Source organism: Cupriavidus sp. P-10 (genome assembly GCF_003402535.2).
Lineage (GTDB): Bacteria > Pseudomonadota > Gammaproteobacteria > Burkholderiales > Burkholderiaceae > Cupriavidus.
Map to the genome: position 1 here is coordinate 512,332 of NZ_AP025171.1, position 114,236 is coordinate 626,567.

At 67.2% G+C, this 114,236-nt stretch carries 95 protein-coding genes and 2 pseudogenes (2 of these 97 only partly in view); 56 read left to right on the forward strand and 41 right to left on the reverse strand.

What is annotated here, in order from left to right; translation table 11 throughout:
* The 8 genes from CTP10_RS19465 to CTP10_RS19500 form a co-directional block, all read left to right on the forward strand.
* Positions 1–626 carry the 3' portion of an acyl-CoA dehydrogenase family protein gene (locus tag CTP10_RS19465; protein ID WP_116318664.1) on the forward strand. The gene continues 586 nt to the left of window position 1, outside the view, so 626 of the gene's 1,212 nt are visible here — the last part of the coding sequence; its start codon lies beyond the left edge, outside the window; its stop codon occupies positions 624–626.
* Complete coding sequence (locus CTP10_RS19470) at positions 623–1,426, forward strand: SDR family oxidoreductase (protein ID WP_116318663.1); 804 nt, start codon at positions 623–625, stop codon at positions 1,424–1,426. The genes CTP10_RS19465 and CTP10_RS19470 overlap by 4 nt, the downstream gene beginning before the upstream one ends.
* A gap of 165 nt (positions 1,427–1,591) precedes the next feature.
* A complete protein-coding gene (locus CTP10_RS19475) occupies positions 1,592–2,047 on the forward strand; it encodes a MaoC family dehydratase (protein WP_116318662.1) in 456 nt (151 codons plus the stop codon).
* A gap of 15 nt (positions 2,048–2,062) precedes the next feature.
* The gene (locus CTP10_RS19480) at positions 2,063–3,265 is read left to right on the forward strand and encodes an acetyl-CoA C-acyltransferase (RefSeq protein WP_116318661.1); all 1,203 of its coding nucleotides are present in this window, start codon (positions 2,063–2,065) and stop codon (positions 3,263–3,265) included.
* Positions 3,266–3,497: 232 nt separating this feature from the next.
* The gene (locus CTP10_RS19485; RefSeq protein WP_116318660.1) at positions 3,498–4,460 is read left to right on the forward strand and encodes a WD40/YVTN/BNR-like repeat-containing protein; all 963 of its coding nucleotides are present in this window, start codon (positions 3,498–3,500) and stop codon (positions 4,458–4,460) included.
* 29 nt (positions 4,461–4,489) lie between these two features.
* Positions 4,490–6,922 carry an efflux RND transporter permease subunit gene (locus tag CTP10_RS19490; protein ID WP_116318659.1) on the forward strand — a complete coding sequence of 811 codons (2,433 nt, stop codon included), beginning with the start codon at positions 4,490–4,492 and terminating at the stop codon, positions 6,920–6,922.
* 27 nt (positions 6,923–6,949) lie between these two features.
* Positions 6,950–8,191 (forward strand): NADH:flavin oxidoreductase, encoded by a 1,242-nt coding sequence (locus tag CTP10_RS19495; RefSeq protein WP_116318658.1) that lies wholly within the window; start codon positions 6,950–6,952, stop codon positions 8,189–8,191.
* Between the two features lie 71 nt (positions 8,192–8,262).
* Positions 8,263–9,348 carry a Rieske 2Fe-2S domain-containing protein gene (locus CTP10_RS19500; protein ID WP_116318657.1) on the forward strand — a complete coding sequence of 362 codons (1,086 nt, stop codon included), beginning with the start codon at positions 8,263–8,265 and terminating at the stop codon, positions 9,346–9,348.
* 189 nt (positions 9,349–9,537) lie between these two features.
* Here CTP10_RS19500 and CTP10_RS41275 read toward each other — a convergent pair whose 3' ends face one another.
* Both CTP10_RS41275 and CTP10_RS19505 read right to left on the reverse strand, forming a co-directional pair.
* On the reverse strand, positions 9,538–10,005 hold the full coding sequence (locus CTP10_RS41275; RefSeq protein ID WP_442875237.1) for an XAC2610-related protein: 468 nt from the start codon (positions 10,003–10,005) through the stop codon (positions 9,538–9,540).
* Between the two features lie 3 nt (positions 10,006–10,008).
* On the reverse strand, positions 10,009–12,417 hold the full coding sequence (locus CTP10_RS19505; protein ID WP_116318656.1) for a hypothetical protein: 2,409 nt from the start codon (positions 12,415–12,417) through the stop codon (positions 10,009–10,011).
* Positions 12,418–12,787: 370 nt separating this feature from the next.
* On the opposite strand from CTP10_RS19505, the pseudogene CTP10_RS19510 reads away from it, so the two are divergent.
* Positions 12,788–13,207 (forward strand): annotated as a pseudogene (locus tag CTP10_RS19510) (IS110 family transposase); the annotation flags it as partial.
* 151 nt (positions 13,208–13,358) lie between these two features.
* Here the strand turns inward: CTP10_RS19510 and CTP10_RS19515 are convergent.
* The 6 genes from CTP10_RS19515 to CTP10_RS19540 all read right to left on the reverse strand — a co-directional run bounded on the left by CTP10_RS19515 (position 13,359) and on the right by CTP10_RS19540 (position 22,117).
* Positions 13,359–13,658: a hypothetical protein gene (locus tag CTP10_RS19515; protein ID WP_116324089.1), complete on the reverse strand. Its 300-nt coding sequence runs from the start codon at positions 13,656–13,658 to the stop codon at positions 13,359–13,361.
* A gap of 12 nt (positions 13,659–13,670) precedes the next feature.
* A complete protein-coding gene (locus CTP10_RS19520) occupies positions 13,671–14,753 on the reverse strand; it encodes an IS630 family transposase (RefSeq protein ID WP_116324090.1) in 1,083 nt (360 codons plus the stop codon).
* Between the two features lie 361 nt (positions 14,754–15,114).
* Positions 15,115–16,494, reverse strand: coding sequence for a DUF1329 domain-containing protein (locus tag CTP10_RS19525; RefSeq protein WP_116322625.1), 1,380 nt, complete (start codon positions 16,492–16,494; stop codon positions 15,115–15,117).
* A 274-nt stretch (positions 16,495–16,768) separates the two neighbouring features.
* Complete coding sequence (locus tag CTP10_RS19530; RefSeq protein ID WP_116322626.1) at positions 16,769–19,003, reverse strand: phosphocholine-specific phospholipase C; 2,235 nt, start codon at positions 19,001–19,003, stop codon at positions 16,769–16,771.
* Between the two features lie 779 nt (positions 19,004–19,782).
* Positions 19,783–20,910, reverse strand: a complete 1,128-nt coding sequence (locus CTP10_RS19535; protein WP_116322627.1) for an acyl-CoA dehydrogenase family protein — start codon at positions 20,908–20,910, stop codon at positions 19,783–19,785.
* 13 nt (positions 20,911–20,923) lie between these two features.
* Entirely contained in the window at positions 20,924–22,117 is a 1,194-nt protein-coding gene (locus CTP10_RS19540; RefSeq protein WP_116322628.1) for an acyl-CoA dehydrogenase family protein, read from the reverse strand.
* A gap of 316 nt (positions 22,118–22,433) precedes the next feature.
* On the opposite strand from CTP10_RS19540, the gene CTP10_RS19545 reads away from it, so the two are divergent.
* Together CTP10_RS19545 and CTP10_RS19550 are read left to right on the forward strand one after the other, a co-directional pair.
* Positions 22,434–23,954, forward strand: coding sequence for a class I adenylate-forming enzyme family protein (locus CTP10_RS19545; RefSeq protein ID WP_116322629.1), 1,521 nt, complete (start codon positions 22,434–22,436; stop codon positions 23,952–23,954).
* A gap of 73 nt (positions 23,955–24,027) precedes the next feature.
* Complete coding sequence (locus tag CTP10_RS19550) at positions 24,028–24,999, forward strand: Bug family tripartite tricarboxylate transporter substrate binding protein (protein WP_116322630.1); 972 nt, start codon at positions 24,028–24,030, stop codon at positions 24,997–24,999.
* A gap of 1,106 nt (positions 25,000–26,105) precedes the next feature.
* On the opposite strand, the gene CTP10_RS19555 is transcribed toward CTP10_RS19550, so the two are convergent.
* From CTP10_RS19555 to CTP10_RS19575, 5 genes are all read right to left on the reverse strand, one after another.
* The gene (locus tag CTP10_RS19555; RefSeq protein ID WP_116322631.1) at positions 26,106–26,972 is read right to left on the reverse strand and encodes an FAS1-like dehydratase domain-containing protein; all 867 of its coding nucleotides are present in this window, start codon (positions 26,970–26,972) and stop codon (positions 26,106–26,108) included.
* A gap of 38 nt (positions 26,973–27,010) precedes the next feature.
* Positions 27,011–27,835: an HpcH/HpaI aldolase/citrate lyase family protein gene (locus CTP10_RS19560; RefSeq protein WP_116322632.1), complete on the reverse strand. Its 825-nt coding sequence runs from the start codon at positions 27,833–27,835 to the stop codon at positions 27,011–27,013.
* A 12-nt stretch (positions 27,836–27,847) separates the two neighbouring features.
* Positions 27,848–29,230 carry an MmgE/PrpD family protein gene (locus CTP10_RS19565; protein WP_116322633.1) on the reverse strand — a complete coding sequence of 461 codons (1,383 nt, stop codon included), beginning with the start codon at positions 29,228–29,230 and terminating at the stop codon, positions 27,848–27,850.
* Between the two features lie 79 nt (positions 29,231–29,309).
* Complete coding sequence (locus CTP10_RS19570) at positions 29,310–30,509, reverse strand: CaiB/BaiF CoA transferase family protein (RefSeq protein ID WP_116322634.1); 1,200 nt, start codon at positions 30,507–30,509, stop codon at positions 29,310–29,312.
* Positions 30,510–30,519: 10 nt separating this feature from the next.
* Positions 30,520–31,689: an acyl-CoA dehydrogenase family protein gene (locus CTP10_RS19575; protein ID WP_116322635.1), complete on the reverse strand. Its 1,170-nt coding sequence runs from the start codon at positions 31,687–31,689 to the stop codon at positions 30,520–30,522.
* 499 nt (positions 31,690–32,188) lie between these two features.
* Here CTP10_RS19575 and CTP10_RS19580 point away from each other — a divergent pair, with 499 nt between their 5' ends.
* Both CTP10_RS19580 and CTP10_RS19585 read left to right on the forward strand, forming a co-directional pair.
* Positions 32,189–32,656, forward strand: coding sequence for an MgtC/SapB family protein (locus CTP10_RS19580; RefSeq protein WP_116322636.1), 468 nt, complete (start codon positions 32,189–32,191; stop codon positions 32,654–32,656).
* 150 nt (positions 32,657–32,806) lie between these two features.
* Positions 32,807–33,316 (forward strand): DUF2628 domain-containing protein, encoded by a 510-nt coding sequence (locus tag CTP10_RS19585; RefSeq protein ID WP_116322637.1) that lies wholly within the window; start codon positions 32,807–32,809, stop codon positions 33,314–33,316.
* A 60-nt stretch (positions 33,317–33,376) separates the two neighbouring features.
* Here CTP10_RS19585 and CTP10_RS19590 read toward each other — a convergent pair whose 3' ends face one another.
* The gene (locus CTP10_RS19590) at positions 33,377–34,279 is read right to left on the reverse strand and encodes a LysR family transcriptional regulator (RefSeq protein ID WP_116322638.1); all 903 of its coding nucleotides are present in this window, start codon (positions 34,277–34,279) and stop codon (positions 33,377–33,379) included.
* 304 nt (positions 34,280–34,583) lie between these two features.
* Here CTP10_RS19590 and CTP10_RS19595 point away from each other — a divergent pair, with 304 nt between their 5' ends.
* From CTP10_RS19595 to CTP10_RS19605, 3 genes are all read left to right on the forward strand, one after another.
* Positions 34,584–35,498 (forward strand): SDR family NAD(P)-dependent oxidoreductase, encoded by a 915-nt coding sequence (locus CTP10_RS19595; protein WP_116322639.1) that lies wholly within the window; start codon positions 34,584–34,586, stop codon positions 35,496–35,498.
* 1 nt (position 35,499) lies between these two features.
* The gene (locus CTP10_RS19600; protein ID WP_116322640.1) at positions 35,500–36,750 is read left to right on the forward strand and encodes a CaiB/BaiF CoA transferase family protein; all 1,251 of its coding nucleotides are present in this window, start codon (positions 35,500–35,502) and stop codon (positions 36,748–36,750) included.
* Between the two features lie 100 nt (positions 36,751–36,850).
* Positions 36,851–37,057 (forward strand): DUF6494 family protein, encoded by a 207-nt coding sequence (locus CTP10_RS19605; RefSeq protein ID WP_116322641.1) that lies wholly within the window; start codon positions 36,851–36,853, stop codon positions 37,055–37,057.
* Between the two features lie 42 nt (positions 37,058–37,099).
* Here CTP10_RS19605 and CTP10_RS19610 read toward each other — a convergent pair whose 3' ends face one another.
* Positions 37,100–38,287, reverse strand: coding sequence for an AraC family transcriptional regulator (locus CTP10_RS19610; RefSeq protein ID WP_116322642.1), 1,188 nt, complete (start codon positions 38,285–38,287; stop codon positions 37,100–37,102).
* Between the two features lie 280 nt (positions 38,288–38,567).
* On the opposite strand from CTP10_RS19610, the gene CTP10_RS19615 reads away from it, so the two are divergent.
* From CTP10_RS19615 to CTP10_RS19650, 8 genes are all read left to right on the forward strand, one after another.
* Entirely contained in the window at positions 38,568–39,617 is a 1,050-nt protein-coding gene (locus CTP10_RS19615) for a tripartite tricarboxylate transporter substrate binding protein (RefSeq protein WP_116322643.1), read from the forward strand.
* Between the two features lie 48 nt (positions 39,618–39,665).
* Entirely contained in the window at positions 39,666–41,378 is a 1,713-nt protein-coding gene (locus CTP10_RS19620) for a long-chain fatty acid--CoA ligase (RefSeq protein WP_116322644.1), read from the forward strand.
* 36 nt (positions 41,379–41,414) lie between these two features.
* Positions 41,415–42,398 (forward strand): Bug family tripartite tricarboxylate transporter substrate binding protein, encoded by a 984-nt coding sequence (locus CTP10_RS19625; protein WP_116322645.1) that lies wholly within the window; start codon positions 41,415–41,417, stop codon positions 42,396–42,398.
* Between the two features lie 51 nt (positions 42,399–42,449).
* A complete protein-coding gene (locus CTP10_RS19630) occupies positions 42,450–43,229 on the forward strand; it encodes an enoyl-CoA hydratase/isomerase family protein (protein WP_116322646.1) in 780 nt (259 codons plus the stop codon).
* A gap of 143 nt (positions 43,230–43,372) precedes the next feature.
* On the forward strand, positions 43,373–44,560 hold the full coding sequence (locus tag CTP10_RS19635) for an acyl-CoA dehydrogenase family protein (protein ID WP_116322647.1): 1,188 nt from the start codon (positions 43,373–43,375) through the stop codon (positions 44,558–44,560).
* A gap of 461 nt (positions 44,561–45,021) precedes the next feature.
* Positions 45,022–46,944 carry a PrkA family serine protein kinase gene (locus CTP10_RS19640; RefSeq protein WP_116322648.1) on the forward strand — a complete coding sequence of 641 codons (1,923 nt, stop codon included), beginning with the start codon at positions 45,022–45,024 and terminating at the stop codon, positions 46,942–46,944.
* Positions 46,945–46,981: 37 nt separating this feature from the next.
* Entirely contained in the window at positions 46,982–48,244 is a 1,263-nt protein-coding gene (locus CTP10_RS19645; RefSeq protein WP_116322649.1) for a YeaH/YhbH family protein, read from the forward strand.
* A gap of 152 nt (positions 48,245–48,396) precedes the next feature.
* Complete coding sequence (locus tag CTP10_RS19650) at positions 48,397–49,947, forward strand: SpoVR family protein (protein ID WP_116322650.1); 1,551 nt, start codon at positions 48,397–48,399, stop codon at positions 49,945–49,947.
* A gap of 93 nt (positions 49,948–50,040) precedes the next feature.
* Here CTP10_RS19650 and CTP10_RS19655 read toward each other — a convergent pair whose 3' ends face one another.
* The 4 genes from CTP10_RS19655 to CTP10_RS19670 form a co-directional block, all read right to left on the reverse strand.
* The gene (locus CTP10_RS19655; RefSeq protein WP_116322651.1) at positions 50,041–51,036 is read right to left on the reverse strand and encodes an acyl-CoA dehydrogenase; all 996 of its coding nucleotides are present in this window, start codon (positions 51,034–51,036) and stop codon (positions 50,041–50,043) included.
* A gap of 44 nt (positions 51,037–51,080) precedes the next feature.
* On the reverse strand, positions 51,081–52,241 hold the full coding sequence (locus tag CTP10_RS19660; protein ID WP_116322683.1) for an acyl-CoA dehydrogenase family protein: 1,161 nt from the start codon (positions 52,239–52,241) through the stop codon (positions 51,081–51,083).
* Positions 52,242–52,443: 202 nt separating this feature from the next.
* On the reverse strand, positions 52,444–53,637 hold the full coding sequence (locus CTP10_RS19665; protein WP_116322652.1) for a helix-turn-helix transcriptional regulator: 1,194 nt from the start codon (positions 53,635–53,637) through the stop codon (positions 52,444–52,446).
* 466 nt (positions 53,638–54,103) lie between these two features.
* Complete coding sequence (locus CTP10_RS19670) at positions 54,104–56,452, reverse strand: mechanosensitive ion channel family protein (protein WP_116322653.1); 2,349 nt, start codon at positions 56,450–56,452, stop codon at positions 54,104–54,106.
* A 319-nt stretch (positions 56,453–56,771) separates the two neighbouring features.
* On the opposite strand from CTP10_RS19670, the gene CTP10_RS19675 reads away from it, so the two are divergent.
* Together CTP10_RS19675 and CTP10_RS19680 are read left to right on the forward strand one after the other, a co-directional pair.
* Complete coding sequence (locus CTP10_RS19675; RefSeq protein ID WP_116322654.1) at positions 56,772–57,554, forward strand: SDR family NAD(P)-dependent oxidoreductase; 783 nt, start codon at positions 56,772–56,774, stop codon at positions 57,552–57,554.
* Positions 57,555–57,591: 37 nt separating this feature from the next.
* A complete protein-coding gene (locus tag CTP10_RS19680; protein ID WP_116322655.1) occupies positions 57,592–59,175 on the forward strand; it encodes a fatty acid--CoA ligase in 1,584 nt (527 codons plus the stop codon).
* A 36-nt stretch (positions 59,176–59,211) separates the two neighbouring features.
* Here CTP10_RS19680 and CTP10_RS19685 read toward each other — a convergent pair whose 3' ends face one another.
* The 3 genes from CTP10_RS19685 to CTP10_RS19695 all read right to left on the reverse strand — a co-directional run bounded on the left by CTP10_RS19685 (position 59,212) and on the right by CTP10_RS19695 (position 62,042).
* Positions 59,212–59,703 carry a DUF421 domain-containing protein gene (locus tag CTP10_RS19685; RefSeq protein ID WP_116322656.1) on the reverse strand — a complete coding sequence of 164 codons (492 nt, stop codon included), beginning with the start codon at positions 59,701–59,703 and terminating at the stop codon, positions 59,212–59,214.
* Positions 59,704–59,859: 156 nt separating this feature from the next.
* Positions 59,860–60,852, reverse strand: coding sequence for a Bug family tripartite tricarboxylate transporter substrate binding protein (locus CTP10_RS19690; protein ID WP_116322657.1), 993 nt, complete (start codon positions 60,850–60,852; stop codon positions 59,860–59,862).
* Between the two features lie 95 nt (positions 60,853–60,947).
* Positions 60,948–62,042, reverse strand: coding sequence for a porin (locus CTP10_RS19695; protein ID WP_116322658.1), 1,095 nt, complete (start codon positions 62,040–62,042; stop codon positions 60,948–60,950).
* Positions 62,043–62,612: 570 nt separating this feature from the next.
* On the opposite strand from CTP10_RS19695, the gene CTP10_RS19700 reads away from it, so the two are divergent.
* From CTP10_RS19700 to CTP10_RS19760, 13 genes are all read left to right on the forward strand, one after another.
* A complete protein-coding gene (locus CTP10_RS19700) occupies positions 62,613–63,497 on the forward strand; it encodes an alpha/beta fold hydrolase (RefSeq protein WP_116322659.1) in 885 nt (294 codons plus the stop codon).
* A 240-nt stretch (positions 63,498–63,737) separates the two neighbouring features.
* On the forward strand, positions 63,738–64,043 hold the full coding sequence (locus CTP10_RS19705; RefSeq protein ID WP_376790677.1) for a recombinase-like helix-turn-helix domain-containing protein: 306 nt from the start codon (positions 63,738–63,740) through the stop codon (positions 64,041–64,043).
* A gap of 34 nt (positions 64,044–64,077) precedes the next feature.
* A complete protein-coding gene (locus CTP10_RS19710; protein WP_116322661.1) occupies positions 64,078–65,139 on the forward strand; it encodes an aromatic ring-hydroxylating dioxygenase subunit alpha in 1,062 nt (353 codons plus the stop codon).
* On the forward strand, positions 65,132–65,905 hold the full coding sequence (locus tag CTP10_RS19715) for an SDR family oxidoreductase (protein WP_116322662.1): 774 nt from the start codon (positions 65,132–65,134) through the stop codon (positions 65,903–65,905). The genes CTP10_RS19710 and CTP10_RS19715 overlap by 8 nt, the downstream gene beginning before the upstream one ends.
* A 43-nt stretch (positions 65,906–65,948) precedes the next feature.
* Positions 65,949–66,485, forward strand: a complete 537-nt coding sequence (locus CTP10_RS19720) for a cupin domain-containing protein (protein ID WP_116322663.1) — start codon at positions 65,949–65,951, stop codon at positions 66,483–66,485.
* Between the two features lie 31 nt (positions 66,486–66,516).
* The gene (locus CTP10_RS19725) at positions 66,517–67,383 is read left to right on the forward strand and encodes an IclR family transcriptional regulator (protein WP_116322664.1); all 867 of its coding nucleotides are present in this window, start codon (positions 66,517–66,519) and stop codon (positions 67,381–67,383) included.
* Positions 67,384–67,388: 5 nt separating this feature from the next.
* Positions 67,389–68,192 (forward strand): SDR family oxidoreductase, encoded by an 804-nt coding sequence (locus CTP10_RS19730; protein WP_116322665.1) that lies wholly within the window; start codon positions 67,389–67,391, stop codon positions 68,190–68,192.
* Entirely contained in the window at positions 68,185–69,894 is a 1,710-nt protein-coding gene (locus CTP10_RS19735) for a thiamine pyrophosphate-binding protein (protein ID WP_116322666.1), read from the forward strand. Before CTP10_RS19730 ends, CTP10_RS19735 begins: the two co-directional genes overlap by 8 nt.
* A gap of 13 nt (positions 69,895–69,907) precedes the next feature.
* Entirely contained in the window at positions 69,908–70,708 is an 801-nt protein-coding gene (locus tag CTP10_RS19740) for an aspartate dehydrogenase (protein ID WP_029047256.1), read from the forward strand.
* 130 nt (positions 70,709–70,838) lie between these two features.
* Positions 70,839–72,317: an aldehyde dehydrogenase gene (locus tag CTP10_RS19745; protein WP_116322667.1), complete on the forward strand. Its 1,479-nt coding sequence runs from the start codon at positions 70,839–70,841 to the stop codon at positions 72,315–72,317.
* A gap of 23 nt (positions 72,318–72,340) precedes the next feature.
* Positions 72,341–73,315, forward strand: a complete 975-nt coding sequence (locus CTP10_RS19750; protein ID WP_116322668.1) for a VOC family protein — start codon at positions 72,341–72,343, stop codon at positions 73,313–73,315.
* Between the two features lie 28 nt (positions 73,316–73,343).
* Positions 73,344–74,300, forward strand: a complete 957-nt coding sequence (locus tag CTP10_RS19755) for a PDR/VanB family oxidoreductase (RefSeq protein WP_116322669.1) — start codon at positions 73,344–73,346, stop codon at positions 74,298–74,300.
* A 138-nt stretch (positions 74,301–74,438) separates the two neighbouring features.
* The gene (locus tag CTP10_RS19760) at positions 74,439–75,854 is read left to right on the forward strand and encodes an MFS transporter (protein WP_442875242.1); all 1,416 of its coding nucleotides are present in this window, start codon (positions 74,439–74,441) and stop codon (positions 75,852–75,854) included.
* Between the two features lie 70 nt (positions 75,855–75,924).
* Here CTP10_RS19760 and CTP10_RS19765 read toward each other — a convergent pair whose 3' ends face one another.
* Both CTP10_RS19765 and CTP10_RS19770 read right to left on the reverse strand, forming a co-directional pair.
* Complete coding sequence (locus CTP10_RS19765) at positions 75,925–76,878, reverse strand: tripartite tricarboxylate transporter substrate binding protein (RefSeq protein ID WP_116322671.1); 954 nt, start codon at positions 76,876–76,878, stop codon at positions 75,925–75,927.
* A 61-nt stretch (positions 76,879–76,939) separates the two neighbouring features.
* Positions 76,940–78,112 carry a TauD/TfdA family dioxygenase gene (locus CTP10_RS19770; protein WP_116322672.1) on the reverse strand — a complete coding sequence of 391 codons (1,173 nt, stop codon included), beginning with the start codon at positions 78,110–78,112 and terminating at the stop codon, positions 76,940–76,942.
* Positions 78,113–78,218: 106 nt separating this feature from the next.
* Between CTP10_RS19770 and CTP10_RS19775 the strand changes: the two genes are divergently transcribed.
* Positions 78,219–79,118 (forward strand): LysR family transcriptional regulator, encoded by a 900-nt coding sequence (locus tag CTP10_RS19775; RefSeq protein WP_116322673.1) that lies wholly within the window; start codon positions 78,219–78,221, stop codon positions 79,116–79,118.
* A gap of 25 nt (positions 79,119–79,143) precedes the next feature.
* Here CTP10_RS19775 and CTP10_RS19780 read toward each other — a convergent pair whose 3' ends face one another.
* Positions 79,144–79,659, reverse strand: a complete 516-nt coding sequence (locus CTP10_RS19780) for a MarR family winged helix-turn-helix transcriptional regulator (RefSeq protein ID WP_116322674.1) — start codon at positions 79,657–79,659, stop codon at positions 79,144–79,146.
* A gap of 382 nt (positions 79,660–80,041) precedes the next feature.
* On the opposite strand from CTP10_RS19780, the gene CTP10_RS19785 reads away from it, so the two are divergent.
* The 7 genes and pseudogenes from CTP10_RS19785 to CTP10_RS19815 form a co-directional block, all read left to right on the forward strand.
* Positions 80,042–80,986: a Bug family tripartite tricarboxylate transporter substrate binding protein gene (locus tag CTP10_RS19785; protein ID WP_116322684.1), complete on the forward strand. Its 945-nt coding sequence runs from the start codon at positions 80,042–80,044 to the stop codon at positions 80,984–80,986.
* A gap of 61 nt (positions 80,987–81,047) precedes the next feature.
* Positions 81,048–83,357 (forward strand): xanthine dehydrogenase family protein molybdopterin-binding subunit, encoded by a 2,310-nt coding sequence (locus CTP10_RS19790; RefSeq protein WP_116322675.1) that lies wholly within the window; start codon positions 81,048–81,050, stop codon positions 83,355–83,357.
* Positions 83,350–84,216, forward strand: coding sequence for an FAD binding domain-containing protein (locus CTP10_RS19795; protein ID WP_116322676.1), 867 nt, complete (start codon positions 83,350–83,352; stop codon positions 84,214–84,216). The genes CTP10_RS19790 and CTP10_RS19795 overlap by 8 nt, the downstream gene beginning before the upstream one ends.
* Positions 84,217–84,225: 9 nt before the next feature.
* Positions 84,226–84,702, forward strand: a complete 477-nt coding sequence (locus CTP10_RS19800) for a (2Fe-2S)-binding protein (protein ID WP_010811673.1) — start codon at positions 84,226–84,228, stop codon at positions 84,700–84,702.
* Positions 84,692–85,450: a CoxG family protein gene (locus CTP10_RS19805; protein WP_116322677.1), complete on the forward strand. Its 759-nt coding sequence runs from the start codon at positions 84,692–84,694 to the stop codon at positions 85,448–85,450. Before CTP10_RS19800 ends, CTP10_RS19805 begins: the two co-directional genes overlap by 11 nt.
* 115 nt (positions 85,451–85,565) lie before the next feature.
* Positions 85,566–86,393: an IclR family transcriptional regulator gene (locus CTP10_RS19810; RefSeq protein WP_116322678.1), complete on the forward strand. Its 828-nt coding sequence runs from the start codon at positions 85,566–85,568 to the stop codon at positions 86,391–86,393.
* 28 nt (positions 86,394–86,421) lie between these two features.
* Positions 86,422–86,820: pseudogene (locus CTP10_RS19815) on the forward strand (tripartite tricarboxylate transporter substrate-binding protein); the annotation flags it as partial.
* 18 nt (positions 86,821–86,838) lie between these two features.
* Here the strand turns inward: CTP10_RS19815 and CTP10_RS19820 are convergent.
* The 6 genes from CTP10_RS19820 to CTP10_RS19845 all read right to left on the reverse strand — a co-directional run bounded on the left by CTP10_RS19820 (position 86,839) and on the right by CTP10_RS19845 (position 92,972).
* Complete coding sequence (locus CTP10_RS19820) at positions 86,839–87,681, reverse strand: IclR family transcriptional regulator (RefSeq protein ID WP_116322679.1); 843 nt, start codon at positions 87,679–87,681, stop codon at positions 86,839–86,841.
* Between the two features lie 169 nt (positions 87,682–87,850).
* Positions 87,851–88,987: an FAD-dependent monooxygenase gene (locus tag CTP10_RS19825; protein ID WP_116322680.1), complete on the reverse strand. Its 1,137-nt coding sequence runs from the start codon at positions 88,985–88,987 to the stop codon at positions 87,851–87,853.
* Between the two features lie 156 nt (positions 88,988–89,143).
* Positions 89,144–90,487, reverse strand: coding sequence for an amidase (locus CTP10_RS19830; RefSeq protein WP_116322681.1), 1,344 nt, complete (start codon positions 90,485–90,487; stop codon positions 89,144–89,146).
* Positions 90,488–90,489: 2 nt separating this feature from the next.
* Entirely contained in the window at positions 90,490–90,870 is a 381-nt protein-coding gene (locus CTP10_RS19835) for a cupin (RefSeq protein ID WP_271815870.1), read from the reverse strand.
* Positions 90,871–90,914: 44 nt separating this feature from the next.
* Positions 90,915–92,399 (reverse strand): 4-hydroxyphenylacetate 3-hydroxylase family protein, encoded by a 1,485-nt coding sequence (locus tag CTP10_RS19840; RefSeq protein WP_271815871.1) that lies wholly within the window; start codon positions 92,397–92,399, stop codon positions 90,915–90,917.
* A gap of 36 nt (positions 92,400–92,435) precedes the next feature.
* Complete coding sequence (locus CTP10_RS19845) at positions 92,436–92,972, reverse strand: flavin reductase family protein (protein WP_116323874.1); 537 nt, start codon at positions 92,970–92,972, stop codon at positions 92,436–92,438.
* A 399-nt stretch (positions 92,973–93,371) separates the two neighbouring features.
* Here CTP10_RS19845 and CTP10_RS19850 point away from each other — a divergent pair, with 399 nt between their 5' ends.
* Entirely contained in the window at positions 93,372–94,595 is a 1,224-nt protein-coding gene (locus CTP10_RS19850) for an IscS subfamily cysteine desulfurase (protein WP_116323873.1), read from the forward strand.
* Positions 94,596–94,608: 13 nt separating this feature from the next.
* Here the strand turns inward: CTP10_RS19850 and CTP10_RS19855 are convergent, their stop codons facing one another.
* Positions 94,609–95,151, reverse strand: a complete 543-nt coding sequence (locus CTP10_RS19855) for a MarR family winged helix-turn-helix transcriptional regulator (protein ID WP_116323872.1) — start codon at positions 95,149–95,151, stop codon at positions 94,609–94,611.
* 113 nt (positions 95,152–95,264) lie between these two features.
* On the opposite strand from CTP10_RS19855, the gene CTP10_RS19860 reads away from it, so the two are divergent.
* A complete protein-coding gene (locus CTP10_RS19860) occupies positions 95,265–95,828 on the forward strand; it encodes a nuclear transport factor 2 family protein (RefSeq protein WP_116323871.1) in 564 nt (187 codons plus the stop codon).
* A 39-nt stretch (positions 95,829–95,867) separates the two neighbouring features.
* Here the strand turns inward: CTP10_RS19860 and CTP10_RS19865 are convergent, their stop codons facing one another.
* Positions 95,868–97,103: an acyl-CoA dehydrogenase family protein gene (locus CTP10_RS19865; protein WP_116323870.1), complete on the reverse strand. Its 1,236-nt coding sequence runs from the start codon at positions 97,101–97,103 to the stop codon at positions 95,868–95,870.
* Between the two features lie 39 nt (positions 97,104–97,142).
* The gene (locus CTP10_RS19870) at positions 97,143–98,288 is read right to left on the reverse strand and encodes an acyl-CoA dehydrogenase family protein (protein WP_116323869.1); all 1,146 of its coding nucleotides are present in this window, start codon (positions 98,286–98,288) and stop codon (positions 97,143–97,145) included.
* Between the two features lie 258 nt (positions 98,289–98,546).
* Between CTP10_RS19870 and CTP10_RS19875 the strand changes: the two genes are divergently transcribed.
* Together CTP10_RS19875 and CTP10_RS19880 are read left to right on the forward strand one after the other, a co-directional pair.
* Complete coding sequence (locus CTP10_RS19875; protein WP_116323868.1) at positions 98,547–100,094, forward strand: AMP-binding protein; 1,548 nt, start codon at positions 98,547–98,549, stop codon at positions 100,092–100,094.
* A 214-nt stretch (positions 100,095–100,308) separates the two neighbouring features.
* Complete coding sequence (locus CTP10_RS19880) at positions 100,309–103,089, forward strand: LuxR C-terminal-related transcriptional regulator (protein ID WP_116323867.1); 2,781 nt, start codon at positions 100,309–100,311, stop codon at positions 103,087–103,089.
* Positions 103,090–103,140: 51 nt separating this feature from the next.
* Here the strand turns inward: CTP10_RS19880 and CTP10_RS19885 are convergent, their stop codons facing one another.
* Both CTP10_RS19885 and CTP10_RS19890 read right to left on the reverse strand, forming a co-directional pair.
* Complete coding sequence (locus CTP10_RS19885; protein WP_116323866.1) at positions 103,141–103,812, reverse strand: nitroreductase; 672 nt, start codon at positions 103,810–103,812, stop codon at positions 103,141–103,143.
* Between the two features lie 53 nt (positions 103,813–103,865).
* Positions 103,866–104,741 (reverse strand): crotonase/enoyl-CoA hydratase family protein, encoded by an 876-nt coding sequence (locus CTP10_RS19890; protein ID WP_116323865.1) that lies wholly within the window; start codon positions 104,739–104,741, stop codon positions 103,866–103,868.
* 202 nt (positions 104,742–104,943) lie between these two features.
* Between CTP10_RS19890 and CTP10_RS19895 the strand changes: the two genes are divergently transcribed.
* The 3 genes from CTP10_RS19895 (at position 104,944) to CTP10_RS19905 (ending at position 107,746) form a co-directional block, all read left to right on the forward strand.
* Positions 104,944–105,915 (forward strand): NAD(P)H-dependent flavin oxidoreductase, encoded by a 972-nt coding sequence (locus CTP10_RS19895; protein WP_116323864.1) that lies wholly within the window; start codon positions 104,944–104,946, stop codon positions 105,913–105,915.
* A 4-nt stretch (positions 105,916–105,919) separates the two neighbouring features.
* Positions 105,920–106,381: a PaaI family thioesterase gene (locus CTP10_RS19900; protein ID WP_116323863.1), complete on the forward strand. Its 462-nt coding sequence runs from the start codon at positions 105,920–105,922 to the stop codon at positions 106,379–106,381.
* Between the two features lie 189 nt (positions 106,382–106,570).
* Positions 106,571–107,746 (forward strand): acetyl-CoA C-acetyltransferase, encoded by a 1,176-nt coding sequence (locus CTP10_RS19905; RefSeq protein ID WP_116323862.1) that lies wholly within the window; start codon positions 106,571–106,573, stop codon positions 107,744–107,746.
* A 206-nt stretch (positions 107,747–107,952) separates the two neighbouring features.
* On the opposite strand, the gene CTP10_RS19910 is transcribed toward CTP10_RS19905, so the two are convergent.
* The 3 genes from CTP10_RS19910 to CTP10_RS19920 form a co-directional block, all read right to left on the reverse strand.
* Entirely contained in the window at positions 107,953–108,627 is a 675-nt protein-coding gene (locus CTP10_RS19910) for a histidine phosphatase family protein (RefSeq protein ID WP_116323861.1), read from the reverse strand.
* Positions 108,628–108,796: 169 nt separating this feature from the next.
* Positions 108,797–109,483, reverse strand: a complete 687-nt coding sequence (locus CTP10_RS19915; RefSeq protein WP_116323860.1) for a TetR/AcrR family transcriptional regulator — start codon at positions 109,481–109,483, stop codon at positions 108,797–108,799.
* Between the two features lie 293 nt (positions 109,484–109,776).
* Positions 109,777–110,679 (reverse strand): LysR substrate-binding domain-containing protein, encoded by a 903-nt coding sequence (locus CTP10_RS19920; protein WP_116323858.1) that lies wholly within the window; start codon positions 110,677–110,679, stop codon positions 109,777–109,779.
* Positions 110,680–110,777: 98 nt separating this feature from the next.
* Between CTP10_RS19920 and CTP10_RS19925 the strand changes: the two genes are divergently transcribed.
* Both CTP10_RS19925 and CTP10_RS19930 read left to right on the forward strand, forming a co-directional pair.
* On the forward strand, positions 110,778–111,428 hold the full coding sequence (locus CTP10_RS19925; RefSeq protein WP_116323857.1) for a glutathione S-transferase family protein: 651 nt from the start codon (positions 110,778–110,780) through the stop codon (positions 111,426–111,428).
* Positions 111,429–111,486: 58 nt separating this feature from the next.
* Positions 111,487–112,458, forward strand: a complete 972-nt coding sequence (locus CTP10_RS19930; protein ID WP_116323856.1) for a pyridoxamine 5'-phosphate oxidase family protein — start codon at positions 111,487–111,489, stop codon at positions 112,456–112,458.
* 79 nt (positions 112,459–112,537) lie between these two features.
* On the opposite strand, the gene CTP10_RS19935 is transcribed toward CTP10_RS19930, so the two are convergent.
* Positions 112,538–112,978, reverse strand: a complete 441-nt coding sequence (locus CTP10_RS19935) for a hypothetical protein (RefSeq protein ID WP_116323855.1) — start codon at positions 112,976–112,978, stop codon at positions 112,538–112,540.
* A gap of 122 nt (positions 112,979–113,100) precedes the next feature.
* Positions 113,101–114,236 carry the 3' portion of a 3'-5' exonuclease family protein gene (locus CTP10_RS19940; RefSeq protein ID WP_116323854.1) on the reverse strand. 460 nt of this gene lie beyond the right edge of the window, so 1,136 of the gene's 1,596 nt are visible here — the last part of the coding sequence; its start codon lies off the right edge, out of view; the stop codon is at positions 113,101–113,103.

Here is a 114,236-nt window from a genome sequence, read left to right on the forward strand (position 1 = left end):
TGGACCAGCCCGGCATCGAGATCCGCCCGATCCGGCAGATGGGCGGCGGCGCCGAATTCAACGAGGTTTTCTTCGATGGCGCACGGGCGGCGGCGGCCGACGTGCTGGGCGAGCCCGGAGACGGCTGGCGCATCGCCATGGCGCTGCTCGGATTTGAGCGCGGGATCTCCACGCTCGGCCAGCAGATGCAGTTCACACATGAGCTGGAGTGGGTGGCGCAGGCCGCGCGCGACAACGGCAGCAGCCGCGACGCGCTGGTGCGCCAGCGCATCGCGCGCGCCTGGGCCGGCCTGAGGGTGATGCGCGCCAATGCGCTGCGCATGCTGGCCGGCGCGGCGCAGGCGGGCCAGGACGGGGGCACCGCGTTGCAGCGCGAGGCGCTGATCTACAAGTACTACTGGTCCAACTGGCACCGCGACCTGGGCCAGCTCGCGCTGGACGTGCTGGGCCCGCTGGCCAACGTGCTGGACGCCGGCGAGACGGGCGATGTGCGCCGCACCCGGCTGCAGCAGATGGCGCTGTTCTCGCGCGCCGACACGATCTACGCCGGTACCAACGAAATCCAGCTCAACATCATTGCCGAACGCGGCCTCGGCATGCCGCGCGAGGCCCGAGGACAGTCATGACCCTTAACACCGAAGCTCCCGCCGTTCCGGCCTATGTGCCCGGCCACCAACTGCTCGCCGGCAAGAGCGTCCTGATCACCGCGGCCGCGGGCGTCGGCATCGGCTTTGCCGCCGCGCGCCGCTGCGCGGAGGAGGGCTGCCGCGCGCTGATGATCTCCGACGTCCATCCCAGGCGGCTGGACGAAGCCGTAGCGCGCTTGCGTGCGGAAACAGGGCTGCAGGCGATCCATGGACAGCTTTGCGATGTGTCCGACGAAGCGCAGGTACGCGCCCTTGTGGCTGCCGCGGAAGAGGCGCTCGGCGGCACCGACGTGCTGATCAACAACGCCGGGCTGGGCGGCTCGCGCCGCCTAGTTGATATGGACGATGCCGAGTGGTCGCGCGTGATCGATATTTCCCTCACCGGCACCTTCCGCATGACGCGCGCGATGCTGCCGCACATGCAGGCGCGCCGGCGCGGCGCCATCGTCAACAACGCCTCGGTGCTCGGCTGGCGGGCGCAGAAGGAACAGTCGCACTACGCCGCGGCCAAGGCCGGGGTGATGGCGCTGACCCGCTGCAGTGCGATGGAGGCCGCGGAGTTTGGCGTGCGCATCAATGCGGTGGCGCCGAGCATCGCGCTGCATGACTTCCTGAAGAAGTCGGCGCCGGCGGATTTGCTGCGCCAGCTCAGCGAGCGCGAAGCGTTCGGGCGTGCGGCGGAGGTGTGGGAGGTAGCGAATGTGATGGTGTTCCTGGCCAGCGACTATGCCTCGTACATGACAGGTGAGGTGCTGCCGGTGAGCAGCCAGCGGGCTTGAAGCACTGACAAGGTGGCGCTGGCGGTATGCGAAAGGGTTGGTGCCGGCCGCCACCCCTGGCAGAGGCTCCCCTCTCCCGCCTGCGGGAGAGGGGAGCAAACAAGCGGGAGTGATGGATCTGTCGGCAAATCAGGCCGCCATGGTGAGGAAACACAGGAAACAGCAATGCCAAGAATCTTCCGCTCCGCACAGGACATCCACGCCGCCGCAGGCCAACCGCTCGGCGAAAGCCCCTGGACCCGCATCACCCAGGACCAGGTCAACCAGTTCGCCCACGCCACCGGCGACCACCAGTGGCTGCACGTCGACCCCGAACGCGCCGCGCAAGGCCCCTACGGCGCCTGCATCGCCCACGGCTACCTGACGCTGGCCCTGGTCAACCAGTTCCTGCCGGAACTGGTCACCGTCGAAGGCATGAAGTTCGGCGTCAACTACGGCTGCGACAAGGTTCGTTTCCCCGCGCCGGTGCGCGTGGGCGCCCGCGTGCGGGGCGTGGGTGAGTTGATACGCGCCGAGTCGCTGCCAGGCGGCGTGCAGTCGGTGGTGCGCGTCACAGTGGAGATCGAGGGCGAGGCCAAGCCCGCCTGCGTGGCCGAGACGATCAGCCGCTACTACTTCTGAACCAAGGAATCGAGCATGAAAGACGCAGTCATCGTCGCCGTCGCGCGCACCCCCATCGGCAAGGCCTTCCGTGGCGCCTTCAACGATACCGAAACCCCGGTACTGGGCGGCCATGTGGTGCGCGCGGTGGTCGAGCGCGCGGGCGTTGACCCGGCCGAGGTCGACGACGTGCTGATCGGCGCGGCCGCGCAGCAGGGCACCCAGGGCTACAACCTGGGCCGCCTGTGCGCGGTGGCGGCGGGGCTGCCCGACAGCGTGCCGGGCATGACCATGGACCGCATGTGCGGCTCGGGCCTGATGACGATCGCCGCGGGTGCGCGCGCGATCCAGTGCGGCGAGGCCGACATCATCGTGGCGGGTGGCGCGGAATCGATCTCGCTGACGCAGAACAAGCACAAGAACAGCTACCGCGCCCAGTCCGAAGCGGTGCTGGCGCGGCAGCCGGCCGCCTACATGGCGATGATCGAGACCGCCGAGGTGGTGGCGCGCCGCTATGGCATCAGCCGCGCCGAACAGGACGCCTACGCCTGGCGCAGCCAGCAGCGCACCGCCGAGGCGCAGCGCCGCGGTGCCTTCGACGATGAGATCGTGCCGCTGGAAACGCGCCGCGCGCTGTTCGACAAGGCCGGCGCGCTGACGGGGCACGAGAGCGTGAAGCTCGTACAGGACGAATGCAACCGGCCCGATACCACCGCCGCGAGCCTGGCGGCGCTCAAGCCTGTCTGGAGCGGCGGACAGGCGGTAGCCGAAGGCGAGCACATCACCGCCGGCAATGCCTCGCAACTGTCTGACGGCGCCGCGGCGGTGCTGCTGATGAGCGCCGACGAGGCGCGCCGCCGTGGGCTGCGCCCGCTGGGGCGCTACCGCGGCATGGCGGTGGCGGGCTGCGCGCCGGATGAAATGGGCATCGGTCCTGTTTTCGCGGTGCCGAAGCTGCTCGCGCGCCATGGCATGACGGTGGCGGATGTGGGCCTGTGGGAGCTGAACGAGGCCTTTGCCTGCCAGGTGTTGTACTGCCAGCAGAAGCTGGGCATCCCGGATGCGCGGCTGAACGTGAATGGCGGCGCGATTTCGGTTGGGCATCCGTTCGGCATGTCGGGCGCGCGCATGACCGCGCATGCGTTGATCGAAGGCCGGCGCCGTGGCGTGCAGCAGGCGGTGGTGACGATGTGCATTGGCGGCGGCATGGGTGCTGCCGCGCTGTTCGACGTCCTGTAGCAAAAGAAAGCCGCTGGTTTTCACCCCTCTCCCATTCATGGGAGAGGGGCGGGGGAGAGGGCAGGAGCCTCCATGAAGTGATGCGTTGCGATGCTTGCCACGCGCTGCCCTCTCCCCCGGCCCCTCTCCCGCAAGCGGGAGAGGGGAGCAAACATTCTGCTTATCGAAGCAGCCCCGGCAACGTACGGCCCGCCACGAGGCCGCCTGCCACCACTCCAATCGGAGGAGACACATGAAACGACTGATCGGCATCGCCATGTCGCTGGCCGTGCTGGCCACCGCGGTCTGGGCCTTCGCGCCGCGCCCGCTGCCGCCGTTCCCGGCCACCGCGCTGCGCCCCGACGGCCTGCAGGTCAACGGCATCGCCCGCGCCGGCGAGCGTCTGGTGGCCGTGGGCGAGCGCGGCAAGATCCTGTTCAGCGATGATCAGGGTCGCGACTGGCGCGTGGCCGCCGTTGACAAGCCCCAGGGTGCCACGCTGACGCAGGCGGCCTTTGCCGACAGCCGCCAAGGCATCGCGGTCGGCCACAGCGGCCTGATCCTGCGCACGGAGGATGGCGGCACGCACTGGCAGCAGGTCGCCTTCGACGCGCAATCGTCCGACCCCCTGCTGGGTGCCCTGGCGCAGCGCAACGGGCCGTGGTTCGCCGTGGGCAGCTTCGGCCGTTTCCTGGTGTCGCGCGACCAGGGCAGGCATTGGGAAGAGGCCGCTGACAAGGCCATGCAGGACCGCCACCTCAACGCCATCGCCGGCGACGGGCAGGGGCGCCTGATGCTGGTCGGCGAAGCCGGGCTGGTGCTGCGCTCGGCCGATGGCGGCGGCCGCTGGGAGCCGGTCAAGACTCCCTATGAAGGCTCGCTGTACGGCGTGCTGCCGCTGCGCGACGGCGCCTGGCTGGCCTTCGGCATGCGCGGCAACGCGCTGCGCAGCGAGGATTTCGGCACCACCTGGCAGGCCGCCGAGATCGCACTGCGCACCTCGTTCTTCGGCGGTGCCGAGTTGCCGGACGGCCGCATCGTGCTGGCCGGGCAGGGGGGCACGCTGGTGATCTCCGCCGATGGCGGGCGCCATTTTGCGCCGTTGCCCGCCGGCAGCCCGCAGACGCTGGCGGCGCTGGTGCCTGCCGCTAAAGACAAGCTGGCGCTGGGTGGCAGCAGCGGCCTTGCCGGCGCGACACTCGCCGCAAATCGCTGACCCCCGCCTCACCGAACGCGAGAACGATCATGACCCGCTCCCAATCCCCCGGCCGCCTGGGCCGCTTCGTCGATGGCTGCGCCAGCGTGCTGATGCGCCGGCGCCGCCTGCTGCTGTTGCTGTGCCTGGCGGTGACCGTGGCGCTGGGCTTCTCGGCCACGCGCCTGCGGCTCGATCCGGGCTTCAACAAGATGATCCCGCTGCAGCATCCGTACATGCAGGTGTTCACCAAGTACGCGAGCACCTTCTCCGGTGCCAATACCGTGCTGGTGAGCCTGCGCTGGAAGGGCGACGGCGATATCTACAACGCCGCCTTCATGGACAAGCTGCGCAGCGCCACCGATGAAGTTTTCTTCATCCCCGGCGTGGACCGCTCGCGCGTGTTCTCGCTGTTCACGCCCAACGTGCGCTACACCGAGGTGACCGAGGCCGGCTTCCGCGGCGACGTGGTTGTGCCGGGGCGCTTCTCCGGCGCGCCGGCGGAGCTGGAGAAGGTGCGGCGCAATGTGGCGCGCTCAGGGCAGATCGGCAGGCTGGTCAGCAATGACCTCAAGTCCGCGCTGATCCGCGCCGAGTTGCGCGAGACCGATCCGGCTACCGGCAAGACCATCGACTACGGCTCCGTCGCACGCCAGCTGGAGAAGATCCGCGCGCAGTTCAGCGGCACCGATGTCGAAGTCAATATTGTCGGCTTCGCCAAGCTGGTGGGCGATGTCGAAGAGGGCATCGCCGGCGTGATGGGCTTCTTCGCGCTCGCCTTCGCCGTGACCGCGCTGCTGTTGTGGCTATACACGCGCTCGCTGCGCATCACGGTGCTGGCGCTGGTGGTGGCACTGCTCCCGGTGGGCTGGCTGCTGGGCCTGTTGCCGCTGCTGGGCTACGGCATCGACCCGATGTCGATCCTGGTGCCGTTCCTGATCTTCTCGATCGGGGTCTCGCACGCGGTGCAGATGACCAATGCCTGGAAGCAGGAGGTGGTGCAGGGGAACAGCGCGCTGGACAGCGCCAGCGGGGCCTTCCGCAAGCTGTTCATCCCCGGCACGGTGGCGCTGCTGACCAATGCGCTGGGCTTCATGGTCATCATGCGCATCGAGATCGATATCGTGCGCGAACTTGGTATCACGGCCTGCCTGGGCGTGCTGCTGATGATCGTGACCAACAAGGTGTTCCTGCCGATCCTGCTGTCGTACACGCGGCTGGAGCCGTCGGCGCTGGCGCGCTCGCAGGCGCGGCGCGCGCAGGGTGGCGGCGGCCTGTGGCAGAAGTTCGGCGCGCTGGCGCGCCCGGCACCCGCGCTAGGGGTGTTCGTCGCGGCGCTGGCGCTGCTGGCGGCCGGCGCGATCGAATCGCGCGGCCTGAAGATCGGCGACGTCGGCACCGGCGCGCCGGAGCTGCGCGCGGATTCGCGCTACAACCGCGACAGTGCCAGCATCGTGGGACAGTACAACATCGGTTCGGATGCGCTGACCGTGGTGGTGGAGCCGACCGGCTTCGACGACGGTTGCCTGCACTACCCGGTGATGAGTGCGGTGGAGCGCTTCGAGATGCATATGCGGGGCGTGTCCGGCGTGCAGTCGGTGGTGAGCGTGTCGTCGCTGGCCAAGGTGGTGATCGGCGCCTACAACGAGGGCAACCCGCGCTGGGAGGCGCTGCCGCGCAGCAGCGAAGGCCTGGGGCAGGGTGCCAAGGCCTACGACCCGGACAACGGCATGAATACGTCCAACTGCCAGGCGATCCAGGTGCTGATCTACACCGCCAACCATGAGGGCGCGACCATTGCCCACATCATCCGGGAAATCCGCCGGTTCAACGCCACCGACAAGACGCCCAACGTCGCCTTCCGCCTTGCCGGCGGCAATATCGGCGTGATGGCGGCGACCAACGAGGCGGTCGAGGAAGCCGAGGTGGCAATGCTCCTGGCGATCTTCGGCGCGATCACGCTGCTGTGCCTGCTGACGTTCCGCTCGTGGCGCGCGGTGCTGTGCATCATCGTGCCGCTGACGCTGGTGTCGGTGCTGTGCAATGCGCTGATGGCGCGCCTCGGCATCGGGCTGAAGGTGTCGACGCTGCCGGTCATCACGCTGGGCGTGGGGGTTGGCGTGGACTACGGCATCTACCTGTACGAGCGCATCCAGCACCAGATCCGCGAGGAAGGCCAGAACCTGCCGCAGGCTTTCGCCGAGGCAATGCGCCAGCGCGGCTCGGCGGCGCTGTTCACGGCGCTGACGATGTGCATCGGCGTGGGCACCTGGGCCTTTGCCGCGCTCAAGTTCCAGGCCGACATGGGGATCCTGCTGGCCTTCATGTTCCTGGTGAACCTGTTCGGCGCGGTGTCGCTGCTGCCGGCGCTGGCCGCGTGGCTGGGCGTGGAGGATGAAGAGCGTGCCCGCGTGGCGGCTGCCGCTGCCGCGGGCGGAGACACCGCGCCGCCGGCGCACGCCCTGAAATCCGATGCGGCCTGAGCGTCGCGGGTGAACCGGAAGGACATCATGCACGATAGCCAGGCATCCGCAGCGTCGGCCTTCACGCCGCTGCACATCGGCCCGCTCACGCTGCGCAACCGCTTCGTCAAGGCGGGCGCCAACGAAGGCATGACGCCGCACGGCCTGCCAACGCAGGCACTGGTCAGGCACCACCGCGAACTCGCCGCCGGCGGCGTGGGCATGACCACGGTGGCCTACGCAGCCGTGGCTGACGACGGACTTACCTTCGCGCACCAACTCAGCATGCGGCCCGAGCAGGTGCCACACCTGCGCGTGCTGACCGAGGCGGTGCATCGCGAAGGCGCGGCGGCCTGCCTGCAGATCACGCATGCGGGATCGTTCACCACGATGCGCCACGGCGGCAGCCGCGCGCCGGGCAGCGCCTCGTCCGGCATGAACGCCTTCGGCATGATGCACGGCGTGTATTTCCAGCGCGCCATGCGTGAGGCCGACATGGCGCGCGTGGCCGGCCAGTTTGCCGCGGCGGCGCGGCTGGCGCGCGAAGCCGGCTTTGACGCGCTCGAGATCCACATGGGCCACGGCTACCTGCTCAACCAGTTCCTGTCGCCGCTGAGCAACCGGCGGCGCGATGCGTTCGGCGGCAGCGTGGAGAACCGTACGCGCTTCCCGGCCGCGGTGCTGCGGCAGGTCAAGGATGCCGTCGGCGCCGACCTGGCGGTCTGCTGCAAGCTCAGCGTCAGCGACGGCGTGCCGGGCGGCAACCAGCCCGCGGATTCCGCCGTGACCGCGCGCATCCTGGAGGCGGAAGGGGCCGACCTGCTGACGCTCAGCGGCGGCCGCAACGTGGAAAGCCCGTGGGTGCTGTTCGGCAGCCCGATGCCTACGGCGCAGATGAAGGCCGCGGCACCGACTGCGCTGGCGCGCTTCGGCATCACCATGCTGGAACGCAGCACGCCGCGCGACCTGGCCTTCCGCGAACTGTATTTCCTCGAGGCATCGCGCGTGATGCGGCAGGCGGTGCGCATGCCGCTGGCCTATGTCGGCGGCGTCAAGTCGCTCGACAACGTGGCGCAGGTGATGGCAGAGGGCTTTGACTGCATCGCGCTGGCGCGCGCGCTGATCCACGATCCCGCGCTGGTCGCCAACTGGCGCAGCGGCGCCGTGCAGCGCTCGGCCTGCGACAGCTGCAATGGCTGCGTGGCCAGGATCTACGATCCCGCCGGCGTCAGCTGCGTGCATGGCCCGGGCAATGATCCGACGCTGACGCGCCTTGTCGCACTGCAGTAGTCCGATGGGACGATGAGGTACCGGCCAGACGCTCTTATCTTGAAGTTCCCACGGGATTTCAAGGAGACACCATGAGCCAAACCGGCATCAGCGGCTACAAGATCGAATCACGCCCGCCCGAGGCCCGCTACGCGCGCGGCTGGCACTGCCTCGGCCTGGCCGACGCCTACCGCGACGGCAAGCCGCACACACTCGATATCTTCGGCCGGCGCCTGGCGGCGTTCGCCGACTCGACCGGCGCCATCCGCGTGATCGACGGCCACTGTCCGCACATGGGCGCGGACCTCAGCACCGGCACCGTGCAGGGCGACAACCTGGTGTGCCCGTTCCACGCCTGGCAATGGGGCGGCGACGGCGGCTGCAAGTCGATCCCCTACTGCAAGCGGGTGCCGCCCAAAGCGCGTGTCGGCGCGTGGCAGACCTGCGAGCAGAACCGGCTGCTGTTTATCTGGCACGACCCCGAGGGCCGCGCGGCGCCGCCGGAGGTGGCGATTCCGCGTATCGATGCGTGCTTCTCGGCGGAGTGGTCGGAATGGGCCATGGACGAGATGGTGATCCGCACCAACTGCCGCGAGCTGGTGGACAATATTTCCGACATGGCGCATTTCGGCACCGTCCACGGTTCCCCGGTCGACTATTTCGCCAACCTGTTTGAAGACCACAAGGCCACGCAGCTGATGATCGGGCGCAGTGCCCGGCTGTCGGGCGACGCGCAGCTGACGGCGTTGTCCACGTACTTCGGTCCGGCGTACCACATCACCGATATGAGTGGCCGCATGGGCGACCAGGAGATCCACTCCGTCCTGCTCAACTGCCATGTGCCGATCGACCTGCACAGCTTCGTGCTGCGCTACGGGGTGCTGGTGAAAAAGATCCCGGGGCTGAGCGACGAGCAGAACCGCGCCATGGCGCAAGCCTACGTGGAGCAGGCGCGCCAGGCGTTCTATGAGGACGTGGCGATCTGGGACAGCAAGATCCGCATCGACAACCCGCTGCTGTGCGAGGGCGATGGGCCGATTTATCAGATGCGTGACTGGTACCAGCAGTTCTACACCGACGTGGAGCAGGTGCGCGCTTCCAGCGTGGCACGGCGCGTGATCGAGCTGAATCCGGGCAATATCGAGCCGCCGGTGCTGCGGCACGTGTTTGAGGGCTGACCACGAGAGCCGTGGTCGTTACCGATGCCGCCTCTGGCTCCTTTGCGGGCCGCAGGCGGCATTTGTGCATGCCTGGGTGGTGTCGATGGACGGCGGCCTTGATGCGGTGCAGCGTTGGCAGCGCCCTTGCGCACCAGAGGGCGTCCCATGATGCTCAAGGTCGACGAAGCGCTTGCAACGTGCATTTTCTTAGAGAGATTTGGGTGGATATGAAATGCAAAGCTTCGGAGTGTTGTCGCGGAAATATGTGCTAATCAATCGTCTTTTCTTCTTATCGATTTTCAAGTTGATAAATTCGTCACCGCAGCGCGGGAAGTATTCTTTAAAATTCCTTGTGGTTTTTGAGTACAAAAACACTCGATGAATAAAATATACTCCCATTCCCTCATCCAGGTATTTCAGTGAGAAATCAATTTTTCCATCAAAATTGTAATCTACCTTTTCGATTCGAATGGAATTTGAGTTGTCAGCGTCAACGCTGAAGACGCTGCTATTACAATTCCTTGTGCTGCATACGCGCACGGAAACGAGGCTGTCATGAATTGCAATGGTTGCCTTTACGCCAGCGGACGGGGTAAAAGCGATTTCTTCTATTGCTTTTGCGTTTCCGCAGTGAACAATTAACGCGAAAACAAACAAATATAAACTGTTGCGCATATTCTAGGATGCCACTTCCATGTTTGGGGAAACTTTCGCTTTTGGTGCTGGAGGTGCAATTGTCTCGGCGAATCTTTTGTCGGAGCGATCAAGCATCCTGTTAAGAATAAATGCTGTGTATGCCTGTCTCTCATAATACCCATTCCCTCCGCCATTAACGAGGCGATTAATTAGGTCGATTTGCTTGGGGCTATATTCGCGATCGGCAACGCGATTTATGTTCGTCCCCTCCGAAAATGGCTTTGATATCCAATAGTAGCCGCCGGAGTCACAGGAAAAGAAGGGACTCTCCCCAATGATGTCTGGATCATATCTAGGGGCCCATTGGATGAGTTTCCCACTATCGCTTGGGTTCGATGTGTAGTGTAGTGAACTACTCGTAATTCTAGGTGATGCTGGGGTTAGGCGCTCAGTATATGCGGCAATATGATTGGGGATGGCAGAAAACGTTCCATAATCGCGATAGTTTCCAGCCCACGTGAGTTGCACAATTCCGCGGCCATAAAATACCGTGTAGTACTGGGTGGCGGGGTTCGCGCTCGAATATTGGCCGAAGCCCCACTCATGCAACAATCGCCTCGATCCGCCGAGATTTCTCCACTGAGCGGTTTCCAGAAGAATTTGCGCCAAAAATATACCTGCTCGTTTCTTGTCAACCCCAAGATACTTTCGCATGCATCTATTTAACTCGATCACAAATTTTGCAATGCGAGACTCAGCATCGTTATGAGTGAGCGTGTAGGTGGGGCCGGTAGTCGTAATTGCGGTTCTGATAGCACCTGATGTCGTATAAAACATGTGCTTGGGAAGAGTCGAGGCAATTTCAGTTTGATTCAGCCACCCACACTTCCTGAAATGCCGCAAAAACGCGAGCGGGTGGAAGAACCAGAACTTCTTGCCGCCGCCGAGTGGGGTCTGCTCCATGAACTGGAACTGCGTGTGGAACGCCATGAATTTGTCGTAGCCATACGGGTCGATGTCCTTGCGCCTGCCAAAGAAGCCACCGGGGTCCTTCAGCCGCTTGTGGCGCGCCTCGTTGGCGCTCGCATCCCATTCACTCGGGGCGTGACAAATGAGACCCCGCAGTTTCGCCCGTACCTCGGCGTGCGTGTGGATATACGCGGCCAGCTTGTCTTCCTGCTCGAATCCTTCGCGTAGCCGGTCAGCGGGCGTTTCCAGGTCCTCGACCACCGCGACCATCTTGCGCAGTTCGTCCTGGTCGCACAGACCGTCCTGGCTGAACGGCGTATTGCCTTCCTCGATCTCCTGCCATCCCATGAAGAAGGGGAAGTCTGCGTCAGAGAGCTTCTGGATCGTGTTCAGACTGATGTCGACGTATCCCTGCTTGCCCGCCTCGAACGGCACCGACACCCATGTTTTCTGCGCTGCCGGCGGCAGCTTCGGCTGCTCGCTCAGGATACGGCCAAATCGCAGCAACTCGTAACCGTCACTCGGGCATGAGGGATAGAGCGCGGTAGCGCGCGCATACATCTTGTACTCGTATTCGGCATAGGTGTCCCGTACCGGCTTGGGGGTCAGGAGCGTGAGGGCGCCGTTTTTTTCCACCCAGGCGCGCGTGTAGCGGTGGCCCTTGTGAAAATACGCCGCGACATACAACTTGCTAGCCGCGTCCAGCGTGCCCGCCTGCAGCGGCGGGAAGTAAGGGGCGGTGGTGCCAATGGCCCCGGGCGGTGCGCTGACGAATGCCTGACCGCCGGGAATCACGAAATAGCTGTGCCCCCAGTAGTCCTTGGACGCCGGTGTGGTGGGGGTCTTGTTGCCGAGTTGGACCGCATGGCCGGACTGATTGAACCACGCCGCGAAGTCGCTCTCGGTCATGAAGGTCTCGAAGTGTAGGTGCGATTGCCCGTGGCATGCCCCGGGATATCCGAGCATATCCTTGCGGTAGACCTTCAGGCCCTTGGGCGATTGCACCCCATCGGTCGGATAGGCGAGCCATTTCGGCAGCGCGGTGGATGACCCGACCTCTGGCGGATTGTTCGGCAACGGCCCAATCTTTTTTCTAATGCTGTCGAGGTCCAGCAGGTGCATGTACAGCGAGTAGAAGGTGATTGTGCGGCCATCGCCGGTGTCGGTCTTGTGCCTGAGCATCACAAAGCCGAGATTGGAGTTCAGGGCATCGCCGCCATTGACGTCCTTTTGTCCGTCAGCAATAGCCTTCTGGCAGACGCGATAGGCAACGACTTCCCCGTCGGCTATGGCACGGACGGCATCGTTCTGGTACTTCGGTTGCAGGTGCGCGCCGCAGTGCCAGCGGCGGTCGAAGGCGATGGGATAGACGCCGTGGTGGGCCAGTTCGAACTTGTCCACGGCATCCATCATCGGATCGATACTGTCCGGGTCGTTGGAGGTCAGTCCATCGGACGGCAGAAAGGGAGGGCTGAGGATCATGATTCAAGGGGTAGACGGGCACGGATCGCCAGGTCGGACATTCGCCGCCGCAGCCAAGGGATTGGCAATTTTGCGGAGCAATCGCTGCGCCCGCATTTGAGACGCGTCAATAGTTTTCCATCGGGCGCGCCCGACCCCGAAGAATGAAGCGCGCTTGCGGTTGGCGACTTGCGATTGGATCGGCATAAGATCCGATCTGGTATCGGCAACGAGGTCGGCCCATCTTTGGTGCCCCGAGCCCGTTCAATAGTTGGACCCGCAGCCCTGCGAGCACCCCAAATTGCGACCACGGGTGGTGACACCCCGGAGCGCGCCTAGTAGATTTCGACAACGAGGGCTGCTGCCGATGCCATAGACTCTGGCAGGAGTCATGCAAGTTCTCTATCACCGTTGTGCCGGACTCGACGTCCACAAGGACACCATCGTGGCCTGTGTGCGCTGCGTCTCGGCGCCCGCGCATCAGGAAGTGTGCAGCTTTGACAGCACCACCGCCGGCTTGCTGGCGCTGGCCGACTGGCTGGCGCTGCACGGCTGCACCCACGTGGCTATGGAAGCCACCGGGGTGTACTGGAAGCCGGTGTGGCACATCCTCAAGGGCAGCTTCGAGTTGGTCCTGGCCAACGCCCAGCACATCCGCAACGTGCCCGGCCGCAAGACCGACGTCAACGACGCGATGTGGATTGCCGATCTGCTCGCCCATGGTTTGATCCGATCGAGCTTCGTGCCGCCGGCGGCCATTCAGGAGTTGCGCGATCTCACGCGCACCCGCAAGCAACTCGTGCGACGGCGTTGAATATGCCGACCTTGGTCCCGACTACTTCGACCGTCACGACGTCAACAAGACCATCCGCCGCCTGCTCAAACGCCTCGCCTCGGGTGCAACGTGGATCCCATGGCTCATCCTGTTTAGCGCTTCCTAGTACAACATCCCTTAAATAGCTTCAATAATTATCGGGCTGCAGATACGGGTTCAAGAGCGAGACGACCACCTCGGCCATCTCGTCGAGTGTACCGTTGCCTGGCAACGGTTCCCAACGCCCGCTATGGGTGCGAAAAGCTGCGCCATAACGATTGCGACCGAGCTCGGTCAACCGAGCCACCACGGTCGGCTCTTGGTCGTCCAGACGCTTAATCAACAGGTGACGCCCGTAGGCTTGCGTGATGATCTGCTCGTGGCCGAGCAGGCTGCGCAGTTGCCCCTGCAATTTGGCAGCATAATGTTTGGCGGGTAAGGCTGACATTTCTATCCTCGATTACGATGCGCCGGTTTGCAGCGGATAGCCCCGGAAAGACCATTTGAACGGGCACGCCGCCTGATTGTGCGCGCGGACAAACTGTTCGGTGCGCTCGCGCAGGTGCGCGATGCTGGTGTGGCTCGCATTGCGCAGTACCCGGCGCGTGTAGCGGGCAAACCAGAGTTCGATCTGATTGACCCAACTCGCGTGCAATGGCGTGAAGTGGAAGTGAAACCGCCCATCGTGTCGCGCGTTGAACGCCTGCCAGACGGCCTGGGCGCAATGTGTGTTCAGGTTGTCCCACACGACGTGCACCTGTTTGCCCGGATACGCGGCGGCCACGCGCTCCATGAAGGCCACCAGGTCGTCCTGGGTGCGCCGGTCGCGGCATTCTGCCAACACCTGTCCGGTGTGCACGTCCAGCGCTGCAATCAACGCCTGGGTGCCGTGACGAACATACTCAAACTCGCGACGACGCAGTCGTCCCGGTGCAGGTGCGCGTCCAGGGTGCTTGCGTTCGATGGCCTGAATGCCGGTCTTCTCGTCGATACTGAGCACCACCGCGTTCCGAGGCGCCTTGCGATACAGCTTGCAAATCCCGTTGACCTTCTCACGAAAGGCCGGATCTGGGCTATGCAGCCATTGCTGGACCCGGTGCGGACGCACGTCGCCGGCCTGCAGAATGCGCTGCACCTGGCTGCGGCTGATTTGCTCGACGACTCCACGCTCCACAGCGCGCGTCACGATCTCATCGAGCGTGGGCGTGACTCGACCTTCAGGTTCCTGCGTCTCACATGCCAGCGCAATCAACTGCAGTCGCGCCTCCTGGCTGATACGTGGCGGCCGGCCACTGCGCTCGCCCTCCCGAATTCCTTGGACACCTTGCTGCGCAATGCGCTTACGCCACAGGCAGACCGTTTGCGCCGATACACCCAGTTCCCGCGCAATGACCGTGTTAGCGTGACCCTCGTGGGCCCACAACGCGATTCGCGCACGCATCACATCTCGCTGCGCGGCCGTCTTCCGCTCGATCAGCGTTTGCAGTTCCTGTCTTTCCCTTTTCGCCAGCTTCACTGGCATTGCTTGGCGGCCTCGGCTCATCCCGCCATGATATCCGAGGCGATTACTTATTCAAGATATTTACGGGATGTTGTACTAGTAGATGTCGAATAGTAGGGAAGGGGGCGCGCAGCGGAATATCGGACGTTTCCTAAAGATCATTCGATCACGCCGAATCTCCCGGCGACGTCGTGACAAAATTTTTGCAATGCGATTAAACGCTCAGTGCACGCGACACTCGCGCAGATAGCTGGCTGATCGCCGCGCCCATGTTCATGGCGCATGGCCACGCCGGCGCCAGGCATCACGGTCGTGCGCGCGCGCAGTGGCGGGGGAAAAAGGGGGGGAGGAGATGTGGCAAGGCCGGGCGAAGCCTCGCCCGGCCGGAGATCATGCGATTCGATCAGGTACCAGTCCCGCGTGCAGCGTCCGGGGAGAAGAATGCTTCGGTGAACTCGGGGCTGTTGTTCAGCTGGAACATCGGGCCTTCGTTGGTCAGGCGGTCCGCAAAGTAAGCGCCGGAAATCAGGTCATGGTAGAACACCGCGGTCGGATGATAGCGGCGCGCATCGTAGGCGTAGACCGAGGCCTGCAGGTTGGTGCGCCACAGCTGGCCGCGGCCATCGTAGTTGTCGGCGGCGAGGGCTTGCCAGGTGTCTTCGTCGAGATACAGCACGCGCTTCGCATACTGGTGACGGAAGCCGGACTTGAGCGTTGCTTCCAGGACCCAGACGCGATGCAGCTCATAGCGCATGACGTCAGGGTTGGCGTGGCCGCTGGTCAGCAGGTCCTTGTACTTGATCGACGTGCTCTGCAGCTTGTAGTTGTGGTACGGGACATAGACCTCCTTCTTGCCGACGATCTTCCAGTTGTAGCGCTCGCCGGAGCCGTTGAAGAGGCGATCGTCATCCACGGTGCGGAAGCCGCCGGGGCCCTGGGGCTGGTCGAAGCCGAATTCCGGCGCCTGGCGCACGCGCCGCGTGCCCGGGTTGTAGATCCAGGTGCGGTTGGTGTCCGAGCCTTCCTGGTCCCATACGGCGTAACCCACGATCACCTGGCCCCGGTCGCGCAGCGGCAGGTCGGTTGCAGTGCGGAAGAAGGAGCGCTCGTTGAGTGCGTTGTGCGGGTCGAACTTGCCGTTGTTGCGCGGCGAGAGGATGCTGTACGAGACCCGCCCCCACGCGGTCGTGCCATTCGGATAGACCACGGCCTGGTCGTACTGCGCCTTCTCGGTGCCGACGGCCGACGAGAAGCGCTGGTTCCACAGCAGCTCCATTGCCGTCTTCGGGATCGGATAGGGCACTTGCGGGCCCGCGTCCTTCAGCCCGTTGGCATCGTCCGTCATCTTGACGGTGGTGGCGTAGGTGCGGATGTCCTTGTAGACGGCGTCTTCGTAACGGAAGTCGCGATGGCTGGCGTACACCGGCATCTTGAAGGTGTCGGGGTACTTCTTGAACAGCGCCTTCTGGCCGTCGCTGAGGCGCTCCGCATACTGCGCCATGTTCTGCGCGGTGATGACGAACAGGGGCTTCTCGTCGGCATACGGGTCCGGATACCGTTCGCCGCGCTGGTATTTGACGTTTGGCGGCGTTCCCAGCCACTTGCCGGCCCATGCGGGCACGTCGCCGTCCTTGCTGGCGGCCCGCTCCGCGCCCATGGGCGTGAGGGTGCCGTCAAGCTGCTTGAGGTCCTCCGGGGTGACCTTGGCCCACGATGCCGCGGCCAGTGCCATGCTGGTCACCAGCAGGCTGCCGCGCAGCAGTCGATGTGTAGTGGATGTCATTGCAGTCTCGCTCCTTGATGGGATGGCCGGCGGCGCCTGTGCCTGTGGAGACAGCGTAGTGATGGTGCGCGGGAGGGGAATCGTTGGAACGGACTAGTGGATTTCCCTAGGCACCTCGGAGCTGGCGCCCGCGCGGCGCAGGTGGACCCGGGGCCCTGAGACTTGCGGGAGTGCCTGGGCGCGGCGTACGCGCCGCAAGAGCGGGATAATCAGGCGGGTAGCATGCAAGAAGCCCATGGCGCGCGCCATGGGCTCCGGCATTGCACGGCGCAGCTTAGAGCATGCCCATCGCCGGGTCGGTCACCGAGTGGCTTCCGGTTTCCACACGGCCCGCAAAGCGCCGGTAGAACGTGGCATCGCTGCTGCTGGTCACCGCGAAGTCATACCAGTTGCCGCTGTCCTTCAGCGCCCAATGCAGGGTCTGCGTGCCGCCTGCCGGCACCGAGGCTTCCCACGGCCCGTCCGTCCGGTAGGCCAGCGGCGTGACGCGGAACGTGCACGGCGCATTGCCCATGTTAATCAGGTCGACATACACGTCACCGTTGGCGACTTCGTAGCAGACCCGGATCTCCGGATTGGCGCGCGCGGCGTCGAGTACCTTCGTATCTCCCCTGAAATGCCGGTGGTAGCCGTTCGGGCCGAGTACCCAGAGATCGTACTGGCCGGCATCGGCCGACGAGGTGGCCCAGGTATCGGACAAGGTCTTGCCGGCCTCGACCATGTAACGACGCGGCACGCTGTCCAGGTCGTTGCGGTCGTAGACGTGGAAGACGGCGGCCTGCTTTCCCGAATTCGCGAACAGCAACTGCACGGTGCCGTTGACGTTGCCGCGCGCACTGGTGTGCAGCTCGTAGGGCAGGGCTCGCGACGGGCGCGAACCCGTGTCCTGCTGCGGCAATTGCGCGGTCGTCGGTACCGGCACGGCCGGCAGCGCCTGCTGGGCGGTGCGCAACTGGTCCGCGGACGTACGGGTGCCACGCCCGGCCAGTGTGGGCAGCGCCTCGGTGTTCGGTGTCTGGAAGTTGAATGCCGTGGTCAGGTCACCGCAGACCGCGCGGCGGAACGGGCTGATATTGGACTCCTGCACGCCGAAGCGCGCCTCAAGGAAGCGCAGCACGGAAGTGTGGTCGAACACCTGCGAGTTGATCCAGCCGCCGCGGCTCCACGGCGAGATCACGAACATCGGCACGCGCGGACCCGGACCGAAGACGCGGCCGTCGCGCGCCGGCTGGCTTGTGCTGCCGGCCGGTGGTTGCTGCGTGTAGTATTCGGCGGCGAGGTCGGCGTCGGGCAGCGTGGTCTTGCCGGCCAGCGAGCTGTCCGGATGGCGCGACGGGGCTGAAGGCGAGGGCACGTGGTCGAAGTAGCCGTCGTTTTCGTCGAAGTTGACCAGCAGCACCGTCTTGCTCCAGACGTCCGGGTTGCTGGTCAACGCGTCCAGCACTTCCTGCAGGAACCAGGCGCCCTGGACCGGCGACGAAGGTCCCGGATGCTCGCAATAGATCGACGGCGCGTTGATCCACGAAACGTGGGGCAGCGTGCCGTTAGCGATGTCGCGTTTGAAAGCGTCAAGGTACTGGTCAGGCTGCGTGCCCGGCAACGTGTTGGCAACGCCCTTGTAGAGCGGGTTGGCGGCGTTGTCGCTGGCTGCATCGTAGGCGTGGTACGGCAGCGCCTGGCCGGTGCTCGTGTACGGCGATTGCGGCGCACCGCCGCTGGACACCGGGAAGCCCGAGTTCAGGTTGGCACGGCGGAAGCTCTGGAAGGCACCAAGCATGTTGTCGCCCCATTCGTCGGGCATGTTCTGGTAGCTGATCCAGCTGATACCGGCTTCTTCCAGGCGCTCGGCGTAGGTCTTCCACGTGTAGCCGGTGTTGGCATCGGCGGCGACGCCGTTGATCGCATCCCACTCGTTGTTGACGAACGCCACGTTCTGCGGAATCACGCCGTTGGTGCCGGTCATGTGGAACGAGCGGTTCGCGTCGGTGCCCGTGTGCATCGCGCAATGGTAGGCGTCGCACAGCGTGAACGCCTTGGCGAGCGCGAACTGGAACGGAATTTCCTGTTCCTTGAAGTACCCCATCGACGTATCGGTCTTCGCGACGGGCCAGCGCGACATCCGGCCGTGGTCCCAGGCGGCCTGGCTGTCGGCCCACGCGTGCGGCGTGCCGGCCGTGCGCTGTGCGTTGTTGGCGCTGCCGTTCAGATGGTAGGGCGTCACGATGCTGCCGTTGGCACGCGCCTGTTGCCAGACGTTGCGCCCGTTCGGCAGCGGGATCGTGAGGCGGTCGCCAAATCCGCGCACGCCTGCCAGCGTGCCGAAGTAGTGGTCGAATGAGCGGTTTTCCTGCATCAGGATGACCACGTGCCGGACATCCATGATGGTGCCGGTGGCATTGTTTGCCGGGATAGCCAGCGCGCGGCGGATGCTCGGAGGAAAGGCGGCCAGCGCCGCGGCGGAAAAGGCCGCGCCGGTGCTCGCCTGCAGAAACTTGCGGCGGGAGATCATGTCGTTGTGCTGGGAGGATGTGGAGGGACGCGGGCTATGCCAGCCGCCGCATTCAGGGCGCGCAGCGCTTGTCGGGCGCACCAGGGGCTGCAGGCGTCGAGGCGCCCGGCTGGGCTGCGGCTGGCGGCTGCACAGGCTTCTCGTCGTCGCTCCCGCCGCAGGCACTCAACAGCAGCGCTGCGAGGCACGCGGCCACAAGGCCAGGTGTCAGTTTGGCTTCTTCCATGGGCATCGTTGGATTGTTGTGATGGGTTTGCCGGATCGGCAGGCCGCAAGGCTAAGCGGTGGCGATGACATGCTCGTGACGCGTTGTGCACTGGCCCGCCGGCCCGCCGGTTCCGCCGATGCATTGCGCTCAGGAGAATGAAGCGCCTTTCCCGACATGGCTGGGAGAGGCGGACAGGGGCTTACGCGTCCAGCCGGATGTGCACGCTGTTGGGGGTATGGACGGGCGCCGCGTTGAAGCCGTCCACGGTCACGGTGGTGAACTGGCCGCGCGAGATCGTTGCCGACTGCCGGGTGGCGGCACGTCATGCTGCGGTCAGCGGCCCGTACCGTCAGTCACGCTGTAGTTCTTGCCGCGGCGGATCGGAGTACGCGGCTATGGCCTGTGGCGGCTTGCGGCCCCCTGGACGCCACGCTGTGGCGACGGGAGGCGACTTGTATGAATATCACCTGGCCGGGGCAGGATGCGAGCGTCTTGCGCTGCGATAAAACGACGCGTGGCCGGGCAGATGCCCGGCCACGCGCACGACTGCGGCCAGCGGCCGCAACCGGGATCAGGCTTCCATTACTTCGCCGAAGCGCTGCATATGGTAGTCGCTGTCGCCCAGCAACTGGTCCAGCATGGTCAGGCGCTTGAAGTAGTCGCCCACCGACAGCTCGTCGGTCATGCCCATGCCGCCGTGCAGCTGCACCGCTTGCTGGCCGACAAAGCGCCCGGCGCGTGCAACCGTCACCTTGGCGGCAGACAGCATGCGCCGGCGCGCGGCCGGATCGGTTTCATCCAGCGCCTGCACGGCCACGTAAGCCATCGACAGCGCCAGTTCCTTCTGCACCAGCATGTCGGCCATGCGGTGCTGCAGCGCCTGGAAGCTGGCCAGCGGCTTGCCAAACTGCTGGCGCGTGGCCAGGTACTCGCCGGTGATCTGGATCAGCTTTTCCATCGCACCCGCGCCTTCCGCGCACAGTGCGGCGATGCCGTGCTCCAGGCCGACGCCCAGCGCCGCCAGGCCGTCGGCGGGCTGGCCCACCAGCGCGCTGGCCGGTACCGTGACGTTCTGCAGTGACAGGTCGGCGGCGCGCAGGCCGTCGATGGTGGGATAGGCGGTCACGCCCAGGCCCTTGCTGTCGCGCGGCACCAGGAACAGTGCGATCTCGTTGCTGCCGGATACACGTGCGGTCAGCAGGTAGGCGTCGGCGGCGGCGCCGTGCCAGACCACGCTCTTGGTGCCGCTGATCACGTAGCTGTCGCCGCTGCGCTCGGCGCTGGCGCGGGCCGATTCCGGGCGGTAGCGCGTAGTCGGTTCCAGGTAGGCCAGCGTGACGATGCGTTCGCCCGATGCGATCGCCGGCAGCCATTCCTGCTTCTGCGCGTCGCTGCCGCAGGCGTTGAGGGTGGCGGCGGCCATCACGCCGCTGGGCGTGACCGGTTCCAGCACCAGGCCGCGGCCCAGCTCGCGCTGCACCACCAGCTGGCTGGCGGGGCCTTCGCCGAAGCCGCCGAAGTCGGCGGGCACGGTCAGGCCCAGCACGCCCATTTCGGCCAGCTTGTTCCACATGCCGCGATCCAGGCTTTCGCCCTGGCGCGCGCTCTTGCGGCGGGCCTCGAAGGTGTATTCGGTGTCGATGAAGCGACGCAGGCTGTCCGCCAGCATCTGTTGCTCTTCGCTGTAGGTGAAGTCCATGTCAGCTATCCCTTCAGAAACCCAGGATCATCTTGGAGATGATGTTCTTCTGCACTTCGGTTGCGCCGCCGTAGATCGAGGTCTTGCGCATGTCGTAGTACGTGGAGGCAGCGGGGGCGGCCCACTCGGGGCCGGACACCGGCTGCGTCGCGCCGGATTCGAGCCAGTCCGGCGAATACGGCCAGGCGTTGGGGCCGGCCACTTCCATCATCAGCATGCCCAGGTCCTGCTGCACTTCGGAGCCGCGGATCTTGACGATCGACGCTTCCGGACCCGGCGTGCCGGCGGCCTGCGTGGCGACGCGCAGGAGCAGCATTTCCAGTGCCATGATGTCCATTTCCACGCGGGCGATCTTGTCGCGCATGCGCACGTCTTCGATCAGCGGACGGCCGGCGCCGTCGGTGGTCTGGCTGGCGTAGTGCTTGAGCTGGCGCAGTTCGCGGTGGCAATGGCCGATGCCGGCAATGCCGGTGCGCTCATGGCCGAGCAGGTACTTGGCGTAGGTCCAGGCGCGGTTCTCTTCGCCGACCAGGTTCTCGACCGGCACTTCCACGTCTTCGAACCAGGTTTCATTGACGTCGTGGCCGCCGTCCAGCGTCTTGATCGGGCGCACCGTCACGCCGGGCGACTTCATGTCGATCAGCAGCATGGAGATGCCTTCCTGCGCCTTGGCTTCGGGATCGGTGCGCACCAGGCAGAAGATCCAGTCGGCGAAGTGGGCCATCGTGGTCCAGGTCTTCTGGCCATTGACGATGTACTTGTCGCCCTTGCGCACTGCGCGGGTCTTCAGCGAGGCCAGGTCGGAGCCGGAGCCCGGCTCGGAGTAGCCCTGGCACCAGAAGTCTTCGACGCCCGGCATGCGCGGCAGGAAGCGCTGTTGCATCTCCGGGCTGGCGTACTTCATCAGCACCGGGCCGATCATGGTCAGGCCGAACGGCAGCAGGCGCGGCGCGCCGGCGCGGAAGGTCTCGATTTCAAAGATCAGGCGCTGCAGCGCGGTCCAGCCGGTGCCGCCCCATTGCGTGGGCCAGGTGGGGGCGCCCCAGCCTTGGGCCTGCAGGATGCGGTGCCAGCGGACGTAGTCGTCCTTTTCCACGCGCTGGTGGTTGAGCACCTTGTTGCGGATGTCTTCCGGCAGTTTGGCCTGCACGAAAGCGCGGACCTCCTCGCGGAAGGCCTGTTCCTCGGCGGTGAAACGCAAATCCATCTGAATGTCCCCTCGTTACGCGGGCGGTCCGGTGCTGGCAAGCAACCGGTTGCAGCCCTAGGTGTGCCGGCCGATTGTAGGGCGCGGGCGTCCTCCATTGCTTTTTCAATCATAAAGTCGCCCTTCGTGCCGGCGGAACCACCTGAGCCGGGTGGTGGCGGCACTGCCGAACACGGCCTTAGCCAATTCCAAATACCGCGGCGGCCGGCCTTGGCGCAAACTGGCGCGGCCTGCTCAAGTGCGTCGGGGTGCATTCCGGCGCATTCGCCGCCGGCAAGCATCGCCAACCCAGCCGTATCCCGAACGAGCCAGCCGCATGTCTTCCTTCCGTCCCCAATATATCCACGATATCCCCCGCCACTGGGCCGCGCAGACGCCCGGCGCGCCTTGCCTGTACGAGAACGGCGCCGTGCTCAGTTATGGCGATCTGTGGCAGCGCATCGAAGCGGCGCGCGACTGGCTGGTGGCGCAGGGCGTGGGCGAGGGCGACCGGGTCATGGTGGTCGGCGAGAACTGCAACGAGATGGTGGTGACGTTGTTCGCCAGCAGCCTGCTGCATGCGTGGCCGATCCAGGTCAATGCGCGCCTGTCCGCGCGCGAGATCGACAATATCCGCGACCACGCGCAGCCGGCGCTGGTGCTGTTCACCGGCCATGTGTCCGAGGTGGCCGCCGCGCACGGTACGCGGCTCGGCGCGCAAGCCAGCGGTTGCCCGGTCTTTGCCGACGGCATGCTCGCGGTGCGCGCTGCCAGCGCGCCGGAACGCGTGGCCAGCGAAGAGGCCCGCCAGGTCGCCACCCTGATCTATACCTCCGGCACCACCGGCGCGCCCAAGGGCGTGATGGTGCCGCACGTCGGCCTGACGCACTTCGCCCGCATCTCCGCCACCTCGCGCGACATGGGGCAGGAAGACGTGGCCTATGGCGCACTGCCGATGTCGCATATCTTCGGCATCGCCACCGTGCTGATGGCCACGCTGTACGCCGGCGCCAGCCTGTTCATGCGCCCGCGCTTTGACGGCAATGACGTGTTCGAAGCGCTGGTGTCGCCCGGCGTGACCATCCTGCAGGGCGTGCCGACCATGTTCACGCGCATCCTGGCGGTCGCGGCGGCGCACGGCGCAGGCCCGGGCAAGTATCCGCGCCTGCGCTACCTGTACACCGGCGGCGCGCCGCTCGATCCCACGCTCAAGCGCGACGTCGAGACCCTGTTTGGCCAGTCGCTGCACCATGGCTATGGCATTACCGAATACGCCGGCTCGCTGTTCATCACGCGCATGGACGCGCCGCGTGCGGACTGCTCGGCCGGACATATCGTCGAAGGCGTCGAGATCGAGATCACCGACGATGCCGGCACGCCGCTGCCGGCCGGCGAGCGCGGCCAGATCCGCGTGCGCGGCCCCGGCGTGATGCTCGGCTACTACCGCAACCCCGAGCAGACGGCAGAGGCGCTGCTGCCCGGCGGCTGGCTCAATACCGGTGACCTGGGCTACCTGGATGCCGACGGCGCGCTGTTTATCTCCGGCCGCTCCAAGGACCTGATCATCCGCTCGGGCTTCAACGTCTACCCGATCGAAGTCGAATCGGTGATCAACGCCTTCCCCGGCGTGCGCCAGTCGGCGGTGGTGGGACGCCCCGCCAGCGACGGCAACGAGGAAGTGGTCGCCTTTATCGAGACGCAGGAAGGCGCCAGCGTCGATCCCAAGGCGCTCGACGCCTACCTGCGCGAATGCCTGGCCCCGTACAAGCGCCCGGCGGAAATCCGCACCGTCGACGTCATTCCCACGACGGCCAGCGGCAAGCTGCTCAAGCAGCCGCTGCGTGCATTGCTGGACTGAGCCCGAATTCCCTTTACCGGGCTGGTTCGACATGCCAGCCCGGGCATTTCAGCCCTATCTGGAGGAGACAACAATGAAAACCTGGAACACACTGGCGGCACTGACCACGACCCTGCTGCTGCAGGGCGCGGCCTGGGCGACGGACGTCTATCCGTCGCGGCCGGTCAAGCTGCTGGTGGGCTATGCCCCGGGCGGCCCGGTCGATACCGCCGCGCGCATCTACGCCGAACAACTGGGCCGCGTGCTCAAGCAGCCGGTGGTGGTGGACAACCGCGCCGGCGCCAGCGGCGCGATCGCGGCCGACATGACCGCCAAGGCAACGCCTGACGGCTATACGTTGTACTTCGTCGCCAGCCCCACCATGACCATGACCCCGCTGATCCAGCGTTCGGTCAACTTCAACCCGGTCAAGGACTTCACCTACATCGGCCTGATCACCGACTACACCAACGTGCTGCTGGTGAACAAGGATTTCCCGGCCAGGAACGTCGGCGAACTGGTCGACTACGCGCGCAAGCACCCGCAGGACGTCTCGTTCGGCTCGGCCGGCGTGGGGGCTTCGAATCACCTGTCGGCGGAACTGCTGGCGCAGATGAACGGCGTGAAGATGCTGCACGTGCCTTATAAGGGCAATTCGCCGGCGATGGCGGATGTGATGAGCGGCAAGGTGACTTTCATGTTCGATATCACCGGCACCGCCATCGGCCATATCAATGGCGGCAAGGTGCGGGCGCTGGCGGTCACGTCGAAGACGCGCAATCCGGCGCTGCCCAATGTGCCGACCATGATCGAGTCGGGGCAGAAGGACTATGACCTGACTGGATGGTATGCGTTGATCGGACCGCAGAAGCTGCCGGCGGATGTGGTGGACAAGCTGGTCAAGGCGCAGAAGGCGATTGGCGACGATCCGGCTTACCGGCAGCGGATGGCGGCGGGTGGGTATGACGTCAATGTCAGTTCGCCGAAGCAGCTGGGGGATCGGATCCAGCGGGAGCTGGCGCTGTGGGGTGGGGTGGTGAAGAAGGCGGGGATTCAGGCGGATTGAGGGGATTTTTGAGGGGCGAGGGGGCCTGCGGGAAGCCGGCCCTGTTGTTCTAAGGGTTGCTCGAGGACTGGTCGCTTCATGTCGCTGTTGATGACATGCTGTCGGCCGTTGAACCGCCTGGTTCCGCCCTCCTGGGCGGGTCACTTTCTGGCCGAGCGCCAAAAAGTAACCAAAAAACGCGTCGCCTGAGCGGCTGGCTATCAATTTGGCGGCGTGGGTGGGTCGGGCGGCGGTGATTTCCGTTTGGGCTCGGTGCCCGTTCGGGCCTGCTAACGCTGTGTGATTCAGGGCCAGTGCCTGGCGTTAACCGGCTCTTGAACGATCCCCATGCCGGGCGTAGGCCGCCTGCTGCATGTCATATTGGTGGGACGCCTTCGGCTGCGCTACGCGCGGGCCCTAATGTGGCAGCGCGGCCGATCTCCCTCTGGTCATTGCCGTCGCCGCTTAGCGAGCGAAGCGATGTGGATTCGTGCCAAGGCACCTCACCCGCGAGACTGAGCCGCGCGCAGCGCAGCCGAAGGCGATGATGCGATACCGCAGGCAGCAGGCGGCCGACACCCGTCCTGGGGATTGTTCAAAAGTGGGGGTTCGTCAGGCACCCACACTCACTCACTTGGCGTAGCAGGCTGGAATCGCGACCACGCCTCACTGAAACCCAAATCGCCAATATCACCAAAAGCGCCAAATTGGCTCAGCCAGCCGCTAAGCGACGCGCTTTTTGGTTACTTTTTGGCGCTCGGCCAAAAAGTGACCCGCCCAGGAGGGCGGAACCAGGCGGTTCAACGGCCGACAGCATGTCATCAACAGCGACAGCGGGCGCTTAAACGGCCGACCGCATGTCATCAACAGCGCCCCGCCCAGCAGGGCGGAACCAGGCGGTTCAACCAGCGACAACATCTCACCAGCACCACAGATCCACCAAGCACCTGATTGAATGCCATCCAGGCATAGCCTTTGATGGTGATGCGCACCTCCGCCAAGGCGTGGCCCGACCCCGCAATTCTCCGCTACGCGAGGTCGCGCGCCGATTCCCCGAGATGGCACTCGCCATCCATGCTCAGAGAATCAGCGCCTGCAGCAACCGCCTGCGGCCCTCGCCTCTACCTTTACCCTTCAATCTCCGCCCACCCCTGCATCGCCTGCCCGCCAGCATCATCGCCAGTCCAAAGCACCAGCCGGCCAGCCTGCGCTGGATCGGCCGTGCCGCCAACGGTGATCGTGTCCTGATCAAACAGCGGCGCCAGCCCCCGGAACCCAAAGCGCTTCACGCGCGCCTGCGGCTGCTCGCGCGCCACCAGGTCCAGCATCAGCATCGCCTGCATCGGGCCATGCACCACCAGGCCGGGATAGCCCTCGACATCGCGCGTATAGGCGCGGTCGTAGTGGATGCGGTGGCCGTTGAAGGTCAGCGCCGAATAGCGGAACAGCATGACCGGGTCGGCCTGCAGCGTGCGCTGCCATTGCGCGGTTTGCTCCAGGCGCGGGCGCGGCGGCTGTGGCTTGGACGGGTCCGGCATGGCGCGGTAGACGATGTCGTGGCGCTCGTTGACCGCGGTCTTGCCGTTCACGGTCAGTTCGTGGTCGACCGCGACGAACCACAGTTCGCCGCTACGGCCGGTCTTGTACTGCACGTCCGCGATGGTGGAGGTGCGCGTGACGGTATCGCCGATATGCAGCGGATGGCTGAAGGTCAGCTCGCTGCCGGCCCACATGCGGCGCGGCAGCGGCACCGGAGGCATGAAGCCGCCGAGGTGCGGGTGGCCGTCGCGGCCGATGTCGCGTTGCTGCGCGCGCGGCAGGAAATAGAGCCAGTGCCACAGCGGCGGCAGCGGGCCCGCGGCGACCGCCTCGGGGTCGAGGTCGAAGGTGGCGGCGAGGCCGATCACTGGTTCGGGCGACAGCGTTTCGGTGCGCGATTCGCTGCGGCCGATCCAGCCGCGCAGGCGTTCGAGTTCGGAAGTGGCGTCAGTCATGGGCTTGCAGGTTCGGGTTAGACAGGAAAGGCGGGGCGCTATTGCGCCAGCGCCAGCAGGCGTTTCGCCTGCTCGATCACGGGCCGGTCGACCATCTTGCCATCGACCTGCACGGCATGGCTGCCGCTAGCGGTGGCTTCGAGCACGCGGCGGGCCCAGTCAAGCTGCTCGGCGCTCGGCAGGAAGCCGGCACGCACCGCGCCCAGCTGCGCCGGGTGGATGCACAGCTTGCCGGCAAAGCCGAGTTCGCGCGCGTAGGCGACGTCGCTGGCCAGCATGGTTTCGTCCTTCAGCGCGGTGGTGACGCCGTCCACCGGCGGCGGCAGCCCGGCCACGCGCGAAGCCAGCACGATGCGGGCGCGCGCGAACGCCAGCGCGTCGCGGGTGTGGCTGCAGCCCAGGTCGACGGCATAGTCGAGCGAGCCGAATGCCAATCGTGCCACGCCGCTGGCCGTGGCCACCGTGTCGACGTGGTGCAGGCCGAGTGCGGTCTCGATGATAGCGACCAGCTCGCCCTGCGGGTTGATCGCGTGCAGCGCCTGCGCGATCTGCGCCAGAGCGGCGGCGTCTTCGGCCTTGGGCACCATCAGCCCGGCCAGCGCGGTGCCGGCCGGCAGCGAGCGCAGCCAGGCCAGGTCAGCCGGAAACGCGGGCGAGGCGCTGTCGTTGATGCGGACCATGGCGCGCGCAGCGGGCTTGCCCGCCAGCCAGGCGCCAATGGCTTCGCGCGCGGCGGGCTTGGCGTCGGGGTGCACGGCATCCTCGAGGTCGAGGATCATCACGTCGGGGCCTGCGGCGGCGGCCTTGTCGAAACGCTCCGGCCGGTCGCCGGGGACGAACAGGTAGGTGACTGCGGTAGACATGCGGGGCGTTCCTCAGCGTGCGGCGGGCAGCCAGTCGTTGACGTTGGGCGCCTGCTCCAGCGCCCACACGCGCGCGATGATGGCGCGCATCTCGGCCTCGCTGGCGCCATTGCGGAATGCGCCCAGCTGCAGCGCCTTGGCTTCCAGCTCGGGGCGCGACAAGGTGTTGTCCGGGTCGCCCTTGGGTACGTCCACGCGCGCGGCCAGCGTGCGGCCGTCGGTGGTCTTGACCGTGACGCGGCCGATCCACTGGCGCGGGTAAGCGGCGTTGATCTCGTTGTCGAGCTCCATCGTGACCTTGCCGCGGAAGTCGACGACTTTCGCGTCGGGCAGCGCGTACTGCTCGAATTCCGCCAGGCCGGCGTGGCCATGCACGGCAACCAGCCCCAGCACCGTGCCCATCGAGAACTTGGCCTGGTGGATGGTGGCCGGGTTGACCACCGGGCCGAGCACGTCGATCGCGCCCTGGTGCACGTGGGTGGTGACGCTGGCGATCTGGTCCGCGCTGATGCCTTCGCGCTGCATCAGCACCTTGAGCGCGTCGGCGGCCGGGTGCGTGTGGCGGCACGAGGCAAAGAACTTGAACGAGGTCTCGGCGGTGGCCCAACGGGTGCCCAGGCCATCGGTCAGCGCGGCGGGGTTGGCGTCGCTCGACATGCCGGCGGCCATGCCCTGCTTGCCTTCGAGGATCTGCTTTGCGCCGGTGAAGCCCGCGCGCGCCAGCCACGCCGATTGCAGGCCGTCGGCCGCGGCCTTGGCGGTGTGGAGCTGCTTGGAGTCGGCGGCGTCGCGCAGGAACTCCCACAGGCCGGCGGCCTGCGTGCCGGCCGAACCCAGCGCCTGGTTGATGCCTTCGGCATCCAGGTTGTATAGCTTGGCCACGGCGGCAGCGGCGGCGAGCGTGCCGACGGTGCCGGTGGTGTGGAACACGGTGTAGTGCGAACGGCCCATGAACTCGCCGATGCGGATGCCGGCCTCATAGCCGGCGATCGACGCCAGCAGCACTTCGGCACCGGTCTTGCCTTCGGCCTGCGCCGCGGCCACCACGGCCGGGAACACGACCGCGGCCGGGTGCAGCACCGAGCCGTTGTGCACGTCGTCCTGCTCGACCACATGCGACGAAGCGCCGTTGATCAGCGCGGCGAAGTAGGGCGAGGTGCGGCGGCGGTCCACCAGCACTTCGGCGTCGCCCTGTGCGGTGCCCATGGCCGCGGCGAATTCCTGCAGGCGGCGCACGGCGGGAGCGTCCTTGCCGGCGATGGCCGAGGCGATCCAGTCGAGGAACAGGTCCTTGGTGCGCTCGATCACGGGCGCGGGCACGTCCGTCAGCTTGAAATCGGCCAGGAACTGGCACAGCTGGCGGGTCGGGTAGTTGGTGTCTGCGGCTTGGCTCATGCAGGCTCCGATGCGGAAATGGTTTCGTGGAAATGGAAAAAGCCCGGCGTCCTGTGCGAGATGGCCGGGCGTGGTGCGTTCAGATGGTCTGCTTGTCGGCCAGCGCGGCGATATCGCCGTCGGCATAGCCTAGCTCGGCCAGAATCTGCCTGCTGTGCGCGCCAAGTGCCGGTACGTCGCCCATGACGGGCTCTACGCCCGACAGGTTGGCGGGCGGCAGCAGCGCGCCGATCGGGCCGCCCGGGGTGGCCACTTCGCGCCAGCGCTGGCGTGCCTGCAACTGCGGATGGTTCCATACGCCCTCGATGTCGTTCATCGGGGCATTGGCGATCTGCGCCTCGTCGAGCAGTGCCTCGGCCTGCGCCACGGTCATCGACGCGAAGCGCGCTTCGATGATGGCGGTGAGTTCGGGGCGATTGCGCACGCGGGCCGTGTTGCTGGAGAAGCGTTCGTCCTGCGCCAGTTCCCGGTTGCCGAGCACGATCTCGCAGAAGCTGGCGAACTCGCGTTCGTTCTGCACGCTGAAGATCACGCTGCCATCGCCGGTGCGATGCACGCCATACGGGGCGATGGTCGGATGCGAAGCGCCGAAGCGCGCCGGCGGCTTGCCGCCGTAGTGGCCGAAGTAGAGGACCTGGTTCATCCACTCGGCCATCGCCTCGAGCATGGTCACCTGCACGCGCAGGCCCTTGCCGGTGCGGCCACGCTGCAGCAGCGCCGAAAGGATGCCGCTGTAGGCGTACATGCCGGCCGAGATGTCGGCGATCGAAACGCCGGCGCGCGACGGCTCGTTCGGGCCGCCGGTGAGGCCCACCAGGCCGGCGGCGGCCTGGATCAGCAGGTCGTAGGCCTTCTTGTCGCGATAGGGGCCGGAGTCGCCATAGCCCGAGATGTCGCAGACGATGAGCTTGTCGTACTTGCCGTGCAGGCTGTCGAAGTCCAGGCCCATGCGCGCGGCCGCGCCGGGGGCGAGGTTCTGCACCAGCACATCGGCATCGGCCAGCAGCCGGTGCAGGATGGTCTGCGCCTCCTGATCCTTCAGGTCCAGGGTCAGGCTTTCCTTGCCCCGGTTGAGCCACACAAAGTACGAGGCCTGGCCGTGCACGGACTGGTCATAGCCGCGCGCGAAGTCGCCCACGCCGGGACGCTCGATCTTGATGACGCGGGCACCAAGGTCGGCAAGCTGGCGAGTGGCGAAGGGGGCCGCAACCGCGTGTTCGAGCGAGACCACGCGGATGCCGTCGAGCGGGCGGATGCCCTTGGAGTTGTCAGGGGACATGCAAAAAGCCTCAGAACGAACGCGGCAGTTCGAGCACGTGCTCGGCCACGTAGGACAGGATCAGGTTGGTGGAAATCGGCGCGACCTGGTACAGGCGCGTTTCGCGGAACTTGCGCTCGATGTCGTACTCTGCGGCAAAGCCGAAGCCGCCGTGCGTCTGCAGGCAGACGTTGGCCGCTTCCCACGAGGCATCGGCCGCCAGCAGCTTGGCGATATTGGCTTCCTTGCCGCACGGCTTGCCGGCATCGAACAGCCGCGCCGCCTTGTAGCGCATCAGGCTGGCGGCCTCGACGTTGATGTACGAGCGTGCGATCGGGAACTGCACGGCCTGGTTCTGGCCGATCGGGCGGTCGAACACGATGCGGTCGCGCGCATAGTTGCTGGCGCGCCCGACAAACCAGTAGCCGTCGCCGACGCACTCGGCGGCGATCAGGATGCGCTCGGCGTTGAGGCCGTCGAGGATGTACTTGAGGCCCTTGCCTTCCTCGCCGATCAGGTTCTCGGCTGGCACCTCAAGATTGTCGAAGAACAGCTCGTTGGTCTCGTGGTTGACCATGTTGCGGATCGGCTTGACCGTCAGGCCCTTGCCGATGGCATCGCGCAGGTCGACCACGAACACCGACAGCCCCTCGGACTTGCGCTTGACCTGGTCCAGCGGCGTGGTGCGCGCCAGCAGCAGCATCAGGTCGGAGTGCTGCACGCGCGAAATCCATACCTTCTGGCCATTGACGATGTACTTGTCGCCCTGGCGTACCGCGGTGGTCTTGAGCTTGGTGGTGTCGGTGCCGGTGGTGGGCTCGGTCACGGCCATCGACTGCATGCGCAGATCGCCCGAGGCGATGCCCGGCAGCCAGCGGCGCTTCTGTTCTTCGGAGCCGTGGCGCAGCAGGCAGCCCATCACGTACATCTGGCCGTGGCAGGCTCCGGAATTGCCGCCGCTGCGGTTGATCTCTTCCATGATGACGGAGGCCGCGGTCAGCGACAGGCCCGAGCCGCCATAGCTCTCGGGAATCAGGGCCGACAGCCAGCCGGCCTGGGTCAGCGCCTGCACGAAACGCTCGGGAAAGGCTTCCTGCTCTTCCACGCGCTGCCAGTATGCCGAATCGAAGCCGGCGCAAAGATCGCGCACGGCCTCGCGGATTTCGGGATACAGCTGCTCTGGATCCTGTTCTGCAAGCATGGGGAGGCCCCGTCTGATTCGAATGCGGCCATTATTCCCGACCCCCCTGTTCGCCGAAATTCGGATTTGCGAAAGAGCGGCTTAGGGTCGCCGGAAGCGCTTGCGGCGCCCTATGCACCTGGTTGCGCAGCGGGTCCGGAACGCAAGACGCCCGGCTTGGCCGGGCGTCTGAGGTATTTCCAGGCAGGGCGCGTGGCCCTGCGGCAGTGTCAGCGTGGTGTCAATGTACGAACAGCCAGATCAGGATCAGGACGAAGGCCGGGACACCAAGTAGCCAGGCGAGGATGTAGGGCATGGTGTAGCTCCTGTTTTGCACTAGTCGTGGTGATTCCAATATAGGGTCGGCCCCGCGACGGGACTGTCGGGGAGCTTCCGCTTGCCGTGTAGGACGCCGCCGCACGCCCGGGTAGGGCGTTGCCGCATCGATGTGCGGCCCGCGCCAGGGGCTCGCGGCGCGTGCTACGCTCAGGTCTGTACCAAAGCACCTGGAGGGCGGGCGATGGACGGGGTCTGGTCGGAAATCTACAGCGCCATCCGCGCCGAATTCAGCGATGTGCCCGACGCCGGAGAAGCCACCCGCATCCTGGTGCGGCTGACCGTGGCGGTGGTGCTGGGCGGGCTGATCGGCTATGAGCGGGAGGCCTCGGGCAAGGCCGCCGGGCTGCGCACCCATATGCTGGTGGCGCTGGGCTCGGCACTGTTCGTGCTGGTGCCGCTGCAGGCGGGCGTGCCGCTGGCGGACATCAGCCGTGTGCTGCAGGGGCTGACCGCCGGGATCGGCTTCCTGGGCGCGGGTGCGATCCTGAAGCAGAACAGCGAAGCCGACATCAAGGGCCTGACCACGGCAGCCAGCATCTGGATGGTGGCGGCGATCGGCGTGGCAGCAGGGCTCGGGCGCGACACCACGGCGGTGATCGCCACGGTATTCACGCTGGTCATCCTGCAAATCCTGCTGCGCCTGAAATAGCGCTGCGGCAGGCAACACGCCGGCCCTCCCCCCGGCTTGCGCCAATCTCCTTCCAATGCGCGCCAGCGCACGCTGCGCAGGCAAGCGCCGGCCTATGCTGTGCAGACTGTTCCGCGACGACGGAGCAGGCAGTAGGCAGGGGAGAGTGGCATGAAATCATCGATCCGTGACGATGCGGCGCTGGCCGTCTTCGTGGGCCCGCGCTACGCGTATTACAGCGGCCGCTGGGCCCTGGCCGGGGCGCGCGGCGGCATGTCGTGGAACTGGGCGGCATGCCTGCTCGGCCCGTTCTGGATGGCCTACCGGCGCATGTACTGGCAAGTGGGCGTCTATGCGGTGATTGTCTGCGCGGAGCCGGTGCTGCATGCGCTGTTCCGCTTCAACATGCCGCTGGCGCTGTCCCGGCCGCTGCTGTATGCGCTGGCGCTGTTGCTGGGCATGTATGGCAACCAGCTGTACCGCTGGCATGCCGAATCCACCATCCGGCGCCTGCGCGAATACCACTGGTCGCCGGAGCTGGTCAACGATTCGCTGGCGCGCTGTGGCCGCACCAGCTGGCCGGGCGTGTTCGCCATGGGGCTGCTGCTGGCGGTGATGGCAGTCTCGCTGCGCCCGCTGGCCGGGCTGGTAGCGCATTCCGCGGGGCTGGCCGCCGGCTGATGCGGCGTGCGGCGCGTTCGTTGCGTTCGTTGCCTTCGTCGCGCCGCGCTTCCACCGTACTTACACCGGCTCGCGCGCCGCGTCGACCAGGTACTGGATCAGGGTCTCGGCAAACTGGGGCAACTCGCGCCCGGGGCGCCGGACCAGGCGCAGCTCGCGCTTGGCCCATTCGTCTTCCAGCTGGATAAAGCGCAGCACCTTGCGGCTGGCATAGCGCCGCGCGCAGCTGTTGGGCACGATGGCGATGCCGGCACCGGCCTCTACCATGCGGCACACCGCGTCGAAACTGCCGACCTGGATGCGCAGGCTGATGCGCTTGCCCATGCCGCTGGCAATGCGGTCCAGGAACGACTGGATCGCGCTGAACTGGTTCAGCCCGACGAAGCGGCAGGTATCGAGCAGGTCGGCGAAATGCAGCCGCTTGAACGCCGGCAGCGGGTGGTTCACCGGGGCGATGACGATCAGCTCGTCGCTGCACAGGTGCATCACGTCCAGGTCCTGCGTGGCGACTTCACCCGCGACGATGCCCAGATCGGCCGCGCCCGCGCTGATGGCCGACACGATTTCCTGCGACAGGTGCTCTTCCAGTTCGATATCCACGTCGGGGTTCTCGGTCAGGAAGCGCGACACACCGGTGGCCAGGAAGGAGTTGGTGGCGGTGGTATTGGCCAGCAGCCGCACGCGCCCCTTGATGCCCTTGGCGTAGGGGCGCAGGTCGGCGTGCAGGCATTCCAGTTCGCGGAAGACCTCGCGCGCATGAAGCAGCAGCGCGTCACCGGCCGGAGTCAGGCGAACGCCCTTGACCTGGCGGATCAGCAATTGTGTCTGGAACGCCTCTTCCAGCTGCTTGATCCGGGTGCTGGCCGCCGGCAGCGACAGGAAGCTGCGCTCCGCGGCGCGGGTGAGGTTTTCCGTCTCGCCGACGTTCAGGAAAAGGCGCAGATCGGTCAGGTCGTAATGCATGGGCTTCCGTCAGGCCAAAGGCCACTTTTGTGATTCGTGAATTCCAAAGACGCGGGTGCCAATTTATCGTATCCCACGCGGCAATGACATCCGGAATCACAGCACCCGGGCGTCGCCGGTCTGGTGGCGAGCCGATAATCGCACCGGAATTCGGACCGGACCGACATGTGAATGGCGAATCCGGACGATCATCGCGCCGTACGTACCAGTTTCGCCGTACGCACCGTAGGCACCGTAACCACCGTACCGATGGGCAGCGGTGACCGGATGACAGCATTTCAGAGGATTTGAGAGGAGCAAGGCAATGAGCGGTTTGATGGCAGGCAAGGTTGCGCTGGTGACGGGCGCGGGTGGCGGGATCGGGCGCGGGATCGCGCTGGCATTGGCTGCCGCCGGCGCCAAGGTGGTGGTCAATGACCTGGGCGTGTCGATGACCGGCGAGGGCGGCGACACGGGCCCCGCGCAGCGCGTGGTGGAAGAAATCCGCGCCGCCGGCGGCGAGGCCGTGGCCAACACGGACAGCGTCTCGACCTGGAACGGCGCCAACGCCATCGTGCAATGCGCGCTGGACAACTTCGGCCGCATCGACGCGGTGGTCAACAACGCGGGCAACCTGCGCGACCGCATGTTCTTCAAGATGAACGAAGAAGAATGGCGCTCGGTGATCGACGTGCACCTGCACGGCACCTTCTTCGTCAGCCGCGCCGCGGCCAACTACTTCAAGGACCAGGAGAGCGGTGCCTACGTGCACATGACTTCCACCTCGGGCCTGATCGGCAACCTGGGCCAGGCCAACTACTCGGCGGCCAAGCTGGGCATCGCGGCGCTGTCCAAGTCGATCGCGCTGGACATGCAGCGTTTCAACGTGCGCTCGAACTGCATCGCGCCGTTCGCCTGGAGCCGCATGACCAGCTCGATCCCGGCCGAAACCCCGGAAGAGAAGGCCCGCGTGGCCAAGCTGCAGAAGATGGAAGCCGGCAAGATCGCCCCGGTGGCGGTGTACCTGGCCAGCGATGCTGCGTCCGAAGTCAACGGCCAGATCTTCGCGGTGCGTGCCAACGAAATCATGCTGATGAGCCAGCCGCGCCCGGTGCGCTCGGTGCATATGAGCGAAGGCTGGACCCCGGAAAGCGTGGCCGAGATCGCCATGCCGGCGATGCGCAACAGCTTCTTCAAGCTGGAGCGTTCGCCCGACGTGATCGGCTGGGACCCGATCTGAGATGGCGGGGGCGCAATCCCTGCCCGGCACCCGCGGCGCCCTCCAGGGCGTGCGGGTGCTCGACCTGTCGCGCATACTGGCCGGACCGTGGTGCGCGCAGAACCTGGCCGACCTGGGGGCCGAGGTCATCAAGGTGGAGCGCCCCGGCGCCGGCGACGACACCCGTTCGTGGGGGCCGCCCTGGCTGCCCGATGCCAACGGCGAGTCGTCGCGCGACGCCACCTACTTTGCCGGCGCCAACCGCGGCAAGCAGTCGGTGACGCTGGATATCGCCAGCCCGGAAGGGCAGGCGATCGTGCGCGAACTGGCGGCCAGGTCGCAGATCGTGCTGGAGAACTACAAGGTCGGCGACCTCAAGCGCTACGGGCTGGACTATGAAAGCCTGAAGGCGGTCAACCCGGCGATCGTCTATTGCTCGATCACGGGCTACGGCCAGACCGGGCCGAGCGCGCACAAGCCCGGCTATGACTTCATCTTCCAGGGCCTTGGCGGCCTGATGAGCGTCACCGGCGAGCGCGACGACCTGCCCGGCGGCGGGCCGCAGAAGGTTGGCGTGGCGGTGGTCGACATGCTCACGGGCATGTATGCCACGGTGGCCGTGCTTGCCGCGCTGCGTCATGCCGAACGTACCGGCGAAGGCCAGCATATCGACATGGCGCTGCTCGACGCGGTGGTGGCGGTCGGTGCCACGCCGATCATCGCCCAGCGCGTGACCGGCAAGGCCATGCCGCGCTATGGCAATGCGCACGCCAACATGGTTCCCTACCATGTGTTCGCCACCGCCGACGGCTACATGATCGTGGCGGCGGGCAACGACGGGCAGTGGCAGGCCTACTGCCGTGGCATCGAACGCCCTGACCTGGCGGGGGACGAGCGCTTTGCCACCGGCCCCGGCCGCATCGTCCACCGCGAGACGCTGGTGCCGATGCTGGAGGCGCACATGCGCACACGAGAGACGGCCCACTGGGTCCAGGCGCTGGAAGCGCAGGGCATCCCGTGCGGCCCGATCAACGACTACGGCCAGGTGCTGGAAGACCCGCAGGTGCGTTACCGCGAGCTGCAGGTCGACCTGGTGCGCGATGACGGCAGTCTCTGCCCGACGGTCAAGAGCCCGTTGCGGCTGTCGGCGACGCCGGTGCAGTACGATGCGCCGCCACCGCGACTCGGGCAGCATACCGAGCGTGTGCTGGAAGACGTGCTGGGTTTGTCTGCCGCACGCATTGCCGCGCTGCGGGAGCAGGGCGTCATCTGAAGCACAGGTCCCGGGGGCGCCTGCACAAAGCCCCCGCATCGCCTAGGCTGTTTCCAGGCGCACCGCGCGCCTTACTCCACCTTAGTCCCGGAGACAGCACATGGATGAGGAAACCTTCAACCTCAGCATCCGCAAGTTCCTCAAGGTCGTCGGCGTCAGCTCGCAGCGCGAAATCGAGCAGGCGATCGCCCAGGCCATTGCCGACGGCACCATCGCCGGCACCGGGCGCTTTCCGGTGACGATGACGCTGGAATTGCCGGCGGCAAACCTCAAGTCGAAATTCGACGGCGAAATCCAGCTTGAATAGCAGCTTGAATAGCAACTTGTTTGGCAGCTTGAATGGCGCGGGTCAGCCCGGCTCGCGCTCGCCGCGCATCCCCCGCAACCGGTACTCGCCGGGCGCCACGCCGGTCCATTTCTTGAACGCGCGGTGGAAGGTGCTCGGCTCCGAGAAGCCGAGCCGCAGCGCCACCTCCTGCAGCGTCATGCCGGGGTGCTCCAGCATGCCGATGGCGACATCGCGGCGCAGGCTGTCCTTGATGCTCTGGTAGCCCCGGCCCTCGTCGCGCAGCCGGCGGCGCAGCGTCTGCGGCGTCAGGCGCAGCATCTGCGCCATCTGCTCGAGCGACGGCAGCTCGTCGTTCAGGTGCGAGCGCAGGTGCTGCCGGATGCGTTCGGCCAGGCAGCAGCTGTCGCGGTAGCGGATCAGCAGGTTGCGCGGCGCCTCCTGCAGGAAGGCGCGCAGGCTGGCGCTGTCCTGCATCACCGGCAGGCGCAGGCAGGCGGCGTCGAAATGCAGCGCGGTAATCGGCTGTCCGTAGTGCACCGCGGTCTTGAACACGCGTTCGGTGTCGCTGCCGCCCTGCGGGCGTTCGTTGGCCAGGTCGACGCGCAGCAGCGGAATATGCTGCGCCACCAGCCAGCTCACCAGCGCATAGCCCTGGAACACAAAGGTCGATTCCGCGAAGCTGCGGCATGCGGAGGTGGGCGCGCGCCGGTGCAGCCTTATCGACGCGATCCGGCCGTCGGCGCTGACATGCAGGCGCGGCGTAAAGGCATCGACATGCAGCCGGTACAGGCGCATTGCGGCGTGGATGGCGTCTTCCAGCGTGGCGCAATGGATCATGGCCCGCGCCGTCTGGGCAAACGTGCCGGGCGGGACCGGCCGGTCCAGCAGCCCCCAGAGCTCATCGCGCATGACGCGGCGCAGCGTGCGGATCAGCGCCGCGTACTGCCCCTGTGTCACGCGCGCACTCGGCGAGGCCAGCAGCGCCGGCGAAACACCCGCGCGGCGCAGCAGCGCGTCGACGTCGTGGCCGAGGCGGTGCGCACCCTGCAGGATGCGGTGCACGTGCTGGATCGCGACCGTGTGGCGAGCCGGGGCCTGGCCAGACGTGGCAGCCATGGCGGCCTTGCCTTGTGCCGCGCCGGGCAGGCGCGCGGCGCCGCCGGGCACCGGACCCTGCGCCAGTGCGCCGGCAATGTGGAGCTTGCCCGGCACTGGCGGGCGCAGCGATGGCAGGACAGCGGTGTGCATGGGTCTCCTCGTCAGGTTGACGCGCCGGCACGGACATTCCCGGTCTTTGCGCCACCTTATCAAGCGCCGGCTGCACCGCACAATCGGGATTTGCCAAAGCCTGCCTTTTGCCTGAGCGATTCGGCCAATCATTTTGGCCCGTCTGGTCATTGTCCACGCACCGCAGCATCGCGCACTCTCCGGCTAATACAAGAAACGGGCCCCGCAAGGCGGCCAGTACCGGTTGAGCCGGGGCCACGCGCCCGGTTCGCTCGGATAAGAAGCCAAAGGAGACGACAACATGCAGGCAGTGCGGCGTAGTGAGGAACGTGGTGCGGGGCGTGGTGCGGTGTGTGGTGCAGACCGTCGTAGCGCATTCAGGCGCTTCGGAGCCGCCTTGCTGGCGGCGGCCGGCGTGGGGCTGCTGACCTCGGGCACGGCCTGGGCCGAGTCAGCCTTCCCGAACAAGACCGTGCGGCTGGTGGTGCCATATCCGGCCGGCGGCGCCACCGACGTGCTGGGGCGCGCGGTGGCGGATGGCCTGGGCAAGGCCTGGAAACGCCCGGTGGTGGTGGAGAACCGCCCCGGCGCCAGCAGCATGATCGGCTCCGAAGCCGTGGCCCGCGCCGAGGCGGACGGCCATACCGCGCTGCTGACGATTACCACGCTGGTGCAGGCGCCCAGCCTCTACGCCAAGCCTCCGTTCGACCCGGTCAAGGATTTCGTGCCGGTGTCGGAGCTTGGCACGACCAACCTGGTCTTTGCCGTGCACAGCGCCGTGCCCGCCAGCAACATCAAGGAATTCATCGAACTGGTCCGCGCCAAGCCGAAGCAGTTCTCCTATGGCTCCTATGGCACCGGCTCGAGCGGCCACCTGTACGGCGAGATCTTCAAGGAGTCGGCCAAGCTCGACATGGTGCACGTCTCGTACAAGGGCGAGGCGCCGGAGCTGAACGACCTGCTCGGCGGCCAGGTGCCGGCCGCCATCATCTCCGTGATGGGCGCCAAGCCGCACAACGCCTCGGGCCGCCTGCGCGCGCTTGCCGTCACTGGCCCGGCGCGCTCGCCGCAGCTGCCGGACGTGCCGACCTTCCGCGAAGCCGGCGTGGCCGGCATGGACGGCCAGGGCTGGTTCGGCCTGTTCCTGCCGGCGGCGACGCCGCGCGCCGTGGTGGACAAGTACGCCGCCGAGGTCAACCGCATCCTGGCCCAGCCCGAGCTGCGCAAGCGCATGGGCGAAATGGGGATCGTGCTGACCGGCAGCACGCCCGACGCCTTTGCGCAGACGGTGCAGACCGACTACGCCCGCTGGGGCAAGGTGATCCGCGTCAACAACATCCGGCTGGACTGATTTCCCATTTCTTGATCTGAACCGCTTGAACCGCTACCCCTGCTGCAAATGAAGCCTGCTACAAGTACCAACCTGCCGTTCCGTTCCCCGGCCTGGCCGCCGGGCTTGCCCGCCACGCTGCACACGCCGCGCACCAGCCTGTTCTACAACGTCGAGGCCGCCGCGCGCCGCTATCCGGACAAGACCGCGATCCAGTACTTCGGCACCGCGATCTCGTATGCGCAGTTGCAGGACGAGATCGAGCGCATGGCTGGCTACCTGCAGCAGGCCTGCGGCATCCAGCCTGGCGACCGCGTGCTGCTGTTCAGCCAGAACTGCCCGCAGTTCATCATTGCCTACTACGCGATCCTGCGTGCCGAAGGCGTGGTGGTGCCGGCCAACCCGATGTGGCTGGAGGCCGAGCTGGCGCACGTGGTGTCCGACAGCGGCGCCGTCGCCGCCTTCGCCGGCAGCGAGCTGTATCAGTGTCTGTCGCCGCTGCATGGCCCGGCGCTGCGCCACGTGATCGTGCACGACTACGCCGGCATGCTGCGCGACGACGGTGGCCTGCCGGTGCCGGCATGGCTGCGCGAGCCAGCGCCGGCGCTGCAGCCGGCACCTTCCGGCGCCATGCCGGTGGCATGGGATGCCGCCAGCGCGGCCGGGCACCGGCCGCTGCCGCACCGGGCCGGCTTCGACACGCTGTGCATGCTCGCCTACACCTCGGGCACCACCGGCAATCCCAAGGGCTGCATGCATACGCACGGCACCATGATGACCGCGGCGGTCGGCTCGCAGATCTGGCGCAGCAGCACGCCCGAGTCGGTGGTGCTGGCGGTGGCGCCGATGTTCCACCTGCTGGGCATGCAGAACTGCATGAATTCGCCGATCTACCTCGGCGCCACCGTGGTGCTGATGCCGCGCTGGGACCGCGCCCTTGCCGCCGACCTGATCGAGCGCTATCGCGCCTCGGTGTGGGGCGCGCCGCCGGCGATGATGGTGGACTTCTTCTCGCAGCCCGGCATCGGGCAGCGCGACCTGTCGAGCCTGGCCTTCCTCGGCGGCGGCGGCGCGGCGATGCCCGACGCCGTGGCCAACATGCTGCAGGAGCGCTTCGGCCTGCCCTATGTGGAAGCCTACGGCATGACCGAGACCGCCTCGTTCCTGTTGTCCAACCCGCGCAACAAGCCCAAGCGCGAATGCCTGGGCATTGCCACCTTCGGCGTGGATGCGCGCGTGATCGACCCGCAGACGCTGGCAGAGCTGCCGCAAGGCCAGACCGGCGAGATCGTCGCCCACGGCGGCCAGGTGATGCAGGGCTACTGGCGCAACCCCGAGGCCAACGAGGTCTCGTTCGTCGAGCTCGACGGCAAGCGCTTCCTGCGCACCGGCGACCTGGGCTTCATGGACGAAGAGGGCTACTTCTTCATGCGCGACCGCCTCAAGCGCATGATCAATGCCTCCGGCTTCAAGGTGTGGCCGGCCGAGGTGGAGAACCTGCTGTATGGCCACCCCGCCATCCATGAGGCCTGCGTGATCGCCGCGCGCGACGAGCGCCGCGGCGAGACCGTCAAGGCGGTGATCGCGCTGCGCCCCGAGGCGCGCGGCACCGCCGAGGCCGATCCCGAACGCATCATGGCCTGGTGCCGTGAGCGGCTGGCCGCCTACAAGGTGCCGCGTATCGTCGAGTTCGTCGAGGCGCTGCCCAAGTCGGGCACCGGCAAGATCCAGTGGCGCGCCCTGCAGGAACGCGAGATGCAGGCCGAAGCCCCGCGCGCCTGAGCGCGCGGCGAAACACAGAAGAAAGCGAGACACAGCATGCAGCAAAGCAGACGCAACTGGCTGGCGCAGGCCGGCACCCTGGCCGGCGCGGCCATCCTCGGCACCACGGGCCAGGTCTTCGCCCAGCAGCCGTATCCGAGCAAGCCGATCCGCCTGATCGTGCCGTACCCCGCCGGCGGCGGCACCGATACCGTCGGCCGCCTGGTCGGCCAGCGCCTGGCCGAGATCCTGGGCCAGCCGGTGGTGGTGGAGAACAAGCCCGGTGCCAGCGGCATGCTGGGCAACGACACCGTCGCCAAGGCGCCGGCCGACGGCTACACGCTGCTGCTGGCGATCACCGCGATGATCCAGTCGCCGAGCCTGTACAAGCGCATGCCGTACGACGTGGCCAGGGACTTCACGCCGGTGTCGCTGATCGCCAAGTCCTCGGACCTGTTCGTCGTGCCCAACCGGGTGCCGGCCAACAACATGCGCGAGTTCCTGGCGCTGGCCAAGTCGGGCAAGCTCAGCTACGGCTCCTACGGCAACGGCACCTCGTCGCACCTGCATGGCGAGCTGCTGCGCCAGCAGGCCGGCATCGACATGGCCCATATCCCGTACAAGGGCGCCGCGCCGCTGATGAGCGACGTGCTCGGCGGGCAGGTGGACTCGGCCTTCGTCGACGTGACCTCGGCCAATGCCTACCTGGGCAGCAACAAGTTCAAGATCCTCGGCATCACCGGCAGCCAGCGCTACAAGGCACTGCCCAATGTGCCGACCTTTGCCGAGCTGGGCCTGAAAGGGTTTGAGCCCAATGGCTGGTTCGGGCTGTTCCTGCCCGGCGGCGCGCCCAGGGACGTGACCGCCAGGCTGGCCGCCGAGACCGCGCGCATCGTGAAACTGCCCGAGGTCTCGCAGAAGCTGGCCGGCATGGGCCTGCAGCCGGTTGGCTCGACTCCGCAGGAGCTGGCCGAGGTGGTCAGCGGCGACATGCCCAAGTGGGCCAAGATCGTGCGCGACGCCAACATCCAGCTCGACTGATCGGCATTGACCGTCGCTGACCGCCACGGCACCGCATACCGGAGTCTATCCATGGAAACCATCCGCTTTGCCATCGAAGACGGCATCGCCACCCTGACCCTGAATTACCCCGAGCGCAAGAACGCGCTGTCGATCCCGATGCGCGGCGAAATCGGCGAAGCCGTCCGCCAGGTGCGTGCCGACGAGAGCGTGCGCGCGTTGATCCTGACCGGCGCCGGCACCGATTTCTGCTCGGGCGGCGACATCAGCTCGATGCAAATCGAGATCGACGCGCCGCAGGGACGCCGCCGGCTGCAGCAGGCGCACGGCTGGCTGGAAGACCTGATCCAGCTCGACGTGCCGGTCATCGCCGCGGTCAACGGCGCGGCCTACGGTGCCGGCTTCAGCCTGGCGCTGACCGCCGACATCATCCTGGCCACGCCGCGCGCGCGCTTCGGGCTGCCATTCCTGCGCATGGGCCTGATCCCCGACTGTGGCGTTTTCTACACGTTGCCGCGGATGATCGGCCTGCAACGCGCCAAGGCGCTGATGTTCTCGATGCGCGAACTCAATGCCGCGGCCGCGCAAGACCTTGGCATCGTCATGGAAATCGTGCCGGAGGAAAGCCTGGCCGAGCGCGCGCAGGCGCTGGCGCGCGCCTTCACCGAGGCTTCGCCGGTCGCGGTCGGGCTGACCAAGCAGGCGCTGAACGCGTCGCTCAACCAGGACCTGCACACCATGCTGGCGATGGAAGCGGATGGCCAGGGCATTGCCTTTTCCACCGGCTACCGCCGCGAGGCTGCCGACCGCTTCATGGCCAAGCAGCCGCTGCGCTACCGCTGGCCCGACTGAAAACCCGGGACCGCCATGCTGTGTCGCAGCACGGCGGCAACGTTCGCGCTAAACCGCACACACCGTTTACGTATACAGGCGCGGCTGCCCGACAGCGCCGCCGCCTGTGCCGATTACTCGTTTACCCTCGTATCCGCACACCTATGGCATCCCAACACCAACATGCGGCGCCCGCCGCACGCCAGACTCCCTGGATGACCGAAGACCTGGAGATGTTCCAGGACACCGTACGCCGCTTTATCGAGCGTGAACTGGCGCCGAACGAAGCGCGCTGGGCCGCGCAGGGCTACATCGACCGCGACGTATGGCGCCGCGCCGGCCAGGCCGGCCTGCTGTGCGCCAGCATCCCGGAAGAGTACGGCGGCGGCGGCGGCAACTTTGCGCATGAAGCGGTGATCACGCGCGAGATGGCGCGCGCCATCTTCACCAGCCTGGGCAACAACGTGCACAGCGGCATCGTGGCACATTACCTGCTTAATTACGGCACCGAAGCGCAGAAGAAAAAATGGCTGCCGCAGATGGCCAGCGGCGAGATGGTCGCGGCCATCGCCATGTCGGAACCCGGCGCGGGCTCGGACCTCAAATCGGTACGCACCCGCGCGGTGCGCGAAAAGACCGCCAACGGAGACTGCTATCGCATAAACGGTGCAAAGACATTTATTACGAACGGTTACCACGCCGACCTGGTGTGCCTGGTCGCCAAGACCGATCCGGAAGCCGGCTCGCGCGGCGTCTCGCTGATCATGGTCGAGACGCGCGAGCTCGAAGACTTCCGGCGCGGCCGCATCCTGGAGAAGATCGGGCAGAAGGGCCAGGACACCGCCGAACTCTTCTTCGACGACGTGCTGGTGCCGTGCGACAACCTGCTCGGCGAGCAGGAAGGGCAGGGCTTTTACCAGTTGATGCAGCAGCTGCCGCAGGAGCGGATGATCATCGCCCTGGGCGCGACCGCATCGATGCATCGCGCGATCGAGCTCACCACCGAATACGTGCGCGAGCGCAAGGTCTTCGGGCAGGCGCTGGCCGACCTGCAGAACACCCGCTTCCGCCTGGCCGAGTGCAAGACCGAGGCGACCATCGCCGCCACCTTCGTCGACGACTGCATGATGCGCCTGATGGCGGGTACGCTGGATGCCGCGACCGCGGCGATGGCCAAGTGGTGGTGCACGCAAAAGAACTGCGAGATCATCGACGAGTGCCTGCAGTTCCACGGCGGCTACGGCTACATGCTGGAATACCCGATCGCGCGCATGTACGCCAACGCACGCGTCGGCAAGATCTACGGCGGCTCCAACGAGATCATGAAAGAGCTGGTGGCGCGCACGCTCTGATGGCCGCGCGCGGGCAGCGCTGACTGCTATCAGCACTCAGCCTATGCTGATGCGCGCATGAGCTATTTCTGAAACCAACATAAAAGCCGGCAACTGTGCCGGCTTTTGTGTTTCCGGTTACAAAACCGGCTGTGCAGGGACCTGCGGAAAGGTGTAAGGTTTGTCACAAGCATGGTCAATGGCCCGTCGCGCGCGGGGTGCGGCACCGAGATGAAATATCAGCCAAAAGCTGACAGCGCCACCAGCCGAATCAGGCGATAAACGCAGCGTGGAAACAAGCGTTGCGTCGATGCAAGATTCGTCAACTCGGACTCCACCATCGCCGTTATTTGACTATGATGAAGTAAAGTCTTCGCAACATTCACCGGTCGTCAAGCCGGGGTGGCGAACCACGGAACTTGCGAAGTCTTGAAGGGTAGAACTACCTTCGCCTCGGATGTGAACTCTGACGGGAGTGAGGTATGGACATTTTCGGCCATTACGCTACGCGCTTCGAAGCTCGCAAGGAAGAGGAATACACCATCCAGGAATACCTGGAGATCTGCAAGAAGGATCCCACTGCCTACGCGACCGCTGCCGAGCGCATGCTCGCCGCGATCGGCCAGCCGGAACTGGTGGATACCCACCATGATCCCCGGTTGTCCCGACTCTTCTTCAACAAGGTCATTCGCATCTATCCGGCCTTCCGCGATTTCTATGGCATGGAGGACACGATCGAGCAGATCGTCTCGTTCTTCAAGCACGCGGCGCAGGGCCTGGAAGAGCGCAAGCAGATCCTGTATCTGCTCGGGCCTCCCGGCGGCGGCAAGTCCTCGCTCGCGGAGAAGCTCAAGGCGTTGATGGAGCAGATCCCCATCTACGCGCTGAAGGGTTCACCGATCCATGAGTCGCCCCTGGGGCTGTTCGCGCCGGAAGAAGACGGCAAGATCCTGGAAGAGGACTATGGCATCCCGATCCGCTACCTGAACACGATTGCCTCGCCGTGGGCAGTCAAGCGCCTGCATGAGTTCAACGGCGACATCACCAAGTTCCGGGTGGTGAAGCTGCGCCCGTCGGTGCTGTCGCAGATCGCGATCTCGAAGACCGAGCCGGGCGACGAGAACAACCAGGACATTTCGTCGCTGGTGGGCAAGGTGGACATCCGCAAGCTCGAGGACTTCCCGCAGGACGACCCGGATGCGTACTCGTATTCCGGCGGCCTGTGCCTGGCTAACCGCGGCCTGCTCGAGTTCGTCGAAATGTTCAAGGCGCCAATCAAGGTGCTGCACCCGCTGCTGACCGCAACGCAGGAAGGCAACTACAAGGGCACCGAAGGCTTCGGCGCGATTCCGTTCGACGGCATCATCCTGGCGCACTCGAACGAGGCGGAGTGGACGACCTTCAAGTCGGACAAGAACAACGAGGCATTCCTGGACCGTATCTACATCGTCAAGGTGCCGTACGTGCTGCGCGTGTCCGACGAGGTGAAGATCTACGACAAGCTGCTGCGCTGCAGTTCGCTGTCGGCCGCGCCGTGCGCGCCGAACACGCTGAAGATGATGGCGCAGTTCGCGGTGCTGACCCGCATCAAGGAGCCCGAGAACTCCAACGTCTTTTCGAAGATGCGCGTCTATGACGGCGAAAGCCTGAAGGACGTGGACCCGAAGGCAAAGTCGTACCAGGAGTACCGCGACTACGCCGGCATTGACGAGGGCATGAACGGGCTGTCGACGCGCTTTGCGTTCAAGGTCCTGTCCAAGGTCTTCAACTTCGACAACACCGAAGTGGCGGCCAACCCGGTGCATCTGCTGTATGTGCTCGAGCAGCAGATCGAGCGCGAACAGTTCCCGCCGGAACAGGAAGCCAAGCTGCTGGCGCACATCAAGGAGTATCTGACCACGCCGTTCGTGGAGTTTATTGGCAAGGAGATCCAGACCGCTTACCTGGAGTCGTACTCCGAGTATGGCCAGAACATCTTCGATCGCTATGTGGTGTTCGCCGACCTGTGGATCCAGGACCAGGAGTACCGTGATCCCAACACCGGCGAAATCCTCGATCGCAACGCGCTGAACGACGAACTGGAGAAGGTGGAAAAGCCCGCGGGTATTTCCAACCCGAAGGACTTCCGCAACGAGATCGTCAATTTCGTGCTGCGCGCGCGGGCTAACAACAGCGGCAAGAACCCGGTGTGGACCAGCTATGAAAAGCTGCGGATGGTGATCGAGAAGCGTATGTTCTCCACCACGGAGGACCTGCTCCCGGTGATCTCGTTCAACGCCAAGTCTTCTCGCGAAGACCAGGACAAGCACGAGAACTTCGTCAACCGCATGGTCGAGAAGGGGTACACGCCCAAGCAAGTGAGACTTCTGGTGGAGTGGTATCTGCGCGTAAGAAAATCATCGTAACGGCGCCGCGGAAGCAGTCTCTCAACGAGGGCAACTTATGGCTACGGTCATCGATCGGCGCGAGAACGGCGGCAACAAGAGTGCCGTCAATCAGCAACGCTTCATCAAACGCTACCGCGAACAGATACGGCAGGCGGTGGCAAAGGCGGTGTCCGGCCGGAAGATCATGGACATCGAGCAGAGTGGCCAGGTGTCCATTCCGGTCAAGGACATCTCCGAACCGATTTTCCACCACGGCCAGGGCGGGCGGCGCGAGTGGATCCACCCTGGCAACAAGAAGTTCGTCAAGGGGGATTCCTTCGACCGCCAGCAGCAGGGCGGTGGCGGGACCGGTTCGCGGGCCAGCGACAGCGGCGAGGGCGAGGACGATTTCGTCTTCACGCTGTCGCGCGAGGATTTCCTGAACTTCTTCTTCGAGGACATGGCGCTGCCGGACCTGGCCAAGCGCCACCTCGCCAAGATCGCCGAGGTGCGCAAGGTGCGCGCCGGCTATTCCATCGACGGCACACCGTCCAACCTGTCGATCCTGCGCACCATGCGCAGCTCGATCGGGCGGCGCATCGCCCTGTCCAGCCCTTACCAGAAGCGCCTGCGCGAGCTGGAGCTGGAGTATGCCGAGGCGCTGGAAAAAGACGGCCCCTACGCCGAAGGCACGCTCGAGCTGATGGAGAAGATGCGGCACCTGCGTGCCTGCATCGACCGCGTGCCTTTTATCGAGAAGCTCGACCTGCGCTACAACAACCGCGTGCTGAAGAAGCGCCCGCAGGCCCAGGCGGTGATGTTCTGCCTGATGGACGTGTCCGGCTCGATGGACGAGAGCCGCAAGGACCTGGCCAAGCGCTTCTTCATGCTGCTGTACCTGTTCCTGAAGCGCAACTACGAGCGCATCGACGTGGTGTTCATCCGGCATCACACCGTGGCCAAGGAAGTCGAAGAGGAAGACTTCTTCCACTCGCGCGAGTCCGGTGGTACCGTGGTGTCCAGCGCGCTGAAGCTGATGGTGGAGGTGGTCCATGACCGGTATCCGCCAAGCCAGTGGAACATCTACTGTGCGCAGGCCTCCGACGGCGACAACTGGGCTGGCGACTCCGAGCTGTGCGGACGCCTGTTGCGCGAGTCGATCCTGCCGCTGGTGCAGTACTACGCATACGTGGAGGTGGCGTCCGAGGAACCGCAGAACCTCTGGGAAGAGTACCTGACGGTCAAGAACCAGTTCGACCACTTTGCGATGCAGCGCATCATCGGCGCGGACGAGATCTACCCGGTGCTGCACGACCTGTTCCAGAAGCGCGCGGCCTAGGTCGACGCGCGGCCGGCGCTACGGAAACACCGAACGGGCCCGATGCTGAAGGCCCGCAGTGATGGCAGTGGCAAGTGAACGCGGACCACGCGGCGCGGCAGCTCGCACGCCCGCGGGGTCGGGGCGGGCCTTGCCCGCAACAAGGGGCGAAGATGGCTTATCTCTCCACGGGTTCGGAATGGACCTTCGAGCTGATCAACCGGTATGACCGCGAGATCGCCCGCATCGCCGGCGAATTCGGGCTGGATACCTACCCCAACCAGATCGAGATCATCACGGCCGAGCAGATGCTGGACGCCTACGCGTCGGCGGGTTTGCCGGTGGGATACAACCACTGGTCGTATGGCAAGCATTTCCTGGCGTCCGAGCGCAGCTACCAGCGCGGCCACATGGGGCTGGCCTACGAGATCGTCATCAACTCCAATCCCTGCATCGCCTACCTGATGGAGGAGAACACGATGCCGATGCAGGCGCTGACGATCGCGCATGCCTGCTACGGCCACAACGCGTTCTTCAAGGGCAACTACCTGTTCCGCACCTGGACCAACGCTGACGCCATCGTCGACTACCTGCTGTTCGCCAAGAACTACGTGGCCGAGTGCGAGCAACGCTACGGCGAGCAGGAGGTGGAGGCGCTGCTCGACTCCTGCCACGCGTTGCAGAACTATGGCGTCGACCGCTACAAGCGGCCCAAGAAGCTCTCCATCACCGAAGAAAAGGCGCGCCAGGCCGATCGGGAGAACTACCTGCAGATGCAGGTCAACGACCTGTGGCGCACGCTGCCCAAGCATCGCCAGCATGCGCTGACCGCCGACGACGAGTCGCATGAGCCGGAAATTGCGTTTCCGCCCGAGCCGCAGGAGAACCTGCTGTATTTCATCGAAAAGAACGCGCCCAAGCTCGCGCCGTGGCAGCGCGAGATCGTGCGCATCGTGCGCAAGATCGCGCAGTATTTCTACCCGCAGCGGCAGACCAAGGTGATGAACGAGGGCTGGGCCACGTTCTGGCACTACACCATCCTGCACCAGCTCTACGAGGAAAAGCTGGTCAATGACGCCTTCATGATGGAGCTGCTGCAGGCGCACACCAACGTGATCTACCAGCCGCCGTACCATAGCCCGTACTACAGCGGGCTGAACCCGTACACGGTCGGCTTCCTGATCTTCCAGGACCTGCGCCGCATGTGCGAGAACCCGACCGACGAGGACTACCGCTGGGCGCCGGAGTTCGCCGGCAGCGACTGGCGCACGACGCTGGACTTTGCGATGCGCAACTTCAAGGACGAGAGCTTCCTGCTGCAGTTCCTGTCGCCGCGCGTGATCCGCGAACTGAAGCTGTTCTCGGTGCTCGACGACGACCGCGAGGGCAAGCTGCGCGTCACCGCCATCCACGACGACGAGGGCTATCGCGGGATCCGCCAGCTGATGGCTGCGCAATATGACCTGTCGACCATGGAGCCCAATATCCAGGTGACCAATGTCGATATCGGCGGCGACCGCTCGCTGACGCTGCGCCACCTGCAGAACGACCGCCGGCCGCTGGCGCACAACTTCGACGAGGTGGTGCGGCACGTGACGCGGCTGTGGGGCTTTACCGTACGGCTGGAAGTGGCCTATGAAGACGGGCGCACCGAACTCAAGTACGAGTGCAAGCCGGAACGCCGGCACCGCAAGCCGCACGGCGGCCTGAGCCTGGCCGCCTGATCCCTCGCTGTGCTTGCCGCGCGCGTTGCCTGAGGCTTCTTCAGGCAGCGGGCGCGCGCTTACGCCCCCACTCCCGCACTCTCACTCCCACTCTCACTCGCACCATCCGCGCACCAGTTCGACCGCGGGGCTGTCCGTGCCGGCGAACACCGCCTCGCCCAGCACGCGGCTCCACCAGCGCTCCGACCCGTCCGCCACGCGCCAGGCATGCAGCCGGCGCGTGTAGAGCTGCAGGTCGTATTCCTCCGTGATCCCGATTGCGCCATGCACCGCATGGGCGATGGCCGCCACTGGCGTGACGGCATCGCTGGCGCGCAGCTTGCCGATCGCGGCGCGCAGGCGGTCGGGCTCTCCGGTGCTGCTGTCGCAAGCGAGCTGCGCCGCCACGCGCGCCGCCGCCACGTGCTCGGCCATTTCGCTGACCTGGTGCTGGATCGCCTGGAACTTGCCGATGGCGCGGCCGAACTGCTGGCGGTCGTTGGCGTACTGCAGTGTCAGGTCGAGCACCCGCGACAGCGCCCCGGCCAGCTGGACGGCGTGCAGGCAGGCGCCGAGGGTGCGCAGCGTGCCGGGCGGCAGGCGGAACGCAGCCGGCGCGGCGGCGTCCGGGCGCGGCAGGCGCAGGGTCAGGTCGGCGTGCGCGCCGGTGGGCTCGGCGCGCGCGTCGGCCGCCGGCAGCAGCAGGCAACGTTCGCCGTCCTGCAGCAGGAACCACTGGGCATGGCGCGCATCGGCGACAAGGGCGGCGGGCGCGCCGTCGTCGAATCCCGCCAGCGCGATCGGTCCGTCGGGCAGGGCGATGCCATGCGCGTGCAGCACGGCGCGGGCGAAGATGGTTTGTGCCAGCGGCAGCGGCAGGACATGGCGGCCAGTGACGAACAGCACCGGCGCCAGCTCAGGCAGCGGCAGCGCGGCGCCGCCGGCGGCCTCGGGCAGCAGGCAGTCGGCAAAGCCGCTGTCGCGCAACGACTGCCACAGGGCTTGCCATGCGGCGCGGGGATCGGCCTGCTGTTCCAGCGCGCGGATCGTGGCGGGCGTGCAGCAATCGCGCAGCAGCGCGTCGAGGGCGTCGGAGTAAGCGTTATGCATGATGGATCTCGTCGGGGTGCAGGGCGTCGGGACGGTGCAGCGCTTCAGCGCAGGCCGAGACCGCGCGCGATCATGCCGCGCAGGATTTCGCGCGTGCCGCCGCGCAGCGAGTACGACGGGGCGATCTGCGTGACGTAGGCCAGCGTGCGGTACAGCGCGCCGTCGGCGGCCAGTGCCGGTTCGTCGCCCAGCGCCGCTTCTACCAGCGCCGGGATCGATTGCTCGAAGGTCGTGCCCAGGTCCTTGACCAGCGCGGCTTCGACCACCGGACTGGCGCCGGCCGCCAGGCGCGCGGTCACCGCCAGCGACATCGCGCGCAGCACCGCCAGATGCCCGGCCAGGCGGCCCGCGGTCACCGTGTCGCACCGCGCCGGCGGCAGGCGGCGCATGGCGTCAAGCCAGGTATCGAGCAGCACCACGCTGGAGTACAGCCGTTCCGGGCCGCTGCGCTCGAACGCGAGTTCGGCGTTGACCTGCTCCCAGCCGCTGCCTTCGTGGCCCACCAGCGCATCCGGTGCCAGCGCGACCTCGTCGAAGGTGACCTCGGAGAAGTGCGCATCGCCTGCCAGGTCGTGGATCGGACGCACCGAGACGCCGGGCGCGTGCAGGTTGACGATGAACTGCGACAGGCCCCCCTGGCGGTCCTGCGGCGTGCCCGAGGTGCGCACCAGCGCGATCATGAAGTGGCAGCGGTCGGCGTTGGTCGTCCAGATCTTGCGGCCGGTCAGGCGCCAGGAGCCATCGGGCTGGCGCACCGCGCGTGTCGTGACGCTGGCGAGGTCGGAGCCGGAGTTCGGCTCGCTCATGCCGATGCAGAAGAACGCTTCGCCACGGCAGATCGCGGGCAGGTAGCGCGCTTTCTGCGCATCGCTGCCGTAGCGCAGGATCAGCGGGCCGCTTTGCCGGTCGGCGATCCAGTGCGCCGATACCGGCGCGCCGCGGGCCAGCAACTCCTCCACCAGCACGAAGCGCGAGTAGGGATCGAGGCCGGCGCCGCCGTATTGCGGCGGCAGCGTGATGCCGACCCAGCCGCGCGCGGCCAGTGCGCGGCTGAACGCCGCATCGAACCCCATCCACGAGCGCGCACGGGTTTCCGGCGGCAGGGCGGGCAGGTGCTCGTCAAGAAAAGCGCGTACCTCGGCGCGGAACGCGAGCGCGTGCGGCGGCAGGGGCGTCAGGTCGAAGGTGGAAAGCAGGGCAGTCACGGTGAAGTCCTGTAGCTGTGGCACGCGAGCCCGGCGGAACGCGGCGGCTACTGCCTTGCATTCCGGATGGCTCAGGGTGGGGCACAGCGTAGTTCACGCGTGGAGCGCCAGTCCAATATCGATTTATTGCGAAGCGATACCGATTCGATATTGGCGCAGAGTGGCGCCCCGGACGGGGCGCTCCGGACCTGATGCCCTGGCGTCAGGCCGTTCCCGAACGCGACGGGCGCGGCCGGACGGCCGAGGTCACTCCGGTGCGCTCGAGGTTGACGCCCGGCAGCAGGTGCAGCAGGCGCACCAGTTCGGACTGGCGATGCGTGCCGGTCTTGCGCAGCGTATCGCGGATATGCACGCGCACCGTATGCGGCGACAGGAACTCGCGCTCGGCGATTTCATTCAGCGTCTCGCCGGCGGCGAGCCGGATGGCGATGATGCTCTCCTTGCGCGACAGACCGAACAGCGAAGTCAGCACGCCCGCATCGAGCACCGAGCGCGACTCTGAATTGCCGAACAACATCATCGCGGCCGGCAATTGCCACGGCCCTTCCACTGGCTGGCGCGAGACCAGCGGCGTGACGATGATCGGTACCGGCTGCCCGCCGGAGGTGATGTGCATCCATGAGCCGGACGCGGCCTCGGCGCCGCGGCCGCGCACGGCGCCGTCCAGCAGCGTGCGCAGCACGGCCTGCAGCGTGTCGCTGTGGGCGCGCAGCACGCCGTCCTGCAGCGACAGGTGGCTGTCGGCCTGCACCAGCGCCTCGGCCCAGCTGTTGGCGTAGCGCACGCGCAGGTCGGCCTGCAGCACCATCACGCCAAAGTCCAGCGTGTCGAGGCCGGCCAGGCCAAGGCTGGCCAGCCCGCTCAGTTCGAAATTGCGCTGCTGCATGCGCGCGGCGCGCACCCAGTGCGGCATGACGTGGGCCAGGCGCCGCTCGCGCTGGCCGGCGCTGATGCTGCCCGCGCTGGTGCCGCTCATCAGCACGCAGATTTCGGCGTTCTCGATCAGGCGGACGCCTTGTTCGAGTCCGCTGCAAGCCAGCATGGCCGCCGAACTCGCGACCACGGCGCCATCGTGCGAGGCAGCATGCATGGGCGTGCAGTCGGGACTGTCAGGCGTGTCGGCCGGCGCGCAGCAGGGGCCGGCGTGGGGCAGGTCGAGCGGACTGGGCAGCCATTCGGGAACGCTTGCGCCGCTGGTGAAGCATCCGTGGGGCGTGACGCCCAGGCGTGCATGGCCCGCGAGCTTGTCCCAGATGAGGTAACGCGGGCTGCCGGTGGAGGTGTACCGGGAAAAGAGGTCCAGGGCCGCGGGCATTGCCGCAACGTCCAGCGCGGACTCGTAGATGGAGTCGACCAGACGATGGAAATCCTCGTCCGCAGTCGGGTGTTCGCCCATGTTCACATTTCCCCCGGTGGCAAACGCCTCTTGCTTCGTGCCCACGGCAAATGGCCACGTTCTTTTGTGTTATCGCCGCTCTGGCGTTCGAATATGCGCCGATACGGTCATCGCAGCGATCCCGCCATATTCCGGTAGGCTGCATAAAACAATGATGCCAAACAATAATGTTTGTTTAATGCCCCATGGCGGGAGGGAAAACACCGATTGCAGGCGTTAGCCTCGGCCTGCTGGCGAGGGAATTGCTGCGCTGCAGCGTACTGGCGCCGCCAGCGCGGCCGCCTCTTTGGGGCGTGATGCGAATCCGCGTGACGAAAACGTCAAATTTTTCAGCGCTGAAATAGCCCGGAGCGTGTCACGCACGCCACACCTGTCCGAAATATTTGGGACATAAAGACCCTGTAATCAGGTCGGAAAATGGCTTCCGTACCCATTTCTGCGAACGTCTGCGAAGGTGGGCACGCGACTATTGCGGTGCCGGCTCTGCTTTCTCGCCGCCCGCCAACTGCACGCCCTTGCCATCCACCTGGATCGTCAGGCTGGGCGATGCCATGCGGATGCCGTGGGCGTCGAAGTTGCGCTTCAGGCGTGCATTGAACGCGCGCGTGATTTCCGCCTGCGTCAGCGGCCGGGTCTTGAACTGTGCCATCACCACTGGCCCGCTCGGGTCGAAGCGGTCCAGGCCAAGAATGTCCAGCCCCGACATCAGGTTGCGCGAGTAGCGGTAGTCGCGCGCGATTTCCGTGCCGGTGGCGCGGATCAGCTCGAGCGCGCGGTCGAGGTCGCTTTGATAACTGATGCCGATGCTGAACACGGCATAGCCATAGCCGCGCGACAGGTTCTTGACTGCCTTGATCTGGCTGTAGGGCAATGTGTGCAGTGCGCCGCGGCCGTCGCGCAGCTTGACCGTACGGATGGTCATGCCTTCGACCACGCCGGCATGGTCGGGCAACTCGATCGAGTCGCCGATGGCAATCGAATCCTCGACCACGATGAACAGCCCCGTGATCAGGTCCTGCACCAGGCTCTGCGCCCCGAAGCCGATCGCCAGCCCGACCACCCCCGCGCCTGCCAGCAGCGGTGTCACGTTGACGCCCAGGTTGGCCAGCACGGCGATTACCCCGATCACCAGCAGGGCGATGAACGAGGCATTGCGCACCAGCGGCAGAATGGTCTTGGCGCGCAGGCTGGGCTGCGCGCCGCGTCCGTGCGCGGGCGACAGCGTCTGCGTGATGGCGGTGTCGATCAGCAGCCAGACCAGCCAGGCCAGCAGCACGGTGCTGGTCACGCTGAACACGGTCTCGGTGATATGGCGGCCCGCTGCGGAAGATTCCGCCAGCCGCATCAGCGACGTGCCCCAGACACGCATCACCATGGCGACGAACACCGCCCAGATCAGCACCCGCAGCAGCGCCATGGCGAAGCGGCCGAAGCGCTGCACATAGGCCGAGCGCCGGCGGTCGCGGAAGCGTGGCGGCTGTGCCGTTGCCTTGGGCGAGCGCCCGGCGACCATCGTCAGCAGCAGCGCCGCCACGAACAGTGCCACCGAGGCCACGGTGCGGCGCAGGAGCACATCGGCGTGCCCCGCGGCCAGCAGCGTGCCGATCACAGACGCGACCACCACCGCGAGCACCGGAAGGTGCCAGGCCTGGCCGATCAGCCGCAGCAGGTCGGTCAGTCCCGGGTGCGCCTGGCGGAAGGCCAGTGGCCGCTGGCTGATCAGCTGGCCGATCTGGCGCCTGAAAACGAGCGCGAACACGCCGATGCCCAGTGCCGCGGCGATATTGGCCGTGGTCGACACCAGCGCGGCGAGGTTGGTGCCGATCACCGCGACGACGCGGCTGTCGGTGGCGCTGTCGCCCAGCGCCGCCAGTGCGCCGGTGCAGAACAGCAGCCACGGCGAGCGCGCCAGCAGCTGCCGTACCGCAACCTGGCGGTGCGCGGTGCGGAACAGGACGAAGATGACCTGGCACATCGCGGCGGCGATCGCGCCGGCCACGATGGCGTATGCGACCAGCACCGCGGCCACGGCGGCTGGCGACTGCGCGAAGGTGCGCGTCGCCATCAGCAGCGTGATGCCGAAGGCGATCACCCAGGGCCCGATATGGCGCAGCATGAAGACCCCGACATCCACCCACGACGGCACCTCGGGCAGCCTGGCGCGCTCGGTACGCGGGCGCGGCGGTGCGCGCCGGCGCCGGATGCGGTGGCCGATCTCCCACAGGCCCCAGCCAGTCGCGGCCCATACTGCCAGCACCAGCGCGAATTCGCGCAGCGAGTCCAGCGCCGAGCGGGTGCCGCGATGGGTCAGCGCGGCGCGCCATTCGTCGCCGGCGAAGCGCGAGCGCCAGCCCCAGTATTGCCATGGCCCGCGGTCCTTGCGCAGGTGCGTGTCGACTTCGTCGAGCACCTCGGCCACGGCGCCGATCAGCCCCGGTGCCGAAGCCCCGGCCGCGGCGGCGGACGCCGGCGCCGGCACTGCGCCGGAAGCGTCCAGGCCGCGCCGCATGGCTTGCAGCTGACCGACCAGCGCACGCCGTTCGCGGTCGTCCTGCAGGGTGGCGATCACCTGGTCGAGCGACTGCGCCAGCGGCACGCTGGCCGGAGCCGCCGGCGCACTCGCGGGCGCGGGTTTGGCAGGTGTCAGCAGCGTGGCAAGCGGGCCTGCGGCCGTGGCAGGCGCCGGTAGCGCACACCACAGCAGTGCGAGCGCCAGCAGCAGGACATGCGCGGCCAGGCTGGCACATGGTGCGAGCGGCGCGAGCCGGCGTGGCCACATCGATCGGGAGGGGGCGTTGCGATCGGGTTTGCACATGGCTGGATGTCCGTGCGGGGTCCGGCGTGACGCTGCCGGCCCGGCGTGGGAATGACCGTCGATCGCGCCACTGTAGCGCATCGGCGGTGCCGGGTGACCACCGCGGCATCCGGACTGCCGGGTCGTCTGCCGGACCACTGTCCGGCCATTCGTCGCTTCGGACGATGCGTCGCTTGCGCCGATCCACGAATCTCGAACCCACTCCGGCGTGGGCATTCCCGCACCCGCCGGCCCACTTCACAGTCTCACGGATCGCGGGCGCGCGCACCGGAACCGGTGGCCTGTCCGGCCCGACAACAACACACAAAGGAAAGACGGCATGGAACTCAATGCATCGGTATCGGCAGTGGTGACGGGCGGCGCTTCGGGCCTGGGCGCGGCAACGGCGCGTGCGCTGGCGGCGCACGGCGTGCGCGTGGCGCTGTTCGACCTGAACGCGGAGAAGGGCGAAGCGCTGGCGCGCGAACTGGGCGGTGTGTTCTGCCAGGTCAACGTGACTTCCGAGGCCGAGGTCGAGGCCGGCTTCGCCAAGGCGCGTGCCGCCATCGGCCAGGAACGCATCCTGGTCAACTGCGCCGGCACCGGCAATGCCATCAAGACCGCATCGCGTTCCAAGGAAGCGCCGGACCAGATCAAGCAATTCCCGTCCGATGCCTTCGAGCGCATCATCCAGATCAACCTGATCGGCACCTTCCGCTGCATCGCGCGTTCGGCCGCCGGCATGCTGACGCTGGACACCGCGGGCGGCGAGCGCGGCGTGATCATCAACACCGCCTCGGTGGCGGCGCAGGACGGCCAGATGGGGCAGGCCGCGTACTCGGCGTCCAAGGCCGGCGTGGTCGGCATGACGCTGCCGATCGCGCGCGACCTCGCGGGCGAAGGCATCCGCGTCAATACCATCCTGCCGGGCATCTTCAATACGCCGCTGCTGCAGGGCGCGGCCGAGAACGTCAAGGCCGCGCTGGCCGCATCTGTGCCGTTTCCCAAGCGCCTGGGCCAGCCGGAAGAATTTGCCTCGCTGGCGGTCGAGATGTGCCGCAACGGCTATTTCAACGGCGAATCGGTGCGGCTGGACGGCGCCATCCGGATGGCGCCGCGCTGAGCGACGCGGACTGGGTCAAATCAATACGGAGACGCGGATGGATTTCAGCTACCTGAGCACGCTGCCTGACGCCGTGCGCCATTTCGCCAGGCTGCGGCCCGACGCGGTGGCGTATGCGTTCGAGGGCCGCCAGACCACCTACGCCGACTTCGAGCGCAATACCGACCGGGTCGCGCAGGCGCTGCTGGCCGAGGGCGTCCGCGCCGGCGACCGCATTGGCTATATCGGCAAGAACAGCGACCGCTACTTCGAACTGCTGCTTGGCGCGGCCAAGGCCGGTGTCGTCACCACGCCGGCCAGCTGGCGCCTGGCGCCGCCAGAGGTCGAATTCATCGTGGGCCATTGCGATGCGGTGGTGCTGTTCGTCGGGCCGGAATCGGCGGCAATGGTGAAGTCGCTGCGGCCGGCGCTGCCGATGGTGCGCAAGGTGGTGCTGATGGAACCGTGCGCCGACGGCGGCGATGCCGCTTGCTACACCGACTGGCGCGACGCACAGCCGGCGACGCCGCCGGCACACCGTCCGGCGCCGCATGACGTGGTGTTGCAGCTATACACCTCCGGCACCACCGGGCGGCCCAAGGGCGCGATGCTGACACACCGCAACCTGACCATTGGCACCGAGGTCAGCGAACGCGAAGGCATTCCCTGGTCGCACTGGACGTCCGACGATATCTCGCTGGTGGCGATGCCTGTGGCGCATATCGGGGGCTCGGGCTGGGGCTTGCGCAATCTGCTCTCGGGCGCCAAGGGTGTGGTCGCACGCGAATTCGACCCGCGCGCTGTGCTGGATTTCATCGAGCACGAACGCGTCAGCAAGCTGTTCATGGTGCCGGCGGCGATGCAGATCGTGTTGCGCGATCCGCGCGCGCGCCAGGTGGATTACTCGCGCCTGAAGTACCTGCTGTATGGCGCCGCGCCGATTCCGGCGGCGCTGCTGCGCGAAGGCATCGAGGTGTTCGGCTGCGGCTTCGTGCAGCAGTACGGCATGACCGAGACCACCGGCACCATCGTCGCGCTGCCGCCCGAGGACCACACCACGGAAGAGGTGCCGCGCATGCGCGCTGCGGGCAAGCCGCTGCCGGGCGTGGAGATCAAGGTGGTGGACTATGAAGGGCGCGCGCTGGGTCCGGACGAAGTCGGCGAGCTCGTGGTGCGCTCGCAGCACAATATGGCCGGCTACTGGAAACAGCCCGAAGAAACCGCGCGCACCATCGATGCCGACGGCTGGCTGCGCACCGGCGACGCGGGCTATATGGATGCGGAGGGCTACCTGTACATCCATGACCGCGTCAAGGACATGATCATCAGCGGCGGCGAGAACGTCTATCCGGCCGAGGTCGAAAGCGCCATCTACGGCCACCCGCAGGTGGCCGACGTCGCGGTGATCGGCGTGCCGGACGAGAAGTGGGGCGAGGCCGTCAAGGCCATCGTCGTGCTCAAGCCAGGGCAGTCGCCGGACCGCGACGGCATCATTGCGTGGACGCGCCAGCGGCTGGCTGGCTTCAAGGTGCCGAAGAGCATCGAGTTTGTCGACGTGCTGCCGCGCAATCCGTCCGGCAAGCTGCTGCGGCGCAAGCTGCGCGAGCCGTTCTGGGAGGGGATGAACCGGCAGGTGAACTAGCCTGGCACCCTGTCCCGCTTGCGGGACAGGGTGCAACTACTTCTTCTTGATCACGCTGACCTTGCCATCGGCTTCCAGGTACAGCGCCTTGATCTCCTCGATCTTCTCGACGCCCTCTTCACGGTATTTGGCTTCCAGTTCGTCGTCGGTGATGGATTCACGCCGCATGTTCTCGCGCAGCTTGGTGCCGTCGCGCACGAGCAGGATCTTCCTCGCTTCGGCAAAGCGCTGGAATGTGGGGAAATGGTAGGCAAGCAGGTCGATCAGGCGGTTCCACGCGATCAACGTGGCAACCAGCAGCATGGCGTCGGCAACGCCTTCACCCTTGCCGGCCATGCCGTTCTGCGCAGCATCCGCAACGATCACGACCACCAGCAGGTCGGCAATGCCCAGCGAGCCGATGTCGCGCCGCACCACGAAGCGGAACATCAGGAACAGCGCCCAGTACATCACCGTGCCGCGAACGACGATCTCGAGCGGCGAGATGGTGAAGAAGAGGGCTTCGCGCCAGTCGAACGAGAGGTCCATGCCTGCAAGCGCAGCAACTTCCGGGCCACTTTGCGGGGATGGCGCTGGTGCACGCCACGCCGCCGTGCTGACGGTAATTCTTGCAGCGGCTGCGTACGGATTGCCGTGGCGCACCCGGCGGGCTCCTGCTTTCGCAGGAAGCCGCTGGTGCGAAGGTCAGTCGGCCTGGATGCCGAACTCCTTCACGATCTTCGTATAGCGCGTGGTATCCGCGGCGATCAGCTTCGACAGCGTGGCCGGCTCGCCGCCCGCCGGCGTCACCGCGATAGTGGCCATGCGGGCGACCACGTCGGGCATCTTCAGGATCTCGTTGATATGTGAGTTGAGCGTGCGCACCATGTCGGCGGGCATGTTCTTCGGACCCAGCAGCGCCTGCCAGGCACCGATCTCGACATCCTTGTAGCCCAGTTCCGCCAGCGTCGGCACATTGGGCGCGAACGGCGAGCGCTTCTGGTCTGCCACGGCCAGCGGCACCAGGCTGCCATTGCCCACGTACTGCGCCACCGCGCCGTAGGTGACGTAGGTGACCGGGACCTGGCCGCCGATCACGTCGACGATGGCGGGCGCCAGGCCGCGGTACGGCACCTGGCTGATCTTGATGCCGGCGGACTTGTTGAACAGTTCGCCCATGATGTGCATCGGCGAGCCGTTACCCGGCGTGGCATAGGTTTCCACCTTGCCCGACTTGGCGCGCGCCACCAGGTCGCTGACCTTGGTGATGCCGGTGCCCTTGTTGACCACCACGAACAGCGACTGCGTGCCGATCTGCGCGATCGGCGTGAAGTCATGCTGCACGTCGTAGGTGGCGCCGGTGCCGGCCTTGAGCACCAGCGGTGCGATGGCGACGGTGTTGGGCGCCAGCAGCAGCGTGTAGCCGTCCGGGTTGGCGCGGGCTACGTAGGCGCTGCCGATGGTGCCGGCGGCGCCGGTGCGGTTTTCCACGACCACCGACTGTTTCAGGCGCGGTGCCAGCTTTTCCGCGAACAGGCGTGCCAGGACGTCGACATCGCCGCCGGCCGGATAGGCAACGACGATGGTGATGGGTTTGCTCGGGTACGCGCCCTGGGCCAGGGCGGTGCCGGTGCCGGTGCAGAGCACGGTGGCGGCGGCGGCCAGCGTGGCCAGGACTTTGCGGCGTGCAGACTTCATGATGTTCAGACCTCGGTAAAACTTGGCGCCCGGCGGGGGCCGGGGCCACATGGCTGGTGAAGCCCGGCGCGCGGCGCCGGGGCGTCGCTACCGACTCAGAAAATGTGCTTGATGCCCAGCATCGAGCCCCACTGGTTCGCGCCCGGGCGGGGGTTGGAGCCAGGCGAGCCGCCGCTTACCGACATGGCGAGCTGGCCGTCGTTATTGATATAGCCGGCGGTGGCATAGACCGAGGTGCGCTTGCTGAAACTGTAGGTCGCGCGCAGCGCGTAGAGCATCGCCTCGTTGTCGCTGCCGTGGTAGTTCAGGAAGTAGACCTGGCCGGCCAGGTTGACTGCCGGGGTGATGTCGTAAGACACGCCGGCGTAGTACAGGTCGCTGATCGGGGTGGGGCTGCCTTCGTTGTCGCGGCGGATCCAGCCGGCGCCAAGCTTGGTGTTCTTCAGCAACATGTAGCCGCCTATCGACAGGCGGTCGTCGGTCAGGTTGCTGTTGGTCAGGCCGCCGAAGGCGCCGGGACCGCCGCGCTGCGAATCGTAGGCCGCGATCACGCCCCAGGTCTTGCTGTCATAGCCGACCATGGCCGACCACTCGCGGCACGCCTTCTTGTCGGCCGGGTTCTCGCCGGCGCAGTTGGTGCCGGCCGGGCTGGGGCCGGCGTTGACCGCGTCGCGCCCGAAGCTGTAAGTGGCACCGACCACGAAGCCGTTGAAGTTGGCCTTGTACGCGACGGCATTGTCGGCGCGCGTGTTGGGCAGGTAGCTGTCAAGCGAGCCCGAGCCGTACACGTTCGGCCCGAGGATATCGCTGTCGAGAATGGCCCAGAACAGCATCGTGTACTGGCGGCCGAACGACAGCTGGCCATACTGGTTGCTCAGCCCGACCAGCGCCTGGCGCCCGAACAGGCGGCCGCCCTGGTTGGCGTTGCCCGTGTCCGGCGAGAAGCCCGATTCCAGCACGAACAGGCCCTTCAGCCCGCCGCCCAGGTCTTCCGTGCCGCGGATGCCCCAGCGCGACGGCACCGTGGCGGTGTTGTTGGGCATGCGCACCAGGCTGTCGCCGTTGGCGCCGACATTGCTCACGTACTCGACACCGGTATCGATGACGCCATACATCGTCACCGATGATTGGGCCGAGGCCAGCAGGGGGGAAGCGGCAAGCAGCGCCGCGGCGGTTCGTGCAAGTTTCATCTACCAGTTTCCTTCCGTTTTTCCGTCTTGTAATCGTCTTTGTGGTCCGGACTGCTGCGATGGCGGCCGGGTGTCAGGGCAGGCTTGTTGTTGGCAGGGTGTTCTCCTCTTGTGGATCCTTGTGGGCTGGGATGCCTAGCAAAAATGCTGCGACAGCCGCTTTTATGTTTTATATATGGAACATCAAACAACATAAGAAACGTTGAGCAAAATATAGCCGCGAGTTTCCTAAAGCTGTGAGGAGGGTTATCCCTAGTGCGGCACGGCGACGACGCGCCGGACAGCCGCCGGCTGCACCCGCGCAGGGCCGGGCGTGCGCACGGGCGGTGCATCGGCACTACGTGGCGCGCGCCACCGGCAGTCCGGTCGCCCAGGCGTCGTGCCGCACCGGCAAAGGCGCTGCGCCCGATGCCATAAGCAAGAGCCTGGCGCGCCGTGCAAACCGGTGCGTGCACCAGCCCGGCGCGTTGACGTTTTCGTGTCGGACAGGCCTATCGTTTACCCTGATCCCGTTTCCTGAAGCGCACGCCTATGCTTTAAAAGTTTTATTCGCAAACCTAAGTTTTATATATGGAACAAAATCAACCCCCCATTCCTCCGCAGCCGGATCGGCAGCTACTGGAGGCCCTGAGCAGCGGGTTTGCGGAACGCGTGGTGACCGTCGATGGCGGCGCGCAGGTGGCGTACCGCAGTGGCGGAACCAGCGGGCCCGCCATCGTGCTGCTGCATGGCATCAGCTCCGGTGCGGCCTCGTGGCTGCCTTGCGCCAGCCTGCTGGCCGCGCAGGCGCGCGTGATCGCCTGGGACGCGCCGGGCTACGGCAATTCGACGCCGCTGGCGCAGCAGCGCCCCATGGCGTCCGACTACGCGCAACGGCTGGACGGCATGCTGCAGGCGCTGGCGATACAGCCCACCCTGATCGTCGGCCATTCGCTCGGCGCGCTGATGGCCGCGGCCTATGCCGCCAACGCGCGCAACCTGCCGGCGCGGCTGTTGCTGCTGAGCGTGGCCCAGGGCTACGGGGCGGCGGGCAAGGAAGCGCAGGCGCAGCAGGTGGCCCAGCAGCGGCTGGCGGCGCTGGACACGCTCGGCGTGGAAGGGCTGGCGCAACGCGGGCCGTCCCGGCTGCTGAGCGAGCTGGCCGATGCCGGCGCGCACGCGTGGGTGCGCTGGAACATGCAGCGGCTCGACCCGGACGGCTATCGCCAGGCGGTGGCGATGTTGTGCGGCGACGATATCGACCGTTATCTGTCGCGCCGTCCGGCGTCGCTGCCCATACGCATTGCCTGCGGCAGCCGCGACGTGGTGACCACCCCGCTGGCCTGCGGCACGCTGGCCGAACGCTTCGACCTGCCGCTGGCGCTGATCCCCGACGCCGGCCATGCCTGCTACATCGAGCAGGCCGCCGCGACCGCGCGGCTGATCCGCTCGGCGCTGCCCCAGGGCACCGCCTGATCCTTTCCGGCGCCGCCACCCGCGCGGCGCCGCTTCCCTGGCGCGCCGCTTGCGCCGCCTGATCTGAATTTTCGGGTTTACCCCAGTCAATTTTTACGGTTGCGTTGTCTATAGTCGTACCTGTGTTCAATATCTAAACCAGTGTTTCATTAGTAAAACACGACGGACGCAAAGAGCAGGTCGCATCCGGACGGCGTCGGAACACGGTCCCCCAAGCTGCAAGACATGGAGCAAAGCGCAATGGAAAGCCTCTCGTACAACCCGAACCTGGTGCCCTGGGAGCGTCCGGCGCCGAACAACGTCGCAGGCAAGGGCCATATCGAACAACCCGGCAAGGTCGCCAACATCGTCTGGCAGACCCGCGCCGCCGCCGCGACCGCCTACGAGAACGCGCTGGGCGACGCCATCGAAGCCGCCTTCGAAGGCGGTGCCCAGAACCCGCAGGACATCGTGCGCGCGTTCAACGCCGCCGGCTTCCTGGGCGTCGACGGCCAGCCCTGGACCGAAGAGCGCTTCCTCTCCGAAATGCGCCGCCTGGGCGCCTGAACCACGCCAGAACCGCGTCCCTAGCGAGAACAAGATGGAATCGAACAAGCAAGCCCGCGCCGAAGCCCGCCTGAACACCGGCCTGCGCAACTACTGGTACCCGGTCGCCGCCTCGTGGGCGGTGAGCCATGCCCCGATCGGCATCACCCGCCTGAGCCAGAACATCGTGCTGTGGCGCGACGGCGCCGGCCAGGTCCACGCGCTGGAAGACCGCTGCCCGCACCGCGGCGCGCGCCTGTCGATGGGCTGGAACCTGGGCGACCGCGTCGCCTGCTGGTACCACGGCGTGGAAGTCGGCGGCGACGGCCAGGTCAAGAGCGTGCCGGCGGTGGAAAGCTGCCCGCTGGAAGGCCGCACTTGCGTGCGCAGCTACCCGGTGCAGGAAAAGGCCGGCGCGATCTTTTTGTGGTTCGGCGACCAGGCTCCGCAAGGCGAAGGCAGCCCCGACGAGCTGCGCCTGCCGGAAGAACTGGTCAGCGAGGAACACAGCAACTTCCTGTGCGTGGCGCACTGGGACTGCAACTACCGCTACGCCATCGACAACGTGATGGACCCGATGCACGGTGCCTACCTGCACGCGGTGTCGCACTCGATGGCCTCGGGCGAGAAGTCGGCAGTGATGCAGATCCGCGAGACCGAGCACGGCCTGGTGTTCGAGAAGACCGGCCAGCGCGGCGTCAACTTCGACTGGGTGGAATTCGGCGAGACCGGCACGCTGTGGCTGCGCCTGGCGATCCCGTACCGCGCCAAGGTCGGCCCCGGCGGCCCGTTCGGCATCGTCGGCATGGCCACGCCGGTGGATGAAGACCACTGCATGGTGTTCTTCTGGCGTACCCGCCACGTGCAGGGCTGGGAGCGCGACGTATGGCGCTTCCTGTATCGCAACCGCCTGGAGCAGCTGCACTGGGACGTGCTGGAACAGGACCGCGTGGTGCTGGAAATGATGGCCCCCAACGCGCGCGACCACGAAATGCTGTACCAGCACGACGCAGGCATCACGCGCGTGCGCCGTCTGCTGAAGCGCCGCGCCGAGCAGGAAGTCGCCGACGAGCCGGTGGCGATGCTGAAGCCCGCCGGAGCCGCCAGCCATGCCTGAAGCCCTCACCAACAACACGCTGCTGGCCGGCCGCAAGGTGCTGGTCACCGGTGCCGCGCGCGGCCTCGGGCTGGCCTTCGTCAAGTCGCTGGCCGAAGCCGGCGCCAGCGTGGCGATGGCCGACATCCTGGCCGAGCGCCTGCAGCAGGAAGCCGACGCACTGCGCGCCCGCGGCCTGAAGGTGGTGCCGGTGGTGCTGGACCTGGCGGATCCCGCCTCGGTGCAGGCTTGCGCCGAGGCCGCGGTCAAGGCCCTGGGCGGCCTTGACGGCCTGGTCAACAACGCCGCCGTGACCGACTCGGGCGGCCGCGATGCCAGCGCCATCGACATCGCCACCTGGGATCGCGTGATGAACGTCAACGTGCGCGGCACCTGGCTGATGACCGCTGCCTGCCTGCCGGCGCTGCGCGCCAGTGGCCGTGGCGCGGTGGTCAACCTGGCGTCGGACACGCCGCTGTGGGGCGCGCCCAACCTGCTGGCCTATGTGGCGAGCAAGAGCGCCATCATCGGCATGACCCGCTCGCTGGCCCGTGAAATGGGCAAGGACCAGATCACCGTCAACGCGGTGGCCCCGGGCCTGACGCTGGTGGAAGCCACCGAATACGTGCCGCAGCATCGCCACGACCTGTACCGCGAGCAGCGCGCGATCCCGCGCGAGCAACTGCCCGACGACGTCTGCGGCGCGGTGCTGTTCGCCCTCTCCGACCTTGCCCGTTTCGTGACCGGCCAGACGCTGGCGGTCAACGGCGGCTTTGTCATGCATTGATCCAACTGATCCAACTGATCCACTGAAAACAGAAGGAATCCAAATGAGCGATCTTTCCCAACCAGCCAACATCAAGCGTTCGTGGGACCAGCCGGACGGCGCCTCGTTCGACCAGTGGATGGAAAGCCGCGTCGCGCGCTTCTCCACGCGCAAGTACGACTGGGACGCGCTGAAGTTCCAGGCCGACTACGACCCCAAGTACCGCCGCGCGCAGATGCGCTACCTGGGCACCGGCGGCACCGGCGTGGCCGCGGACACCAACACCGTGCCGTCGGAGCACTTCACCTTCTCCACCATGATCATCCCGGCCGGCCATGAAGGCCCGTCGCATATCCACACCGACGTGGAAGAGGTGTTCTTCGTCATGCGCGGCAAGATCAAGCTGATCCTGGAAAAGGATGGCGAGCGCTTCGAGACCATCCTGACCGACCGCGACCTGGTCTCGGTGCCGCCGGGCGTGTATCGCGAGGAAATCAACATCGGCGAGGAAGACGCGCTGATGTGCGTGATGCTCGGTGCCAAGAAGCCGATCACGCCGACGTACCCGCCCGAGCACCCGCTGACGAAGATCAAGCGGTGATGCGCCATCGGCCCGTCCGCACGCACTGACCATGAGCACCAACGCCTTCCCGACGACGCCAGCCGCCAACGAGACCCAGGACAAGTACATCGTCCCGGGCCTGGAGCGTGGGCTGCGCCTGCTCGGCGAGTTCAGCAGCAAGGACCGCACCATGTCGGCCGCCGAACTGGCGCGCCGCCTCAAGGTGCCGCGCTCCACCGTGTTCCGCCTGCTGGCCACGCTGGAAATGCTGGGCTTCGTCGAGCGCGCCGATGGCGGCCGCGATTTCCGGCTGGGCATGGCGGTGCTGCGGCTGGGGTTTGAGTACCTGGCGTCGCTGGAGTTGACCGAGCTGGGCCGCCCGCTGCTGGAGCGGCTGCGCGACGAGATCGGCTACCCGACCAACCTGGTGGTGCGCGACGGGCGTTCGATCGTCTATGTGGCCAAGGCGGTGTCACCGCGGCCGTTCGCCAGCTCGGTCAATGTCGGCACGCGTCTGCCGGCGCATGCCACGGTGCTGGGGCGCGTGCTACTGGAAGACCTGTCGCTGGCGGAATTGCGCGCGCTGTATCCGGAGGCGCAGCTGGAAGTGTTCTCCGACAGCACGCCGCGCACGGTCGATGCGCTCTTTGCCATCGTCCAGCGCGACCGCGAGCGTGGCTACGTGCTGCAGGAAGGCTTTTTCGAATCGAGCATCTCGACCATTGCCGCGCCGGTGCGCGACCGCACCGGCAAGGTGGTGGCGGCGCTGGGGGCCACCATCCCCGCCGCGCATATCGATCCGGCGCATTTCGATCCGGATCAACTGGACGCGATGGTGGAGAAGGTGAGGAACACCGCGGGCGAGCTGTCGCGCCTGCTCGACTACCGGCCGTCGCTGCACAGCGCCGGCAAGGTGGTGAATCTGTATCGGGAGTGAGGACAATGTCCATGATTGAACTCGGCGGCAAGGTTGCCGTCGTTACCGGCGGGTCCTCCGGCATCGGGCTGGCGACCGTCGAACTGCTGCTCGAAGCGGGCGCCGCCGTCGCCCTGTGCGGCCGCGACGAAGCCCGCCTGCGCGGCGCCGAAGCACAGCTGCGCGAGAAGTTCGCCGGCTGCCGGCTCCATGCCGCGACCTGCGACGTGCTCAAGCCGGAACAGGTCGCCGCCTTTGCCGCCGACGTGCAGGCCACGCTGGGCAACGTTGACATGCTGGTCAACAACGCCGGCCAGGGCCGCGTGTCCACCTTCGCCAATACCGAGGACGCGGCCTGGATGGACGAACTGCAGCTCAAGTTCTTCTCGGTGATCCACCCGACGCGCGCCTTCCTGCCGCAGCTGGAGAAGTCGGGCCAGGGCGCGATCGTCTGCGTCAACTCGCTGCTGGCGCAGCAGCCGGAGCCGCACATGGTGGCGACCTCCGCCGCGCGCGCCGGCGTGCTCAACCTGGTGCGCTCGATGGCCACCGAATTCGCGCCCAAGGGTGTCCGTGTCAACGGCATCCTGATCGGGCTGGTCGAGTCGGGCCAGTGGCGCCGCCGCTTCGAGGCGCGTGCCGAAGAAGACCGCCACCTGGACTGGGCCGCGTGGACCGCGCGCCTGGCCCAGCAGAAACATATTCCCCTTGGCCGCCTGGGCCTGCCTGTCGAGGCAGCCCGCGCCATCCTGTTCCTTGCCTCGCCGTTGTCTTCGTACACCACGGGCAGCCATATCGATATCTCCGGAGGACACTCCCGTCATGCCTAATCAACAACAGTACGAACAACAGCAGGTCACCGTTGGCTGCGCCATCACGGCGTTCCTCGAGCAGTGCGGGGTCAAGGCCGCGTTCGGCGTGATCTCGATCCACAACATGCCGATCCTGGATGCCATGGGCGAGCGCGGCAAGATCCGCTTCGTGCCGGCGCGCGGCGAAGCGGGCGGCACCAACATGGCTGACGCCTACGCCCGTACCACTGGCGGCCTGGGTGTGTGCCTGACCAGCACCGGCACCGCCGCGGGCAATGCCGCCGGCGCGATGGTTGAAGCGCTGACCGCCGGCACGCCGATGCTGCATATCACCGGCCAGATCGAGACGCCGTACCTGGACCAGAGCCTGGCCTACATCCACGAAGCGCCGGACCAGCTCACCATGCTGAAGGCCGTGTCGAAGGCCGCCTTCCGCATCCGCAGCGCCGACACCGCGATCAGCACCATCAAGCTGGCCGTGCAGACCGCGCTGACGGCGCCGACCGGCCCGGTCAGCGTCGAGATCCCCATCGACATCCAGGCCGCGCTGATCGACCTGCCGGCCGACCTGCAGCCGCTGCCGGTGCCCAGGCACGTGCCGTCGGCGCACGCGCTGGACGCGCTGGCCGAGCGCCTGGCGAATGCCAGGCGCCCGCTGCTGTGGCTGGGCGGCGGTGCGCGCCACGCCAGCAAGCAAGTGCAACGCCTGCTGGACCTGGGCTTCGGCGTGGTCACCAGCACGCAGGGCCGCGGCATCGTGGCGGAAGATGATCCGCGCTCGCTGGGCGCCTACAACCTGCACAAGCCGGTCGAGGCCTTCTACCAGACCTGCGACGCGATGCTGGTGGTGGGTTCGCGCCTGCGCGGCAATGAAACCCTGAAGTACGAACTGAAGCTGCCGCGCCCGCTGCTGCGCATCGACGCCGACCCGGCCGCCGAAGGCCGCTGCTACCTGAGCGACTACTTTGTCAGCGGCGACGCCGCGCTGGCGCTGGACGCCCTGGCAGACCGGCTCGAAAAGCGCATGAAGGTCGATCCGGCCTTCGCCGCCGACCTGCGCCGCGCGCACGACGTTGCCGTCAACGGCCTGGTCGATGGCCTGGGCCCGTACTCGGCACTGGTGCAGGCACTCCAGGGCGCGGTGGGCCGCAACTTCAACTGGGTGCGCGACGTGACCGTGTCGAACAGCACCTGGGGCAACCGCGAACTGCGCATCTTCGACTCGCGTGCCGGCGTGCACGCGCTGGGCGGCGGCATCGGCCAGGGCCTGGCCATGGGCATCGGCGCCGCGATCGGCGCGGCGGCCACTGCCTCGGGCAAGAAGACTTTCACGCTTGCCGGCGACGGCGGCTTCATCCTGAACCTGGGTGAGCTGGCTACCGCGGTGCAGGAACGCGCCGACATGGTCATCGTGCTGATGAACGACAAGGGCTACGGCGTGATCAAGAACATCCAGGACGCGCAGTACGGCGGCCGCCGCCACTACGTGGACCTGCATACGCCCGACTACGCCGCGCTGGCCAAGTCGCTGTCGCTGCGCCATGCGCGCGTCAGCAGCCTGGCCGAAGTGGGCGCCGCGCTGGAGCAGGCCACGGTCGAGCCCGGCCCGTTCCTGCTGGAAATCGACATGCTGTCGATCGGCAGCTTCAAGACCGTGTTTGCCGGCCCGCCGGTGAACAAGGAAACCCCGGCTTCGGAACAGGCCACCGTCAGCGCCTGAGGAGAGCAGAAAAATGCTGCATGTGTCCATGATTGGGTGCGGTGCGATTGGCCGGGGCGTGCTTGAGCTGCTCAAGAGCGATCCCGACGTCGCCTTCGACGTGGTGATCGTGCCCGAGAGCGCGATGGACGAGGCCCGCGGCGCGCTCTCCGCGCTGGCGCCCAGCGCCCGCGTGGCCACGCACCTGGACGACCAGCGCCCCGACCTGCTGGTCGAGTGCGCCGGCCACCATGCGCTGGAAGAGCACATCGTGCCGGCGCTGGAGCGCGGCATTCCGTGCATGGTGGTGTCGGTGGGCGCGCTTTCCGAGCCCGGCATGGCCGAGCGGCTGGAAGCGGCCGCGCGCCGTGGCGGCACGCAGGTGCAACTGCTCTCCGGCGCGATCGGTGCGATCGATGCGCTGGCCGCGGCTCGCGTCGGCGGGCTGGATGAAGTGATCTACACCGGCCGCAAGCCGGCGCGTGCGTGGATCGGCACGCCGGCCGAGAAGCTGTTCGACCTGGATGCGCTGACCGAGACGACGGTGATCTTCGAAGGCACGGCGCGCGATGCCGCACGCCTGTACCCGAAGAACGCCAACGTCGCCGCCACGGTGTCGCTGGCCGGCCTCGGGCTGGACCGCACCTCGGTGAAGCTGCTGGCCGATCCGCATGCGGTGGAGAACGTGCATCACGTGGAAGCGCGTGGGGCATTCGGAGGCTTCGAACTGACCATGCGCGGCAAGCCGCTCGCCGCCAACCCGAAGACTTCCGCGCTGACGGTGTTCAGCGTGGTGCGCGCGCTGGGCAACCGGGCGCACGCCGTATCGATTTAAAGGACCGACAGTTTGCTCCCCTCTCCCGCGTGCGGGAGAGGGGAGTCCCGCCGCAGCATGGGTGAGGGCATCGCAGCGAAATAACGCAGTAAGGCCGGCAGCGGCAACGACAGACACAGCAGGCAACGACATGAACCCACAAGAAGTACTCCCCATCTGCATCGCAGGCGAATGGCGCCTGGGGACCGGCGACCGCTACGGCACGCGCTACCCAGCCACCGGCGAAGTCGTCGCGGAACTCAACGCCGCCAGCCTGGCTGATGTGGAAGAGGCCGTGCAGGGCGCCCACCACGCCTTCCTCACCAGCGGCTGGGCCCAGCGCAAGCCGCACGAGCGCGCCGCCGTGCTGTACCGTGTGGCCGAACTGATCCGCGCACAAGCCGAACCGCTGGCACAACGCCAGCGCCTGGACAACGGCAAGCCGATCAGCGAAACGCGCGCGCTGGTCGCCAGCGCCGCCGGCACCTTCCAGTTCTTTGCCGCCGCCTGCGAAACGCTGGAAGAAACCATCACGCCGCAGCGTGGCGACTGCCTGACCATGAGCGTCTACGAGCCGATGGGCGTGGTCGCGGCGATCACGCCGTGGAACTCGCCGATCGCCAGCGAAGCGCAGAAGATGGCGCCCGCGCTCGCCGCGGGCAACGCCGTGGTGGTCAAGCCCGCCGAAGTCACGCCGCTGATGGCGCTGGAACTGGCGCGCATCTGTGAAGAAGCCGGCGTGCCCAAAGGCCTGATCAGCGTGCTGCCGGGCAAGGGTTCGGTGATCGGTGATGCCATCACCAAGCATCCGCTGGTGCGCCGGGTGTCGTTCACCGGCGGCACCACCACCGGCAAGCACATCGCGCATATCGCCGCCGACAAGATGATGCCGGTGTCGCTGGAGCTGGGCGGCAAGTCGCCGACCATGGTGTTCGACGACGCCGACCTCGACCACGCGGTCAACGGCGTGCTGTATGGCATCTTCAGTTCGTCAGGCGAGTCGTGCATCGCCGGCTCGCGCCTGTTCGTGGCGCGTTCGCAGTACGAGCCGTTCATCGACCGCCTCGCCGCAGGCGCCGCGCACCTGCGCGTGGGCGATCCCGCCGACGAACGCACCCAGATGGGTCCGCTGATCACCGATCGCCACCGCGACAGCATCGAATCGTACGTCGCGACTGGCGTGCACGAAGGCGGACAACTGCGCACCGGCGGCCTGCGCCCCGACGTGGCAGGCCTGCCCAACGGCTACTTCTACACGCCCACCATCATCGAAGGCCTGGATAACAACGCCCGCATCTGCCAGGAAGAAATCTTCGGGCCGGTGCTGGTGGCGATCCCGTTCGACGACGAGGATGACCTGATCGAACAGGCCAACGACAGCGTCTACGCGCTGGCCGCCGGCATCTGGACACGCGACTACAAGCGCGCGTGGCGCGTGGCACGTGCGGTGCAGGCGGGCAATGTGTGGATCAACACCTACAAGCAGTTCTCGATCGCGACGCCGTTCGGCGGCTGGCGCGACAGCGGCCTGGGCCGCGAGAAGGGACGGCTGGGCATCCTGCAGTACATGGAGCAGAAAAGCGTGTACTGGGGCCTGAACGAACAACCGCTGCCGTGGGCCAACCACTGAACCCGGCAGGCTGGAGAGAAGCAATGATCAAGGTATTGGGAATCGACGAGATCGTCTACGGCGCGGATGACTTTGACGCCTGCCGTGGCTTTTTCTCGGACTGGGGCCTGGCCATCAAGCGCGATGACGCGCAGGGCCTGGACTTTGAAACGCTGAACGGTTGCCGCGTGCTGGTGCGCCGCATCGAGGATCCGTCGCTGCCGCCCGCGATCGAGGCCGGCCCGACGCTGCGCGAAGTGGTGTGGGGCGTCGAGTCGCAGGCCTCGCTGGACCATCTCGCTGACGCGATCGCCGATGCGCCGGGCTTTGTAAAGCAAGGCGAGGGCGCCACGCTGCGCATCGGCTGCACCGACCCGAACGGCCTGGCAGTGCGCTTCCAGGTCACGCGCAAGCATGAGGTGCAGGTCGACTGCGCGCTGATGAATACGTGGAACGACAAGCCGCGCATGAACCAGCGCAGCCCGATCTACGACCACGCCACGCCGATCGAAGTGGGCCACGTGGTGTTCTTCGTGAAAGATGTCAAGGCCACCGAGCAGTTCTATGTGGAGAAGTTCGGCTTCGTGCCGTCGGACCGCTACCCGGACCGCGGCGCGTTCCTGCGCTGCACGGCCGATGGCGGCCACCACGACCTGTTCCTGCTGCAGCTGCCGGAGCCGAAGAGCGGCCTGAACCATGTCGCCTTCACCGTGCGCGATATCCACGAAGTCTTTGGCGGCGGCATGCATGTGTCGCGCAAGGGCTGGGACACGCAGCTCGGTCCGGGCCGGCATCCGATCTCGTCGGCGTACTTCTGGTACTTCAAGAATCCGGCCGGCGGCCTGATCGAGTACTACGCCGATGAAGACCAGCTCGACGAGCACTGGGAGCCGCGCGCCTTCGAGCCGGGCCCGACCATGTTCGCCGAATGGGCGATCGAGGGCGGCATCGACGGCAACACCCGCCGCCAGAAGAACGCGGGCGGCCCGGCGGGCAAGTTCCTGACCGAGAAGCGGTAAGAGAGAAGCGCAACAGAAGGAAGCAGCAATGAGTGCCCACCAGTCCCTGACCCTGCGCGTCCAGGCCATGCGTTTTGAAGCGCGCGGCGTGGTCAGCATCGAACTGCAAGATCCCGAAGGGAAGACCCTGCCCGAGTACAGCCCGGGCGCCCATATCGACCTGCACCTGGGCAACGGCCTGGTGCGCAGCTACTCGCTGTGCGGCGCGCCGGAAGCGCGCAACCGCTACACCGTGGGCGTGCTGCTGGACCGCGGCAGCCGCGGCGGCTCGCGCTACGTGCACGAGCAGCTGCGCGTGGGTGCCACGCTGACGGTGGGCGCGCCGCGCAACAACTTCGAGCTGGACGAGAGCGCCGCGCATACCGTGCTGGTTGCCGGTGGCATCGGCGTCACGCCGATCGTCTGCATGGCGCGCCGGCTGGCGGAGCTGGGCAAGTCGTTCACGCTGATCTACTGCGCGCGTTCGCGTGCCGAGGCGGCATTCGTCGAACAGCTGTCGGCTTACGGCGACGCGGTGCGCTTCCACTTCGACGATGAAACGGGCGCACCGCCGGACCTGAAGGCGATGCTGGGCGGACAGGACGAGCAGACGCATTTCTACTGCTGCGGCCCGGGCCCGATGCTGAATGCGTTCGAGGCCGCGTGCGAGGCGCATGCCTACCCGAACGTCCATATCGAACGCTTCGCCGCCGACCCGTCGACCGAGGCGGTGCAGGAAGGCGAATACGTGGTGCAGCTGTCGCGCACCGGCAATCTCGTCAAGGTGCCGTCGGGCAAGTCGCTGCTCGATGCGCTGCTCGATTCCGGCGTGGAAGTCGAATACAGCTGCCGCGAAGGCGTGTGCGGATCGTGCGAGACCGCCGTGCTGGAAGGCTGCCCCGACCACCGCGACAGCGTGCTGAGCAACAGCGAGCGCGCCAGCAACAAGACCATGATGGTGTGCGTGTCCGGGTGCAAGGGCAGCAAGCTGGTGCTGGATTTGTAATTCCGCGCTTGTGTTCGCCCCTCTCCCGCAGGCGGGAGAGGGGAGCAACCCCCGAAGAATCAACCGAGAAGTACCGTGTTCACACAGAGACAAGACGCAGCGTCCCCCGGCGCACCGGTGGCCGCCACCGCAGGTATCGTGACCACGGCCGACAGTGCCGGCCAGGGCGCCGCCACGGCCACCGCCCGCAGCGGCCCGCCCGGTGGCGCCATCACGCGCGGCAATATCGTCGCCCGCATCGAACGCATGCCGGGCAACGCCATGCATATCCGCGCCCGGCTGCTGATCGGCCTGGCCACCTTCTTCGATGGCTTCGACGTCATCGCCATTGCCGCCACGCTGCCGCTGCTGATCGCGCAGTGGTCGCTGACGCCGGTACAGATCGGCGTCCTGATCGCGGCGCCGTCGGTCGGCCAGCTGGTCGGGGCGCTGCTGTTCCCGGGGCTGGCCGAGCGCTTTGGCCGGTTGCGCTCGATCGGCTGGAGCGCGGGCATCATCGGCCTGATGAGCATTGCCTGCGGCCTGGCGCCGTCATTCGAGATCTTCCTGCTGCTGCGCATCGTGCAGGGCCTGGGCCTTGGCGGCGAACTGCCGGTCGCGGCCACCTATATCAACGAAGTCACGCGCGCGCATGGCCGCGGGCGCTTCGTGCTGCTGTACGAGGTGGTGTTCCCGATCGGCCTGATGGTGTCCAACGGCGTCGGCGCCTGGCTGGTGCCGCACTACGGCTGGGAGGTGATGTACTTCATCGGCGGCGTGCCGCTGGTGCTGTTCTTCATCCTGAAGCGCGTCATCCCCGAATCGCCGCGCTGGCTGGCCGAGAAGGGCCGCCTGGAAGAAGCGGATGCCGCCCTGCGCGCGTTCGAGGCCCGCGCCAGGGGCCCGCTGCCGCCGCCGCAGAATGCCAGCGCCTACGACCGCATGACCCAGCATCCGCGCCGCCGCGTGCGCGACCTGGTCGGCAAGGCCTACCGGGGGCGCACGATTGCGGTCTGGATGCTGTGGGCGACCTGCGGTTTTATCCAGTATGGCCTGTCGACGTGGCTGCCCACGGTCTACAAGACGGTCTACCACGCGCCGCTGCAACTGGCGCTGAACCTGGCCGCGGGCGCCTCGGTGCTGGGTGTGGTCGGCTCGCTGGTATGCGCGATGATCGTCGACAAGGTCGGCCGCAAGCCGGTGATCAACGTGTCGTTCCTGCTGTGCGCGCTGTCGCTGGTGCTGGCGGGCGTGTTCCACGCTTCGTCGGTATACGTGGTGGCGACCTTCTGTGCGCTGGCGATGGGCTTCCTGGCCAGCGGTTTCATCACCGCCTACGTCTATACGCCCGAGCTGTACCCGACCAGCGTGCGCGCGATGGGCTGTGGGCTTGGCGGCGCCTGGCTGAAGCTGGCCGCCATCTTCGCGCCGACACTGATCGCCGGCACCATCGGCAACGGCACGCTCAATGTGGCGTTCTTCGCGCTGGCCGTGGTCCCCGCGCTGGCGGCCATCACCGTTCACTTCTTCGGCATCGAGACCAAGGGGCAGGTGCTGGAGGAACTGGAGGTCTGAGCGGGCGCGTGCTCGTCCCGTTCATCTTTGAAGGCCGCGCCGGGATCCGGGGCGGCTTTTTTTCTTTGCTTCAGCTCATGCGCGTGCCGGTGACGGCAACGACCTTCGCCCACCGCGCGATCTCGCCCTGCAGGAACTGCCTGAACTGCACGGCGTCATTGCCCACCGGCACCAGGCCCTCGCCGCCCAGCCGCTTGCGCATCGCCGGCGAAGCCACCGCGGCACGCACCGCCTTCTCCAGCTGCGCCACCACATCGGCCGGCATGCCGGCCGGGCCGAGCAGGCCGTACCACGAGCTGTAGTCGAATCCGGGAACCACGTCGGCAATCGGCGCGATATCGGGAAACGCGGCCAGGCGCTTCGGGCTGCTCACCCCCAGTCCCTTGACCTTGCCGGCCAGCAACAGCGGCTGCACCGTGGCGACATTGCCCAGCAGCAGGTCCGCCTGGCTGGCGACCACGTCGGCCACGGCAGGTGCCGCGCCCTTGTAGGGCACGCTGACAAGGTCGATGCCGGCGTCATGCTTGAGCATTTCGCCGGCCAGGTGGTTGGCGCTGCCGATTCCTGCCACGGCGATGCTGAGCTTGCCCGGGCGGGACTTGGCCAGCGCGATCAGTTCGCGCACATTCTTCGCGCCCAGATCCGGCCGCGACACCAGCAGCAGCGGCGAGGTGGCGATCAGCGAGACCGGGGTGAAGTCCTTGAGCGGATCGAACGGCTTCTTCTCGAACAGCGCGGGATTGATCGCGTGGCTGGTGTAGCTGAGCAGCAGCGTGCTGCCGTCCGGCTCGGCCTTGGCCACCGCGGTTGCGGCGATATTGCCCGCCGCGCCGCCGCGGTTCTCGACGATGAAGGATTGCTTGAGGCGCTGCTCCAGCTCGGCGGCCAGCGCGCGGGCCACCAGGTCGGTGCCTCCGCCCGGCGTGGCGCCGACCAGCACCCTGGTTACCGCGGGCGCGGCACGCAGGCTGGCCGGCAGCAGTGTGCCGGCAGCCAGCAGCGCGAGGAAGTCGCGTCGTTGCATGGGTTGTCTCCGTTTCTCTCGTTATGGTCCTGGCGATGGGGGGATCGCTGGCGGGCGGCGCTTATGCGGCAGCCGTCTCGGACTGGCTGGCCGCATGCCCGGCCAGGATGCGCGCCATGTCTTCCTGTTGCACCAGCGGGCGCCAGGTTTCGAACAGCATGCCGAGCGCGGCCGCCTGGCGCTTCTCATAGCCGAGGAAGGCCTGCGTGATGGCGCTGCCGCGCACGCCGCCGCGTACCGAGCCGGCGCGCACGTCGCCGTAGTACTCCTTCCAGTCGTCCGGCAGCGGCTGCGAGCCCGGCACGGCCAGCCACAGGCGGAACAGGTGGCGCTTGCGGTCCGGTTCTTCATGGTCTTCAAACGGCGTGCGCGAATGCAGCGTGACGTAGTTGTTCAGCAACTGCATGTCGCCCTGTTCCAGTTCCATGGTGAAGCAGAGTTCGTCGCTGGGCATCAGTGCATCGAGCAGATCCAGCGCCTCGAGCTGTGCCGGCGTCAGGCGCGGCAGTTCCGCGAAATCGCGCTGCGCGGCGTCGGTGTTCTTGCGGTTGGTGCGCGCCGAGAAGGATTCCGGGTGGCTGCCGAAGATCGGGCAGCGGTAGTACGGCGGCTGCGAGGGGTCCTGCGTGCCCTGGTAGCTGTGAAAGAACGTGCCCTTGAGCACCGCGATCAGGTCCGGGCGCTGCTGCTGCACGGCTTCATACAGCGCGATCGAGCTGATCACCTTGCTGGTGCCGCCGGACCTGGCGGTGCGGCGGCACAGCAGGCCCACCACGTCGCAAGAGTCCTGGTGGAAGTCGAGCCCGGCATTGGTGTTATAGCCGCGCCCGCCCTTGACCTTGTATTCGCCGCCCTCGTTGCGCACGTCGTTCATGAATTCGCTGGCGCGGTTCTGCGTGCGCCCCACGCCCATGTAGAGGCTCATGCCCCAGTAGGCCAGGCGCGATTCTTCCTCGGTCCACTCGTCGACGGGGAAGCCCTTGACCAGGCACATCCCCCAGCCGCCCTGCGTGATGTCGATGGCCCGCTTGAGCACGCCGCGGGCGGCCTCGTTCAGCGGGAAGTCGGCCTGTTTCATGTCCAGCAGTGGCTTGCCCAGCGTCCTCGCATGGTTGAGGGCGTCGCGCATGCCCTGGATCTCGGCGTCGCTCATGCGCACGACCCAGCTGCGGTCTTCGCGGGCCTGGCGGGCGGTCCAGGGCAGGGGGCGTTGGGATGCGGCGATGGCTGACATGTCTGGGGTCTCCTCCGTGTTTGTGCCTGACGTTGGAACCCAGTCTATCGAGCTGGCCTATCATTAGAAAAGCGAACATATTTGAGGTTCTTCGTAAGAGTTTTTGATGAAGCTTGAGACCTTCCATACGCTTGAAGCGGTCCTGCAGACGGGTACATTTGCGGGGGCAGCGCGCCAGGGCAACGTCACGCCGAGCGCTGTCAGCATGCAGATGAAGCAGCTGGAACAGTACCTGGGCAAGCCGCTGTTCGACCGCTCCGGACTGCAGGCGCGGCCGAACCAGCTGGCCCACGAGGTGGCCGACACGATGCGCCAGGCGCTGCAAAGCCTCGAGGCGTTGCGCGTCGGCGGCGGGTTGGTGGTGGAGGGGGTAGTGCGGCTCGGGGTGATCGAGTCGCTGCAGCCGGTCGTCCTGCCCGGGATCGTGCGCTATGTCCGGGAGCGTCATCCCCGGCTGGACCTGCGCCTGGTGCGCGGGCGCAGCAGCACGCTCACGGCGGCAGTCAAGGCAGGGGATATCGACGCCGCCCTGGTGGCGCAGCCGGTATCGGGCGGCTCGGCACGGCTGCGCTGGACGCCGATGATGCGGCGCGAACTGGTGATGATTGCGCCCCCTGGCGCGACCGAGACCAACGTGGCGTCCCTGTTCCGCCTGTACGACTGGATCCGCTATGACCGCAATACGGTGTCAGGTGCGATGGCGGCGCAGTACGTGCATGCGCACGTGACCGAGATCCGCGGCACGCTGGAATTCGACAGCGCGCCGGCAATCGTGGCGATGGTCAGTGGGGGGCTGGGGGTGTCCATCCTGCAGGGCCCCGATCCGACGCTGGTACAGAACTACCCCGTGCGCCTGGTAAGGCTGGGCCGCGCGGCGCCGGTGCTGACCCTGTCGATGGTGACGCGCAAGGGCGATGACGATAACCGCTCGGTGGCGGCGGTGCGCGATGGGATGCGGCTGACGCTGGCCGCCTACCAGCGCCAGCAAGTGGCCGGGCGGCACTGAGGCGCGCCGGGCGCCATTTTCTTGTTCAGGCCTGGGCGCGCAACAGCTTGCGCAGCCCCAGATACACCGCCTCCCTTTCCTCCGGCGACAGCATCCGGATCACTTCCGCCTGCCCCTTGCGTGCCAGCGGCATCACCTGGTCGTGCAGCGCCGAGCCGGCTTCGGTGATCGCGCAGATCAGCTTCTTGCGCGGGGTGTTGCCTGCCGAAGTCAGCCGGACCAGCCCGCGGTCTTCCAGCAGCCGCAGGGTGCGGCTGACCAGTGCCTTGTCCGAGGTCGATTGCGTGACCAGCTCGGAGAAGGGCAATTCCCTGGCATGCGCCAGCAGCGCCAGGATGCGCCACTCCGGCACGGTCAGGCCGAACTGCTCGGCGTAGGGCTTGGTGACCGTGCTGCGCAGCGCGGTCACCAGCTGGCTCAGCATCGTGGTCAGGAAATTGTCGACGGTCAGGCCATTGCCGGCCTCGTCGAGGTCGGTCCAGGGGCTGGCGGTCAGGTCTGGCGCGGGCTGGCCCTGGGCGGGCGCGGCGTCACGGGGCATGCGGTCCTCTTGTCTGGTGTCTGCCGGCCGGGCTTGTTCGGGCTGGTGAGCGGGCCGGTGGGCGGGCCAGATTGTCTCATAGCCGGCAGCGAGACCGGCGCAAATGTCTCGTCATTACCACCCGGAAAAATCTTCTATACAGACATCAAAAGTCAATTGGTGATTTCAGTAAGTTGAGTTGTCAATATTGAGGGCCTACAGTGGATGCGTTCCTGTTGTGAGCATGAGTTTTACTAATAAAACAACCGCAGCGTTGTAACCCGAGCCAACCCTGTTTTTCGCGGTGCGCACAACAGCCCACTCCAACGCCGCGAATGCGCCCCCACAGGAGCTGTTGATGAGACATGATCGCCCCCGCCGCCTTTTCCTTGCCGCCACTGCCATGGCCGCGCTCGCGCTTGCCGCGGGCAGCGCGATGGCCGCGACCTATCCGGCAAAGACCGTGACCATGGTCGTGGCCTATCCGCCCGGCGGCGATACCGACGCCATGGCACGCCTGTACGCCGACAAGCTGTCCGCGCGCCTGAAGCAGCCGGTGATCGTCGAGAACCGTCCCGGCGCCGGCGGCGTGGTTGGCGCCAGCTTTGTTAGCCGGGCGCCCGCCGATGGCTACACGCTGCTCTACACGCCCAACCCGTTCACGCTGGCGCCAATGGTGCTCAAGCTTGCGCCGGCCGCCAGCTACGACCCGCTGCATGGCTTCACGCCGGTGATCCAGACCGCCGTGCAGGCGGTGCTGCTGGTGGCCAACCCCGCGGCGGGCGTCAAGACCGTGCCGGAGATGATCGCCGCGGCCAAGGCCGGCAAGACCTTTACCTACGGCAGCCCGGGTGCCGGGTCGCCGATGCACATCGCCGGCGAAATGCTGAACCGCGCCGCCGGCGTGAAGATCCAGCACGTGCCGTACAAGGGCGTGGCGCCGGCGGTCAATGACGTGGTGGCGGGGCATGTGAACTTCGCCTACGTCACGCTGGGGCCGGTGGCGCAGTACCTCAACACCGGCCGGCTGATCCCGCTGGCGATCACCGACGCGAAGCGCTCGCCGCTGCTGCCCAACGTGCCGACGCTGGCCGAGCTTGGCTACAAGGACGTGGTGGTCGGCGCCTGGCACGGGGTGATGGCGCCCAAGGGTACGCCGCCGGAAGCGGTCAAGGTGCTGAACCAGCAGCTCAATGAAGTCATCCGCTTGCCCGACGTGGCCGAGAAGATGGCTACCTTCGGCGCCAGCCCGGTGGGCGGGGCGCCGGCCGCGCTCGACAAGGTCAACGCGGGCGACTACGAGCGCCTGGGCAAGGTGATCCGCGACCTCGGCATCACTGCCGAATAAGGGCAGCCAGCGCATCGCATTCATGCAACGTTATTTGCAACACGACACGCAGGAGGCCGGCATGAGCAAGGCCATCGTGGGAACCTCCACGCCGCAGGTAACCGCGCGGGAAAAGGTCATGGGGCGCGCCCAGTATGCCGGCGACATCAAGCTGCCCGGCATGCTGCACGCCAAGGTACTGCGCAGCCCGCACCCGCATGCGCGCATCGTCGGCATCGACACGTCGGCGGCGCGCGCATTGCCGGGCGTGAAGCTGGTGGTGACCGGGCACGACGTGCCCACCCGCAACTGGGGCCCGCACCGCAAGGAGCAGCGCATCCTGGCCTGCGGCGTGGTGCGCCACGTGGGCGAGGAAGTGGCCGCCGTAGTGGCCGTCAGCGACGAGGTGGCGCGCGATGCGCTGGACCTCGTCCGCGTCGAGTACGAACCGCTGCCGGCATTGCTGACGCCGGCGGCGGCGCTGGCCGAGGGCGCGCCGGAACTGCACGCCGGCACGCGCAATATCGGCCACGAGATGCGGATCGAGCGTGGCGACGTGGAAGCGGGCTTTGCCGAGGCCGCGGCCGTGTATGAAGCCACCTACGAAATGCATTCGCAGTACCCGGGCTATCTGGAGCCGATGGCCTCCGTCGCGGCGCAGGACGGCAACGGCCGGCTGACGCTGTGGGCCTCGACCCAGTCGGTATTCCTCGCGCGCATGCGGCTGGCCGAGGCGCTGGACCGGCCGGTGTCGACCATCCGCGTGGTGCAGGCCACCACCGGCGGCGGCTTCGGCGCCAAGATCGTCGAGGAGAACAACAGCCTGATCTGCGCCTTCCTGGCCAGCAAGCTGGACCGGCCGGTGCGGCTCGTCAACAACCGGCTGGAGGACTTCCAGGGCGCGCGCGCCAGCGTGCCGATGAGGGTGTGGCTGCGCATGGGCCTGTCGCCTGACGGCATGATCGTGGCCAAGGACGTACGCATCATCGCCGAGTGCGGCGGGTATTCCGGCCTGGCCGGCGACGTCATGCACGTCACCGCCATGCGCAGCGACAACATGCACCCGGTGCAAAACGTGCGCTCGCACGCGGTGATGGCCTATACCAACAACCCGCCGCGCGGCGCGTTCCGCGGCTTCGGCGGGCAGCAGATGCAGTTCCCGCTGAACTGCCACCTGACCGTGCTGGCCGGGATGCTCGGCATCGACCCGATTGAAGTGCACAAGCGCAATGCGATTTCCGCCGGTGCGACCAGCGTGCATGGCTGGAAGATCAGCAGCACCGGCATGCTCGAGTGCCTGGAAATGACGCGCAAGGCGATCGGCTGGGACCAGAAGCGCGCCACCTCGAACTTCGCTGCGCGCGGCACCGGCACGCACCGGCGCGGCGTTGGCATCGCGGCGGCGATGCACGTCAGCGGCAACCGCACGCTGGGCAACTGGGACGGCTCGACCATCCTGCTCAAGGTCAATGAAGACGGCCGCGTGATGCTGCAGACCAGCGAATGCGACATGGGGCAGGGCGCCAACACCATGCTCAGCCAGATCTGCGCGCAGGAACTGGGTATCCCGCTGTCGCACGTGACCGTGATGGCGCCCGATACCGACACGGCGCCGTTCTGCCTGGGCTCGCTGGCGTCGCGCGTGACCATCATCGCCGGCAACGCGGCGCTGCGAGCCGCGCGCGAGGCCCGGCAGAAGCTGCTGGCACTGGCCGCGGAAAAGCTGGGTGTCGCGGCCGAGCACCTGACGATTGCCGATGGCCGCATCGTTGCATCCGGGCAGCCGGACAAGTCCGCCACGCTGGCCGAGATTGCGCGGCTGCATATCTTCCGCCACGGCGGCGAAGGCATCCATGTTCGCGCCACCTATGACGCGCCCACCGTGATGCACGATGCCGACTACTACGGCAACGTCGCGCCGTCGCACTCGTTCGCGGCGCATGCGGTCGAGGTGGAGGTCGATACCTGCACCGGCCAGGTCACCGTGGTCGACAGCTTTGTGGCCGACGACTGCGGCAAGGCCATCAACCCGCTCGCGGTGCACGGCCAGACCCACGGCGCCACGGTGCAGGCGATCGGCTGGACCCTGTATGAAAACCTGCACTACGAGGATGGCCGCCTGATGAACGGCAACTTTGCCGACTACACCATGCCCACCGCCGACGCCGTGCCGATGCTGCGCACCGACGTGGTCGAATCGAACGACCCCAACGGCCCGTACGGCGCCAAGGGCGCCAGCGAGACCGCGATCCTGCCCGGCGCGGCCGCGATTGCCAACGCCGTGTTCGATGCCGTGGGCGTGCGCATCCAGTCGCTGCCGATCACGCCGGAGAAGGTGCTGGCGGGCCTGCGCGCATTGCAGCAGCAAGATGGGGAGGCCGCCCATGCGTGATTTCGAATTCCTGGAGCCGGCCTCGGTGGCCGAAGCGAGCCGGATGCTGGCCGATCTTGGCGACAGCTGCCGCGTCTTTGCCGGCGGCACCGCGCTGATGCTCGGCATGCGCCAGCGCATGCTGACGCCCAGCCACCTGGTGTCGCTGGGGCGGCTGGGGGCGCTGCGCGGCATCAGCTTCGATGCCAGCGAAGGGCTGCGCATCGGCGCGCTGACGCTGCATGCCGAGGTGGCCCGTTCGCGGCTGGTGCAGGCGCATTACCCCATGCTGGCCAGCATGGCCGCGCGCGTGGCCAACCCGCAGGTGCGCAACCAGGGCACCATCGGCGGCAACCTCTGCTACGCCGACCCGGCCACCGATCCGCCGGGCTGCCTGATGGCGCTGGGGGCGCAGGTCGTGGTCAGCGGCAGCGGCGGCGAGCGCGTGATCCCCATCGAAGACTTCCTGGTCGACTACTACGTGACTGCGCTGGCGGCTGATGAAGTGGTCACGCAGATCCGCCTGCCCGCGCCGGGCGTGGGCGCCGACGGCCGCTATGCGCGCTTCCTGCGCACCGCCGCCGAGCACCGGCCGCTGGCCAGCGTGGCGCTGGCGGTGCGCCGCGAAGGCGCGTTCTGCGTGGAGGCCCGGCTGGCGGTGGGCGCGTCGACGCCGATCCCGGCGCGCCTGCGCCGCGCCGAAGCGCTGCTCGCCGGCAAGACCGTGACCGCTGAACTGGCCGCCGAGGCGGCCGCCATCGTCGCCACGGACATCAACGCGGTCTCGGACATGCGCGGCTCGGACACGTACCGCCGCGAGATGGTGCGCGTGGTCGCGCGCCGCACCATTGCCGAGCTGTTCGGCGTGGCCTCGGAGTAAGGAATCGCCATGAACCAAGTCAGTATCGAACTCACCGTCAACGGTGAAGAACACCAGGTGGAAGTGCCGGCCCGGCGCCTGCTCTCCGACCTGCTGCGCGACGACCTCAACCTGACCGGCACCAAGCGCGGCTGCGAGACCGGCATCTGCGGCGCCTGCTCCGTGCTGGTCGACGGCGAGGTGGTCAAGTCCTGCCTGATGCTTGCCGTGCAGGCACGCGGGCGCCATGTGATGACGGTGGAAGGGCTGGCCGCCGACGGCCAGCTGCATCCGCTGCAGCAGTGCTTCATGGACAACGGCGGGCTGCAGTGCGGCTATTGCACGCCCGGCTTCCTGATGGCGTCGTGCGCGCTGCTTGCCAACAATCCCAACCCGACGGAAGATGAGGTCCGCCACGGCCTGAACGGCAACCTGTGCCGCTGCACCGGCTATGTGGGCATCGTCGAATCCGTGCTGTCCGCCGCGGAGAAAATGCGTGGAAATTGAAAAGACCCTTGTGACCGCGGCGCCGCCGGCGCGCGTGTGGGAACTGCTGCTCGACCCCAACGTGATGGGCGCCTGCGTGCCCGGCATGGAATCGATCGAGGTGTTGAGCGATGTCGAGTACATCGCGCATATGGCGGTGAAGATCGCCTTCATCAACGCGCGCTTCCGGCTGCATACGAAGATCGTCGAGACCCGTGCGCCGCATTACCTGCGCACCGAGGGCACCGGCGAGGATGCGTCGGTGGCGAGTTCGCTGCGCCAGTCGAGCGAAATCTTCCTGACCGAACAGGATGATGGCTCGACGCAACTGCGCATCACGGTGCAGGTGGATGTGCTGGGGCGGCTCGGTACGTTCGGGCTGAGCGTGATGAAGACCAAGGCCGACCGGATGTGGGACGAGTTCGGCGCCAACCTGCTGGCGCGGCTGTCGCCGCAAGGGCAGGGGCAAGCGCAACCGCAACCGCAACCACAATCGCAACCGCAGGCAGAAGCTAAACTGCAGCCGTCCGCGCCGGTGCGCTCGCAGCCAGCCGTCGCGCCTGCCGCCAATGGCCATGCGGTGCTGCCGCCGCCGGCAGCGCCCGGCCTGTTCGCCCGCCTGCTCGGCCGCGGCGATGCCGCGCGCGGGCCGCTGAGCGACATCTGCGTCGAGCTGCGCCGCCGCGACGAGACTGTCGTGGTGCGCTGGCCCGCCGCGCAGGGCGAGCAGTGCGCGGCGTGGCTGCGCGACTACTTGCGCCAGGCCTGACGGCAGCGTCCGGCCGCCGCCGGCGCGTGGTTTGCCCGCAGAACAGGTACCCTATCGGGTTCAGGCGTGATATATGAGTGCGTTACGCCAAGACCGACACCTGCAGAGACAGACCATGACCACCGATTCGCCGCAAGAGGACGACAAGGACAGCGGCCAGGACAAGTACATCGTGCCCGGCCTGGAGCGCGGCCTGCGGCTGCTGGGTGAGTTCAGCAGCCGCGAGCGCACCCTGTCCGCCGCCGACCTGGCGCGCCGCCTCAAGGTGCCGCGCTCGACCGTGTTCCGGCTGCTGGCCACCCTTGAAATGATGGGATTCGTCGAGCGCACCGATGGCGGGCGCGAATTCCGCCTCGGCATGGCGGTGCTGCGGCTGGGGTTTGACTACCTGGCGTCGCTGGAGCTGACCGAGCTGGGCCGGCCGCTGCTCGACCGGCTGCGCGACGAGATCCACTATCCGTGCAACCTAGTGGTGCGCGACGGGCGCTCGATCGTCTACGTGGCCAAGTCGGTGGCGGCGCGTCCGTTCGCCAGCACGGTCAACGTCGGCACGCGGCTGCCGGCGCACGCCACCGTGCTGGGCCGGGTGCTGCTGGAAGACCTGACGCTGGAAGAGCTGCGCGGACTGTACCCAGAAGACCGGCTCGAAGTGTATTCCGAGAGCACCCCGCGCACGGTCCAGGAGTTGTACGAGATGGTCCAGCGCGACCGCGAGCGCGGCTACGTGCTGCATGAAGGCTTCTTCGAGGCCAGCATCTCCACCATCGCGGCGCCGGTGCGCGACCGCACCGGCAAGGTGGTGGCGGCGCTCGGCGCAACCATCCCCGCCGCGCGCATCGAACCCGACCAGCTGGACGACATGGTCGAGAAAGTCAGGCAGGCGGCCGCCGAGCTGTCGCGCCTGCTCGACTACCGTCCGGTCATGCCAAAACCGTTTGTATAGCTTGCATAGTTTGTAAGGGCAGCAACATGCGCAGCAGGCGGAAAAGAGCGGCAAGCCGCTGGGCTACGCCAGCCCCGGCGTCGGCAGCGGGCTGCACCTGGCTGGCGAGCTGTTCCGGCACAAGGCCGGCATTACGCTGCTGCACGTACCGTACAAGGGCACCACGCAGGCGCTCGACGACGTGATGGGCGGGCAGGTGCCGATGCTGTTCGGTACCTGCCCGACGCTGGCGCCGTTTATCCAGTCGGGCCAGCTGCGCGCGCTGGCCGTGACGCAGGCCAGCCGCTCGCCTGCGGCACCGGGCGTGCCGTCGCTGGCGGAGCAGGGCGTGCCCGGCATCGATGTCAGTTCCTGGTATGCGCTGCTGGTGCCCAAGGCCACGCCGCAGCCGGCGGTCGATACGCTCGGCGCCGACGTCCGGGCCTTGAATAACGCGGGGTGGGCGTCAGCGCTGGCGCTCCGGCCGATGGCCGAGCAGCGCCGACAAGTCGCGCGCCGCCGCCTTGACTTCCTTCTCTACGCGTTCGCGCAGCGTGCCATCCCGCTCGAAGCGCTGCTGCGGTCCCGCCACGCTCAGCGCCGCGACGACCTCGCCCTCGGCGCCGCGCACCGGCGCCGCGCAGGAATCGATCCCCGGCTCGTAGGCCGAAAAACTCCACGCGCAGTCGCGCTCGCGGTCGGCGCCAAGGATATCGGCCAGCCGGGCATGGGTGGCCGGGCTCTGGCCGGTCACGGTCGGCAGCGGGTCCGGGCCCAGCAATTCCCTGAGCGCTTCTGGTGGCAGGTCGGCGATCAGCATCCGGCCGGGCGTGGTCAGATGCGCGGGCACGCGGCTGCCCACCTGGATATTGCTGACCAGCGTCGCGGCCGGCATGTGGCGCAGCAGGTAGAGCGCGTCGCCGCCGTCGCGCACCACCAGGTAAGCGGACAACTGCAGCGAACCGCTCAGCGTTGCCAGCACGCGCGTGGCCAGGCTGGTCAGGTCGTTCGATGCCAGCACGCGCGACGCCAGTTTGAGGAAATTGAAGCCCACCTGGTGGCCGCCATGCGGCAGGCGTTCCACCATGCCTTCGTGCTCCAGCGTATCCAGCAGCCGCATCACGGTGACACGGTTCACGTCGATGCGGCGGCCGACCTCGCTCAGGTTGGCGGTGGGGCCGCCTTCGGCGATATAGCGCAGCAGGCGCAGGCCGCGGATCACCGGCGAGACCAGCTGGGCTTCGCGGGCGTCTTCGGTTTCGGCGCTGTCGTCGAGATCGGGTTCGGTCGGTGGACGGGACTTGGGCATCTCAGGTTTTGCTGTTAACGGAAGACGGCCGCGCGCGCGGCCGTCAGGCTGGTGATTTCTATTGCGGGGCCCGTTGGTATGCGAGGGCGCTATGGTTTACCACCACCCCTGGCAGGCGCTCCCCTCTCCCGCGAAGTGGGAGAGGGGAGCAAGGCCGGGCGTTGGACGTTCACCCCAGCGCCACGTTCCAGGCGTCGTAATCGTACACCCAGTCGGCATTGCCGCCTTCCTTCAGCCAGGCATTGCTGCGCGAGCCGATCTGGATGCGGCTGGTGCGCTCGTGGCGCGCCGCCTGGTAGCGGGCCAGCGCGGCGGGCACGGCGGCAGCGCCATCCTTTGCCGCATCAGCCAGGCAGCGCGCCAGCACCACGCCATCCTCGATCGCCATGCCGGCACCCTGCGCCATGAACGGCATCATCGGATGGCAGGCATCGCCCAGCAGCGTGACCGGGCCGGACGACCACTGCGGCAGCGGGTCGCGCACGTACAGCGCGGAAATCAGCACCTCGTCGCAGGCATAGAGCAATGCGCGCGCCTCCGGATGGAAGCCGGCATACGCGCTGCGCAGGTCCTCCACGCGGCCTGGCGTGGTCCACGACTCATGCCGCCATGCCTCCTGCGCCACCGTGGCAAAGACAAAGATGTCGCGGCCGCGGTTGAGCGGGAAGGTGACGATCTGCGTGGCGGCATCCGGCCCCCACCACTTGGTGAAAGCGTTCAGGTTCGGTGCGCCGGCCAGCTTTTCGGCGGGCACCACGGCGCGGTATGCCACCACGCCGGTGAAGATCGGGCTTTCCTGGCCGAGCAGCGCGGTGCGCACAGTGGAGTGGATGCCGTCGGCTCCGACCAGTACGTCGGCACGCTCTTCCGCGCCGTTGGCAAAGCGCAGCGTGGCGCCAGCGGCGTCCGGGATGATCGCCACCGCCTTGTGATCCAGGCGCACGTTCGCTGCGGGCACCGCGGCCTCCAGCGCAGTCATCAGGTCGGCGCGGTGCATGGTGAGCTGCGGGGCGCCGTAGCGGCGCTCGGCGTCCTCCTGCATCGGCAGGCGCGAGGTTTCTTCGCCGGTATCCCAGATACGGCTGATGCGGTGGGTGGGGCGCGCGGCGGTCTCGCGCAGCGCGTCGCCGACGCCCAGGCCGTCCAGCGCGCGCACCGCGTTGGGCGTGAGGTTGATGTCCGCGCCAACGCGGGCAAAGCGCGACGCCTGTTCATAAACCACCGCGTCCAGGCCGAGCTTGCGCAGCGCAATGGCCGCGGCCAGCCCGCCGATGCCGGCGCCGTTGATGGCGATCTTCAAAGTCATGTTGCCGTTCCGGTAACGCCAGCGAGGCGTTCCGAAACCGGTGGGGCGCGCGCTGACTTGTTATGTTCATAAATGAACTATATGTTCATAAAAAGTCTATGCGCGAGGGGGTGGAGCGTCAACCAAGGGTTAACGCGTAGCGAAAGCCTCGCCGGGCTACCGGTGCTTCTGCCGCAGCGCTGCTTCCACGGCCATGCCGATCGCCAGCAGCCTGCGGTCGGCGCCGTGCCGTCCGAACAGCATCAGGCCCACCGGCGCCTCGCGGGGGCGATGGCAAGGGACCGACAGCGCGCACAGGTCGAGCATGTTGGCGATGGCCGGGTTGCGCAGCAGCAGACGGTTGGTGGCGAAGAAGGCATCGTCCTCGTCGAGGTCGGCGATGCGCGGCGCTACGATCGGCACGGTCGGCAGCACCACGGCGTCGAAGCCCGCCAGTTCGGCATCCGCCTGCCGGCACAGCGCCGCGCGGTGCTCGCGCATGCGCAGGTAGTCGGCGGCGAGCTGCCCGTCGGCCAGCCGGATGCGTGACAGCACGCGCGGGTCGTAGCGATCGCCGTGCGCCGCTATCAGCCTGCCGTGCCAGGCGCTGGCCTCGGCGGCTACCAGCCCGCCGCCGTGGCCGAGGTCGCCGAGCTGGCCCCAGCTGTCGAAGTCCACGTCCTGCAGCAGCGCGCCCGCGGCGGAAAGCCGGCGCAGGGCGTCGCTGAACGTCTGCGCGACCACATAGTCGATGCCATCCAGCACCATCCCGCCGGGCACGGCCAGCCGCAGTCCGGCGAGGCTGGCCGGCGCCGCGGGCGGCGCTTCGCCGGCCATCACCGCGTCGACAGCGGCGCAGCACGCCACGGAATTGGCCAGGCATCCGACCGAGTCGTAGCTGGGCGACAGCGGCACGGTCCCCTGCAGCGGCACCCGGCTGGCGGTGGGCTTGAAGCCGACGATGCCGCACAGCGCCGCCGGGATGCGGCAGGAGCCACCGGTGTCCGAGCCGATCGCGGCCAGCGCCATGCCGTCGGTCACCGACACCGCAGCGCCGGACGACGAGCCGCCCGGAATGCGGCCGCCCTGCCGGTCGAACGGGTTGCGCGGCGTGCCATAGTGGGGGTTGATGCCAACCCCCGAGTAGGCAAACTCGGTCATGTTGGTCCGCCCGACGAAGACCGCGCCCGCGGCGCGCAGCCGCGCAATCGCCGGGGCATCGGCGCTGGCGGTACGCTCGGGCAGCACCTGCGCGCCGGCGCGGGTGATATCGCCCTGCACGTCGAACAAGTCCTTCACCGACACCGGCACCCCGGCCAGGGCACCGGCCACGCCCTGTTCGCGCAGCATGTCGCTGGCCTGCGCCTGCTTGCGGGCGGCCATGCTGACGCCGTGCGGGAAGACGCGCGCGCCCTCGCCGCCGGGATTGCAGATGCGTTCGACACACGAGGCCAGCAGGGACAGCGCGTTGGCGCTGCCCTCGGTCAGCTGGCGCCTGGCGGTGGCTACGGTGGTTTCCATGATCAGGCCGGGTCGTAGTAGTGAATTTCCAGCAGCATGCAGCCGCCGTTGGACCGGAACGGGCCGTGGAACGCGCCGGGCGGGCGGCAGGCGTAGGTGTTGGGCTCGAAGGCTTCGCCACCGTCGCCGTTGGCATCGTTGCCGACGGTCAGGTCGCCGCTGAGCAGGTACACCTCCTCCCAGTACTCGTGGACGAACGGGGCCTTGGTGAAGATGCCCGGGTCGAAGCGCAGCAGGCGGGTACGGCTGCCGCTTCGGCCGCCTTCGTCCAGCGCGCCGGACAGGATCTTCTGCTGGATGCCGGCGGGGTAGCCCTCCGGCACTTCCCAGCCGGAGGCCAGGTCCAGGGTATGGAACTCGTCGTGAAGCTTGTTGATTGCCATTGCTGATCTCCGTCTTCGAGGCAAGGGTGGGGACAATTGGAGCGTCAGGCCGCCTGCGGCAGGCGGGCCAGTTCGTCCTGCAGGGAATAGCTGCCGAGCATGTTGTCGACCAGGCCCGACGCGCGCTTCCAGTCATAGGTGCGGTAGGCGTGGCCCTTGGTGACGAAGGTGGCACCGGCGTAGAACATCTCGTACTGGTTGTGGCGCGAGGCAAACTCGGAACCCACGGCATCCCAGGCGAGCTTGAAGAACTTGACGCGCTCCTCCGGGCTGCAGACCGGCGACTTCTGCGTCTTGGCGATGATCTCGGCCAGCGTCGGGTTGGCGAAGTCCTCGATGCTGGAGGGCAGCATGATCATGCCGCCGCCGGCCAGCTCGCGCAGCGTGTTGAGGACCTTGGCGTAAAGCTGCTGCGTCACCACCTGCGAGCCGTACAGCATGCCGCGGTCGGGTATGAAGTAGCCGTTGTGGTTGACCTGACCTTTGGCTTCCATGCCATAGACCCACGCCTCGACCATGCCCGCCTCGGCGGCGAGCTGGCCTAGCAGTTCCTTGACCTGCGGGAAGCCGGCAGTGCCGTTGATCTCGGTGATGCGGTGCGCCAGGCCGACCAGGAAGCGCAGCTTGACCATCAGCCGCACCTGGCACTGGTAGTTCTGGTACACATGCGCCGGCGTGGCATGGAACTGCTTTGCGCACATGCCGACGTCGCCCGCGACGAAGATCCGCTCCCACGGCACCTTGACGTCGTCGAAGTAGAGCACCGCATCGTTCTCGTCGAAGCGGCTGGCCAGCGGGTTGTCGAAGACCGAGGTGGCGCTGGCCTCGTAGGACTTGCGCGACATTACCTTCAGGCCCTTGGTGTTCATCGGCACCGCGAAGGACAGCGCGTACATCTCGTCGCCCTCGCGCAGCGGCTGGATGCAGCTGCAGAAGACCTCGTTGGCCATGATGCCGCTGGTGGCGAGCATCTTGGCGCCGCGCACGGTAATGCCTTCCGCGTCCTGGTCGACGATGCCCACCGCCAGGTACTTGTCTTCCTGCTCGTGCGCGGCCTTGGCCTGGTTGGCCTGCGGGTTGACGATCACATAGGTGAGGAACAGGTCGTTGTCGCGGGCATAGCGGTAGTAGTCGCGCAAGGCGCCGGCGCGTGCCGGGTCGGCCTGCTCGAACACTTCTATCCCCATGTACATGCCGGCGATGCAGGACGCGACATGATCAGGCGAGCGGCCCATGAAGCCGTAGTGCAGGGCGGTCCAGGCTTCCAGCATCTCGCGGCGCCCGACCAGTTCGTTGTAGCTGGTGGGAAGCTCCCAGATGCGGCTGACGCGCCGGTCGCCGCCTGCCGGCTGGAAGGTCATCTTGTCGACGTTCTCGGGCCGCGCCTGGAAGTCATAGAGATTGGCGTAGCTGCGGATCGAGTTGCGGAAGGCGGGATGCGCCGTGACGTCGGTGACGCGCGTGCCATCGAGGTACACTTCGCGCCCATCGCGCAGCATGGCGATGTGCTGGTTGCCGTTCTTGATCATGTCGTTCTCCTGTGCTGACTGCTTGTGTTGTGGGATTTAAGCGGCGGCGGCGCTGTCTTCCAGCGCCCTGTATTTGCCGCCGAAGAAGATCAGCGGCCGGCCGCCGTGGCAGGCCTGATGGCGCACCACCCGTCCGATGAAAATCACGTGGTCGCCGCCGTCGTGCTGCGCATAGGGCTCGCATTCAAAGGTCGCCAGCGTGTCCGGCAGCAGCACGTGGCTGTCGCCGCGGTCGCCGGTGTCGCCAAAGTCGATGCCTTCCCACTTGCCCGAGTTGGCGCGGGCGAAGCGGTTCGAGATATCCTGCTGCGCCTCGGCCAGCACATTGACCGCGTAGCGCGGCGCGCTGCACAGGTCAGCCAGGCTCAGGCAGCGGCGATCGACCGAGAACAGCACCAGAGGCGGATCCAGCGATACCGAGTTGAACGACGCCACCGTGATGCCGACCGGGACCTCGCCGGCGCGCGGCGCGGTGATCACGGCGACGCCGGTTGCGAACATGGCCAGCGCGTTGCGGAAACGGCGCTGCGCGTCAGCGTCCATCACGTTCTGATCGACAGATGATTCAGCCATCACGACTCCTACGCATGTTTGGGCAACCGGTCCGGCCGCCTCGGTTCGCATGCATGTTGTTTGCTTAATTAGCTTTGTAACTTAGGTTTAATTGAATGCTAAGAAACTGCGGTATTCAAGTTGGTGGAAACCCTAGGCGGGGGGCTTGGCGCGCACGCCGGGCCGCCGCGTGAATGCCGAAAAGCCTTGTGGCGCAACGGTTTGCGGGAGGCGGGGGAAGAGAGTGGGGGTGTTGCGATGGCGCGTGCGACAGCACGGAGCAACCCTATCGGCAGCATGGAGGCCGGCCCAGGGGCGCGCTGCGCGGTGCTAGACTCGGTCGCACTTTCCCTGACCAGCGGGTTTGCGCGGGTTCGCTTCCCCCCGGTCGTACTCTCTCCGCAGCCAGGAATGCGCCCCATGCAAAACGAGCAAGACAACCTCCCCATCTACATGGACTACAGCGCGACGACGCCGGTGGACCGCCGCGTCGTCGACAAGATGGTGCCTTTCCTGCACCAGCAGTTCGGCAACCCGGCATCGCGCAGCCATAGCTACGGCTGGCAGGCGGAAGCAGCGGTGGAAGCCGCCCGCGCGCATGTCGCGGCGCTGCTCAATGCCGACCCGCGCGAGATCGTCTGGACCTCCGGCGCCACCGAAGGGAACAACCTTGCAATCAAGGGCGCGGCGCATTTCTACCGCGGCAAGGGCAATCACATCATCACGGTCAAGACCGAGCACAAGGCCGTGCTCGATACCTGCCGCGAACTGGAGCGTCAAGGCTTCGTCGTCACGTATCTCGATGTGGGAACGGACGGCCTGATCGACCTCGATGTCCTGCGCGCGGCGCTGCGGCCGGACACCATCCTGGTGTCGGTGATGATGGTCAACAACGAGATCGGCGTGATCCAGCCGGTCGCGCAGATCGGCGAGATCTGCCGCGCGGCGGGCATCGTGTTCCACTGCGACGCGGTGCAAGCCGCGGGCAAGATCCCTGTCGACCTGGCGGCACTGAAGATCGACCTGCTGACCGTGACCGCGCACAAGGTCTACGGGCCGAAGGGGATCGGCGCGCTGTACGTGCGCCGCAAGCCGCGCATCCGGCTGGAGGCGCAGATCCACGGCGGCGGCCATGAGCGCGGCATGCGATCCGGCACGCTGCCGACGCACCAGATCGTGGGCATGGGTGAGGCCTTCCGGCTGGCGCGGCTGGAACTGGAAGAGGAGGGCCGCCGTGTCGGCACGCTGCGCGACCGGCTGCTGGCGGGGCTGTCGCGGCTGGACGAGGTCTACGTCAACGGCAGCCTGGCGCACCGCATCCCGCACAACCTGAACATCAGCTTCAACTACGTCGAGGGCGAATCGCTGATCATGGGCATCAAGGACGTGGCGGTGTCGTCCGGTTCGGCCTGTACCTCGGCATCGCTCGAACCTTCATTCGTGCTGCGCGCGCTGGGCCGCAGCGACGAACTGGCACACAGCTCGATCCGCTTTACGCTGGGCCGCTACACCACCGAGGCCGAAGTCGACGAAGTCATCCGTCAGGTCAGCGGCACGGTGTCGAAACTGCGCGAGCTCAGCCCGCTATGGGAGATGCACCAGGAGGGCATCGATGTCGGCACCGTGCAATGGGCCGCGCATTGACGGCGGCGTGCCGCTAGCCTTTCAGCCGGCGCGCCTGCAGGTGCTCCAGGTCGAGCGCGGCACGGTCGCCGTTGGCGACGAGGCGGTCGACCACCGAGCACAGCACCTTGAACTCGGTGCGGGTGACGCCGTCGAACAGCACGTCGTTGATCTGCTGCTGCACCGGCAGCAGTTCATTGAGCAGCTTGTTGCCCGCCGTGGTGATGGTCAGGCGCATCTTGCGCTTGTCGTCGGGATGCGCTTTCTTGTCGATCAGGCCGAGCTTCTTCAGCTTGCCGGTCTCGATGGTGATGAACGGCCCGCTCAGGTGCAGGTGGTCGGCCAGCTGGTTCACCGTCACCTCGCCTTGCTGCGACAGGTGGGCGATCGAGCGGATCAGCGAATATTGCACGCCGGTCAGCCCGACCAGGCTGCCAAAGCCGTCCCGCACCGACAGCAGCCGCGCGGCGAACGGCAGCAGGCCATTGACGAGGTGTCGGAACTCGCGGTCCGAGCCATCGACCAGGCAAGCCGGATGCGTGATTGTCAGGGTCTTGTTTGCAGGAGTCGTAGCCATCGGCGGATTGTTCAGTTAGCTTGTAATGCAAGCTTTGTGCCAAATTCTACCAAACTCGTCGCGCGGCCTGCCGTGCTGTCCGGTCCCACTTTTTACGCCAACGCGTTGCCTGTATGAACCCGATCTCCCTACCCGAAGCGCAAACGCTGCTGGCCCGCTATGTCGAGGCCAAGGACAACAACCGTCCCGCGCTGATCCACGAGGCATTCGCGCCGGATGCGACGCTGACCTTCTCGATCGACACCGACACCATCAGCTTTCCGGCAAAGACGGAAGGCGCCGCGGCGATCGCTGCGACGCTGGTGACGGACTTCGCAAAGACATTTGACCGCTGCCGGACCTACTATGTCGGTGATTTCTCGCCCGCGGCGGATGGGACCACGCTGACGGTGCCGTGGCTGGTGCTGATGCGCGAGACGGCGGCCCACACCTTGCGCGCGGGGAAGGGCATCTACCGCTGGGGCTTCGCCCGGCAGCCGGATGGCTTGTACCGCATCGGCAGCCTGCACATCCATATCGAGCGGATGGACGTCGTGCCGGATGCCGGCGCGGCGATGCTGGCGGGCTTGCAGGCCGCGCTGCCGTATCCCTGGCTGCCATCGCCGACGCTGCAGGCCGCTGTCGCCGCCCAGGCAGCGGCGGATGCCAGGCTGGCGTTCCTGAAGGAATTCGTCTAGGCGGTCTTGCCGGCAGGACGAACCTGCCGGCCTGCCACGTCAAAGCCCCAGCACCAGCTTGGCGATGATATTGCGCTGGATCTCGTTCGATCCGCCATAGATCGACGCCTTGCGGTAGTTGAAATAGCGCGGCGCCAGCACGGCCGCATAGTCCGGCCCCACGCGCGGCGGGGCCTCGCGGCCCTGGATACCGGCCCAGGTGTCCTGCACGAACGGCAGAGCCGCGGGACCGGCGGCCTCGACCGCCAGCTCGCTGACCGCCTGCAACGTCTCCGTGCCGGTGAGCTTCAGCATGCTCGACGCCGCCCCGACCGACGTGCCCGATTCCACGCCCGAGAACACGCGCAATTCCACCGCCTCGAGCGCGGCCGTACGCACATGCAGCGCCGCCAGCTTGCGCCGGAAGGCGGGGTCGTCGAGCAACCGTCCGCCATCGTCGGCGGCCTGCTCCGCGGCGATGTGCGCGACCTTGGCCAGCTGCTTGCGCAGCATCGGGCTGTAGGTTCCGCCGCGCTCGAACTCCAGCAGGTACTTGGCATAGGTCCAGCCCTTGCCTTCCTCGCCGATGCGGTTCTCCGCGGGCACGCGCACGTTCTCGAAGAAGACCTGGTTCACTTCCTGCTGCCCGGGCATGGGACCGTCCAGTGTAGGCAGCGGCGACACCGTGATGCCGGGCGCATGCATGTCCAGGAGCAGGAACGAGATGCCTTCCTGTCGCTTCGATTCTCGGCTGGTGCGCACCAGGCAGAACATCCAGTCGGCCCATTGCGCATGCGTGGTCCAGATCTTGGAGCCGTTCAGGATGTAATGCTCGCCCTCGCTGTCGGTGCCATGGTCGGCGCGCAGCTGCAGCGAGGCGAGGTCGGAGCCTGAATTGGGCTCCGAATAACCCTGGCACCACCACACGTCCGAAGCCAGGATCGGCGGCAGGAAGCGCGCCTTCTGCGCGGACGTGCCGTATTTCATCAGCACCGGCGCCACCATCTTCAGGCCCATCGGCGACACCGGCGGGCAGCCCGCCGCGGCTAGTTCGGACTGGAAGATAAAGCGTTGCGTCGGCGTCCAGCCCGGGCCGCCGTATTCCTGCGGCCAGTTGGGCGCGGCCCAGCCGCGCGCATGCAGCGCCTTCTGCCAGCGCACCTGGCCGGCCTTGTCCAGGTAGCCGTTCTTGGACTGCGCCATCATCGCGCGCAGTTCGCCGTCATACGCCTGGGCGATCCAGGCGCGCACGTCTTCACGGAAATGCTGGTCTTGCGGGGAGAAATCGAGATGCATCGACGGGCCTCGCTGGGGTAGTCGTCAGGGATTTGCGATTCAGGCGGCGGCGGGATAGAGCAGGTCGGCGTAGCGGCGCAGGTGATGCTCGGCCGAGCCGAACTGCAGGTCGATCGCGGTGACGCGCTTGAAATAGTGGCCGACGGCCAGCTCATCGGTGACGCCCATGCCGCCGTGGATCTGCACCGCACCCTGGCCGACGAAGGCACCGGCCTGGCCGGCCTGGACCTTGGCCGCGCACGCCGCCTGCGCGAAGGCTGCCGGCGCGCCGCCGGCCTGCATCGCGGCGACCTGCGTCAGCGCCACGGATTGCTCCAGCTGCATATACATGTCGGCCATGCGGTGCTGCAGCACCTGGAATGTGCCGATCGGCACGCCGAACTGCTTGCGCTGGCGCGCGTAGTCGATGGTGTCGGCCAGCATGCGCGCCATCGCGCCGTTGGCTTCGGCGGCCAGTGCGACCATGGCGTGGTCGCACAGTCGATCGATCAGCGCGAAAGCCTCGCCTTCGGCGTCGATGCGCTGGCTGGCCGGCACCTGTACGTTGTCGAGCAGCACTTCGGCCGCGCGCAGGCCGTCGAAGGTCGGGTATTCGCGCAGTGTCACGCCCGGCGTGTCCCGTGCGACCCAGAACAGGCTGATGCCGTCCCGGTCGCGGCGCGCGCCGGCGGTGCGGGCGCTGACCACCAGGTGCGAAGCGAAGGGCGCGCCGACCACGGCATGCTTGTGCCCGCTCAGCTTGTAGCCGTTGCCCGCGCGCGTGGCGCTGGCCTGCACGTCATGCCGGCAATAGCGGCTGCTGGGTTCGGCATGCGCCCACGCGGCGGTGGCCTCGCCGCCGATGATGGCGGGCAGCCATTGCGCCGCCAGCTCCGGGCTGCCCTGCGCCAGGGCGCCGCCGCCCAGCACCACGGTGCCCAGGTACGGCTCCAGCACCAGGTGGCGGCCGATCTGTTCCATCACGATCATGTGCTCGGCAGCGCCGCCGCCGAGCCCGCCGAGTGCCTCCGGAAAACCGGCGCCCAGGATGCCGAGGTCGCGCGCAAGGGCGCGCCAGCAATCGGGGCGCCAGCCCGCGGTGGACTGCACCGCGGCACGGCGCGCTTCAAACTCGTAATGGTCGGCCAGGTAACGCGCGAGCGTGTCGCGCAGCATCGATTGTTCTTCGCTGAACTTGAAATCCACCTCGGCTCCTTCGGGAATGGGGGAAGGCGTGGTTGCGGTAGCCCTGCGACAGCATGATCCGGGCACGCTGCCGGGCGGCGCATCGTCGCATCGGACGAAGGTGCGCAGGCGCCGCACACGGTCGATTCATGCGGCGCCGCATCAAAATTCCGGTGCCGCGCTTCGTCGCTTCCGACGATGGTTGAACCAGCAGGTCCTTCACAGAATGCGGGATCACCCATCCCAATCCAGCGAACCCCTGTCGAGGAGCCCAACGCCATGCATCCGTCCATCCACGCGCAACGCACGCCAGAGAAGCCGGCCGTCATCATGGGCAGCAGCGGCGCAGTCGTCACGTATCGCGAACTGGACGAGCGTTCGAACCAGGTGGCGCACCTGTTCTGCGCAATGGGCCTGCGCCCGGGCGACCGGGTGGCCTTCATGCTGGAAAACCATCCGCGCATGTTCGAGCTGTGCTGGGGCGCGCAACGCAGCGGCATCGTCTATATCTGCCTGAGCACCAGGCTGAACGCGTCCGACGCCGCCTACATCGTCAACGACAGTGCCGCGCAGGTGCTGGTGACCACGCATGCCCAGGCGGAGATCGCGGCCACGCTGGTGGCGCAGACGCCGGCGCTGAAGCGCCGGCTGATGCTCGACGGCACGGTGCCCGGCTACGAGGCTTATGAACCGGCATTGGCAAGCTGCCCTGCCACGCGCATCGCAGAGGAAGTGACCGGCGGCGACATGCTCTATTCCTCCGGCACCACGGGCCGGCCCAAGGGTGTGTACGCGCCGCCGGGCAGCCCCCGCATCGAGGATCCCACCACGCTGACCAGCCTGTGCCAGCGGCTCTACGGCTTCGATGCCGAGACCCGCTACCTGTCGCCGGCGCCGCTGTACCATGCCGCGCCGCTGCGCTACAACATGTCGGTGCAGGCGCTGGGAGGCACCGCGGTGGTGATGGAACATTTCGACGCGGAGCAGTACCTGCAGCTGGTGCAGCAGCACCGCATCACGCATACGCAGCTGGTGCCGACGATGTTCTCGCGCATGCTCAAGCTGCCCGAGGCGCAGCGCCAGGCCTATGACGTGTCGTCGCTGCGCGTGGCGATCCATGCCGCCGCGCCGTGCCCGGTGCAGGTCAAGGAGGCGATGATCGCCTGGTGGGGGCCGGTGATCTGGGAATACTACGCCGGCACCGAAGGCAACGGCGTGACCGTGGTCAGCACGCAGGAATGGCTGGAGCGCAAGGGCACCGTGGGCCGGGCCATGGTCGGCAAGCTGCGCATCTGCGGGCCCGACGGCGAATTGCAGCCTCCGGGCGAGCCGGGCACGATCTATTTTGCCGAAGGCCGTGCCTTCGAATACCACAACGACCCGGCCAAGACGGCCGAATCGCGCCATCCCCGGCATCCGGACTGGAGCACCATCGGCGACGTCGGCTATGCCGATGCGGACGGCTACCTGTTCCTGACCGATCGCAAGGCCAACATGATCATCTCGGGCGGCGTCAACATCTATCCGCAGGAGGCCGAGAACCTGCTGATGACGCACCCCAAGGTGCTGGACGTGGCGGTGATCGGCGTGCCCAACGAGGATTTCGGCGAAGAGGTCAAGGCCGTGGTGCAGCCGGCCGACATGGCGCAGGCCGGGCCGGAACTGGCGGCCGAGCTGATTGCGTTCTGCCGCGCCAACCTGTCCACCATCAAATGCCCGCGCTCGGTCGACTTCGAGTCCGAGCTGCCACGCCTGCCGACCGGCAAGCTGCTCAAGCGGCTGCTGCGCGACCGTTACTGGACCGGCCACGGCAACAAGCTGGTGTGACGGCTGCGCTGGCCCCCGGCCGGCGGGCCCTTAATCCAGCCGGAAGGCCGCCTGAAGAGACCCTGAACCCTCGGCGGCGCGCGTCCGCTTGCGTTTACGCCATAATTCCGTGTTCCATCACAGTCACGCCGGCCCGCCTGCGCCGCAGTGCGGGCGGGCGCATCGCTTCGCATTGCCGCTCCGCCGGTGCTGCGCGGAAGACGACAAAAGGCCAATGGCAAGTATCGAGGAGACCGGGCGGCGCATGCCGTCTGCCACCGGCGCCGGCGCCGCAGCGCTGGCCGCCAAGCTGCGTCCGCCGCTGCTGACGCCGTTCCAGGTCGAGCGCACGGCGATCTGCGACACCGTGTGCGCCGCGGACTTCGTCAAGCTCGTGCTGGTGCGCGCGCCCGCGGGCTTTGGCAAGACCACCGCCATGCTGCAGTGCCGTGCGCGCCTGGAAGCCGCCGGCGGGCGTACCGCCTGGCTCACGCTTGACCGCTCCGACAACGATGCCACGCGCTTCCTCGGCTCGATCGAGGCCGCCATCGCGCAGGCACTCGGCGCCGCCGCCCAGCCGCCCCGCTCGGGGCTGGTGCAGGATCCCGGCGAGCAGGCGCTGGCGCTGATCGACCGGCTGGCCAGCCACAGCGGCGCCTTCACGCTGTTCCTCGACGATTTCGAATCGATCCAGAACGCCGCCGTCAGCGGCCTGGTGTGGCAGATGGTCGAAAGCCTGCCACCGGGCTGCCGTGTCGTGATCGGCACGCGCTGGGTGCCGGAGAGCGGCCTGGGACGGCTGCGCGCGCGTGGCGAGCTGCTCGAGATCGAGCCGGCGCAACTGCGCTTCAGCGCCAGCGAGACCGAATCCTTCTTGCGCCATGCGCGCGGGCTCAAGCTGCAGCCGTCCGCCATCAGCGCGTTGCACCGGCGTACCGAAGGCTGGGCCACGGCGCTGTGGCTGGCCTCGGTGGCAATGGAGCGGCGCAGCCAGCCCGAGGGCTTCATCGCCGGCTTTTCCGGCTCCAACGCTGCGATTGCAGACTACCTGGTCGAAGATGTCTTCCTGCACCTGCCCGAGGCGGTGCGGGATTTCCTGTTGCGGACCTCGATCCTGGACCAGCTCTGCGGCCCGCTGTGCGACGCGGTCTGCCAGGCCACTCCGCCATCCGCCGGTGGCGCCGGCAGCAGCGACGAGATCCTGGCCTGGCTGGAGCGCGCCAACCTGTTCCTGCTGCCGCTGGAGAGCGAACGCTACGGCGAGCGCGGCACCGGCGCGGCGCCGGAGCAGTGGTACCGCTATCACAGCCTGTTTTCCGGCTTCCTGCGCGGCCAGCTGGCGCAGTCGATGCCGGAGGCCGTGCCCCAATTGCACCTCGCCGCCTCGCGCTGGTATGAAGCGCAGGGCCGCCCGGTGCCCGCCATCGAGCACGCGCTCGCGGCCGGCGCGCTGGGCCACGCCCTGGAATTGCTGGACGGCGCCGTCGACGACCTGCTGGGGCAGGGCCGCATGCGGCTGCTGACGCGCTGGCTGGAGGCGGTGCCGGCGGAGGAGCTCGCGCGCTGGCCGAAGCTGCAGATCGCGCATGCGTGGGCGGTGTCGTTCACGCGCGGCCCGGCCGACGCGATCGCGCTGCTGCAGGCGATCCCGACCGAGGGTGCGGCCGGCGACCTGCTCGCGCATATCCGCGCGCTGCGCCACGTGCTGCTCAACATGATGGACCGCTTCGACGACGCCCGAGCCTTCGCCCGCAACGAAGTCCCGCCGCTGCCGATGGGCTACGCTTTCCCGGACGCGATCCTGGGCACGTCCATGGCGCGGCTGGCCGCAGTCATCGGCGACTATCCCGAGGCGCGCCGGCTGCTGCAGATCGCGCGCCAGGCGGTGCGTGGCTCGGACAGCAACTTCAACAAGATCTTCTCGGAATCGGTGGAGGGCCTGATCGACCTGCGCCAGGGCCGGTTGCAGCAGGCGCTGGCGCGCTTCCGCATCGCCGCGCGCACGATGCTGCCGAACCGCTTCGGCCCGACCAACGGCAATGCCATGGCCGGCATCCTGCTCGCCGAAGGGCTGTACGAGAGCGGCGATACCGAACGCGCCAGCCGGCTGCTTACCGTGTATTTGCCGCTGTCGCGCGACCTCGGCCTGCCGGACCAGATCATCACCGGCCACACGGTGCTGGCCCGCATCGCCTTCGAGCGGGGCGAAGCCGACCAGGCGCACGAATGGCTGGCGCAGCTGGAGGCGCTCGGCCACCACCGCGGGCTGACCCGGCTGGTGATGGCGGCAATGCTGGAGCGCGCGCGGCTGGCACTGCGCCAGGGCAATGTGCACGCCGCGCAAGAGGCGATCGAGCGAGCCGCCGATCCGGCGCTGTGGCGCACGCGTCCGGGCGTCAGCTCGTTTGCCAGCGACGTCGAGGACATCTTTGTCGGAAGGCTGCGGCTGGATGTACACGCCCGCCCCGGGGCACAGGTGCGCGAGGCGATCGAGCGCGAACTGGCGGCCGCGACCAGCAACCAGCTGATGCGCCGCGCGCTCAAGCTGCGCATCCTGCTGGCGCACGCGTGCCAGCGCAACGGCGACGGCGCGCATGCCCTCGTGGTGATGGGGGAGGCGTTGCGCTTCGGCGCGGCCGAGGGCTTTGTGAGGATTTTTGCCGACGAAGGCGACGACGTGCGCCGGCTGGTGGCCGATGCCTGCGCTCGCCAGGGCGCCAGCCTGCCATCCGCCTACGTGGGAAAACTGCTGCAGGCATGCGGCCAGCAAGCCGGTGACACGCCGGCCGGCGCGACCGGACGGCCCGCACCGCCGGCACTGGTGGAGCCGCTGACGCCCAAGGAGCAGAAGGTGCTGCAACTGCTGGCCGAGGGCTTTTCCAACGTCGCCATGGCCGAGCGCCTGTTCGTGTCCGAGACCACGGTGCGCACGCACCTGCGCAATATCAGCGCCAAGCTGCACGCCAGCAACCGCACCCAGGCAGTGGCGATCGCGCGGCAGCTGGGCCTGCTCTGAGTCGGGCGCCGCGCGCGTGACTGCGCGCGGCGCCTGGGCCCGGATGCCGACTCAAATGCCGATGAACTCGGCGAACTCCGTCAGCGGCGCACGCGCCGCGCGCAACTGGTTGGCCGGCGCCTCGGGATCCTCGTAGCCGATCGCCATGCCGGTGAACAGCATGCGCTCGGCAGGCAGTTGCAGGAAGCTGCCGATGGTCTCCGGATACATCGCCCAGCATTCCTGCGCGCAGCTGTCGAGCCCTTCTTCGCGCAGCAGCAGCATCACGGTCTGCAGGTACATGCCAAGGTCCGACCACTGCGGCGGGCCCATGCGCCGGTCCACGGTGCAGAACAGCGCCAGCGGCGCGCCGAAGAAGGTGAAGTTGTTGGCGAACTGCGCCAGCCGCCGCGCCTTGTCTTCGCGCGGGATGCCGAGGTAGTGGTAGAGCGCCTCGCCCACCTCGAAGCGCCGGTCGCGGTAGGGCGCAACCAGCTCGGGCGGGTAGACGTGGTATTCGCGGTCTTCGCCCTTGGGCGTGTGCGCGATGCGCTCGCGCATGATGCCGCGCAGGCGCTCCAGCGCCTCGCCGCCGATCACGTGGACATGCCACGGCTGCAGGTTGCCGCCCGACGGCGCGCGCGCCGCGGCATCGAGCACGCGGCGGATGGTGTCGGCTGGCACGGGCTTGTCCAGGAAGCCGCGTACGGACTTGCGGCTGGCGACGGCTTGACTGACTTTCATGCTGACTCCGGAAGGGTACGGTGGGGGCGCTGGCTTCAGGCGCTTCAGGTGCTTCAGGCGAACGGCGGTTCGCCGCACCAGTCGAAGAAGTCCGGCAGGTCTTGCGAGACGGTGTCGGGGAACGCGGCAGGTCGCTTCTCCAGGAACGCGCTGACGCCTTCCTTGACGTCGGCGGAGCGCCCGCGCGACTGGATCGCCCGGCTGTCGAGCTTGTGCGCCTCCATGGGGTGGCTGGCTCCGGCCATGCGCCAGATCAGCTGGCGCGAGATCGCGACCGACACCGGCGCGGCGTTGTCGGCGATCTCCCGCGCGATCGCCCGCGCTGCCGGCAGCAGGTCTTCGGGCGCATGCAGCGAGCGTACCAGCCCGCGCTCATGCGCCTCCTGTGCCGAGAACACCCGGCCGGTATAGCACCATTCCAGCGCCGTCGAAACGCCGACCACGCGCGACAGGAACCACGACGACGCGGCCTCCGGCGTAATGCCGCGGCGCGCGAACACGAAGCCGAACTTGGCGTCGGTCGACGCCAGCCGGATATCCATTGGCAACTGCATGGTCACGCCCACGCCGACCGCGGCGCCGTTGACCGCGGCAATCACCGGCTTGAGGCTGCGGAAGATGCGCAGCGACACGCGGCCGCCACCGTCGCGGTGCGCCGTGTCCGGGCTGGCGCCATAGCGCTTCTCGAAATCGAAGGTCGAGCCGCCGCCGGACAGGTCGGCGCCGGCGCAGAAGGCGCGGCCCGAGCCGGTGACGATCACCGCACGGACGTTGTCGTCGGCATCGGTGGCGTCGAAGGCGGCAATCAGGTCCTGCATCATCTGCGCGGTGAAGGCGTTGAGCTGGTCCGGGCGATGCAGCGTGATGGTGGCGACACCGTCTTCGACGGCGTAGCGCAGGGTTTCGAACGAAGGCGGGGCTTGCGTCATGGCGACTCCTGCAGGGGAAGGGGGGGCGAAAAATGCCGGGCCCGGGGGCCGCGAGGGTGCGGGCCGGCGTGCGGGGACAGCCAACACTAGTGCAGAATGCGCCGCCCGCAATCGTCGCTTCCGACGAAGCCTCGCGCAGGCCCGCGCCGTAGACTGGCCCGAACGCCGGCAAGGCCCGCTAGCTGACAGCAAAAGGACAATCATGAAGACTCGAATCACCGAACTGCTTGGCATCCGCTACCCCATCATCCAGGGCGGCATGCAATGGGTCGGCTACGCGGAAATGGCCGCGGCCGTCTCCAACGCCGGCGGGCTGGGCATCCTCACCGCGCTGACGCAGCCGACCCCCGAGGCGCTGGGCGAAGAAATCCGCCGCTGCCGCGATATGACCGACAAGCCATTCGGCGTGAACCTGACGCTGCTGCCTTCGATCAACCCGCCGCCGTACGCGCGCTACCTCGACGTCATCATCGAGAACGGCGTCACGGTGCTGGAGACCGCGGGCAACAACCCGAAGGAACACATCGCCCGCGCCAAGGCTGCCGGCATGAAGGTGATCCACAAGTGCGTGGCGATCCGCCATGCGCTGTCGGCCGAGCGCCTGGGCGTCGACGCGGTGTCGATCGACGGCTTCGAGTGCGCCGGCCACCCCGGTGAGGACGATGTCCCGGGCATGGTGCTGATTCCGCTGGCGGCACGCAAATTGTCGGTGCCGGTAATCGCCTCGGGCGGCATTGCCGACGGCCGCGGCATGGCCGCCGCGCTGGTCCTGGGCGCCGAGGGCGTGAACATGGGCACGCGCTTCTGCGCCACCCAGGAAGCGCCGATCCACGACAACGTCAAGCAGGCGCTGGTGCAGGCCAGCGAGCGCGACACCAACCTGATCTTCCGCACGCTGCACAACACCGCGCGCGTGCTGAAGAACGCCGTGTCGGATGAAGTCGTGAGCATCGAGCGCCGCCCCGACGGCGCGCAGTTCGAAGACGTCAAGCATCTCGTTGCCGGCGTGCGCGGCAAGGCCGCGCTGAAGGCGGGCGAGACCGATGGCGGCATCATCAGCGCCGGCCAGTGCGTGGGCCTGATCGACGACGTGCCGAGCTGCGAGGAACTGCTCGCGCGCATGGTCCGCGAATGCCGCGAGCACCTTGGCTCCGCCTCGCGCTGCTTCGCCTGACGCCATGGCCGAAGCCGGAATCGAGGCGGCAATGCCGCAAGCGGCCGACAGCACCGGTGGCATGGCCGTGCCCGAGGGCTTCGTGCCGCTGCCGCAACCGGGCGGCTACATGGCCAACTTCGGCCAGCTCTACCTGAACCGCGAACGCCGCACGCTGGCGGTGCGCATCGACGAGAGCCATCTCAACAACCTGGGCATCCCGCACGGCGGCATGCTGGCGACGCTGGCCGATACCGCCATCGGCATGATGATGTCGCTGGAGACCGGCCGCGAGAAGAGCGCGGTCACCGTCAACCTGAGCCTGGACTTCCTGGACTCCGCGCGGCTGGGCGACTGGGTCGAGGCGCGCGTGGAGTTCGACAAGCTCGGCTCGCGGCTGCGCTACGGCACTTGCCGGCTGGTCAGCGGCGAGCGCTGCCTGCTGCGCGCCACCGCGATCTTCGCGGTGCTCGGCCCGCGCAGCTGACACCGCCCTGAGTTCGCCCTGAGTTCGCCCTGAGTTCGCCCTGAGGCGGCCGGCTAACTTCGTCGCTTCCGACGACGCTGGCCGGCCGGCCCGGGACAACAATACGGGCCAACCCTGCCGGCAGTCGCCGGCACCCCGCATCAAGCACCGGCCGGTCGCGGGGCGGCTGGCACCGAACAAGGAGATCACATGGCAGAGGCATATATCGTCGCCGCGGCACGGACCGCCGGCGGGCGCAAGGGCGGCAAGCTGTCGGGCTGGCATCCGGCCGACCTCGCCGCGCAGGTGCTCGATGCGCTGGTCGAGCGCACCGGCGCGGATCCCGCGCTGGTCGAAGACGTCATCATGGGCTGCGTCAGCCAGGTCGGCGAGCAGGCCGGCAACGTGGCGCGCAACGCCATCCTCGCCTCGCGGCTGCCGGAAAGCGTGCCGGGCACGTCGGTCGACCGCCAGTGCGGCTCGTCGCAGCAGGCGCTGCACTTTGCCGCGCAGGCGGTGATGTCGGGCGCGATGGATATCGTGATCGCGGCCGGTGTGGAAAGCATGACGCGCGTGCCGATGGGCCTGTCGTCGCAGCTGCCGGCCAAGAACGGCTTTGGCGTGCCCAAGAGCCCTGGTATCGAGGCGCGCTACCCCGGCGTGCAGTTCAGCCAGTTCACCGGCGCCGAGATGATCGCGCGCAAGTACAACCTGTCGCGCGAGCAGCTCGATGCCTACGCGCTGCTGAGCCACCAGCGCGCGGCGGCAGCGACCAAGGCGGGTCGCTTCAATGCCGAGATCATCCCGGTCGAAGTGCGCACCGCCGACGGTGCCAATGGCGAAATGCATACCGCCGACGAAGGCATTCGCTATGACGCCACGCAGGAAAGCATCGGCGCGGTCAAGCTGATCGCCGAAGGCGGCCGCGTGACCGCTGCCTCCTCGAGCCAGATCTGCGACGGCGCCGCTGGCCTGCTGGTGGTCAACGAGGCTGGCCTGAAGAAGCTCGGCGTCAAGCCACTGGCGCGCGTGCACCATATGACCGTGATCGGCCACGACCCGGTGGTGATGCTCGAAGCGCCGCTGCCGGCCACCATGCACGCGCTGAAGAAGGCCGGCATGAGCATCAACGAGATCGACCTGTTCGAAGTCAACGAAGCCTTCGCGCCGGTGCCGCTGGCCTGGCTGCAGGCGACCGGCGCCGATCCGGAGCGCCTCAACGTGCATGGCGGCGCGATCGCGCTGGGCCATCCGCTGGGCGGCTCGGGCGCCAAGCTGATGACGACGCTGGTGCATGCGCTGCATACGCACGGCAAGCGCTACGGCCTGCAGACCATGTGCGAAGGCGGCGGGCTGGCCAACGTGACCATCGTCGAACGCCTGTAAGGCGTGGGCGCCTGTGTCGGGCGCCTGAGGCAGGAATGCGGCAGTAACAGGTAGTAAAGGGAGAAGGACCGGCGGCGCGGGCATGTCAAACTGCCCGCGCCAGTTGCCGGAGCGCAGTTGTTGGAGCGATTACCACCGCGTTCACGCCAAAGAGAAAACCCGCCGTCAGGCGGGTTTGTCGTTGTTGCGCGGGGTGCCTGTGGCTTTCAGGCAAAGGTCAGTGCGCTACGGCGTTCCGGCCGATCCAGGTGCGGGATGTTGTTGAAGCTCAGCAAGCGCTGCACGCCGCGGCCGACGATGATTTCGCAAAACGCGGTATTGCGGAACTGCAGGTTCATTTCGATGGCGCTGGCCGCGGGGGCACCGAGCAGGTCGGCCGTGGCGCGGCCGATGGCGCCGCCGGAACTGACCACGAGGATGGCGTCTTCACGTGTGGTGCCCTCGCAGGCCTGCGCCAGTGCGCCGGAGATGCGTGCGCCGAAATCTCCCCAGCTTTCGGTCATGTCGGCCAGGCCATCCTGGGTCCAGGCGTGGTAGGCGGCGCGGAACGTGCGCCAGTAGTCGTTGTAGTCGCCGTTCTGGTGGGCGCGGTGGTCGGCGCCGCCGGTGTGGCAGCGGTATAGCGCCTCACCGTCGTATTCGTTCAGGCCCACATGGGTCGCGATCTGCGTTGCCGGCTCGCCCATCGCCGTCAGGATTTCACGGGCAGTGTCTTGCTGGCGCACCAGGCTGCCAGCCGCCACGCGCGCGAAACGGACGCCGCGCTCGCTGAAGTACTCCCCCAGCCAGCGCGCCTGCTGGCGGCCGGTCTCCGACAGGCAATCGTAGTTGGCGGCGCCAAACGAGGCTTGTCCGTGACGGACGAGGAAAAGCGTGGCCATGTGCGGTCTCAGTAGGCATAGAAGCAGTCAGCGTGGACGCATTCTAGAGAGACCGTGCGCCGCCGCCAAGCAAGCCCTACGGAATTCATAGCCGCCATGGGCGCGCTGCATTACCGCGCTGTTTTACTGCATCAAGCGGCGTCGGCGGCATTCGGCGGCGGTAGCGGCGTCATGCCAGCGCGTTGTCAGTGACGCCGAGGTAGCCCGCCATCATGCGGCTCAGTTCGGGGATCATCCGTTCATCGTCGAGATGGAGCGGCCCGGAATCATTCAGCAGGGCATTGACCAGCACGCTGAAAACGGCCTGCATGGCAAAGCGCACGCGCAGCTCGGCGATATCCGCGGGTAGCGACAGCCGTGGCACCAGCAGTTGCACCATGCGCTCGACGATCGCTTCGCCGCTCTGCCGGTGGGGCTGCCACTCTTCCGGCTTCGTCGACGCATGCCGCAGCGAAGCGCGCATCACGCCGCGATTGGCCAGCGTGCCCAGCACCATGAAGCGCGCGGCCTTGTCCAGCAGCACGGAGGTCGGCACGTCTTCCCAGCGCTCCTGTGCGAGGTAGCGTTCGATCGATGCCGACGTTTCCTCCATTACCAGCGCGCGCAACGCCTCGAAAAAGGCCATCTTGTCGCGGAAGCGGCCATAGAAGGCGCCGACCGACACCTGGCACGCAGCGGCGATCTGGGCCACCGAAACCGCGGCGAAATCGCGCTTCGCCAGCAATTCGCGGCCTGCGCCGAGCAGGGCCTGCTCGGTTTCGCGCGCGCGCCGCTGCCGTGGCGGCTGCAGGATCGAAGGCGTATCGATACGGGGAAAGGAGGAGGTGGCCGAAAGGCCGGACGACGTCGCTGGCATAGGGATTTTCCGTATTCGAATTCGGATTCGCTTTTGAAAAATACCGGTGCGCGCCGCGCTGCGTCAAGGCTTTTGTCGGGTGGCCGGTTGCTGCCAACGGGTGGGTGGCCACACATGCGCGCACGGCACGCATGCCCGTTGCACCGCGTCGCGGATGCCCTGGCGGGCAGCATCAGAGCGAGCCGAACACCACGCCGAGACCATATGTGAACGAAGCGGCCATGCCGCCGATCAGGATCTGCCGCTGCGCTGAAAACCGATGTTTCGGCGTTTTGGTCGTGTCACCGCAATTGTCAGCGGAAGCGCGGACTGAGGTCGTCGCGCATCCAGTCGATAAACGCGCGCGTGCGCGCCGGCAGCAGGCGCGCATGGGGATAGATCAGCGACAGCGGCCAGGCCGGCTGCTCGAACGTCTCCAGCACGATGCGCAGCTTGCGCGCCTGGACCAGCTCCACCACCTGGTACGAAAGAAAGTTGCCAAAGCCGGCGCCCTCCGCGCAAGCGGCCACGGCGGGCGCGGTCTGGTTGAACTCGAGGTTACCCGTCACCTGCACCTGGAACGGCTTGCCGTTTTCCTGGAACGTCCACCAGTGCGCGGCATTGCCGGTGAAGCGCACGCAATTGGCGCGCGCGAGGTCGTCGGGGTGGCGCGGCATGCCATGCTTGCGCAGGTAGGCGGGGGTGGCCACGACCACGCGGCGGATATGGCCGACCGGCTGCGCCACCAGTGTTGAATCCGCCAGCGGGCCGATGCGTACGCCCACGTCGAGTTCTTCTTCCAGCAGGTTCACCACGCGGTCGGTGAATTCCATGCGGCAGCGCACGCGCGGATAGCGCTGCACGAAGCGCGTGACCGCCGGCGCGATATACATCTGGCCGAACAGCACTGGCGCGGTCAATGTGAGCTGGCCGCTGGGCTCGACATGGCTGGCGGTCAGGCCGGCCTCGACTTCATCGATGGTGGCCAGGATGCGGCGGCAGCTGTCCAGGTAGCTGCGCCCTTCGCCGGTCAGCGACAGCCGCCGCGTGGTGCGGTTGAGCAGCCGCACCTGCAGCTCGGATTCGAGCGCGGCCAGTGTGCGCACCACCGCGGGCAGGGAGGTGTGCAGCGTCGCCGCGGCGGCCGTCAGGCTGCCCGCGTCGACGATCCGCACGAAGGTCTGCATGGCTCGAAGCTTGTCCATGGCGCCACACATTACTCCAATTTTTGGAGTAGTCAATTATCAAGTACCCCATTTATTGCATCGCCTTCCGCGTCCAGAATCCGGCTATCCCAACCCCCGAGGAGTGTGTCATGCAAGCCGCCAGCCATCCCGCCGAGCCCCGCGTTCCGCTCGTCCTTTACCGCTCGCCGCTGTCGGGCCACGCCCATCGCGCCGAGTTGTTTCTGTCGCTGCTGGGATTGCCGTACCGGCTGGTCGACGTCGACCTGCGCGGCGGCGAACAGCATCGCGAACCGTTCCTGCGGCTCAACCCCTTCGGCCAGGTGCCGGTGCTGGACGACAACGGCGTGGTGCTGGGCGATTCCAACGCGATCCTGGTCTACCTGGCCTCGCGCTACGACGATGGCCGCTGGCTGCCGCGCGACCCGGTCGGGATGGCGCGGGTGCAGCGATGGCTGTCGGTGGCCGCTGGTGAAATCGCCTTCGGTCCCAATGCTGCGCGCCTGGGCGTGCTGTTCGGCCGGCCGGTGCCACTGGAGGACGCCATCGCCCGCGCGCAGCGGTTGTTCGTGCTGATGGAATCCCTGCTGGCCGAGCAGCCGTTCCTGGCCGCGGCCCATGCCACGCTCGCCGACGTCGCCGCCTACAGCTACATCGCCCGCGCCGAAGAAGGCAACGTGCCGCTGGCGCCGTACCCAGCGCTGAATGCGTGGCTACGCCGCATCGAAGCGCTGCCCGGCTTCGTGCCGATGATCGTATCCCGGCCCGGCCGGGCTGCCTGAGGCCGGCTAAACCCAGGGCCGCCGCGCGAGCGCCGGCCGCACTGCCAAGGAGTCCATCATGGAACTGCCCGTCTGGCCGCATGCCGGCCTGCCTTTCCACTCTGGGGAACTGGTCGCGCAGGAGCGCGCCGGCAAGCGCGAACGCATGGCGACGGCCGGCGGGCGGGTGATCCGCGGCGAGATGCCCGAACAGCATCGCGACTTCTTTGCCCAGTTGCCATTCCTGCTGGTCGGCGCGGTCGATGCCGTCGGCCTGCCGTGGGCATCGGTGCTCGCCGGCGCGCCCGGGTTTGCTCACAGCCCTGACTCCACGCACTTGCGCATCGATGCCCTGCCACTGCCCGGCGATCCGCTGGAACACGCTCTGGAACACGGCGCCCGCATCGGCTTGCTTGGCATCGAGCTCCCCACGCGCCGGCGCAACCGCATGAATGGCATCGTGGTCGCGCTTGACCAGGGCGGGTTCACGGTCGAGGTCGAGCAAAGCTTCGGGAACTGTCCGCGTTATATCCAGCTGCGCGAAGCCACCGCGGCCGTGCCGGGAACGCCCATGCCGGCCTCGCACGGCACGACGCTGGATGACGAGGCGGCAGCATGGCTGCGCGCGGCCGATACGCTTTTCATCGCCACCAGCCATGCCGCCTCGGCGGAGGAGGGCGAGCACACCGGCGGCGTCGATGTGTCGCATCGCGGCGGCAAGCCGGGCTTTATCCGCGTGGACGACGGTGGCACGCTGACCTTCCCGGATTTCAACGGCAACAACTTCTTCAATACTGTTGGCAACCTGCTGGCGAACCCGCGCGCCGGGCTGGTGGTTCCCGATCTTGCCGAAGGCGCACTGCTCCATGTCGGCGGGCATGCCGAAGTGATCTGGGATGGCGCCGAGCTGGCAGCGTTCGCCGGGGCGGAGCGGCTGGTGCGGCTGCATGTCGAGCGGGTGGTGCGGCGCCCGTCGGTGCTGCCGACGCGCTGGCAGTTGCGCGAATACTCGCCGGGGCTGGCTGCAACGGGAGCCTGGCCGGCGGTTTGAGCGGTGCGCCTCACTCTGCGACGGGCGGGCGGACCCGATCCCGCTGGCCGTGGGGCATCTAAAGGCGCCGTGCTTCCGGTCAGCCGTGTCTGCGGTATTTCAGTGCGGCACAGTGGCCGACCAGCGTGCTGATGCAGCAGGCATCGCCGCTCCATTCGCCGCCGATGACGATGCCGTCCGGGCCCGCGATCAGCTTGCGCTGGCAATGGCCCGGCACCGGCGTGCGCTCCATCCCGGCATCGCGGGGGCCGCTTCCTGGCGGGCGCGCTGCCGGGATGGTCTCGTTCCAGACGTAGGCAGTGCCGGACGGCATCGCCTGAACCGCCTGTGGCGGTCCCCACTGGCGCTTGGCCTCGTCGACAGATACGTTCTTCCAGGAGTCGAAGATGTCCTGCATCGCGCCGCCGCCCAGGCTGGCACACGCGCCGGTGAAGGCCCCGGCCCAGAGGATGGCCAGGCACGCGCGCAAGCGCACAGGGCCACGGGCCGTTTCGGCAGGTCGGAACAGGTTGGCAGGCATGGACACTCCGCATCGGCGCGCCCGGCGGCAAGGGCAGGTCCGTCGAGACTAACGGAAGGGCGCGCTTGCTCACAAGCACGGTCTGCGCGCCAGCACACACACCCGGCAGCCGGCGGCGCGGTTCAGTCGGCGAACAGGTCCAGGGTTTGCTGTCCGGCCACGCGGGTGGGCCTGCGTGGGGCGGGCCCGGATGCGGCGCGCGCCGGCCGCACCACGTCCTGCGGCATGGCCGGCGGAGTCAGCTCGAACAGGCTCGCTACCGGCAGCGGGACCGTTTCCGGCATCCACTGTGCCATGCGCGGGGCCAGGATATGGTAGGTGTCCAGGTCGAAGTGCGCCGGTGCATCGGCCAGTGCGCGGGCCTCGTCCAGCGTGGCTGCGCAACCCAGATAGCACCAGTCGCTGGCGACATGCCACCACGCGCGTCCGGCATGTTCCTCGCGCCATGCCACGGGGCCATCGAAAGGCCACGCCACCAGTGCCAGCGTTTCCAGTGCGGTGGCCATCCGGGCGCGGTGCGCGGCGGACGGCTCGGCGCCGACGCATGCGCCGGCGCAGCGGTGGACCTGCCGCGCGAAGCAGGGGCTGCCCCGGCGCGTGGTCTTTTCCAGTGACAGCGTTGCCATGCACAATCCGTGTTCTTCGGCCAGCGCACGCAAGCGCGCCTCGGCCGCGCCGCGGCTGCCGAAGGCGCCGAACAGATCGCGGTGCCGGCAGAAATCGGTGTCACGGCTGGTGCGCAGGCGCGGCACTGGCAACTGCGGCGGCAGCTCCCATGCGTAGAGCCGGGCATTGCTGCGCAGCAGCTGGTTATGGACAGGCTGCATCGCCTTGACCAGCCTGGCTTCGAGCAGCAGCGCGCCGGTCTCGCCGCCGGTCTCGCGCCACTCGACCCGGCGCACCAGCCGCGCCAGCCGCATATCCTTGCCGTAGCGGTAGTCCCCGGAGAAATGGGCGCCGATGCGCTGGCGCAGGTGCACGCTCTTGCCTACGTACAGCGGGACGTCGTCGTCGCCATAGAAGATATAGACACCCGGGGTGGCAGGCACGTCTTCCAGCGCGGTCTCGTCCAGACCTGCGGGCAGGCTGGCGCGTCGTACCAGGGAGCGCACTGCGGATTCGACCAGTTCGACCGAATAGGTGTCGTGGATCTTCTGCCAGAACTGCCAGAGCAGTTCGGCATCGGCCAGGGCGCGGTGGCGGCCCTTGGGCGTCAGGCCAAAGCGGGCAATCAGCGCATCGAGGCCATGGCGTTCCA

What these genes read in the sequence shown, in the direction of transcription:
- CTP10_RS19780 (WP_116322674.1), bottom strand. Translation starts at nt 79,659, where the DNA reads ATGCCCCGTGACGCCGCGCCCGCCCAGGGCCAGCCCGCGCCAGACCTG.
- CTP10_RS19875 (WP_116323868.1), top strand. Translation starts at nt 98,547, where the DNA reads ATGCATCCGTCCATCCACGCGCAACGCACGCCAGAGAAGCCGGCCGTC.
- CTP10_RS19930 (WP_116323856.1), top strand. Translation starts at nt 111,487, where the DNA reads ATGGAACTGCCCGTCTGGCCGCATGCCGGCCTGCCTTTCCACTCTGGG.
- CTP10_RS19795 (WP_116322676.1), top strand. Translation starts at nt 83,350, where the DNA reads ATGCGTGATTTCGAATTCCTGGAGCCGGCCTCGGTGGCCGAAGCGAGC.
- CTP10_RS19885 (WP_116323866.1), bottom strand. Translation starts at nt 103,812, where the DNA reads ATGAAAGTCAGTCAAGCCGTCGCCAGCCGCAAGTCCGTACGCGGCTTC.
- CTP10_RS19745 (WP_116322667.1), top strand. Translation starts at nt 70,839, where the DNA reads ATGAACCCACAAGAAGTACTCCCCATCTGCATCGCAGGCGAATGGCGC.
- CTP10_RS19765 (WP_116322671.1), bottom strand. Translation starts at nt 76,878, where the DNA reads ATGCAACGACGCGACTTCCTCGCGCTGCTGGCTGCCGGCACACTGCTG.
- CTP10_RS19740 (WP_029047256.1), top strand. Translation starts at nt 69,908, where the DNA reads ATGCTGCATGTGTCCATGATTGGGTGCGGTGCGATTGGCCGGGGCGTG.
- CTP10_RS19530 (WP_116322626.1), bottom strand. Translation starts at nt 19,003, where the DNA reads ATGATCTCCCGCCGCAAGTTTCTGCAGGCGAGCACCGGCGCGGCCTTT.
- CTP10_RS19840 (WP_271815871.1), bottom strand. Translation starts at nt 92,399, where the DNA reads ATGATCAAGAACGGCAACCAGCACATCGCCATGCTGCGCGATGGGCGC.
- CTP10_RS19690 (WP_116322657.1), bottom strand. Translation starts at nt 60,852, where the DNA reads ATGAAGTCTGCACGCCGCAAAGTCCTGGCCACGCTGGCCGCCGCCGCC.
- CTP10_RS19615 (WP_116322643.1), top strand. Translation starts at nt 38,568, where the DNA reads ATGCAGGCAGTGCGGCGTAGTGAGGAACGTGGTGCGGGGCGTGGTGCG.
- CTP10_RS19650 (WP_116322650.1), top strand. Translation starts at nt 48,397, where the DNA reads ATGGCTTATCTCTCCACGGGTTCGGAATGGACCTTCGAGCTGATCAAC.
- CTP10_RS19800 (WP_010811673.1), top strand. Translation starts at nt 84,226, where the DNA reads ATGAACCAAGTCAGTATCGAACTCACCGTCAACGGTGAAGAACACCAG.
- CTP10_RS19905 (WP_116323862.1), top strand. Translation starts at nt 106,571, where the DNA reads ATGGCAGAGGCATATATCGTCGCCGCGGCACGGACCGCCGGCGGGCGC.
- CTP10_RS19750 (WP_116322668.1), top strand. Translation starts at nt 72,341, where the DNA reads ATGATCAAGGTATTGGGAATCGACGAGATCGTCTACGGCGCGGATGAC.
- CTP10_RS19575 (WP_116322635.1), bottom strand. Translation starts at nt 31,689, where the DNA reads ATGCTTGCAGAACAGGATCCAGAGCAGCTGTATCCCGAAATCCGCGAG.
- CTP10_RS19620 (WP_116322644.1), top strand. Translation starts at nt 39,666, where the DNA reads ATGAAGCCTGCTACAAGTACCAACCTGCCGTTCCGTTCCCCGGCCTGG.
- CTP10_RS19770 (WP_116322672.1), bottom strand. Translation starts at nt 78,112, where the DNA reads ATGTCAGCCATCGCCGCATCCCAACGCCCCCTGCCCTGGACCGCCCGC.
- CTP10_RS19600 (WP_116322640.1), top strand. Translation starts at nt 35,500, where the DNA reads ATGGCGGGGGCGCAATCCCTGCCCGGCACCCGCGGCGCCCTCCAGGGC.
- CTP10_RS19590 (WP_116322638.1), bottom strand. Translation starts at nt 34,279, where the DNA reads ATGCATTACGACCTGACCGATCTGCGCCTTTTCCTGAACGTCGGCGAG.
- CTP10_RS19775 (WP_116322673.1), top strand. Translation starts at nt 78,219, where the DNA reads ATGAAGCTTGAGACCTTCCATACGCTTGAAGCGGTCCTGCAGACGGGT.
- CTP10_RS19495 (WP_116318658.1), top strand. Translation starts at nt 6,950, where the DNA reads ATGCACGATAGCCAGGCATCCGCAGCGTCGGCCTTCACGCCGCTGCAC.
- CTP10_RS19685 (WP_116322656.1), bottom strand. Translation starts at nt 59,703, where the DNA reads ATGGACCTCTCGTTCGACTGGCGCGAAGCCCTCTTCTTCACCATCTCG.
- CTP10_RS19535 (WP_116322627.1), bottom strand. Translation starts at nt 20,910, where the DNA reads ATGGACTTCACCTACAGCGAAGAGCAACAGATGCTGGCGGACAGCCTG.
- CTP10_RS19670 (WP_116322653.1), bottom strand. Translation starts at nt 56,452, where the DNA reads ATGTGCAAACCCGATCGCAACGCCCCCTCCCGATCGATGTGGCCACGC.
- CTP10_RS19925 (WP_116323857.1), top strand. Translation starts at nt 110,778, where the DNA reads ATGCAAGCCGCCAGCCATCCCGCCGAGCCCCGCGTTCCGCTCGTCCTT.
- CTP10_RS19850 (WP_116323873.1), top strand. Translation starts at nt 93,372, where the DNA reads ATGCAAAACGAGCAAGACAACCTCCCCATCTACATGGACTACAGCGCG.
- CTP10_RS19655 (WP_116322651.1), bottom strand. Translation starts at nt 51,036, where the DNA reads ATGCATAACGCTTACTCCGACGCCCTCGACGCGCTGCTGCGCGATTGC.
- CTP10_RS41275 (WP_442875237.1), bottom strand. Translation starts at nt 10,005, where the DNA reads ATGCGCAACAGTTTATATTTGTTTGTTTTCGCGTTAATTGTTCACTGC.
- CTP10_RS19910 (WP_116323861.1), bottom strand. Translation starts at nt 108,627, where the DNA reads ATGGCCACGCTTTTCCTCGTCCGTCACGGACAAGCCTCGTTTGGCGCC.
- CTP10_RS19610 (WP_116322642.1), bottom strand. Translation starts at nt 38,287, where the DNA reads ATGCACACCGCTGTCCTGCCATCGCTGCGCCCGCCAGTGCCGGGCAAG.
- CTP10_RS19915 (WP_116323860.1), bottom strand. Translation starts at nt 109,483, where the DNA reads ATGCCAGCGACGTCGTCCGGCCTTTCGGCCACCTCCTCCTTTCCCCGT.
- CTP10_RS19830 (WP_116322681.1), bottom strand. Translation starts at nt 90,487, where the DNA reads ATGGAAACCACCGTAGCCACCGCCAGGCGCCAGCTGACCGAGGGCAGC.
- CTP10_RS19735 (WP_116322666.1), top strand. Translation starts at nt 68,185, where the DNA reads ATGCCTAATCAACAACAGTACGAACAACAGCAGGTCACCGTTGGCTGC.
- CTP10_RS19935 (WP_116323855.1), bottom strand. Translation starts at nt 112,978, where the DNA reads ATGCCTGCCAACCTGTTCCGACCTGCCGAAACGGCCCGTGGCCCTGTG.
- CTP10_RS19595 (WP_116322639.1), top strand. Translation starts at nt 34,584, where the DNA reads ATGAGCGGTTTGATGGCAGGCAAGGTTGCGCTGGTGACGGGCGCGGGT.
- CTP10_RS19540 (WP_116322628.1), bottom strand. Translation starts at nt 22,117, where the DNA reads ATGGATTTGCGTTTCACCGCCGAGGAACAGGCCTTCCGCGAGGAGGTC.
- CTP10_RS19470 (WP_116318663.1), top strand. Translation starts at nt 623, where the DNA reads ATGACCCTTAACACCGAAGCTCCCGCCGTTCCGGCCTATGTGCCCGGC.
- CTP10_RS19570 (WP_116322634.1), bottom strand. Translation starts at nt 30,509, where the DNA reads ATGTCCCCTGACAACTCCAAGGGCATCCGCCCGCTCGACGGCATCCGC.
- CTP10_RS19560 (WP_116322632.1), bottom strand. Translation starts at nt 27,835, where the DNA reads ATGTCTACCGCAGTCACCTACCTGTTCGTCCCCGGCGACCGGCCGGAG.
- CTP10_RS19515 (WP_116324089.1), bottom strand. Translation starts at nt 13,658, where the DNA reads ATGTCAGCCTTACCCGCCAAACATTATGCTGCCAAATTGCAGGGGCAA.
- CTP10_RS19505 (WP_116318656.1), bottom strand. Translation starts at nt 12,417, where the DNA reads ATGATCCTCAGCCCTCCCTTTCTGCCGTCCGATGGACTGACCTCCAAC.
- CTP10_RS19755 (WP_116322669.1), top strand. Translation starts at nt 73,344, where the DNA reads ATGAGTGCCCACCAGTCCCTGACCCTGCGCGTCCAGGCCATGCGTTTT.
- CTP10_RS19700 (WP_116322659.1), top strand. Translation starts at nt 62,613, where the DNA reads ATGGAACAAAATCAACCCCCCATTCCTCCGCAGCCGGATCGGCAGCTA.
- CTP10_RS19580 (WP_116322636.1), top strand. Translation starts at nt 32,189, where the DNA reads ATGGACGGGGTCTGGTCGGAAATCTACAGCGCCATCCGCGCCGAATTC.
- CTP10_RS19500 (WP_116318657.1), top strand. Translation starts at nt 8,263, where the DNA reads ATGAGCCAAACCGGCATCAGCGGCTACAAGATCGAATCACGCCCGCCC.
- CTP10_RS19585 (WP_116322637.1), top strand. Translation starts at nt 32,807, where the DNA reads ATGAAATCATCGATCCGTGACGATGCGGCGCTGGCCGTCTTCGTGGGC.
- CTP10_RS19785 (WP_116322684.1), top strand. Translation starts at nt 80,042, where the DNA reads ATGGCCGCGCTCGCGCTTGCCGCGGGCAGCGCGATGGCCGCGACCTAT.
- CTP10_RS19605 (WP_116322641.1), top strand. Translation starts at nt 36,851, where the DNA reads ATGGATGAGGAAACCTTCAACCTCAGCATCCGCAAGTTCCTCAAGGTC.
- CTP10_RS19555 (WP_116322631.1), bottom strand. Translation starts at nt 26,972, where the DNA reads ATGACTGACGCCACTTCCGAACTCGAACGCCTGCGCGGCTGGATCGGC.
- CTP10_RS19695 (WP_116322658.1), bottom strand. Translation starts at nt 62,042, where the DNA reads ATGAAACTTGCACGAACCGCCGCGGCGCTGCTTGCCGCTTCCCCCCTG.
- CTP10_RS19490 (WP_116318659.1), top strand. Translation starts at nt 4,490, where the DNA reads ATGACCCGCTCCCAATCCCCCGGCCGCCTGGGCCGCTTCGTCGATGGC.
- CTP10_RS19860 (WP_116323871.1), top strand. Translation starts at nt 95,265, where the DNA reads ATGAACCCGATCTCCCTACCCGAAGCGCAAACGCTGCTGGCCCGCTAT.
- CTP10_RS19790 (WP_116322675.1), top strand. Translation starts at nt 81,048, where the DNA reads ATGAGCAAGGCCATCGTGGGAACCTCCACGCCGCAGGTAACCGCGCGG.
- CTP10_RS19525 (WP_116322625.1), bottom strand. Translation starts at nt 16,494, where the DNA reads ATGACATCCACTACACATCGACTGCTGCGCGGCAGCCTGCTGGTGACC.
- CTP10_RS19730 (WP_116322665.1), top strand. Translation starts at nt 67,389, where the DNA reads ATGTCCATGATTGAACTCGGCGGCAAGGTTGCCGTCGTTACCGGCGGG.
- CTP10_RS19550 (WP_116322630.1), top strand. Translation starts at nt 24,028, where the DNA reads ATGAAAACCTGGAACACACTGGCGGCACTGACCACGACCCTGCTGCTG.
- CTP10_RS19475 (WP_116318662.1), top strand. Translation starts at nt 1,592, where the DNA reads ATGCCAAGAATCTTCCGCTCCGCACAGGACATCCACGCCGCCGCAGGC.
- CTP10_RS19900 (WP_116323863.1), top strand. Translation starts at nt 105,920, where the DNA reads ATGGCCGAAGCCGGAATCGAGGCGGCAATGCCGCAAGCGGCCGACAGC.
- CTP10_RS19720 (WP_116322663.1), top strand. Translation starts at nt 65,949, where the DNA reads ATGAGCGATCTTTCCCAACCAGCCAACATCAAGCGTTCGTGGGACCAG.
- CTP10_RS19845 (WP_116323874.1), bottom strand. Translation starts at nt 92,972, where the DNA reads ATGGCTGAATCATCTGTCGATCAGAACGTGATGGACGCTGACGCGCAG.
- CTP10_RS19710 (WP_116322661.1), top strand. Translation starts at nt 64,078, where the DNA reads ATGGAATCGAACAAGCAAGCCCGCGCCGAAGCCCGCCTGAACACCGGC.
- CTP10_RS19665 (WP_116322652.1), bottom strand. Translation starts at nt 53,637, where the DNA reads ATGGGCGAACACCCGACTGCGGACGAGGATTTCCATCGTCTGGTCGAC.
- CTP10_RS19820 (WP_116322679.1), bottom strand. Translation starts at nt 87,681, where the DNA reads ATGCCCAAGTCCCGTCCACCGACCGAACCCGATCTCGACGACAGCGCC.
- CTP10_RS19630 (WP_116322646.1), top strand. Translation starts at nt 42,450, where the DNA reads ATGGAAACCATCCGCTTTGCCATCGAAGACGGCATCGCCACCCTGACC.
- CTP10_RS19865 (WP_116323870.1), bottom strand. Translation starts at nt 97,103, where the DNA reads ATGCATCTCGATTTCTCCCCGCAAGACCAGCATTTCCGTGAAGACGTG.
- CTP10_RS19635 (WP_116322647.1), top strand. Translation starts at nt 43,373, where the DNA reads ATGGCATCCCAACACCAACATGCGGCGCCCGCCGCACGCCAGACTCCC.
- CTP10_RS19645 (WP_116322649.1), top strand. Translation starts at nt 46,982, where the DNA reads ATGGCTACGGTCATCGATCGGCGCGAGAACGGCGGCAACAAGAGTGCC.
- CTP10_RS19480 (WP_116318661.1), top strand. Translation starts at nt 2,063, where the DNA reads ATGAAAGACGCAGTCATCGTCGCCGTCGCGCGCACCCCCATCGGCAAG.
- CTP10_RS19890 (WP_116323865.1), bottom strand. Translation starts at nt 104,741, where the DNA reads ATGACGCAAGCCCCGCCTTCGTTCGAAACCCTGCGCTACGCCGTCGAA.
- CTP10_RS19485 (WP_116318660.1), top strand. Translation starts at nt 3,498, where the DNA reads ATGAAACGACTGATCGGCATCGCCATGTCGCTGGCCGTGCTGGCCACC.
- CTP10_RS19835 (WP_271815870.1), bottom strand. Translation starts at nt 90,870, where the DNA reads ATGGCAATCAACAAGCTTCACGACGAGTTCCATACCCTGGACCTGGCC.
- CTP10_RS19725 (WP_116322664.1), top strand. Translation starts at nt 66,517, where the DNA reads ATGAGCACCAACGCCTTCCCGACGACGCCAGCCGCCAACGAGACCCAG.
- CTP10_RS19545 (WP_116322629.1), top strand. Translation starts at nt 22,434, where the DNA reads ATGTCTTCCTTCCGTCCCCAATATATCCACGATATCCCCCGCCACTGG.
- CTP10_RS19855 (WP_116323872.1), bottom strand. Translation starts at nt 95,151, where the DNA reads ATGGCTACGACTCCTGCAAACAAGACCCTGACAATCACGCATCCGGCT.
- CTP10_RS19640 (WP_116322648.1), top strand. Translation starts at nt 45,022, where the DNA reads ATGGACATTTTCGGCCATTACGCTACGCGCTTCGAAGCTCGCAAGGAA.
- CTP10_RS19625 (WP_116322645.1), top strand. Translation starts at nt 41,415, where the DNA reads ATGCAGCAAAGCAGACGCAACTGGCTGGCGCAGGCCGGCACCCTGGCC.
- CTP10_RS19565 (WP_116322633.1), bottom strand. Translation starts at nt 29,230, where the DNA reads ATGAGCCAAGCCGCAGACACCAACTACCCGACCCGCCAGCTGTGCCAG.
- CTP10_RS19895 (WP_116323864.1), top strand. Translation starts at nt 104,944, where the DNA reads ATGAAGACTCGAATCACCGAACTGCTTGGCATCCGCTACCCCATCATC.
- CTP10_RS19810 (WP_116322678.1), top strand. Translation starts at nt 85,566, where the DNA reads ATGACCACCGATTCGCCGCAAGAGGACGACAAGGACAGCGGCCAGGAC.
- CTP10_RS19705 (WP_376790677.1), top strand. Translation starts at nt 63,738, where the DNA reads ATGGAAAGCCTCTCGTACAACCCGAACCTGGTGCCCTGGGAGCGTCCG.
- CTP10_RS19920 (WP_116323858.1), bottom strand. Translation starts at nt 110,679, where the DNA reads ATGTGTGGCGCCATGGACAAGCTTCGAGCCATGCAGACCTTCGTGCGG.
- CTP10_RS19675 (WP_116322654.1), top strand. Translation starts at nt 56,772, where the DNA reads ATGGAACTCAATGCATCGGTATCGGCAGTGGTGACGGGCGGCGCTTCG.
- CTP10_RS19520 (WP_116324090.1), bottom strand. Translation starts at nt 14,753, where the DNA reads ATGAGCCGAGGCCGCCAAGCAATGCCAGTGAAGCTGGCGAAAAGGGAA.
- CTP10_RS19680 (WP_116322655.1), top strand. Translation starts at nt 57,592, where the DNA reads ATGGATTTCAGCTACCTGAGCACGCTGCCTGACGCCGTGCGCCATTTC.
- CTP10_RS19825 (WP_116322680.1), bottom strand. Translation starts at nt 88,987, where the DNA reads ATGACTTTGAAGATCGCCATCAACGGCGCCGGCATCGGCGGGCTGGCC.
- CTP10_RS19715 (WP_116322662.1), top strand. Translation starts at nt 65,132, where the DNA reads ATGCCTGAAGCCCTCACCAACAACACGCTGCTGGCCGGCCGCAAGGTG.
- CTP10_RS19880 (WP_116323867.1), top strand. Translation starts at nt 100,309, where the DNA reads ATGGCAAGTATCGAGGAGACCGGGCGGCGCATGCCGTCTGCCACCGGC.